Source organism: Fortiea sp. LEGE XX443, from assembly GCF_015206815.1.
GTDB lineage: Bacteria > Cyanobacteriota > Cyanobacteriia > Cyanobacteriales > Nostocaceae > Nostoc_B.
The window spans coordinates 57672-173014 of the sequence record NZ_JADEXZ010000002.1 but is presented as its reverse complement, the minus strand read 5'-3'; the positions used below and the strand labels follow the sequence as shown (position 1 = coordinate 173014).

Here is a 115343-nt window from a genome sequence, read left to right as displayed (position 1 = left end):
GAAACTTCTGTCAGTTTAAGCTTGTTTCAAACCCATGCTTTGATTAAGGCAACAGCCAAAGACTACATCCGTGAAACACAAAAGCAACTAATTGTAAAACCCTTACTTGAGCAATTGTTAATAGAGTTAGGCAATCAACAAAAACTGATAATTTTGTTGCAGAATGTATTGGAGCAGCAAAGACATCAAACTGCAATATTAACTGGGTATACCGGGGGCAATGTCCTCAACTTGTTAGCATATTTGGAAGTAAATTTACAACGGTATGACTTCTCCAATTTGACCATTCGGCAAGCGGACTTACAGCGTGTCAATTTAGCAGGAGTTAATTTCCAAAATACTACTTTTGATCAGTCTGTATTTGCTGCAACCTTGAAGAATATTTATTCACTTGCCTTGAGTCCAGATGGAAAACTGTTAGCTACAGGCGATATGGATGGGCAAATTCATTTGTGGCAAATGGCAGATAGAAAAAACTTGTTGATATTTAAAGGACATGAAGGTTGGGTTTGGACAGTCGCCTTTAGTCCAGATGGGCAAACCCTGGCAAGTGGTGGTCATGATGGATTGATCAAATTGTGGAATATACAAACAGGAGATTGCCTAAAAACTTTAGATAAACATACAGGTATTGTTTGGTCTGTCAGCTTTAGTCCCGATGGTCAAACTCTCGCAAGTGGTAGTCAAGACACTTTAATTTGTGGCATTGCATAATAGAGAGATGAATTGAGGTCATCTACTGTGCAATGTCCATACTGCGGCTCTACGGAAATCAGAAAGAATGGGAAACGTAAAAGTAAACAAAATCACATTTGTACTCATTGCAACCGCCAATTTATTGATATATATGATCCGCCAAAAGGATATTCAGACGAACTGAAACAAGAATGCTTAAAAATGTACCTCAACGGCATGGGTTTTCGTGGTATTGAACGAGTTAAAGGTGTGCATCATACGACGATAATTTATTGGGTTAAACAACTAGGAGAAAAGCTGCCAGACGTTCCAAAAGAAGATATCGTCCCAGAAGTTGGAGAATTGGATGAGTTAGAAACATTTATCGGTTCAAAAAAAACAAAATTTGGTTGTGGACAGCAGTAAATCACTTTACTCAAGGTATTTTAGCTTGGGTTTTAGGAGACCATAGTGCTGAAACTTTTAAGCCACTTTGGGAATTTGTTGAACAGTGGAAAAGCTATTTTTATGTGACCGATGGCTGGAAAGTTTACCCAAGTTTTATCCCCGATGGAGACCAAATTGTGAGTAAAACATATATGACAAGGGTGGAAAATGAAAATACTCGGTTACGCCATTATCTTGCACGCCTTCACCGCAAAACTTTATGCTATTCCAAATCAGAACAAATGCTGAGATACTCGATTAAATTATTACTTCATTATTTAAAGTATAAAATTGTACCCATATAAATCAATTCATCTCTTCATTCAGCAACGCCAAAAATAGAATAATCAGACTAAGAACTTTTTAGGGAAGTTTGAGAAGTATTATCAGCAATTACTTCAAATTGACCCATGCAGCCATTCTCTGCGATCGCATCTTGATGAGGATGGAACATATACTTACCTGGATAGCGAAAAGCAAATTCTAAAATGTGGCGTTCTGCTACACCCATTGTGATGACATCAGTTTTCTCGCTGGGAGTCATGGTCATCCCACTGCGATAAACATCAAAAAAGTTGGCGTGGAGGTGAAATGTGACTGCTGTCTCATACTCAATGATGTTGAGAACATACAACCGAATCAACTGATTTTGGTAAATTGGGATGGGATGCTGCATGTAATGATGGGGCAGTCCATTGAAGGCGTAATATTCATTATGACTATCGTCATTTACATCATACCCAGCCATCACTAATACAATCTCATCAGCTACTGGGCGCGGTGTGGGAGGATCGATGATAAACATCCCGTACAAACCTTTGGCAATATGACGGGTAACTGGCGCTATGTGACAGTGATACAAATGAACGCCATAGGGTTCTGCGTCAAATTCATAAATTGTGGCATTACCGTTGCTGACAGGACGAATCCCATCCATTTCTGCGGGATGAACGCCATGAAAATGTAGAGAGTGAGAATGTCCCGCCTGATTGAGAAATAATATCCGCACGCGATCGCCTTGCTTCGCCCGTAGCGTTGGCCCTGGGATGCGCCCGTTTAAATCCCAGATGTTGTAAGAAACAGCGCTATTGAGTTGAATTACAGAATTACCTGCTGTTAGCTGGAATTCTCGCACAGTACGTCCATTTTCTTGCTTTATCGTCCCATAATCAAAATTCCTTAGCATCTGCATGGGATTAGCAACCTGATTTGTTGCTTCCATCTCCAGCGGCGGTACTTTGACTATTGACTGGCTTTGTGAATTCAGGGTATGCCAAAGTGCCGCAGTACCTGCAAATCCAGCGCTGCATACTCCCAATTTCAATAGTTGGCGGCGACTTAACCGGTTTTCTTTACCCAGAGCAAAATTGTTGGGCATCAGTTTCTAATCGGAATTGGCACAAAAAATATCTTACAATAATTAAGAATTATTTGCAATAATAGGTAAAATTGCATCAATTTAGTAGGGCGTGTTGTCGCGCAGCGCAACGCACCATCAAAAATTCAAAGTGCCTTAGCCTACTGCATAACACTACGAATAATTTATATTTATTTATATACTTTATTTGGATGCGATTAAACTAAAATTTTCTGCATTACCTAAAACTTTATCCGCAGGTAAATTTAGGTTAGATAATGTACCGTTGTCTAACAATAAATAAGAATTATTTGCCCACATCTGTTGTAAAACAAGGGCAGTTGCGGGAATTACTTGACAATCGCAGTAAAAATTTAAACTAGGACGACCATAGGCAAATGATGTATAAATTTTTGTTCCTGGTGAAACATGGTTGCGAATTAAGGCTACTACTGGTTTAACTGGGAATGCTTCATTTAATTCCCAAATCCAGGATTGTGAACTCATTAATAATAATAAGACTAAATACATCCCAGAAAACAAAACAGGAATAAATCTGCGATCGCTTTTTTGAATTAACCATGCCACTATACTCATGCTAATAGTTAAAACAATACTCATAACGATTAACACAGACTCTTCCTGTACAACAGTGAAGTAAACGCCACCTCCTAAACCAGCAGCCGCAATAATAACTATAAATATTGTCCAAATTCGAGAATTAAATTGTTTTTTTTGCCAAACTTGACTGAGTTCTGCCCCAACTGCCAGCGCTAAAAATGGGTACAGAGGCATAATATACCAGGGAAGTTTTGTAGTTATCAAAGAAATAGTCAAAAAGTAAACAATTGTACCAACTAAAACTAAGCTACCCCAGCTAGAATAACGTTTTTTCCAAGCGAGATAAAATCCTCCTGGCCAAAATAACAACCAGGGAAAAGCATATTTTAATAACTCAATTAAATAATACCAAGGAGCGCCTGTATTACCTTCAACAGATTGAGCTATGCGGTCAAATGTTTGCGCTTGTAGATTTATTTGTAAGAAATTACCACCATAATACTGCCATTGGGCAACATACCAAGCGATCGCAGGCGCAATTCCCAACAAAATTCCTCCCCATAAATAGGCGTTGCTTAACAAAGCTAATTGTGAGGATGCCAGAATAAATAAAGCAGCAATACCCCCCAGTAACAAAACCAACATTCCTTTAGTCAGGGTAATTAGCCCTAGGCAAAATCCCACACCTAAAGCCCAACGTTGCTGATGACGTGACTTTAATACACAAAACAGCAATAATAAGAAAAAAGTAATGCTTGTACCATCTAGCATTGCCAAACGTCCATGACGTACCACAGGCAAAGTTGTTAAGTAAACTAAAGCCGCAAACAAAGCTGGTAAACTATCGTTAAATAGTAAACTCCCCACCAAATAAAGTAAAGGCACGCCTAATGCAGTTAACACAGCACCCGGTAAGCGTGTTGTCCATTCATTCACGCCTCCGAGGGAGTAAGACCAAGCAATTAACAAGTGCATGAGAGGCGGCTTATTATGATATGGTTCACCTGCTAAAGTTGGATATAGCCAATGCAGAGAACCAAAGGGGGCGCGCCAAATTTCACGGGCGACTTGTGCCACAGTTCCTTCATCCCAGTCTCGCAAGGGAGAGTTTCCCAAACATATCAGCCACAGAACTAAAGACACTAGCAGCAAGCTAAATAGCCATTCTTTTTTTTGGAATGGGCGCATATCGAAAATCAGTTTAATTATTTAATTAAGTGTTTATTTATTACCATAACTGGATATAATTTTGACGATTGAGTTACTCTAGAAGGATTTTTTAGGAGAAACTAAGTAGGTCGGTGTTAAAAATTGTCGTTATGACAAGGCAGGAGGCAGAGGGCAGAAGGCAGAGGGCAGAGGGCAGAAGGCAGAGGGCTGGAGGCAGAGGGCAGAAGGCTGGAGGCAGAGGGCAGAAGGCTGGAGGCAGGAGGGAAGAGGTTTTCAAGCTACTTTACTTTCCGTTAAATAGTTCGGTTTATTTGCACCTTTCTACTTATATCAATAATTTGATGACTGCCTTGATTTCATAATCTAATAACAACTGTGACTCAACCAATATACTCTTTAATAATTCCCATTTATAACGAAGAAGAAAATATTACGGAAATGTACCGTCGTCTGCATCATGTTGTAGAGCAGTTAGACGGTGAAGTTGAGTTAATTTTAGTTGATGATGGTAGTCACGATCGCTCTTTGAGTATGATTCGTGAACTTCACCATCACGACAATCGAGTGCGTTATCTGAGTTTTGCACGAAATTTCGGTCATCAAATCGCAGTCACAGCCGGACTAAACTTTGTGCAAGGCAGATGTGCGATTATCATGGATGCGGATCTGCAAGATCCCCCAGAACTAATCGTCAAGATGCTGGAAAAATGGCGACAGGGCTATCAAGTAGTTTATGCTCAACGTTTATCTCGCAAACGGGAAAGTTGGCTGAAACGCTTGACTGCTTATGCCTTTTATCGTATTCTCCGACGTTTGTCTCATGTCGATATACCGACAGATACGGGAGATTTCTGTTTACTAGACAGGCAAGTTGTGGATATTCTCAATGCCATGCCTGAACGTAACCGTTACATTCGCGGCTTACGCGCTTGGGTAGGATTCCGGCAAACATCTGTACTTTTTGAACGAGAACCGCGTTTTGCTGGACAAGTCAAGTATACCTTTGGTAAGTCTTGGGCTTTGGCTATCGATGGCATTATTTCTTTTTCCACAGTGCCTTTAAAGTTAGCTACCTATTTAGGCATGTTGGCAGCTGCGATCGCTCTATTGATGATCATACTAGTACTGTATTGGCGCTTATTTGAACCTGTTAGTCCTTTAATTGGTTACACCTTGATTACAATTGCGATGTTTTTTCTCGGTTCTGTACAGTTAATTTGTATTGGCATTTTAGGCGAATACATTGGGCGCATTTATGAAGAAGTTAAAGCCCGTCCTATCTATACTGTAAAAGAAACTGGCGGTTTAATTAAAATCTCAGAAATGCAGTCTAAATAGTGAGTTTTAGTTCAAAATACGAAATTATTAGAAAAGTACATCTAATTTTCCTGCCAGAAATTACAATGCTATGACACCGCAAGAATTTAGTTTACTACTCATATCAGTTCTAATTAGCACAGCAGGACAATTTTTTTTGAAAATAGGTGCAAACAAATTAGGCAGGGTTCATGTAGGGAATGCGATTAGTCACATTCTTAGTATCATCACAACACCAGAACTTTTAATCGGATTAACTTGCTATGCAATAGGTGCTATATTTTATATTTTGCTGCTCACTAGAGTTAATCTCAGTGTTGCTGGCCCATCTATATCCATAGGTTATATTTTTTCTGTCTTGCTAGGATACTGGATATTGAAAGAACCTATCTCTGTTATGCGCTTATTAGGTTTGAGCTTGATTGTAGTTGGAGTAATATTAGTAGTCTGGCGAAAATAAAACCTCTATTTGATGTGCTTACTTTTGAATAACATCCTGTGACTTAATATAATTACGAATTAATACTACCCAAAGCTATAACTGCATTTTGACCACCAAAGCCAAAGCTAAAACATAATATTTGTTGAATTGTGCTTTGTTGTGCAGACATCATGAAATTTAAATCAAATTCTGGTGTTTGTAAGCCGACACATGGCGGTAAAAGTTGTTGCTGCAAAGCTTGTAAGGAAAAAGCCACTCCTAAAGCGCCTGAAGCTCCCAAAGTATGGCCTGTAGCACCTTTGGTGGAACTGACAGCTACTTTTTGGGGAAATACCTGTTGTATTACTTTGCTTTCAATTCGGTCATTTAACTGTGTGGCTGTACCGTGAGCGTGAATATAGTCAATATCATTTGGAATTAGATTACTGCGTTTTAGACATTGTTGAATAGCCGCGATCGCACTTTTCCCATTTGGTTCTGGTTGGTTGGTGTGATATGCGTCTGCTGTCAAACCAAAGCCCAGAATTTCACCATAAACTTTGGCTTGGCGCTGCTTAGCTAATTCTGCTGACTCTAAAACCAACACAGCACCACCTTCACCCAAGACTAAACCTTCTCGATGTACATCAAAAGGATAAGCGCCAGTTTTAGCTAAAGCACCCATCTGTTGAAACCCGCAAATAGTTAAAGGTGTAATCGGTGCTTCCACTGCGCCAGCAATTACCCGTTGACATTGCCTAGTTTGAATTAAAAAAGCTGCTTGAGCAATAGCCCAAATCCCTGTAGCACAAGCCGCCATCGGTGCTGCAACTATTCCCGATGCACCAATTTTTCTAGCAGATGCGATCGCATTCATATGAGGTAAGATATCCAACCAATCTTCTAAACCTACTTCCTCTGTGGAATTGGGATCTTTCCCATACATTTTTTTTGCCAGCAATTCCCAATCACTTTGATGGCTGCGACTCGATCCAATTACTACAGCACAATCAAGTAAAGGTAGAACCAAGCCAGCATCTTTTAACGCAGAAGCAACAATCACCTGGTTGAGCGTTTTTAACCCAGATGGTTGTTTACCAATTAAACCTAAAGGAACTGGTTCAAGTTCTGGAAATGGTTGCTGTAATTGAATTCCTGATTTACCTGCTAACAAGTTTTGCCAGCTATCCTCTAAGCTTGCGCCTAAAGCCGAGACTAAACCAATACCAGTAACAACAACTTTAACCAATTTTGCAAGTGAGAATTTGGGATGAGGAAAGTATAAAGTGTGAAGTCATACATTTCCAGTTTTACTGTTCGCTGTTTCAATACGATACTTTGATAATTGTTTACCTGGAGTGCGTTAGCTGCAATGTCCACACTGTAAGTAGGTCGGTGTTAAAAATTGTCGTTATGACAAGGCAGGAGGCAGAGGGCAGAAGGCAGAAGGCAGGAGGCAGAGGGCAGAAGGCAGAAGGGAAGAGGTTTTCAAGCTACTTTACTTTCCGTTACATAGTTCGGTTTATTTGCATCTTTCTACTTAAGTCTACGGAAATTCGCAAAAACGGCAAGAGGGGAGGTAAACTGTGGACACATTTGTACTAAATGCGATCGCCAATTCATCCCTGCATTCAGCAATGCCTTATTCTCAATACTGCTTAATTCTTAACCCAGCAGTATTGATTTTCTCTTTACTCCAAAATAATAATATTTTGATTATAAGCAATTGCCTTTCCAAAATTTTCCCATCAAAGCGCCTACTCCCCTATTTTCTTACCGCGCAACAGATAAGTTGTGATATTCTCTTGTCCTGAAATTTCCATTTCACCCTGTGGTTCTAGCGAGAATTCATCACGTAGTTGTTCGTAAGTAGTTGGTGTAACTTGGATGGTGTCCGCTAAACTTTGCGATTCTATACATCTGGCAATGTTGATTATATCGTTTAAACCGATCGCACCTGCTGTAACTGAGCCAGTGTGAATACCAATGCAAATGTTAAAGTTCTGCTGATTCTCTAGATTAAATGTAGCGATCGCTGTTTGCATATCTAAGGCCATTTTAGCGATCGCTTGGGCATGATCTGGCCTTTTTGTGGGTAATCCAGCCATCACCACATAGACATCATTGATGGTCTTGATTTTTTCTAAACCATAGTAATTACTTAGGTAATCGAAAGTTACAAAAATTGGACAGAGTAAATTAACTAGTTGCATTGCACTTTCAGAAGCAGCAATTTCGCATAAGCCAACGATATCTGCACACAAAACAGTCACATAGGTTACATCTGCGTGAGTACTATCTGTTGGTAATTGTAAAGAATTAGATGTGAGTGCTGGTAATCTCGCCTGCCAAAGTTGTTCTGTTTGTTCCTGTTGATGCCGCAATGCTTCTTCTAGTGCTACTCTTTGGGTAATGTTGCGAAAAATACCACGAGTTGCAATTGGCTTTCCACCTGCAAATTTACAGTTAATATTGCCTTCCAAAAAAACTGTTTGACCATTCTTGGCAATAAAAGCAACCTTAACTTGCTCTATTTGTTGTCCTGACATCAAACGATAAAACATTTGCCGACAATGGTTTTGAAAATCAGGATGGATAATGTCAAAGACATTCATTTGAGCTACTTCTGCGGCACTGTATCCTAATGTTTTACACCATGTCCGATTGACATATAAAAAATGACCACAATGATTTACAGACTGAATTAAATCATTAGCATTTTCACAAATATCTCGATAGCGCGATTCACTTTCTAACAACTCATTTTCTGCTTGTCTACGTTTCATAAAATGAGCGATTTGACTGCCAACGGAAACCATCATTTGCAATAAATCTGCATCTTTTGGTTGCACATCGCGGCTAAAAAAAGTCATTACTCCTAAAATTTTATTGTCGTCTAGGATCGGAAAACCAAATGCTGAACACAATCCTGAAGCTACAGCAGTTGGCGATCGCTGTAAGTCATCATAGTCTAAAATATTTTTAATCCATAAGGGAGAACGTCTGTCCCAAATTTGGCCAGGAAATCCCACACTAGGGACATATGTAGTCTGCCATGTAACCGCCTTAAATTCACGCACAGATACAACTCGGCTCGACCAAATTTCTACACATCTTAGTACTGCATCTTCACTGTCTTCTGGCACATCTGTACTAATATATTCACTTGTTGTCCATAATTCCCCCACATCCCACTCTAAACTTTGACAAATTGCCTGTAAAATTTCTGGCATTGCCTGTTTAATGCTTTGAGATTCTGAGAGAATGCGAGTGATTGCATATTGGGCATTATTACGTTGTTCTCGACGCTGACGACTAGTAATATCCCGACCAATGTAAATAATATCTTCTAAAACTTCATTTTTTTTCTGCATAACTGCACAAGAAAAAGCTACTAGTACTTTTTCTCGTGTTTTTTTGCGACACACAACTTCAAAATGCTGCAAATCCCGGTTTATTTTACTGTAGTGATTAATAATTCTGAGCAATAAAAAATTATCATCAAATATCAAAGATATTGGTTGGTTGATTAACTCTGATTCTTGAAAATCAAATAACTTTTGCGCCGCTAAATTAATTTTTTTGATTTTTCCTGTATTCGTAGTTACCAATAAGGCATCTGCCATTGAACTGATAACTGTATCCATATAATTTTTATATGCCACCAGTGTCATTGATAGCAGATTCGCCGCATTAGTTATTTTTAATAAATCTTGTTTTATTTTTAGTTTTTCTGTAACATCTTCAATTAAAATCATTAAAGATGATTTTTCCTTTGGTTCACTAATAATATATATATTTATATATATATCAGATTGATGATCGAAAGTTCGTCTAATTGCTGCTAATTCAAAGTTTTCTTGTTGACCTTGAAGAATAGATTGTAAGATATCTTCTTTCCCAATAAATTCGGGAAAGCTGACTCGAATATCTTTGCCCAACATCACTTCTTGTGGTTGAGATGCAAACCGTTGCACTTGCTCAGATTTATCCAGAATACAAAAATGAACATCTATTTCCAAATGTTCAAATTTGCGTAAAGTCGAATATTTATTAAAAATCTGCTCTACTACATCGTATTTCATTATAGTACCGAGTAAGGGATGCAATTATTTTGACAACGATTTTTCAGCGTAAGCAGAGATGTCAGCAAAGAGAAGTCAAAAAACTGTCAGATGTTGTCGGATAAATATATATCATTCCCAATACAACTAAAGACGTATGTCTTTAGTCTTAGCATTCACATTTCAGCACCAGTTATAATTCTATAGGTTATTTTTTCAAAAATTCACTCAAGATACAAGCTGACTAAAAGTGAGTATAAGGGAGGATTTTGAATCTATTGTTCAGTATTTGGCTCAGTGAGCGATCGCTGATTTAATTTTATTCTAAAAGAGTAAATCAGGCGGTTAGTGGATTTAAATATTAAAGTCAAGATCCAGGGCATAGTACAGCCTTGTCTAGTCGCACCAACAGTAAAATTTGTGGAATAATATTGTCAGTGGTACAAAAGCCACTTTCGCAATATTAGGAGCTTAGAGGCTTCTAAGTATCTATATGTAAAAGTTATTTCTGAATAAAAACGTAAAACTTCCCTAGAAACAGGGAAAATCATAGCACTAGAGAACTATCAAAAATTACATCATTTCTTAATTTTTTATTTAAATAAGTATTTAGTTCACAAAACCGAGTTATCAAATGTGATAACCAATTAATCCTGTATTACTGCCATAATTTTCATAAATTCCTCAAAAAATATCCTCCGGGGTCAAACAACCACTGGAGGAGATGAGCAAAGACATTTTTGTGGACTAGTCTAGATATAAATTTAGCTCTATTACCCCATCAAAACACTCCATCTTAAGAACAATTAAAGGTTAAGTTGATAAGTAATCCTGGCTACAAATTTGTTAACCACAGATTTGATGGAATTTGTCAAAAAATAAACTTTAAATAGCAGATATCATCAAATATTACTGCAATTGAGATTACTACTAAGTTTAAAAAAATATAAATGCCATCAATCTAAATATATAGTTTTAAATTTTTACATTCAGAATGTTGTCCTTGTAACTTCTGCATTTTGAGTTTTTTATCTCTCTTGATCGCAATATCCAAATTTTGCCTTGATTGATTGATTTTGCCATCCAGTTGTACAATAAGATATAGAAGCCGATCGCTCTTCGCTATTCACCTTACAGCATCTTGTGGTAAGTTGAGATGCAGTAGGAATAAGTAAAGAGCCGTATATTCGTAGGCAAAGGGAATATCGCGTAAAACTAGCTCTGATAAGAGTTAAAAACTCTGGGGCGTTCATCATTGGAATCTGCACAATTAACACAGTTTCTGTGTACTAAGCTACTGCTTCTAAGTAGATATTTATTAGTCATTGTTTCAGTTTTTCTAATCAATACAAATGACCAATGACACAATACAAACCCTACAAATCAATGTGTAACTTAGACAGATAACAGCTTAGTCACAAATAGCTTAACATCATTTGCTGCTAGGTAGATAAACTAGCACAGATGCTTTCTTGGTAATTTCTCAACAACCTTCACAAATTTAAAATTTCCGAGGAGTCAATGACTTTCACTAATTTTACCAAAGCCAGAAATGTATATAAACCCCTTGAACAAGAATCGCCTTCATCAGGGAAAATCGTGTTGAAAAGTCCTCTCAAAAGTGAAAATTGTTCCAAGAGAGAACCTAGAATTGAAAATCTTACAGTCAACGGATTAAATCGTGGACGAGTTGCGATTTTTATTGATGGTGTAAATCTATTTCATGCAGCTTTACAACTAGGTATTGAAATCGACTATCTCAAATTGCTTTGTCGTTTAACCTCTGGTTCGAGATTGTTGCGAGCTTTCTTCTACACGATAGTTGATGTTGCACGACAAACTCCAGCACGTCCAAGGGCGAATGAAAAACAACAAGGCTTTTTGTTTTGGATGCGGCGAAATGGTTATCGAGTGTTTACCAAAGAAGTTCAGTTGACAGACAATTCCAAAAAACCCAATTTAAATGTAGAAATTGCTGTCGATATGATCACTTTAGCTCCCTATTACGATACTGCTATCTTGGTCAGCGGAGATGGCGCTTTAGCTTATGCTGTTGAAGCTGTCACTAGCAAAGGAGGTCGGGTAGAAGTTGTGAGTTTGCGACCTATGACCAGCGATAGTTTGATTGATGTTGCTGATTATTTCATTGATCTTGATAGCATTAAACAAGAAATTCAAAAGGATTCCCATTTGGGTTACAACTATCGATCGCTTTCTAATTCTCACCTGTAAATTTCATTACTCCTACCTATCACAGGTTTTTGGAGTACAATAACAAGCCAGGAAATAACTCTGCGTATTCCGCTAAATCCTAATTGCAATGGATATTTTAATTGTTGAGGATGAACCTGAAATTGCTCAGTTAATCCAAATTTCTTTAGAAAAGGAAGGATTTTCTTGTCATACGAGCCGTGATGGTGTGAACGCCTTGCGGATGTTTCAGGAACAACCACCTGATTTAATCATCCTGGACTTAATGATTCCTGGGTTGGATGGGTTGGAAGTTTGTGCCAGAATTCGGCAAAAAGCTGGTACAAAAGACCCTTATATTCTGATGTTAACAGCCAAGGGCGAAGAAATTGATCGCGTGATTGGTCTATCAACTGGTGCTGATGATTATATGGTTAAACCCTTCAGCCCCAGAGAATTAGTGGCTAGGGTGCGGGCGCTATTGCGGCGTAGTCTCCGTCAAGGAGGACAACATCAGGTAACTCGTACTCAAAACTTTATCGTAGATATTGAACAACGCACGGCTTCTCGTCAGTTAAATTCCCAACAGCCAGAAATTCTAGATTTAACAAACCTCGAATTTAATTTGTTAAGCACATTTGTCAGTAATCCTGGGCGAGTTTGGAACCGTACCCAGTTAATTGACAAACTTTGGGGTGATGATTTTTTTGGTGACGAGCGAGTTGTAGATACTCATGTAGCGCGGTTGCGGAAAAAAATTGAGCCTGACCCAGCTAACCCTTCGTTTATTAAAACTGTTGTTGGGGTTGGCTATAAATTTGAAGACTCTCCTGTAGTGTGAGTAAAACGATTAAACAATACGTGAATTCGATGAACCTCTCCCCAACCCCTCTCCGACGCGGAGAGGGGCAGAAATATTACTAGTTTTCAACGGAAAACTCTGAGTTTTAAAGCCTCTAACGCCACTTGCTACAACGCGGGAAACCCGCGCAACGCAGCGGCTCCTCCTTGCAGGGGAGAGGTACCCTGCGGGTTCGCGGTAGCGTCTCGTAAGAGAAGCAAGCTATGGAGAGGGGTTTTTGATCTCCGTCGAACTCACGTTAAACAATGATCTGTCAACTGCCCCACCCACAAGGGGATGCGGCTTGTAACTAACCGAAACAATCGGTTGAAACATACGGGTAATTAACCGTACCCTGTCTCCCCGGCACAGCCGAACTGTTTGTAGGGAGAAGAATTTGAATCCATTTCACGAGAGTGAATACAGATTCAATTATTTCTACCATCACCGACAAACCACTTTTTCTTATTCTTCAACAACTGGTGTTGCATTTAAGAAATGTCATGTCTCAGGTAGATAATCGTATTTTACCAGAGTCCCTGACTCGCTTACATCCCCACCCATAAAGGGATGGGGTTTTACGCTCGATCAATAAATTCTTATATTTCTCCGATCTTAGGTTGTAGATGCTGGTTTATCATTGTTCGCTGCTAGATACAAATTTATCTCCGTATTATCTCCTAGTTTTTTCAGAAATCAAATATGATTTCTATAGCTACACGGTTAAAAAAGTTTGGTTACGAACTGCAAAAGACGCAAATTTATCCAAAACTCATTCACGAGTTATAATATTTTCCAAACCTTGAACTAATCTTTCTATACCTGCTTTTGCTGTATCTGGTTGTAACGCCCCATAAGCAACTCGTAAATAACAGCCGTTTTCCATCCCAAAGGTTGTACCAGGAATTACAGCAACTTTGTATTCTTGAATTAATCTTTTCACCAACTCAAAAGCATCCATTTGGGTATGCACTTTGAGAAAGAAGTAGAAAGCGCCATCGGCTTGAGCAATAGTACATAAGCCTTGGAGATTGTTCAGCGAGTCTATGACTAACTGGCGTACTTGGGAAATTGCTCCGATATTTTCCTTTAAATAATCATCTTTTGCTTGCAATGCGCCTAAAGCTGCATACTGAGAAACCACAGGCGGACAAATCAAAATTGTATCTTGAACTTTTTTGACAGCAACAAGTAAATGTTTAGGAATTACCATGTAGCCAATGCGCCAACTAGCAAAACCATAGGCTTTAGAAAGACTGTAAAGAGAAATTGTATAATTGCAACTACCAGCAAATGCGCCTGGTGAAACATGCTTGACACCGTTATAAGTGAAATATTCGTAAGCTTCATCGCTGATGTGGTAGATATTGCGATCGCTACACATTTGATTTACTTGGCGTAATGCTGCTTCAGAATAAACAACTCCTGTGGGATTATTAGGAGAAATTGTTACAATAGCCTTTGTTTGAGGCGTAATTGCTTGGGCTAATGCTTCTGGACGCAATTGGTAATTTTCATCAGTATCTACCAAAACCGGACGACAACCAGCCATTGCGATCGCCATTTCATGGTTGAAATAGTAAGGCGTATTGAGAATAATTTCATCACCAGGAGAAGTAATCGCCAAAATAGCGTTCATAAACGCCATGTTGCTTCCGGCTGTCACAACAATGCAATTGTCATCATTAATTTCCATCCCGTTAAAAGTTGACAATTTTGCTGTCAGTGCTGTTAATAAAGGGGGAATTCCCTCAACTGCTTTGTAGAGATGATTTGTAGGTTCGGCTAGGAACTTTGGTAAAAGTTCAATAGCTTCTGGTGGTGGACTGTAAGAAACCACACCTTGTCCTAGAGAAATGGTTCCGGGAGAATTTTGAATCAGTTCCCCAACCACAGGAATTATCGGTGACTGTACCGCCTGCATCCGAGATATTAATTTGGTCATTTGTCAATAGTCAATGGTCAATAGTAGAGAGGTAGCATTGCTACCTCCCTACAGTTGTTTAAACATTTACCAGACTAACTGGAGATTCTTGACGCGCACGTTTTCCAGTCATTACCATCTTGACACCACGGGCTGGCGCTAAAGTAACACCTCGACGGCGAGCTATTTCTGGTTGATTATCAGCCAGCGCGAGTTGATATTTTGACAAGATGGTTGCTAACACTAGCCTCATTTCAAATACAGCCAAAGCTTCGCCCAGACAGCGCCGCGCCCCGCTACCAAAAGGTATAAATTCATAAGGAGAAAATTGGCGTTCGAGAAAACGTTCTGGTTTGAACTGCTTTGGTTCTGGATACAAATCTTCACGTTGATGAGTGAGATACATACAGCCAAAAAGAGCTGTACCCGGCTCTAAGGAGTATCCCAATAGTTCCACAGGTTCTTGTACTACCCTGGCAAACGTCAACATAGCAACGGGACGAACTCGCAAGGTTTCGTTACAGACAGCTGTGAGATATGGTAAGCGAAACATACTCATGGGATCTGGTGAGTCACCAAGGGTATCCAATTCTTGCAGCAGTTTTTCTCGGACTTCTGGTTTTTGGTGAATCAGATATAAACCCCAAGCCATTGCTGTAGCTGTAGTTTCATATCCTGCTAATAATAGGGTAAGCAGTTCATCACGCAATTCTCGATCGCTCATTGAGTTACCTGCTTCATCCTGAGATGACATTAACAGGGAGAGGATATCAATTCGCTCTGGATTATTTTCGGCTCGGCGTTCGGCAATTTCAGCGTAAATTAATTGATCAAGTTGCTGCTGATCTCGTAAAAACTTACCCCAAGGACTCCAACTTCCTAAATCTTTTTGCAAGAAGGGGAAAAACAGAAAGCTAGAAGTCAATGGCGAGCGAAATAAATCTGCCACTTTGAATAATTGTTGCTTGAGTTGTTGACTTCGTTCACCGTCATAAACACCAAATACAACCTGCAAGATCACCTGCATCGAAATTTCCTGTGTCAGCTTACGCGCAGAAAATACCTGATTTACGGGTAACTGGTTAAAGACTTTTTCAGTGAGATTGCAGATTAGCTCACCGTAGTTTCGCATTCTATCCCCATGAAAAGATGGCATAACTAACTGTCGCCGCTTTCTGTGGCGATCGCCATCTAACAAAAAGATAGAATAGTCCCCGACTATCGGGCGCAGAATGCGATTCTGCTCTCCCAAAGCCGCAAACTTTTTTCTGTCATTGGTTAAAATTTCTTGTATTGCCTGCGGCTCTGTCACAAATACTACTGGATTATTAGAACCAATGCTCAGAGAAGTAAAAATGTCTGGATATTGGCAGGCTGCTTTTTCCATATATCCTACAGGGTCAATCACCCACTGTAGCCTTTGGAGGAAGGAGGATTGTTTTAGGGGATTAGGTAATTGCATTGGATTTTTGATGCCGAAATTAGTCTCAAAACAGGTTCCGATCTACCTGTGCTTACTATGCAGTGTAGCTTTTACTTTTGCTAATTTTTGTCCAACCCAAGGGAATGAAACAGCCCTGCGCTCAGAAGGGGCTGGTAAACAGTAATCAATAAGTAATCAGACAGAATTAATTACACAAATTTTTGACTGTAACCTGTCACCTATCTCCACCCATGAATTTTATTGTGTCCGACTACTTAAGTAGGTCGGTGTTAAAAATTGTCGTTATGACAAGGCAGGAGGCAGAGGGCAGAAGGCAGAAGGGAAGAGGTTTTCAAGCTACTTTACTTTCCGTTACATAGTTCGGTTTATTTCCACCTTTCTACTTAACTGTTAAAACATCCTCTTAGAAATGCGTAGAAGCTCGGCTTCTTGTCGTCAGACATCGCTTGTCTGCTTCAAAAAATTAATTATTATTTACAATACTTAAGATTGTGGTAAAAAAAGTACTGTAATCCTGTAAAAAATGTGAATATATATGGTTAACTTTAGTGAAGCTCTAGAACCTCTTGCAGCTTGGTTCCGTACTCTAGGACTACCTGAACCGATTGTACATTGGGGACATCCCTTGATGATGGCGATCGTAGTTTTTGTGATGGGTAGCTATGTAGGATGGACTGGTTGGCGAAGTAGACTGGCTGAGGATAAAGATGAGTCGGTTAAAAACCGCGTGGGGCATCGTCTACTTGCACCTTGGATGTTTTTCTTTATGGCGGCTGGTTACACTGGCGGAGTTCTATCTTTGGTGATGCAGCGTCAGCCAATTTTTGAAAGTCCCCATTTTTGGACTGGTTCTGTTGTACTAATACTGCTATTGATTAATAGTGTAATTTCTTTAAGTGGCTTTGCCGGCGGTAAAACTGCTTTACGCGCTACTCATGCCTATTTAGGCACTGTGGCACTTGGTATTATGCTTCTGCACGCTGTATTAGGGTTTAACCTGGGTATATCTTTGTAATGCTGTCGTAATTTTTCAAGAGTCAGACTTAATTACACAAACGAAGCTCGCATTTGCGGGCTTTGTTTGTATAAATCTAATGAACTATACTTCACCAAAAGCATCAAGGTTTTTCTGGAGTGCTTGTTAGTTGAAAATTTTAATGCCTTATGATTCAGATGAGTGGTGTGATTATTTGCCTAGGTTATATTTTAGGGTTGTTGTTTACAGCCGTTCCTTGGGGTGGAGCGTGGATTTTAATTCTGGCGATACTGGGAGCAGTATTTTTGAGAAAACGCAAAACTCCATCTCAGCCACAAGAAAGCACGGGAAGCAAAAGTAAAACTACACCCAATATTTGGCAATCACTTCCTCATCCACGAATCTGGATTGTTGCTGGTGTGGTAGGATTGCTGGCAACTATGTATTTGCAATTGCGATCGCCACAACCAAGTGTAAAAGATATTAGTCAATTTGTTCCATCCGAAAATCGTGCTAATCAAGAACAACTGGTAATTGTTCGCGGCGAAGTAGAAAGTAATCCGCGTTTGACTCGCAGTCAACGGGGACAATTTTGGTTAGCAGCGACTCAGTTAGATGAAGTTAAAAATGGCAAAGGCCCAGCAAATGTACCAAAAGGTGTGACAGGTAAGTTGTATGTGACTTTACCGATACTTCAAGCTACTGGCCTACATCCTGGACAAGAGATTGCGGTAACAGGGACTTTATATAAACCAAAATCAGCTTCTAATCCCGGTGCTTTCGATTTTCAAAAGTATCTCAAGCAGGAAGGAGCATTTGCTGGTTTGATAGGAAGGCAAATAAATATTGTCAATGATGAGGGTAAATGGGGATGGTGGCAAATCCGGGAGCGAATTTTAAAATCACAAGTTCGGAGTTTAGGAATTCCCGAAGGAGCGCTTGTAAGTGCAATGGTTTTGGGTAGCAAAGCCGTTGATTTACCTTACGATATTCGTGATTTGTTTGTCAAAGCAGGTATGGCTCATGCTTTGGCGGCATCTGGGTTTCAAACTTCTTTAATTTTAGGTGTAATATTACAGCTAACAAAACGTACAAATAAAGCAACTCAATTTATTTGCGGTTTTTTAGGTTTAATTATTTTCCTCAGCTTATCAGGATTTCAACCTGCGGTACTTCGAGCCGTAATTATGGGTAGTGCAGCTTTAGTTGGTTTAATATTAGATCGAAAAGTCAAACAGTTTGGATCACTATTATTAGCCGCAACATTAATATTGTTATTTAACCCTTTGTGGATTTGGGATTTAGGATTTCAACTGAGTTTTTTAGCAACATTAGGATTAATTGTAACTGTACCAGCAATCACTGAAAGACTGAATTGGGTTCCACCTGCGATCGCTTCTTTAATTGCTGTACCTTTAGCGGCGACAATTTGGACTTTACCCTTGCAAATTTCTGTGTTTGGGGTAGTACCTGCTTACAGTTTGCTGCTGAATATGATTACTACGCCATTCATTTCCATCATTAGTATTGGAGGAATTGTTAGTGCGATCGCGGCATTAATTTTTCCAGCTATTGGCAGTACAATAGCTGGGGTACTACACTATCCCAGTGATTGGCTAATTAAATTAGTAGAATTTTTTAGTAATTTGCCAGGAAACTCACTAGTTGTCGGTAGTATTTCAACTTGGCAGATGTTAGCGATTTATACTTTGATTCTCTTGATTTGCCTATTTAAATGGTGGCAACAACGCTGGTGGTTTGCTAGTTTAATGGCATTTGGTTTAATACTTGTCCCAGCTTGGCATTCTGTAAATACATTATTTCGAGTCACAGTCTTAGAAGCAGGTGCAGAACCAGTTGTAATTATTCAAGACAAAGGGAATGTTACCTTAATTAATAGTGGAAATGAAGGGACAGGACGCTACACAATCGTACCATTTTTGCAACAGCAAGGTGTGAGTAAAATTGCCTGGGCGATCGCTAGTGATTTTGACAACAGCAATAGTAATGCTTGGTTGGAAGTGCTGCAAAGTCTACCTATCAAAAATTTCTACAAATATTCTCTCAAGCCAGAAACTAGCCTTGCTAATCAGGAGATTCAACAGGAAATTCAAAAGCATCAGGGTATCTACCAACCTCTAGCACCAGGACAACAAATTGCTACAGGTGATACAGTTGTACAATTAATTAAAGAACAATTGCCTATTTTATATTTACAAATTCAAAATCAAACTTGGTTATTAGTAGGTAATGTTGAACCTCAACAAATAGAACGATTAGCTAAGGCGGGAAGTTTACCTCGCCCACAAGTGTTGTGGTGTAGTCCTGAATCTTTGAAAGATTTAATCAAATTGTTTCAACCAAAAGTAGCTATCGCTACCTCTACTAATTTTAATCCTAAAATTACTAGTGAACTTAGTAACAACCAAACCCAAGTTTTTTTAACAGGCCGTGATGGTGCTATTCAATGGACACCTAATGGTCAGTTTGAATCATTTATCCAAGAAACAGAAAATAAATCATCTGTCTTGTAGGATTATTTAAAAGGCAATAGGTAACTCTCATATCCCCGACTTCTTAAAGAAGTCGGGGATATTATTGTTTACAGATAATTTAGGTACTTTATGACGAAGTTAAGAAAATGCAACAAAGTTATAAGGAAAACAGTAACTATTAAAAATACATCTTAAACTGGTTAAAAAAAATCTAAAAAATATGCCAAAACATAAATTAGGGAAAGTGGTGGTTTTATTTGGTAACTTTCCCCTGACGATTCGAGTACCCGCAGCACCACGAGATGAGCAATTAAATTTTTTACGCGATCGCATCATCTTTCATGCTAATAATCTTGTAGAACATGGACTTTGGGAAGAACCACTGAGTGATGTCGAACTGGAAAGAATTATGGCAGATGCGGAAATTGAGCCAGTATTTTTTCCTGGTTTTTGTCATGTTTTTTCCTTGTTGGGTTCTCCTTGGCGGATTATGAGAACATTATCTAGAAGTTAAAACTGATTCCGCTAAAGCCACAGCACCCCAAAGTGGTGCATCATCACCCAAAGCCGCAGGGATAATTTCAAAATCGATTTCTGGTAATGCTGTCTCACGCGCCGTATTTTGTACCGTATTCCACCAATTTTTCCCAGCTTTAGTCACACTACCACCCAAAATAAATCGCTGTGGGTTAATCAAATTCGCTACATTACCAATACCCACACCCAAAGCCCAAGCGCCAGTGTGCAGAATATTTACTGCTAAATCATCTCCTTGAGCCGCAGCATCACTGATAATTTTTCCGGTAATCAAATCCAAATTATTATTTACCAAGGCGCGTAATTTTTTACCTTGGAAGTGATTTGATTGTTTTAATAAATACTCTTTAGCATCTAGCGCCATGTAAGGGCCTGATGTCAAACGTTCTACACATCCCCGCTTACCACATAAACATACTGGCCCCGCAGGATTGACAACCATGTGTCCAATTTCACCAGCCATTCCGGCTGTACCACGCCAAGGTTGACTATTCAGAATCCAACCACCACCAACACCAGTGCTAACAGTGATGTAAAACAAGCTATCGTATCCTTGACCAGCACCAAAACGATGTTCACCTAAAGCGGCTACATTGGCATCGTTATCAACACTTGCAGATACACCGAATTCCTTTTCTAGTAAGTCTTTGAGGGGAAGATTTTCCCAGCCGGGGACATGATGAGACAGTCGCACTATTCCTGTGGTAGCATCCACAGGCCCACCGAAACTAACACCAATAACAGCCGGAGTTTCACCTTGTAGTAAACTATGAATGAGCGATCGCATAATTTCTAAATCAGTGGTAGCATTACCATCTACTGGTGATAGATGACGTTCATAACGCAACCATTCACGAAAACCAAGTTGAGTCACTGCGGCTGCTAACTTAGTACCACCAAAATCTAAGGCTAGGATTAATGTCATTTCTTTGAAGAATACTTAATCTAAAGGCGATCGCTCTAGATAAAGTTAACATCTACTTCTGTCATAAATAAATGTAAAATGGTTGGTAATTAATTAACATCATCCTTATCTTCTCTAGCTTGCTCCAACATCTCAGATGGTAGTAAACCCGCTCGATGCTCATCAGCCGGAATTCCATGAGGATTTAACACATCTTTAGGCAAGTAAACTAATTCTCGTAGCGCTGTCACCATTAGATTTAGAGTAACTTTTTCAGGCAATCTTCCCAGCGCCACACTATCAAAATTTAACTCATGACGGTCATAAACAGAAAGCTCATATTCTTCAGTAAATGACAGACAGTTTGTTGGGCAAAATTCTACACAATTGCCGCAGAAAATACAAACTCCAAAGTCAATACTGTAATGTTTGAGTTCTTTTTTCTTGAATTCTTGATTAAATTCCCAATCTACCACTGGCAGGTTAATCGGACAAACACGAACACAAACTTCGCAAGAAATACATTTATCAAATTCAAAGTGAATTCGACCACGAAATCGTTCAGAAGGAATGAGTTTTTCGTAAGGATATTGTACTGTAACTGGACGGCGGTGCATATGGTCAAAAGTTACTGAGAGACCTTGCCCAATATATTGACCAGCTAGAATGGTGTGTTTAGCATAATTACTAACTTGTTGGAGAAACTTAAACATCAGTCAATTACTCTTAGCTAATAGTGCTACTAATCAGTACAGTAATAGCTTTGGTTAGTAATAACTTCCGTCAAAGGAATGACTGTCTAGGCATTAACATTGCAAGGCGATGTATTAATATTGCTGACTAAGAGACTTGTGTGTACACCATAGCTTTTCACGTCAGAGAGGGGTTGGGGAGAGCTTCATCTAGCTCACTTTAATTTAAATATACGAGTAGGGGTGCAATACTTTTCGGATAAAGGTTTGGTCATTCTAGATTCAGATCCCCCCGCCTGCGGCGACCCCCTAAAAAAGTGGGTAAAAGAGGGTTATTAGCCCCCCCTTTTTTAGGGGGGTTGGGGGGATCTGAACAAGATGGAGATATTAACCCAAATGTATTGAGTAGGGGTGCATAGATAGCTGTGCGCCCCTACCTTGCCTAAGTTTTACCAGGGGCCCCAAATAGCAAAAGTAATTCCTGGTGATTGAATATTGACAAACATGGTTTGCCCATCAGGTGAGAAACAAACCCCAGCAAATTCACTGGTATTCAACCGATTGCGAGCAAATTTATAAAGTGAGCCTGTGGGAGTGATACCTAAGATAAAATCAGTACCATCGCCATCTTCACATAGGAAGATGTCACGATTGGGGAAAACCACAATATTGTCTGGATTGTCTAGCACACCAGAATTGTTGGGTTCAATATACAGTTCCACAGTATTATTCGCGGGGGAATAACGCCAGATTTGACCATCTCCAGAACTACCACCACTCTTGCAAGTGAAGTAGACATAACCACTGCCATAAAAAATGCCTTCCCCACCGGAAAATCTGGCAGCACCTTTGTTATATCCTTCTGTTCTGACGCTATCAGTGCTGGGGTCAGGATTAGTAATCTGTACCCAGTCTACATTTCTAGGTGTATTTCTGGGGAAACCCGTAGCTGTGTTGATTCCAGACGACCCGATAATTCTTAAAGCTTGTAGCGAGCCGCCAGCACTCAGGTTATTGGGTTGGTTGGGAATAAAGCGATAAAATAGCCCATCTCCCCGGTCTTCTGTCATGTAGATATACCCTGTGTTGGGGTCTACAGCCGCTGCTTCGTGATTAAAACGCCCCATTGCTGTTAGTGGAACGGGGTTAACAAAAGTATTGGCACTACTGGGAACTTCAAACACATAACCATGCCTTTTGTTGTTGTTGGTTTCAAAGGTTTCCTCGCAGGTTAACCAAGACCCTGAAGGTGTAGGTCCACCGGCACAATTGCGAATGGTTCCCGCTAGAACTCCCCGATGTTCTACCAAATTGCGGGAAGAATTAACAACCAATTTAGTACAACCGCCCCGCGCACTGGTATTGTACTTGCTGCTATTAGGAGCGTTCAAAGGATTGCTAGAACTTGGAGAGAGTTCGTGGTTGCGAATGAGAATTGTATTACCGTTGGCTCCAGCAAAGGCGGCCATACCGTCGTGACCACCCGGAACTCTGTAGCCGTCGTTCATTGTTTGCCCCGTTTCTGATAATCTCCGGTAAGAAAATCCAGATGGTAAATCTAGAACACCCAGAGGGTCAGTTAGCAAAGTACCGTAAGGCCCAGCAGCTAAAACACGCTTGGCGTAAAAAGCTTGTAATGGAGATAAGAGGACAGCACCAGCTGTTCCGGTTCCGGCCATGGTAAAAAATTTACGTCTTGATAAAGTCATTGTCTTCTCCTGAATTTTTAAGGATGTTTGGTGATGATTGATTTATTAGACAGTTACGAAATAACTGGCGCTAAGGCTGAGGCCAGTGGAGCCTTGAACGATCGCAATTAGTTCAAAAGTGCTTTCATTCAGGAATAAACCTGTACCTGTAGGTAAACCAGTCGGTACTGCTCCCAAGCTATAGCTAGACCTGGAGCCAGATAATTGGATTGTGTCTTGCAAGGCATTGAAATCGGTAATTAGGGCATAGTCACCTAGACCAGAAGTGCTGGTATTGCCATCGCTGTAGAAGACACCCGCAGTAGTACCTAGGACAAAGCGATCGCTCCCTACACCACCGGTCAAGCGGTCAATTTCGCCAAAACCCCTGCCTACTCCTGCATCTGCCCCTGTTAGTAAGTCGTTACCTTCATCTCCAAACAGGCGATCGCTACCAGTCCCACCGAATACGGAATCATTACCTCTTCCACCATTCAGGCGATCGCTACCGCTATCCCCAAACAGGAAATCATTGCCGTCGCCACCGGTAATGTAATCGTTACCGCTATTGCCACGGATGGTATCACTAGCTGCACCACCCGCCAGGGTATCGTTGCCAGTAGTACCAACAAGATTGAGCGCAACAATAGTTTGATTATTTCTGGTGCTGGTAAATTTCTCACCCAGAAATCCACCGTTGAGTAGTGTGTTCAAGTTCAGAAGAGTGCCGTTGGACTGGGTGAAGCTATTGCCTTGAAGTAACTGTGTATACAGGGTATGGGCATAGCTATGATTGCCAACAAAACTGATTTGTCCTGGTTGAAAAAGGTCATTCCAGTTGATGTAGAGGTCTAGGTTAGCTAACCGCGCATCATAGCCTAGAGTTTCGCTGGTATGTAAAGCTGTAACACGAGTAGCATCACTGGGATCTAAGCGATCGCTGGTTGCTGTGCCTTCAAACTCAGGCCCGGCTGGATCTAATCCCACTATTTGAGCTATAGAACGTCCTGTAGCTCCACGATAAGCAGCGCCAGCAAAGCCAGCTACATGCGCTCCCAAACTATGTCCAATTAGGTTAGTGTAAATTGGATCTACGCCGTTATTTCTTAAGTAGGTAGCCAACTGATTACCGACATCTCGTGTATTGCCAGCAGCAGTCGGATAAAACAAGGAACTAGCTCCTGCTTCCCAATCTACCAAAACGATATTTGCATTAGACTCACGCTGTCGAACAGTTTGGGCGATGTTTGCCACCCAATCTGCGGGTGTAAAGTTATTTCCGGCGTTACCAGCAGTGCTTTGGTAGCCGTGAATAATCGCATAGGTCGGCTCACTGGAATTAATCCGCCCTGAAAGATTAATCGCCGTGTTCCCCCAAATATTAAATTTGACTGTTACCATCTGAAAAATCCTGGGTTAAAAATGTCTGTTTCTTGGGCTTAAATTTGTTTGACAGCAAAAATTTCATCTACTTCATTGCTGAGATATCTGCAATAAAATAAATGTCAAATCACAAATTATTTGGTGCTGCTGATTCTATGCAGAAAAATGATTTTCCGTAACCTCTAAATCCTTATAAAGCCGTTTTGGAGCAACGGCTCTATAAGGATTCACACCTTATTCAGCAACATCCAGAAGTTTAATTAATTTAAAAAACTGATTTTGCTATAGACAAAATAAGCTATTTACTTAATCTTTTAGTAAAAATCAGCATAAATTTTATTTAATATTAAATAAAATTTTCTTTATGGTTAGGTTAGCGTTCACCGAATAAGTAAAAAATAAAAAGGTAAAAGGCAAAAGTAAAGATACAACAATCAATGTAGAGACGTGTTAGCGCAGCGATGCGAAGTCCCATTTCGCGTAACGCTTTTTATTTTTCTAACAAGAAATTAATACCTGCAATGTTTCTACAAGCAGGGTCATAATTGCAGCAGATATAGCAGGTGACAGGTGACAGGGAACAGGTGACAGGGAACAGGTGACAGGTGACAGGTGACAGGGTTAAAAGTCTTTTAGTGCATGAGTTTTATCATTGGCCGATGTCCTAACTGCCTTGGCTACTGCCATATTTCACAAACTTTAAATCCGCTGTAAATTTTTCTGATTGCGAGATTTACCAACTTTGTAGACTATGATTGGATATCAAGTTGTCTGTGAGTTGGAACACGTTGGGGCTTTTCGTTAAAGATAGCTTTGAGTTTTGATGTAAATGATTCTGAGCGATCGCTTGTTTCTGGAGTAAATTGCCCAATTGGCGGATGATTAACTGAAGATGTCAGCAACTTTGGCTGTTTGTCAGGGTTTGATGATGAATTGCCGTTGGGCAGCATCGGTTGTGAATTCAACCTGGATTTAACACCCGTAGTCGTAGCACTCAATGTCGAAGATGCCAAAAGGTTCTTGACTCGCTGGCTCTCTACTCTGCTAGATACTGTCTGCGTTTGTCTGGGGATCACTTGTACAGAAGCATTTTGACTCTGCTCATACTCATCATTAGCAGCAGATGTTCCTGGCAAATTGGCAACATTCGCTACATTTTCTGAGATAACATCTTCATTAGCAGGTGTAGTCAGTGCAGTTAAGATTTCGGGGAATTTACTACAAATCAGGCGCTCAAATTCCATATTGAAATGATGTATTGGCTGCTCTCGTCGTTGCCAAAATGCGAGGATTTGCTGCACGGAAATAGCTTTATAGCGACCTTGATACAGCGCTTCAATGACTGCTAGGTGCAGCCAATCTAGAGGATATTGATTTTGCCAACGGTTAACTAGCTCAATGGCACTATAGCCAGTGAGGTCGAAACTGTAATGAATGAGTAGAGCAGCTGCCAATTCGGCAGAAGTTTCTGGGGCTTTGGTGAACATGGGACTATTGGCTTCAGGCAACAGGTATAAATTTTCGACCCATCGCCTATAGCCTAGCGTGTTTTTAGCTATAGGGTTAGTAACCAAGAGTTTCCAAGTGTATAAGCAGTGTTTTTTATTCTACTTGCTCAATTGTTGGCTGTCGAAACAATATAGGGTGAATTAATATTCGGTGTGCGGTTAATGGCAACTAAAGCCTGATAAACCATTACAGCTACTTCCGCCCGTGTGGCTTCGCGTGTTGGTGCGAGAAGTTTAGGCTGGGGATAGTTGACAATGATGTTTTGTTGTGTAGCAGTTGCAACGGCTTTCTGAGCATACTCAGGAATTGTATTACTGTCAGTGTAAGGGAGTAAACCATTGCTTTGGGCTGCGGGTAAAGCTAGTCCGTTGACAAGGGAAACAATCACCTGGAGCCTTTGGACATTTTGATCGGGGCGGAAGGTGCGATCGCTAAATCCACTCACAAAACCACCACTGGCGGCAATTTGTAAAGCTTTGTAAGCCCAAAAATTCGGGTTTACGTCAATAAATTCGATTGCTGGGCGTTTGGGAGGCGGGTTAAAAGCCACCGCCACCAAAGCTGCATACTGGGCGCGAGTCATGGGTTTATCTGGCTGGTAGGTTCCATCGGCAAAACCTTGGGTTAAATTCAGGCTGGCTAGGGCGCGAATAAATGGTTCAGCCCAGTGTCCGGTTAAGTCGGCGAAGGTGGGAACTTCCCCATCGGGACTAACAATATAAGGCGAGGCGATCGCTTTTTCTTTGCTGTTGGCAACCAATGCTTGATACAGTAAAGCGGCAATCTCACCGCGGGTGATATCTCGCAGTGGTTCTAAAAGTTCAGATTGGGGATAATTGACTACCAGTAGTTTTTGAGTGGCGACAGCGACAGCATTAGTGGCATAGCTGGGAATTTGGGCGCGATCGCGGTATACACTTAACACATTCGGGTTTCCGCCTGTAAATTTTAACCCGTTGACAATTGATACGATCGCTTGCACCTTGGTAAGATTTTGTCCTGGGCGAAATGTACCATCGGGGAAACCTCTGATAAAGCCTTGTTCAGCCACACTCAAAATAGCTACGGCTGCCCAAAAATCAGGCTTCACATCAGGAAATTTATGCGGTTTTGTGCTGGTTGGTAACTGAAAAGTTTTAGCTAAAACGGCGGCGTATTGAGCGCGAGTGATGGGCGCATTGGGGCCAAAAGTGCCATCAGGAAAGCCACTAATTGCACCTCTACTCACTAATGCTTCCACAAAAGCTGCTGCCCAGTGTCCAGCTAAATCAGGAAAACTGCTGCTACCTAAAACTGTTCTTGGAGAATCTTCTGTGGCAGCGATGAAATTTACCTGCCCTTTGACTAAGGTAGGATTTAACTGATTACCTGCGGAAATTAGCGGTTGTGAAGCGGCATTTTGGATATCAAACTCGCCATTATTTTGAAAAATATTACCACCAGTATCTTGGCTGTTACCTAAATCTGGAATAGCGTTAGCGTTGACTAACAGCCCACCTTGAGCATTTTTCATGATTAAATTTTGTCGCAGTACCGGACGCGCATCACGAGAAAGAGCGATCGCCGTCCGGTTATCTGATAATTTGTTATTGGCGATTAATGGCGCGGCTGAGTCGGTAACTGCTATACCCAAAGGATTCTTTTGAAAGGTGTTCCTTAGGACTTCCCCCTTACTATTACGCGCTATAAACAAACCACTAGCAGCATTTTGGACAAACACATTATCTAAAATGGCTGGTTTGGCATTTCCCGTCGTAAATATTCCTTCTCGTCCACAGTTAACAAAGGTATTGTTAGCTACATAGGGAATTGAAGACTCTATCCACACACCAGTGCCTTTAGCAATGGGATTAGTCACACTCACACCCAAGAGATTGGCATCACCTAACAACAACAAAGTGATATTTTGTACGCCAAAACTCGGACTTTGATATTCACCACTCCCAGAAATAACAATTCCTACACCTTTATTCGCTTCGTTACCAATGATTGTCACCCCCGCAGTCAGCACCAAAGGAAACTTTTCACCATTAGCAGTGCTGTAAGTCCCCGATGTTAGTTGAATAATGATGGGTGTTTTAGTTCTTAAAGCACGGGTGAGACTTTTAAACGGACTCAACCGTGAACCATCATTAGTATCTTTTCCTGTAGCAGGGTTGACATAGAGTGTGGTCACGAGAGTAGAGTTTACCATTGGTTGTTGAGATGCAAATGTTGAAATGATCACGGCATGAATAATAACTTAGTTGTAGCCGCAATCTTTAAAGCATCATAGCTATGTGTGGTAAATATACCGATGTAGCGCCACTAGTAGCAAGTGGCTGGGGTAACAAGCTGTTAAGCATTTAATTTGCACATTGAGGCCGCAAGGGGGCGGGGAGCAGGGAGCAAGGGATAGGGTTTGCAGCTTTGATTTACCATGAAAATAGTGCAATTTAAATAACGATTAGCTTATCTTGATGACCAAAACTAGGGTGTGGGGTGTAGTGAAAAATTAGCCCCAGACATTATTGTAGAGTCGCGCGAAGGGTCACGAATTATCCCCAATGCTCTTGAAGTGAAGCAGGGGTTATGTAAAAATTGATGGTCTTTCGCATCTGAGGAATTGAGACATGGCGCGTCTAGCACTGCTGAGTGTATCTAACAAAACTGGTTTAATTGACTTAGCCCGTAGTTTAGTTGAAGAATTTGAATTTGATTTAATCAGCAGTGGGGGAACGGCCAAAGCCCTTAAGGATGCAGGAATATCAGTGACAAAGGTTTCTGATTATACAGGTTCGCCGGAGATTTTAGGTGGACGGGTGAAAACACTACATCCGCGCATTCATGGCGGAATTTTGGCTAGGCGGGATGTACCTCAAGATATTACAGATTTAGAAAATAACCAAATTCGCCCGATTGATTTGGTGGTGGTGAATCTTTATCCGTTTGAGGAGACTATTGCTAAACCAGGGGTGACACTAGCTGAAGCTGTTGAACAGATTGATATTGGTGGCCCGGCGATGTTACGCGCATCATCGAAAAATTTTGCCCATTTGACGGTATTATGTGACCCGGCACAGTATGATGAATATCTGCAAGAGCTACGACAAAATAATGGGGAAGCTTCGTTAGAATTTCGTCAACAGGCAGCGTTGAAAGGATTTTTACATACCGCGAGTTATGACCAAGCCATCGCCTCTTACCTCGCAGGTACACAACAACATACCCTCAGCGGTACTGAATTACAATCTCTGCGTTACGGTGAAAACCCCCATCAGCCAGCATCTTGGTATCAAACTGGCGCTACACCCACAGGATGGGCAGCAGCAACGAAACTCCAAGGTAAAGAACTCAGTTACAATAACTTAGTTGACTTAGAAGCCGCCCGCCGCATCATTACAGAGTTCACAGATACACCAGCTGCAACGATTATTAAACATACTAATCCTTGCGGTACGGCGTTGGGAAATACCATTGTCGAAGCTTACCAAAAGGCTTTTACTGCTGATTCTACCTCTGCGTTTGGTGGAATTGTCGCCCTCAACCGTCCGATTGATGCGGCTACAGCCAGCGAGTTAACTAAAACGTTTTTAGAATGTGTGGTTGCACCTGACTGTGACGAAGAAGCACAAAAAATTTTAGCGAAGAAATCTAATGTGCGAGTTTTGACGCTTGCAGATTTGAGTAGTGGCCCCAAGACTTTAGTTAAACAAATTGCTGGTGGTTTCTTAGTGCAAGCGGCGGATGATCTTATTGCTGACACTAGTAAATGGCAAGTGGTTACAGAACGTCAACCCACACCCGATGAGTTAGCAGAATTACTGTTTGCTTGGAAAGTCTGCAAACATGTAAAATCTAATGCCATTGTAGTAACAAGCGATCGCACTACTCTAGGTGTAGGTGCAGGACAAATGAACCGTGTTGGTTCAACAAAAATAGCTTTAGAACAAGCTGGTGACAAAGCTCAAGGTGCAACTCTCGCCAGTGATGGCTTTTTTCCCTTTGATGATTCTGTCAGAACAGCCGCAGCTGCTGGAATTACTGCTATTGTTCAACCAGGAGGCAGTTTACGCGATCAAGATTCGATCAAAGCTGCTAATGAACTGGGTTTAGTTATGGTGTTGACTGGTATTCGCCACTTTTTACACTAAATTTTTAGATTTCCAAGTACCGTGGAAACTGTGGGCTATGACGCTAGGTAAGCCTAATGTGCAGACAGGTTCTGCGTCTAGGCGATCGCTATCAAATACCCAAACTTCGCTACGATCAAAATTGCCATCATACACCACAGTTAGCACCCAACTCTGCTGATTGTTGGCATCTGGAACGGGTAGAGGTTCGGAAGGATAGCGATTTTCGCCTAGGTTAGCTTCGATGAGAGTTGCGGTATTGTGGTCAAAGCGGGCGATCGCATTTAATAGTTCCTGACTAATATCTGTACCTTGGCGGAATAAAGACATATATGTGTAGCGCGAGAATTTTCCGACATTTTGCTGTGGTACATTGGGAAATTCACCAGTTCGGTCTAATAATGTCTCAATTGCCGTGACTTTGGCTGTTTGGGGTTGAAGCACTACTCGTGTGAATCTATTTTTAGCAGCAGTACGGGTTTTTCCTGCGGCGACTTCGCTAAGATACTGATTTGTTTGAAAGTCATCATAACGAGTGAAATCCACAATCACCGCACCACTTGGATCAACGTAACCGTTGGCAAAATGCCATTGATACCAAGGTTCAGTTTCTCCTTGACTTACCAAAGACAAAGTTTCGCGGTCAATCACCAAAATTTGAGTGCCTATTTCCGGTTGCCATTTTAGCGCATCACTATAACTACTAGTTCCTAGTAAAACTGGTAATATCTTGAGGCGCACCGCAGGAACAAAAAAGATGAGATATTTTCCTGCTAAAACAAAATCATGAATCAGAGGAATACCTGCTAATGCAAACTTTGATTTTTGGATAATCTTGCCAGTAAAGTTACTTTTATAAACATTTAACGTAGCATTCAGTCCAGGAGTAATGCCAAAGTTAAAAATTTCTCCAGTTTGGGAATCAACTTTAGGGTGAGCAGAATAGAATAATCCTTCGTTTAAATCGCCTAAATTATCTAAACCTTTAGTTGCTAAAGTTTCCAGGTCAAGTGCATGGGGGTGACCTCCTTCCCAAAGTGCCAATAATTTATCTGATAATGCCAACACAGAGGTATTAGCAGCATTTTTTACGGGTTTGCGCCATTGATTCCAAATTAGACCAGGTGCAGTCATCCCATAATTGCCATAGAGAAACTTACCGGCTGCGCTTTCTGCTTGATAACCAGCAGTCTGCACATAGCGATAAACACCAGTAGCCCCCGTATCGGTAAAATTCACAGCAAGAATTGCACCATCACCGTCAAACCAGTGACCCACACGCATACCAGCACGTTCTAACCGTGCTGGAGTATTGCGATACAGTGTACCGCGCAAACCTTCCGGGATTTTACCAGAAAGTATTGGCAGTGGAGTGAGAGGGAATTCTTTTGCAGGTTGAGCGATCGCACTAGCCCAAGCTTTTTTTGTTGATTTTTGATCAATGATCTGCATATAAGGGACTTTTAAACATCCTTTTAACAGTTATTTTAAATTTGTAATCTTAGTTCACGCGGTGTGCAACTTTCTCTCAAACCTAACCCCCAACCCCTTCCCTAGCAGGGAAGGGGAGCAAAATTCAAAGCCTCTCTCCCTGTAGGGGAGCCAGTGCGTTGCGGGGGTTCCCCCCGTTGTAGCAACTGGCGTGAGAGGTTTGGATAGGGGTTTCAAAATAAGTCGCACATCGCGTTAGTTCTGAACCTTTTATAAAAAAACCCCGCATTCAGGAAGCGGGGAGTTTCTTGTTTTCTAGCGCAAATTAGCTGGTATTTCTTCAGGAACTACCCAATAATAAATAGTTTTTCCCTCTACCTGTAGTGTTTGCTGTGGTTTCCAGTCACCCATATCAAAAGCGTGGGAGACAATTCTAGTCCCAGGTTTGAGTTGCAATAGCTGAGGGCGAAGTTTAAGGTTGACTTCAGGTAATAGGTAAAGTGTAATTACTGTAGCTTCACTAAAATCAGTTTTGAATAAGTCTTGTTGACGAAATTGCACGCGATCTGTAACTCCGGCTTTCTGAGCATTGGCGTTAGCTTCTTGAATACGTTCTGGGCTAATATCTATACCTACGCCTCGCGTTCCATATTTTTGCGCCGCTGTAATCACAATTCGCCCATCACCACTACCAAGGTCATAAAGCACATCATTTTTACTCACCTTGGCTACATTCAACATCGCATCTACCACTGGCTGCGGCGTTGGTACATAGGGAACATCAGCTGGGCGTTCTTGGGGTTGGGTTGTGGCTGTTGGTGTTTCAGTCTGACCAGTCAGAGTAGGCGGTTGCACCTGTGCTTCTAAATCTTGTTTTTGGGCGGTGTTGGTGCATCCCGCCATTCCTAAGCTGGTGATACTAACGCCTGTAATTAATAAAAGCAGGATTTTTTTGAACATGAATCTACTCCTTGAGCAAAAAAAATAGTTGAATTTTGGATTAATTACGCCCTACCTTGGCGGTAACGATTCCAGAGCAACAGCGGTAGCCCTGCGGCCACAACTAAAACACCGACAACTGCGCCCACCCCGGTATAAACTAAGCTGGAATACAGCAAGTAACCACAGACTGCACAAAATAGCAGCGGTGTGAAAGGATAAAATGGCACGCGGAACGGTCGCTGAATCTGCGGTTCTCGGTATCGCAGTACTAACAGCGATATGCCTGAAAGTAAAAAGAAAAACCAAAACACGGGAGCGGTATAGTCCACCATTGTTTCAAAGCCTTTGCGGGTGAACGTACCCAGTAAAACTAACGCCAGAGCGATCGCAGCTTGCCATAATAAGGCATAGCTGGGAGTGCTAGGACGTTGCCGCCAATGTCCCATAAAACTGAATATGGAAAAGTCTTGGCCAAGGGCATAATTAGTCCGCGCTCCGGTAAAAACAGTGGCGTTAAGTGCGCCCAAAGTCGAAATTGCTATCAATAAACTGATAAACCAAGCTCCTGGTGCGCCCCAAATAGCACGCATTAAATCGGCGGCTACGGCTTTTGAATTGGCCATGTTTGCTAATCCTAGTCCCCGCAGGTAAGCCAGATTGATCAGCAAGTAAATTACCGTAATTGTGCCAATACTCCAAAGGAGCGATCGCACGATGTTACGTTGGCGGTTTTGAATTTCTGCGGAAATGTAAGCTGCTTCATTCCAACCGCCATAAGACAGCAGCACAAATACCATCGCTAGTCCCCAGGTTCCTGATGCGGCAGATTCAACAGGAGGAGTAACATTAGGCGCAGCAGTTAACCCAATTAATACAACTAGCAATAACCCCAAGACTTTCGCCAAAGTTAGTAAGTTTTGTGTCCATTTGCCCTGTTGCAAGCCGATGATATTTAAAGCAGTTAACAAAGCGATCGCAAATGCTGCATAAATCGAAGGTGAAAAGTTTCCTAGCTGCCAAATTTGGGAAGCGTAATCACCAAAGACAAATGCCAACAGAGTAATTGAACCAGTCTGGATGACTGTCATCCGCGCCCAGGCAAATAAAAAGGCGACTCCCCGCCCAAAAGCACGCTTGAGATAGTAATAAACCCCGCCAATATCGGGGTATGTCGTCGCTAACTCTGCATAGCACAATGCGCCAACCAGAGAAACCACACCACCGATCAACCAAAACATTAGTACAGCAAGGCCACTACCTGCTTGTGCTGCTACCAAGGCGGGAGTTTGAAAAATCCCTGCACCAATCACGATACCGACAATCAACGCGACAGCATCTGATAGTGTCAGTGATGGCTTAGGTGCTGCGGTATCTGCTAAACCTTCAAGTAAACTGTACTTTTCATGTCTATTCACATTGACACCAATTTAAAAATGATTGAACTCTGTCACCTGTTCCCTGTCACCTGTCACCTATTACTGTGTAATGAGTAATGGAAAACATGAATTACTTTTTTATGGTTAACAATAAATGTGACTAGAAAATGACAACGGATGTGTAACTGTCACAAAGGCAACTTAATTTGCCTTACTTAGTTCGCTCTTGACACTGAGATGACCGCCGTCTGCTTCAATTATTTGTTGAGCGATCGCTAATCCTAAAAAAAGCTATTAAACGCAAGTTTTCTGGGTTTACACTCAGCACGGGCTGAACGCCCCGCTACCGCTAACAGCACTCAGCACTTTGCTACATTTTTCCCTACCAGGATTTAGGCGATAGCCCATACCGTAAATAGTTTCCAGCCAGTCTGCTACATCTAACAACTGTAAACGCTGGCGCAGACGGCGTACCAAGGTTGTCATCGCGTTACTCTCTGGTTCGCTACCCCACTGCCATAAGGCTTGTTCAATTTGACTACGGCTTAAAATTTGATATGGGTGGCGCATCAAGTATTCTAGTAACTGAAATTCACGGGTAGATAACTCTACAGTTGCTTGACCCCGCTCTACTATCAGAGTCGAAATGTGCAATTGTAGATCAGCAAGTTGGAGTTTTTCTCCTTGCCAAACAGGCGATCGCCTACCTAAAGCTCGCACTCTGGCTAATAACTCAAACAAATCTGTCGGTTTTACCAGATAGTCATCTGCGCCAGCATCCAAGCCTGTAACTTTTGCGCCAGTGGTGTCTTTTGCTGTCAATATCAAAACAGGTGCTGTTTTACCAGCTTGTCGATACTGACGACATAGTTCTAATCCACTTATTTCCGGTAGCATCCAGTCTAATATTAATAAGTCATAGTCTCGCTGGGAAATTGCCCACTGCGCGATCGCCCCGTTTTCTATACCATCTACAATATGTCCAGCTTGAGACAATGCTGTTTGTAGGGGTTCTAATTGCGCCGTATCATCTTCTACCAGAAGTATTCGCATCGTTAGCTAGTTTCAGTTTTTCAATCCCTGATAGTAGAAAATATGACTCAGTAAAGCTTCTGTCATCGGTGGTATTTTTAACAAACTAAAAAATCAGCCACTGGTAGTAGGCAAGATAGCTGTTTAGCGATCGCTAAACACATTGAAATTAAAAGTAGAATCTATTACTGGGAAAAAGTAGCAAGTCTACAATTTCACCAACGATTAAACCCGATCCCGCCAGCAATGTTAACACCCGGAATGAATCTTTTTTATCGAAGCCGGCAAAACGCATTTCTAAATCTGCTAAAAATGTAGTTGCGATCGGGATGAGAAACAAACTTAACAATAGTGACCAACTTGCGATTAAAGCAATTGAGGCACTTAAAGATAAAACAACAATTAAGGTTTTAGAACCAAATGCCACTAAGTTTTCTAGCCAAGAATTGCTCTTTCGGACAACAGCTAGAGCCACAGTAGCAATAAAAGCCCCTGCTAACCAAATAATGTCATGTACAGCCAGATACCATCCCAGTAAGGCATAAGCCAGCCACAGTAACACAAGAGGTATCACAGGAATTTTTTTCACAAATTCCGTGTTCATCTTTCTTCAACTGATAATAATTTTGAAATTGATTGATATTCTAAATTCTAATCAGAAATTGGTTATGGCAGTCAGTTTACCCTAAATTGTAATTAATATTTTGTAAAAATTACACATAAAAATAAGGACTCGAAAATATTTAAATACTCAATAGACCTATCTTTAAAATAAATTTTATGGGAAAATAAACAGAAAAATGTAAACTAAGTATAATAATGACAATTCCCCTAGAAAGAATAGAATTATACCCCCAGGAGTCAAAAACGACACATAATTTGCGAATGTACATTAAAGCCAGCAGCTGGATTTGAACCTGCGACCTTCCGATTACAAGTCGGATGCACTACCACTGTGCTATGCTGGCAATTGGATTTTTGGCTATCACAACCTCACCGATTAACTATTATAGCATAAGCAAAATATTTGTCTAGAGGACAACAAAAAATCCTTGATTTGAATTATCGATAAAGTTGATAAATTAATATTCATAGCAAAAGCTAACTTAAAATCCTAGGCTGGATGCAAAAAGACTGAATACAGTTTTAAACTGTATTTTTTTTGGCACGGCTAGGTAAAGAAACAGAAATAGATGATTGTTCTTTACAACACAAAAACATGGCAGTGTTAATCGGACGAGATTTATTAAGCCTGGCGGACTTTAGTCCAACAGAACTTCAAGAACTTCTGCAATTGGCAATCCAACTTAAATCTCAACAGCTAAAATTGCGGTGTAATAAGGTGTTGGGTTTGTTGTTTTCTAAAGCTTCAACTCGCACGCGCGTTAGTTTTACAGTAGCGATGTACCAACTGGGTGGACAGGTAATTGATCTTAACCCGAATGTTACTCAAGTGAGCCGCGGCGAACCCATACAAGATACAGCACGGGTGTTAGATAGATATTTAGATATTTTGGCAATTCGGACTTTTGCACAGCAGGATTTAGAAGTTTTCGCTAACCATGCCACAATTCCGGTAATTAATGCCCTGACTGATGCCGAACATCCCTGTCAAATATTGGCTGATTTATTGACTATTCAAGAATGTTTTGGTAGATTGGCTGACTTAACTTTGACTTATGTGGGTGATGGGAATAATGTGGCTAATTCTTTGATGTTGGGTTGTGCTTTGGCGGGGATGAATGTCAGAGTTGCTACTCCCCCAGGATATGAACCAGATGCCAAAATTGTAGAACAAGCGCGAGCGATCGCGGGTGGTAAAACAGAAGTTCTTCTGACTCATGACCCAGAATTAGCCGCAAAGGAAGCATCTGTACTTTACACTGATGTTTGGGCAAGCATGGGACAAGAACAAGAAGCCGACAACCGAATGCCAATCTTCCAACCTTATCAAATTTCTGAACAAATGTTGAGCTTGGCTAATCAAGATGCAATTGTTTTACATTGCTTACCAGCCCATCGAGGTGAAGAAATTACTGAAGAAGTAATTGAAGGTTCACAATCACGAGTTTGGGATCAGGCCGAAAATCGTCTGCACGCACAAAAAGCCTTGCTGGCTGGTATTTTGGGGGCTGAGTGAACAGTAACATCTGAAAAGATAAAAGGCAAAAGAAGCAAAAATTTTTGCTTCTTTTGCCTTTTATTTTTTTAATTTCATCTTGTTATATGTGGTTTTTTGTAGTACTAATGTTCTAGGGACATTTGTATTTACTTCCAATAATTATTATGGAACGTCTAACAGAAGCTCAACAAGAATTATATGAATGGCTGGCAGAATATATCCGAATGCACCAGCATTCTCCTTCGATTCGCCAAATGATGCAAGGAATGAATCTGAAGTCGCCAGCACCGATTCAAAGTCGCTTAGAACATTTACGAAATAAAGGCTACATTGAATGGACTGAGGGTAAAGCCCGCACAATTCGGATTTTACATCCAGCAAAGCAAGGTGTACCAATTTTAGGTAATATCGCTGCGGGTGGTTTAATTGAACCTTACACTGAAGCTGTAGATTATCTAGACTTTTCTAACTTCTCCCTACCGCCACAAACCTATGCTTTGCGGGTGACAGGGGACAGTATGATTGAAGATTTAATTGCCGATGGGGATGTAGTATTTTTATTGCCAGTACCAGAACCAGATCAACTGAAAAATGGCACGATTGTTGCTGCTAGAGTTGATGGGTATGGTAGTACATTAAAGCGTTTTTATCGCAGTGGCGATCGCGTCACTCTCCAACCCGCTAACCAAAAGTATAACCCCATTGAAGTTTCAGCCATGCAAGTACAAGTGCAAGGTTCTCTCGTTGGCGTTTGGCGTGGCTACAACTGAAGTATGAAGTATGAAGTATGAAGTATGAAACTTTTTTCTTTCCTCTCTTGGCGCACTTGGCGGTTTGATAATGTTCCTAACTCAAATAGGATTGCCATAGAAGAAGAAATTTAAATTTCAGACTTTAAACTTCAGACTTCACACTTTCTTTAAGGTTTGTTTTTGATATTTTATGTATCTGACGAAAAATCTAGTGCAGCAACAGCCCTCTTTCCGGCTAAGATTACCCTTTGTCAGGGAGAGTAGAGGAAGTTACCAGACTCAGCAACCATTACCAGGATGCCCCAAAATACCGCCATCTCTGCAATTGCGCCAGTATCAGCGACAAGCTGTAACTAACTGGTTTGCTAATAACGGCAGAGGAACGTTGAAAATGGCGACTGGTAGTGGTAAAACTATTACTGCATTGGCGATCGCTTGTGAATTGTACCAGCAAATTAACCTACAAGTGCTGTTGGTGGTGTGTCCCTATCGTCATCTTGTTACCCAATGGGCGCGAGAATGCGAAAAATTTAATTTACAACCAATATTAGCCTTTGAGAATGTCCACAATTGGCAAAGTCAACTTTCTACCCAACTTTATAATCTGCGTTCTGGTTCTCAAGGCTTTGTCACAGTCATTACTACCAACTCCACATTAATTGGTGAGGGTTTGCAATCGCAACTCAAGTATTTGCCTCCAAAAACTTTAATTATTGGTGATGAAGCCCATAATTTAGGCGCACCAAAATTAGAAGAAAGCTTACCTCGGCGTGTTGGTTTGAGGCTGGCGTTATCAGCGACACCTGAACGATATTTTGATGATTTTGGTACGCAATCTTTATTTGATTATTTTGGCCCAGTGCTGCAACCGGAGTTTACCTTAAGGGATGCGATCGCTCAAGGGGCTTTGGTTCATTATTTGTATTATCCTATTCTTGTAGAATTAACAGAAACAGAAAGCATTGCCTATTTAAAATTAACCAAAAAAATCGGGCGCTCTCTACTTTATCGAGAACGTTGTAGAGACATTAAATCTAACGTTTCTACATTAGAAGACAGCGAAGATTTAAAGTCGTTATTAATGCAACGAACTAGATTAATTGGTGCAGCAAAAAATAAACTTTATGCTTTGCGCGACTTAATGACAACTCGCCGCGAAACCACTCACACACTTTTCTATTGCAGCGATGGTTCCCTAGAAACAGGAGAACGTTCATCTCTGCGTCAACTCAAAGCCGTTGTCAAAATTCTGGGAGGGGAATTAGGCTATAAAGTCAGTACCTACACAGCCCAAACTCCTTTACAAGAAAGAGAAGTTTTACGTCAGCAATTTGAAAATGGTGAATTACAAGGTTTGGTAGCAATTCGCTGTTTAGACGAAGGAGTTGATATTCCCGCAATTCAAACAGCAGTGATTTTATCGAGTTCTGGTAATCCTCGCCAATTTATTCAGCGACGGGGACGAGTTCTGCGTCCTCATCCTAGCAAGGAAAGGGCGATTATCTACGATATGATCGTCCTACCGCCAGATTTAGATAGAGAAACAATAGAAGTTGAACGCAACCTATTAAGAAAAGAACTGCGGCGTTTCGTTGAATTTGCCGATTTAGCTGACAATGCTGGTGAAGCGAGGATGAAATTACTAGATTTACAAAAGCGATATGGATTATTAGATGTTTAATTTTGTAAAATTTTGTTTGCTATCTAAAAATAGTTGCACTCAATATGAAAAAATAGTATTAGTTAAAATTCGATATTAGTAAAATTTTTATGGCGGCAAATGCTCAATTATATTTAAGTTAGAAAATATTTCTATAGTATATCGGTAAAACCTGAATAATTAAAGTGCTTTTTGTCAAAAAAATAAAATTTATACCACATAATTCACCAAAATTAAAGATAAGAATAATAGTGACATTGCGGATGTAAAATTGGCGATCGAGACAGCTAGAATAAAGCATAACTCATTCTAAACCGAGATGTTGCCAGAGCAAAATATCGATGATGTGCAAGAGCCAATTACTAGCGCCCCAGCGGAAGTGCGGCAAATTATTGAGCGCGTATGGCATTTAGAAAAAAGCAGGCTAGATAAGAAAAGTAATAGCCCCATCAACGATGATATTTTGCTAATTGTCAAGGAAGCCATACAATGAAGCTCGCCTCAATTAAACTGTGTAACTTTCGCTCTTTTTATGGCAGAACACCAGAGATAGTTGTAGCGGGTGGTGATATTCTCAACACCACGATTATTCATGGTAATAATGGATCTGGAAAAACTAGTTTACTTAATGCTTTTACATGGGTATTATATGAGAAGTTTAGTGCTGCCTTTGCCTCAACAGAGCAGTTGGTGAATAAAAGGGCGATCGCTGAAGCCAAAACTGGGCAATCGATAGAATGTTGGGTAGAAGTTAACTGGGAGCATGAAGGTAAACGCTACAATGCCAAACGCCAGTGTCGGATTTATAAAGATAAAACCGACTTCGACTTACTCAAAACAGAATTATTAATGCAAGTTGCTGGGGATGATGGTAGATGGTATTTTCCCCTTCAGAAACCAGAAGAAATTATTGGGCAAATTTTACCAGCAAGTTTACACCAATACTTTTTCTTTGATGGTGAAAGAATTGAAGAAATAGTCCGCTCAGACAAAAAAGCTGAAATTGCCGAAGCTATCAAGATTTTCTTGGGTGTAGAAGTAATTAATCGTTCTATTAAACACCTGGGTGAAGCCAAAAAAAGTTTAGAAAATGAATTAAAAGCCATTGGGGACTCGGAAATTAAACAACTTTTAAGAGAACAAGCCAAGCTAGAACAAGAAATTGAACATATCAATTCAAGACAAACAGAAATTAAACAAGAATTAGAATATCAACAAAGCTTTAAAAAAGAAACAAGTAATCGTTTACTTGAACTTAGCGCTGCCAAAGAAATGCAAGACAGAAGACAAGAATTAGAAAACCAAAAAACATCTAATCAAGAAAATTTACGACAAGCTAGAGAAGCGCTAAAAAAAATCATTTCTGCACGCGGATATACAATTTTATTATTGGATACTACAACTCAATTTCGGAAAATTATTCATGATTTGAAAGAACGAGGTGAATTAACATCGGGAATTTCACGAGAATTTATTAACGAATTACTCAAAAGTAAACGCTGTATTTGTGGTGCAGACTTACACGATGGTAGTCATACCCATGCAAATGTAAGTATCTGGTTAGATAAAGCTGGTTCTTCACTGGTAGAAGAAACCGCAATTCGGATGAGTGTCCAAGTCAATGAAATTGAAAAGCAAGCCATAACATTTTGGGAAGAAGTAGACGGAGAACAATTAAGAATTAGTCAGTTACGCCAGAATATATCCCAAATTGAAACTGAATTAGATAGTATTCAAGAACGTTTGCGTAAAGATGCTAACGAAGAAATTAGCAGTTTACAGAAACGCCTAGATGAGATTGAAAGTAAAATTGATGAATTAAACAGAGAGCAAGGCGCAAATCAACAACGCATTTCGCACCTGAAAATCGAGATTGATGCTTTAGCAAAACAAATAGCCAAGCAGAAACTTAATGAAGAAAAGCAATTACTAGCACAAAGACGCATTAACGCTACCCAAGATGCTATTGAACGTTTAACCGAAGTCAAAAACCGTCAAGAAAAACAGTTTCGTTGGCAATTGGAAAAGCGATTGCAAGAAATATTTACAGCAATATCTTTTGCGCCATATCTCCCAAAAATTAGCGATAAATATGAACTCACATTAGTAGAAAATACAGCGTGTGTAGAATCACTGGTTGCAGCATCTACTGGTGAAAATCAAATCCTTAGTTTGTCTTTTATTGCCAGTATTATTGATAAAGTACGCGAATGGAGTGAAAAGCGCAAAGTTTTAACTGTACCAAATAGTAACACTTTTCCAATTGTTATGGATTCTCCATTTGGTAGCTTGGATGAAACTTATCGTCGCCGCATTGCCCAAACACTTCCTGAGTTAGCAAATCAGTTAATAATTTTAGTAACTAAAACTCAATGGCGTGGTGAAGTAGCACAAGAAATGGCGAATAGAATTGGTAGAGAATATGTGCTTACCTATTACTCCTCTAAGCCAGATTGTGAACAAGATTATATTGATTTAGGCGAAGAAAAATACCATTTAGTTAAGCAAAGTCCTAATGAATTTGAATATACTGAAGTAATTGTAGTTGAACGCGATTGGTAATTCTTCCATAATTAATTCATAATTCATCGTTTTTATTTTTTTTAAGTATTACCACAGTTCACAATTTATAAATGTTATCTTTCGATTGCGAAAAAACGTGATAAGAATCAATATTTGAATTTGATTTTGCGTCATAATTCTGTCTATTTTTTTGAACGTTAATCAAGTTATATTCAATGTTTTCAGCGTAGATGGCAAAAGTAATATTAAAAATTTCTAGAAAATGAATAACCCATTTGCATTCATCTTCCGATAATTTTTCGTAATACTGAATTAAATTCGCAATTCTGATTTCTAAATGACAGCGAGAATTTTGACAAATTAAAATAATTTTCAGTAGTATAATCACCAAAGTTAATGGATGACCTTGCGAAAGTAATAACAGAAATAATTGTGAAGGCTCTCGACCATTTTCTGTAGTTAGACAATCAATTAAACGATTACAACTTCTTAAAAATAGGTTTTTGTCTAAAATTTCTTCATCATACTCTGGTTTCCAATTAGATAAGTTTTCTGTTAATTGTTGATTTAAAATTTTGACTAAATCTATGTTTTTAACAGAAAAAAATAAGTATTTACGTACACTTTCTTTAAATTGTTTAAACGTTTGATTATGAGTTTGTTTGATAAATATATTGGCTAGATTTTCGTAACTAAATAAACCTTTCTTAACAATAATCATTTTAATTAAACGCAAAACATCATCGCCCAAAATACTAGGATTGACGTAGCGTGTAGTACTCGAAGCGGATGACTGAGAACGAGCAATATACATTGCTAAATCAAATTTAAAGTTGTCCTTTATTTGTTTAGAAAGTTGACTTGCAGCTTCTTGTTGCTCTTTGGGGTTATTAGCATCAAAAGATTGAGCAACTAATAAATAAGCTGCATAGCGATTAGCCCAGTGAACTTTGCTTTTGTTATCGTGTCTATGAGCAAATAATTTTAATTCTTTATAGTCTTCACTTTTAACAAAATTACCCAACCAGCGTTGATAAATATGCAGGCTGGTGTTTTTACTTGTTTGAGACTGAGAATCATAATTAGCAAATAAATTAATTAATTGTTGAATATATTCATATTTTCTTTTAGATGCCCAATTATTAACTATAATGTAGCAACAACGCTTGATGGTATTGCTAAATTCCCGTTCATTATTAGCCAGCAATAATCTCCGAATTACTGGTACAGTATTTAAACTGCCTGATTCTAGAAAATCAAGAAATAATCGTTTAAATTCTCGCAAGACATCTTCTGGAGATTTTTGATTAGCAACTTCCATGAAGAAGCTATATATTTTTTCTTGCCCAATTTGTAGATGGGTTTTGACAATATCTTGTTCTTCTAAATTCGTATATAAACTATGAGCGGTCATGGAAGTTATCAAGACCAATGAAGTGGATGGATCTATTATCAGATTAACTTTGATTACCTACAGGATCAATCATTTTTTCAAAGATAAAGTAATTTTTTGAATGAGGTTTGATAAATTTACTTAAGTCTTCTTCAAAATTAAATTAAAGAACTAAATTATTAAGGGAAATTACATAGATTTTGAACTGGGAGCGATCGCAATGCTGTATTGAGTTTTTGAACCATCAAGAGCACAATACGTATATATACATTTAAACTAATCATTGTGTAAACACAAAAAATAATTAATCGCTCGAATAATTCCCATCTCGGTCAGACCTGTAATGTCGCTAATGACTCGCTCTTACGACGAGCAAAATTGCTCCGTGAACCAGCTAGTGCAACGCAGAAAAAAGCGGGCTAACCGCTATAGTAGGGTTAGCCCGTGCAGCTTTGGGAACGCGCAGAGAAATTATTATTGCAATACCAACTTGACGTTAGCGTTTTGCAGACCGCGCTGTTTTACTTCAGCCAAAGTCTTGTTAACTGCATATTTTTGGTTGATGGAGTTGATCAACTCGGTTTGGTTGTGCTTTTTAGCAACGCCCCACAAGTCAGCGATCAGGTCGAAAGAACCATCGCTATTGCGAGACCAGCCGAGATCATATTCGCCTTCCAAAACAGCAACGATGTCAGAACGAACACGCTGACCGTTATAACCACGGACATCAGCTTCTGTCTTTACGGTAATACCTAAGTCGCGCAAGGAAGCTTTCAGGATTTCTGCGTCGGTGATTTTGGTGCGAAGAGTGCTAAAGTGAGACATTTGGGTTTCCTCCAATGAGAAGATTGAGAAAAAAACAACGGTTTATCTTCAGCAAGCCGCGCTTATAGAGAGGCGGCTTTTTCTTTTAACTGCTAGTTTTTTTAACTAGCCTTTCCCCCTGGGTTAGCAAGGGAAAGCTTTTAAAACTCCATTCGCTGGTATTCAGCAACGGAGGCTGCGGCTGGTCTTGCCCGCTGTCTAGCCCAGTCTCTTAGGGCTGTTACCTGTTCTTGCATCGTGCGAGACAGGGGCAATGTTGCCTTCAGTGCAGCAATAATATCTAGTTGGGTGAACTCACGGTCTTGGGCAAATGCTTCATACATTGCCGCTATGATCGCCTGTTCAATTTCTGCCCCAGAAAACCCATCGGACATCTTGGCTAATTGTTCCAAATCAAACCGCGAGATGTCATCACGACGGCGCTTGCTTAGGTGGATATTGAAAATATCGCGCCGTTCTTCAGGAGTAGGCAGATCCACAAAGAATATTTCATCAAACCTACCTTTCCTCAAGAATTCCCCAGGTAAGCGTTCGACTCGGTTGGCTGTCGCCATCACAAACACTGGAGATTTCTTTTCTTGCATCCATGTGAGGAAAGAACCAAAGATTCTGCTTGATGTACCGCCATCGGAATCACCGGAACCAGAACTACCAGCAAAAGATTTATCTAACTCGTCAATAAACAGAATCGCTGGAGAGATGGATTCTGCTGTTTTAAGGGCGTTACGCAGATTTGCTTCACTTCGTCCCACCATTGAGCCATCGTATACGCGTCCCATATCCAAGCGCAACAGCGGTAAACCCCAAAGTCGGGATGTAGTTTTAGCTATCAGTGATTTACCACAACCGGGGACTCCTAAAATCAGCATTCCTTTTGGTTGGGGTAAACCATACTCTCTTGCTCTTTCTGTAAAGGCATTAGAGCGTTGCTTGAGCCATTTTTTTAGCTCTTCTAAACCACCTATAGCGTCAATGGTTTCATCTTCTTCGATGTATTCTAATATACCATTACGCCGAATTAGTTGCTTTTTCTCTGACAGAACTATATCAACTTCTTCTTCTGTTAGCCGTCCCGTGGTAACTTGCGCTTTACGGTAGACTTTCTCAGATTCGTCTTTAGTTAAACCTAAAGCTGCTCTGAGAAGCTTTTCACGCGCCTCTGTTGTCAGCCGTCGCCCACGATGATGCTCTAAGTGGTGAGTTAAGACTTTATTCAACTCCGCCATATCTGGCAACTGGAAGTCTAAAACTACTACTTCCTTCTCCAGTTCTATGGGAACCTGCTGCATGGGCGACATTAAAATAATATTTTTTTGTTGCCCTTTAAAACTAGGGATGGCATCACGCAACGATCTTGTGGTTGCAGGTGCATCAATAAATGGATGTAAATCTTTAAGAATAAATATACCTGGTTCCCTCTGGCGGATTATCCAATCTATAGCCGCTTCAGGAGAAACAGTGTTGTGTTGGCTCACATTCCGGGGTTGACCATACTCCACAATGCCATGAGTTACTGTCCACACATAGACTCGGCGCTGAGGCTTTAACACTTGAGCGATTGTGGAAATTGCTTGCTCTGCCCGCTCTTCCTCGGAGGTCACAAGGTAGATTAGAGGGTATTGAGCTTGAATGAGGATGTTGAGCTCTTCTTTCATACAATCGACCTACTTGAGACCTTATACAGTAAAGAACAGACTTTGTTTGTACTTGAATTATGAATCACTTATCCATAATTCTTATCTAGCAAGGGACTAGCTCTTCCTCACCCTTGGGATGGGTTTCTACTCGCTCCATTTCATCAATGGAAAGATGATCTTGACCAATCAATCCAGGTTGATTACCTAAAGCAACTAATTCTCCGTCACGCAATGCTAGTGAACTTTCACAACTTGGGCAGGAATATAGTCTATGAGTTCTACCATAAGCAGAAGCTTCTATTTCTTCTACTAATTCTGAGTTCGCCAAGTAAAAGCACAGGGCACGTTCGGCTAGGTCTGACATTGGTTCAGAATCAATTGCTGAACGAATTTTCAGCCTTTTGTGTAGTTCTGGCGATATATAAAAAGTAACCTTTTGCTTAGCTTGCATATAACTCTTTGGCGGTCTTACCCGGGTATGTATATCACGTTATCGGCTCCTTCATCCCTTGTCAAGCTGTCAAAACGTTTTGACGGCTGTTTTGTTACATTTATTTATATACTTGGTAACACTAGTTGGTACATCAAGTTCTTTATAAAACATTTAACTTAATTGAACCAATGTTTATATGAGCAGCAGAAAAATATTTGTAAATCCTTGATAGAGTGCATATTTTAAAGACTTTGATACAATCAATCATCTTGAATAAAAAGTGTAATCAGGTCTGCTGTTACCGTGAAAACTCGTAATTTAACACACAAAAAATGTACTAAATATCAAATTACTACTGGAGCGATCGCTTTATCTCTGATGTTGTGGGGGTGTGTAGCGCCTAGCGTCAACGTTTCTGGTACGCAATGGAAAAATTATAAAAATTCCCGTTATGGCTTTGAATTTCCTTATCCCAGTAATTGGACTGTTTTAGCAGCGCCAGAAAATAACGACGGTATTGCCTTAGTCTCACCACGCAGCCAAACCGTGGAAATTAGAGCATGGGCAAGTAATCAGTTACCAGATACAGTAAATGACAAGCATAATTCTAAAAAGAATATAAATTCTAACTTTCAGACGAATCAAGGCGTATCTGGGGTTTTATTAGTAGAAGTTGGTCAGCAAATCGGTTCCATGAAACTGACCTTAACTCAAGGTAAAATCACATATTATTGGCAAGGACACAGCCCAAGCCAAGATTTTTCTAATTATTACCCGCTGTTTTATTACATTGCCCAGCAGTATCGCATTCCTCAATAAAATCAAAAGGTAAAAGGCAAAAGATTTTTACTTTTGCCTTTTTACTTTTTACTGACTTTCATGGTTAAGGGGGTACATAAACCTGATAGATTTAGCTATCAGCGAGTAAAAACAGGTGAAAATGAAAGTCCTGGTTATTGGTGGCGATGGGTATTGCGGTTGGGCAACCGCACTTTACCTCTCCAATCGAGGTTACGATGTTGGAATTTTAGATAATTTGGTGCGTCGGCACTGGGATAACGAACTTGGTATCGCAACTCTGACTCCGATCGCTCCCATTCAACAACGTATCCAGCGCTGGCAAGATTTGACCGGCAAATCTATCGACCTATTTGTTGGCGATATTACTAATTACGAATTTCTTCAGAAAGCTTTACATCAATTTGAACCAAATGCGATCGTGCATTTTGGTGAACAGCGTTCTGCACCATTCTCCATGATTGACCGTGAACATGCAGTTCTCACACAGGTCAACAACGTAGTTGGTACACTCAACTTGCTGTACGCCATGCGCGAAGATTTCCCTAATTGTCATTTAGTCAAGTTGGGGACAATGGGTGAATATGGTACACCCAACATCGATATTGAGGAAGGGTATATCACCATTGAACACAATGGGCGTAAAGATACTCTTCCTTATCCCAAGCAGCCCGGTTCAATGTATCACCTCAGTAAAGTGCATGATAGCCACAACATCCACTTTGCTTGCCGCATTTGGGGATTACGTGCTACAGACTTAAACCAAGGGATAGTTTACGGCGTTCTTACCGAAGAAACGGGAATGGACGAACTCTTAATTAACCGCCTTGATTACGATGGGATATTTGGTACAGCATTAAATCGCTTCTGTATTCAAGCAGCGATCGCTCACCCCTTAACTGTCTATGGCAAAGGTGGACAAACGCGTGGATTCCTGGATATTCGGGATACCGTGCGCTGTGTTGAAATAGCGATCGCCAATCCTGCTGAACCAGGAGAATTCCGTGTCTTCAACCAATTTACTGAATTATTCAGCGTTGGTGACTTGGCATTAATGGTGAAAAAAGCAGCTAATTCCTTGGGATTAAACGTTGAAATCAACAACCTAGATAACCCCAGAGTTGAGAAAGAAGAACATTACTTCAACGCCAAAAATACTAAACTGCTTGACCTCGGATTACAACCTCACTACCTCTCAGATTCGTTACTTGATTCACTGCTGAACTTTGCCGTCAAATATCAGCAACGAGTTGATAAAAAACAAATTCTGCCCAAAGTTTCTTGGCATCGGAAGTAAGACAAAATTAACACAAGAAAATTTTCGCTCTCAAAGAATGTGAGGATTTAGAGGAGGTAAAGAGATTGAATTAGGGGTGTAGGTTTCCGCTGTGAGACATTCGGCAAAATTTTGTCGAGTTGTACAGCCATCGAAGCCTGATGCCGAAATCTAAACACGTTCAACAATTAATTTTTTGTGTATTGGAGGCGTTGTATTGCAACGTCTCCACGAACCATTAGTTAAGAAATTATTTGATCAAAACTTCATAAAACCTAAATTGTAACCATCCAGAATTGATCGTGCTACAGAAGAAGGTTTACCCTGTTTTTGAGACCAAAATCTAAAACATCTGGGATTAACTGCTTCCAATAGTTTTTTATGAGAATAGCCTTATTCACCGAAACCTTTTTGCCTAAGGTAGATGGCATAGTTACACGCCTACGCCACACCGTTGATCATCTACAACGCAATGGAAATCAAGTCTTAGTAATTGCCCCTGAGGGTGGTATCACAGAACATAAAGGAGCGAAAGTTTACGGCGTTGATGGCTTTCCTTTACCTCTGTATCCAGAGTTGAAAATGGCACTGCCTCGCCCAGCAATTGGTTATGCTTTAGAAGAGTTCCAGCCCGATGTGATTCATATTGTGAATCCAGCAGTTTTAGGATTAGCTGGAATTTTTTATAGCAAAGTCTTGAAACTTCCCTTAGTAGCCTCTTACCATACTCATTTACCCCAATATCTCCAGCATTACGGTTTAGGAATGTTAGAAGGGCTACTGTGGGAACTGCTCAAAGGCGCTCATAATCAAGCATTATTGAATCTTTGTACCTCTACAGCCATGATAGAAGAACTATCATCGCATGGCATTGAAAGAGTCGATTTGTGGCAACGGGGAGTAGATACAGAATTATTTCACCCTGATTTAGCCAGTTTAGAAATGCGATCACGTCTTTCTCAAAATCATCCCGAAAGTCCTTTGCTGCTTTATGTTGGCCGTCTATCTGCCGAAAAAGAAATTGAGCGAATTAAACCAATTTTAGCAGCAATTCCCCAAGCACGATTAGCTTTGGTAGGAGATGGCCCCCATCGCCAAGCACTAGAAAAACATTTTGCTGGGACAAACACTAATTTTGTCGGCTATCTCATTGGAAGGGAGCTAGGTTCTGCCTTTGCTAGTGCTGATGCCTTTATTTTTCCTTCTCGTACAGAAACACTAGGCTTAGTTCTATTAGAAGCAATGGCCGCTGGTTGTCCCGTAGTTGCAGCCCGTTCTGGAGGAATTCCTGATATTGTTACAGATGGCGTGAATGGATATCTTTTTAACCCCAAAGCTGATATTCAAGATGCCATTTCTGCAACAATTCGTCTCTTGGAAAATCAACAAGAACGAGATACTATCCGTCAAAACGCCCGCAAGGAAGCAGAAAAGTGGGGATGGGCAGCTGCCACACGTCAACTACAAGATTACTATCAAAAAATAGTCTCGGCGAAACAACCGACAGCAGTCGTTTAAATTAGGGCTTTGAATTGTGGGGCGGGTTTGCTCCACAATTTTCGGGAACAGCGATTAATGATAGATACAAGCGAAATCTAAAATCTAAAATCTAAAATCTAAAATTTCCATGACTCTTCCCAATCCTGGTAGCGTCTTGGCTACATTAACCGAACTTACGCAAGTTAATCGCACCCACGCCTTACTGCGTCGTGTCAAAGACCTTTCTGTTAACGAATTTGTTTGTTTACTTGACTTTATTACCGCTGAGTTTCAACAATTTCTCAGAGCAATTGAACTGATCAATAATGAAGCTCTAGAGACAATGTTGGAGAAGGTACTAGAAGCAATCACACTCAAAATTGGCCAAATTCTTCAAGCCGAACACACAGCTATTTTTTTAGTTGACTATGATAAAGGTCAGCTTTGGTCAAAAGTTCCCCAAGACAATAGTCAAAAATTTTTAGAAATTAGGACTCCGATTACTGTTGGCATTCCGGGTCATGTTGCTAGTACAGGCCAATACTTGAATATTGCCGAAACTGCTACTCATCCCCTATTTAGTCCTGATTTAGAAAAACAAATGGGCTACAGAATTCGCAACATTTTATGTATGCCCGTTTTGAGTAGCAAAAATCAAATTGTAGCCGTAGTACAGCTAGTAAATAAAGATGGCAACATTCCGTTTAATCATGAAGATGAAGACTGTTTTCGGGATTTTGCCGCTTCTATTGGAATTATTTTAGAAACTTGTCAGTCTTTTTATGTAGCAGCTCGCAATCAACGGGGAGCAACAGCACTGTTACGAGCGACTCAAACCCTAGGGCAAAGTTTAGATTTAGAAGCAACTTTGCAAATAGTTATGGAGCAAGCTCGAATTTTAATGCAAGCAGACCGCAGTACGCTGTTTTTATATCGCAAAGAAATGGGCGAACTCTGGACAAAAGTAGCAGCCGCAGCAGATCAGACAGACTTCATGGAAATTCGGATGCCGACGAATCGTGGCATTGCTGGCTATGTGGCATCTACAGGGGAAGCATTGAATATTCCTGATGCTTATAAAGACCCCCGTTTTGACCCCAATACAGATAGAAAAACTGGGTATGCAACTCGAAATATTTTATGTTTGCCAGTGTTTAATTCTGCTAATGAATTAATAGGTGTAACCCAGTTAATTAATAAGCAAAAAGGGAGTTTTACTGCTTCTGATGAAGAGTTTATGCGGGCTTTTAATATTCAGGCAGGAATTGCTTTAGAAAATGCCCGATTGTTTGAGAATGTATTGCTAGAAAAACAGTATCAAAAAGACATTTTGCAAAGTCTTTCTGATGCTGTAATTTCTACAGATATGAACGGTCGAATTGTCACAATTAATGATGCAGCACTAGAGTTATTAGGTTGTCCCTTAGTGGAATCTAATAACAAAAATAATAAATTACTATGGGAACAAAATTTAATCGGTCGCTTTGTTTGGGAAGTAGTACCAATTGAAAATTTACAAATACGGTTAGAAGACAGTTTGACAACTGGAGCTAGACATTATGTACCAGAGCAAAGTTTGATGCTGGGGCGGTGTCCAGCACTGAGTTTAGAGGGACAATTTATAAGTGAGAATTTGGATTCAGTTAGTAATACGCAAAACTTAATTTTAGCAGTGCGCGATCGCACCAACCCCGATATTTTTATTCCTTGGAATTTACCTCTAACTCCCCAATCCCAATTCATTCCTGCTAGTCAGGTAGAACAATTAGAACGCAGTATTAATCTCACTGTCAATCCCCTAACTAACCCAGAAGGTGGAGTCAGAGGTGGTTTGGTTGTTTTGGAAGATATCAGTCAAGAAAAACGCCTGAAAACTACGATGTATCGTTACCTTACTCCCCATGTGGCAGAACAAGTTTTGGCTGTGGGTGAGGATGCTTTAATGGTGGGTGAGCGTAAGGATGTGACTATCTTATTTTCAGATATTCGTGGCTACACCACTTTGACAGAAAATCTAGGAGCAGCGGCGGTAGTATCGCTACTAAACCAGTATTTTGAAACGATGGTGGAGGCAGTTTTTAATCACGAAGGCACTTTAGATAAGTTCATTGGTGATGCCTTGATGGCCGTGTTTGGTGCGCCTTTACCACTGACAGAAAACCATGCTTGGCAAGCGATACAGTCAGCCTTGGAGATGCGCCAACGCCTTGAAGAATTTAACCAACGGCGCATTATTGAGGAACAACCGCAAATTCGCATTGGGATTGGGATTAGTTCTGGGGAAGTTGTTTCGGGTAATATTGGTTCCCAAAAACGCATGGATTACACCGTGATTGGTGATAGTGTGAATTTGAGCGCTCGCTTGGAAACTGTCACCAAAGAATATGGTTGTGATATTATTTTGAGCGAATTTACCTACCAGCTGTGCTGCGATCGCATTTGGGTGCGTCAGTTAGATAAAATTCGGGTCAAGGGTAAACACCAAGCTGTAAATATCTATGAGTTAATTGGCGATTGCCATACTCCCCTTGATGCTGATACCCAAGAGTTTTTATTTTACTACCATGCTGGTAGAGTTGCTTATTTATCTCGTAATTTTACTCAAGCGATCGCTTGTTTTACTGCTGCTAAATATATTCGACCCAAAGACAAAGCTGTTGAGGTTCATCTAGAACGCTCTCATAATTACCAGCAAACACCACCTCCAGATTCCTGGGATGGTGTTTGGGCAATTGTTAGCAAATAAAAACGTAATTTTTTGTGTTTTGTGTATAAAAAACATTGTTTATTTACTTGAATCCTGGAGATCGTTCGTGGAAGGGAGTAGCGAAAATATCAAGTAATCAGTAAAAATTAATTTTTAGCTTTATACTATTTATTTCTCCCAGTGTTTTCCCTTATTCCTCAGCTTCTCCACCTTCATTTTTAAAAGGATCTTCGCCAATTTGCAGTTGTTTTTTACTGTGTTTTAATTGTTTCCACAAAGCTTTAATTTGTTCATAAGCATCTTCTGGGGGAATTTTTCCACCTGTTTCTAAGCTACAAACATAACTAACTTTCTGAGCAAATTCTTGGAGATTTGCATTAAATACTAAGTTTTCTGGCTTGACTTGACCGTAATAGCGGCCATGAGGGTAAAGAAAATCATCTTTATTCACTATGTGATGCTCCACTTATTGAACTCCGTTATTGTCTTAATATCTGAAGTTTAGTCATCAGCTATGCACATATCCTACTTATAAATACAAAAGAGCTTCATCGGCATCTATCCTAAAATAGGAGTTGTGTAGCAAGTGCTAATAGTCTACCCTTCTGCCAACTGCTAATTTACATTGTCCTTGATTATTAATGGGGCGTGATCGCGTCTTTATTATAAAAGCTGAGAGTAAATATTAGGACATCACATCAAGAAAAAAACCAGTAATTTCTACAAGCTAAAAACCCAGGGAAAATATCATTTAAAACAAAACATAAGAACAAAAAAGTCTCCTAGTCAATAATATTGATTAATGAAGTTGGTAAGATAATTTACAGGTAAATACCCAACAAGAGCCAAATAAAGTGACTGTAAAAACCCCTAAATATTTTTAATGAGTAGTTTTTAGGCTTTTCATCGCTCACTCACTAGTAATTGACTAATCTTTGTTAACTAAAGATAAAATGGTGAAGCCCGAAAGGACACAAGCTGACCATTGCTGAAAACTCTACCTCCTACCATGTCTGTTCATTCCAAGCTATACGAAGGCAAAGCAAAGATACTCTATACAACAGACAATCCAGAAGTCTTGTTGGCTGACTTTAAAGATGATGCCACCGCTTTTAACGCCCAAAAGCGTGGCAGTATCCTCGGCAAGGGAAAAATTAACTGTAGTATTTCTAGCCAGTTATTTAAAAAATTGGAAGCAAACGGTATAAGAACCCACTTTATTGACAGCCCAGCCCCAAATCAAATGCGGGTGAAGGCAGTCAAGATTGTGCCACTAGAAGTAGTTGTCAGGAATATTGCGGCTGGTAGTCTAAGCCAGCAGACAGGTTTACCAGTAGGTACAGTTTTAAAACAGCCTTTGGTTGAGTTTTATTACAAAAATGATCAATTAGGAGACCCACTGTTGACGCGCGATCGCCTACTCTTGATGGAACTCGCCACAGCGGAACAAGTAGACACAATTACGAATCTTGCATTGCAAGTCAACGATTTTCTGATTAGCTTTTGGCGGCAATGTGGCATAACACTAGTAGACTTCAAACTAGAATTTGGTTTGGACTCACAACAGCAGATACTATTGGCAGATGAGATTAGCCCAGACACCTGTCGTTTGTGGGATACAGCAGAAGCCGATCCTAATCGCCGGGTAATGGATAAAGACCGCTTCCGCCGAGACTTAGGAAATGTAGAAGATGCTTACCAGGAGGTTTTACAACGAGTGCTACAAGCAGTAGAAACTAAAAATTAAACTTGCTGGTGGAATTTTCTTTTGTCATTGGTAATTTGTATTGACAAAAAACACTTACTAATGATTCATAACTATTGACTATTGACCAATGATTATTGACTAGTGTGTGATGGTGTGCGGAAGTCAAGAGGAATATAAATAAAATGCGTTTATCTCCTATATTATTAGCAGTTGTAGCAATTGCAGCGCCATTAAGCGGCTCTCTCAATGCGAATGCCCAGACTACTAAAGGTTTACAACAGACATCTGAAGTTTTAGAGTCCGCGACAAGTCAGCCACAAAAAAAGGATGTAGACCAAGGTTTGGTCAGTGAAGGTTTAAAATCTGAGATCAACGCCACAGAGGTGAAGGTACTCGAAGATATTCAACCCCAATCTGTGGCAATTTCTCCAAAGCAGTCAGCCGCAGCACTGAGATCAGAGGTGATAATACCCACCTTAACAACACCAACAATTGTCCAAACTCCAGAGACAATCCCAAATCCTGATAGTCCACCGCCAGCCCCATTTCCTACCACTCCTGAACCAGAAAATACCAACCCACCGACAACAGAACCCGCATTTCCCGCATCTCCTGGTAACACTCAACCAGAGAATACCAACCCACCGACAACAGAACCCGCATTTCCCGCATCTCCTGGTAACACTCAACCAGAGAATACCAACCCACCAACAACAGAACCCGCATTTCCTGCATCTCCTGGTAACACTCAACCAGAGAATACCAACCCACCGACAACAGAACCCGCATTTCCCTCATCTCCTGGTAACACTCAACCTAACGACACCTCCGAAACAACAGAACCTAGAGTGTTGGTATCAGAAGTAGTTGTGATACCCCAGACAGGACAATTAACACCAGAACTAGAAGAGAAAGTTTACCAAGTCATTCGTACTCAACCAGGACGGACAACTACTCGCACTCAGTTGCAAGAAGATATTAATTCTATCTTTGGTACTGGTTTCTTTTCTAACGTCCAAGCAACACCCGAAGATACCCCTTTGGGTGTGCGGGTAAGCTTTATTGTGCAGCCCAACCCCGTCCTAACAAAAGTGGAAGTCCAGGCTAATCCTGGAACCGGTGTCGCTTCTGTCCTCCCGACTAGCACTGCGGATGAAGTTTTTAAGGATCAGTATGGCAAAATTCTGAACTTGCGTGACTTGCAAGAAGGTATCAAGACCTTAACCAAACGCTATCAAGACCAAGGTTATGTGTTAGCCAACGTGATTGGTGCGCCACAAGTTTCCGAAAATGGAGTTGTGACTTTACAAATAGCAGAAGGTGTGGTAGAAAATATCAAAGTCCGATTCCGTAACAAAGAAGGTCTGGAAACTGACGACCAAGGCAGACCAATTCGGGGACGAACACAAGAGTATATTATTACGCGTGAATTGGAATTAAAACCAGGACAAATATTCAACCGTAATATAGTCCAAAAAGACTTACAACGGGTATTCGGATTGGGATTATTTGAAGATGTGAACGTCTCCCTAGATCCTGGTACTGACCCTAGCAAAGTGGATGTTGTAGTCAACGTAGCAGAACGTAGTAGCGGTTCGATCGCAGCTGGGGCTGGGATTAGTTCTGCCAGTGGATTATTTGGTACGGTGAGTTATCAACAACAAAACCTCAACGGTAGAAATCAAAAATTAGGTGCAGAAGTCCAGTTAGGAACACGGGAATTACTGTTTGACTTGCGGTATACCGATCCTTGGATTGCCGGAGATCCCTATCGTACTTCCTACACAGCTAATATTTTCCGCCGTAGTTCCATTTCATTGATTTATGAAGGAACAGATAACAACGTAGAAACTTTTACAGAAGGAGACACAGAAGGCGATCGCCCCCGTGTTCTCCGTTTAGGTGGTGGTGTAACCTTTACCCGTCCTTTATCTGCTAATCCCTACGAAAGAGCAGAATGGACAGCTTCGGCTGGTTTGCAATATCAACGAGTTTCTAGCCGCGATTTTGATGGCGATCTCAGAAGATTTGGTACAGTTTTCACAGATGGAGTACCGGGAGAATTGATTCCCTTAAGCTTCTCCGATACAGGTGAAGACGACTTATTGTTATTACAACTGGGGACACAGCGCGATCTTCGTAACAATCCCCTACAACCCACCAACGGTTCTTTCCTCCGCTTTGGGGTTGATCAGTCAGTGCCAGTAGGGCTAGGTAATATTTTACTAACCAGATTACGGGGGAGCTATAGCCAATACATCCCCGTCAAATTCCTTAACTTTTCTAAAGGGCCGCAAACTCTAGCCTTTAACCTCCAAGGAGGAACCATCCTGGGCGACTTACCCCCTTATGAAGCGTTTACGCTGGGTGGTAGTAACTCCGTTCGGGGCTACGAAGAAGGCACCTTGGCCAGTGGGCGTACTTACGTGCAAGCATCGGTTGAGTATCGCTTCCCTGTCTTCTCCATCGTCAGTGGTGCAGTCTTCCTTGATTTTGGTAGCGATTTAGGAAGCAGCACTAGGGCTGCTGAAGTCCTCAACAAAAATGGGACTGGCTATGGTTATGGTCTTGGTGTGCGTGTTCAATCGCCATTAGGGCCAATTCGTATCGACTACGGCATTAATGACGACGGTGACAGCCGCATCAATTTCGGCATTGGCGAAAGGTTTTAAAAAGTCTGAAGCTTGAAGCCTGAAGTCTGAAAAAGCTAATTTCATACTTCACACTTTACACTTCATGCTTTCTCTTGACTCTTGACCCTTGACCCTTGACTATTTATTAAGGTGTATTAAATTTTCGCCCATGCAACAGCACACCATAGCAGGGGAAATCTACCAAACCGGAGTAGGGCTGCATAGCGGTATAACTACCAACGTGCGGATATTACCAGCCCAAGTAGACAGCGGGCGTTATTTTGTGCGGGTAGATTTACCAGATTTGCCAATCATTCCCGCACAAATTGCGGCGGTAAATCAGACTGTTCTCTCAACGCAGTTGGGTAAAGACGAAGCATCTGTCCGCACAGTAGAGCATTTATTGGCGACATTGGCAGGTATGGGTGTGAATAACGCCCGCATCGAAATTGATGGCACTGAAGTACCTCTGTTGGATGGTTCAGCACAGATTTGGGCTACCAGCATTGCTCAAGTCGGCTTAAAAGCACAACCAGTACATAACAACCAAGGAAACTTGGTAGTAAAAGAACCAATCTGGGTTTATCAAGACGATGCTTTTGTCTGTGCCTTACCAGCAGCAGAAACCCGCTTTAGTTATGGAATTGACTTTGATTTGCCTGCAATTGGTAATCAATGGTACAGCTGGTTATTGACTACTGATGTCGAGGATGCTGCTGCCAGCTTTGCTGCGGAAATTGCACCTGCCCGTACTTTTGGTTTGTTACATCAAATAGAATACCTACAACAGGCAGGATTAATTAAAGGTGGCAGCTTGGATAATGCCCTCGTTTGTGGGTCTGAAGGATGGATAAATCCACCATTAAGATTTTCAAATGAGCCAGTTCGTCATAAGATGTTGGATTTAGTAGGGGATTTGAGTTTATTGGGTATTTTCCCGCAAGCTCATTTCTTAGCATATAAAGCCAGTCATAATTTACATATTCAACTTGCTGAAAAGATTTTAGCTGCACAGCCAAATCCCAATGACAAAATCTGAGGGGATTTCAGTGCCATCCCACTTAAATTTCTCAAGTCAAAGTCAAACACATCGCCAATGTCAATTCTTGCAGAAGTAAATAGTAGTAATGCGATCGCATCCTCATCTACTCCCACACAAACTCCAACTGCATCTGAGATGAAAAAAACTTTCACCTCCGAAGAGATTCAGCAGTTATTACCCCACCGCTATCCATTTTTACTGGTAGACAAAATTATTGACTACGTACCAGGAAAACTGGCCGTAGGCGTTAAAAATGTTACTATTAATGAACCTCAATTTCAAGGACATTTCCCCGGTAGACCACTGATGCCAGGCGTGCTAATTGTTGAAGCAATGGCACAAGTTGGCGGAATTGTTTTAACACAACTGCCAGAATACGACGCAGGTGGACTGTTCGTGTTTGCTGGTATTGATAAAGCCCGCTTCCGTCGTCCAGTCGTCCCTGGGGATCAGCTAATTATGACAGTGGAACTGTTATGTATAAAACAACGTCGGTTTGGGAAGATGCAAGCTAAGGCCGAAATTGACGGACAGCTCGCTGCTGAAGGCGAATTGATGTTCTCTTTAGTTAGTTAACAACTTGCTTTAGGTCTCAGTACAGCCGTGATGTACCCCGACTCAATCCTGAAAAAGGATAGCAGGTAAACAACTACCGACAATAACAATAGTATTTTAAAATTTCTTGATTTTCGCTGCCCTCTCTGACGAGACGCTATGCGAACACACTCAACTTGCTTTGCACCACACTTTCGGCTGCTGAAGTTCTAACAATTCAGCAACGCCAGTTGCCTCAAAGCGCTGGCTTCTTAAGACAGTTCTGGAGATTCAACCTTGAAGACTCTTATTCATCCAACGGCTGTAGTTCATTCTAAAGCGGAACTCCACCCTACAGTGCAAGTCGGTGCTTATGCTGTGATTGGAGCGCATGTCAAAGTCGGCCCGGAAACAATTATTGGTGCTCATGTAGTGCTAGAAGGGCCTTGTGAAATTGGGGAGCGAAATCAGATTTTTCCCGGTGCAGCTATCGGCATGGAACCCCAGGATCTCAAATTCGTGGGAGAACCTACCTGGGTAAGAATCGGTGACAACAATCTGATTCGGGAGTATGTCACCATTAACCGCGCCACTGGCGAGGGAGAAGCCACAATCATCGGCAGTAACAACTTGCTGATGGCTTATGTCCATGTGGCACATAACTGCATAATTGAAGACCATGTAGTAATTCCCAATTCAGTAGCACTAGCAGGCCATGTCCACATCGAGTCTCGTGCTAGACTAGGTGGAGTTTTGGGCGTTCATCAATTTGTCCATATTGGTAGACACTCAATGGTCGGTGGAATGTCACGCATTGACCGGGATGTGCCGCCATATATGCTAGTTGAAGGTAATCCTGTACGCGTCAGAACCCTCAACTTGGTTGGACTGAAACGCTCTGGTATGACAGCCAGTGATTTGCAAATACTCAAAAAAGCCTTCCGCATTCTTTATCGTTCTAATTTGACCTTTAAGGAGGCGTTAGAACAATTGGAACAACTAGGAGACACAGAACAACTACAGTACTTGCGCCGCTTTATTCTTTTGTCTCAAATGCCAGGAAGACGCGGCTTGATTCCTGGTAAAGGTAGAGTTTCTGGCACAAGTGATGAGTCTTAGGTTATGTGGGAGAAATTAGGAGAAGGCAGGAGGCAGGAGGCAGGAGGCAGAAGTATGACTTTTCCGGAAACTTACCTCTAAAAATGCCTTAATCTGAATGCTTTTGGCTTTATCTCTTAATTTCTCAGCTTTTATGTCTAAAATTTTTACGAAATTTTTAATTATCAAATGCGGATATTTATCAGCACTGGCGAGGTGTCTGGCGATTTGCAAGGGTCACTGTTGATTGCAGCGATAAAACGCCAAGCTGCTGCTGGGTTGGAATTAGAAATTGTCGCCCTCGGTGGCGAAAAAATGGCAGAGGCTGGGGCAACAATTTTGGGCAATACCAGTGGGATTGGCTCAATGGGACTTTTAGAATCCCTGCCTTATATTTTGCCAACTATCAATGTACAACGGCAAGCGATCGCCTATCTCAAGCAAAATCCGCCAGACTTAGTAGTGCTGATTGATTACATGGGGCCGAATCTCGGTATTGGCACTTACATGCAGAAAAATCTCCCCGAAGTGCCTGTAGTATATTACATTGCACCGCAAGAGTGGGTATGGTCTGTGAGTTTGCGGAACACTTCCCGGATTGTTGGTTTTACAGATAAACTCTTAGCCATCTTCCCCGAAGAAGCACGTTATTATCAGGAGAACGGCGCAAATGTTAGCTGGGTAGGACATCCGTTAATTGATCGGATGCAGGATGTACCCAATCGTCAGGCGGCGCGTGCCAAATTAGGTATCATACCAGAACAAATTGCGATCGCACTTCTCCCCGCTTCGCGTCAGCAAGAACTAAAATATCTTTTACCAGTAATTTTTCAGGCTGCTCAAACAATCCAAGCTAAGTTACCAGAAGTCCATTTTTGGATTCCCCTATCTTTAGAAAGCTTCAGACAACCAATTGCTGCTGCAATTCAAAAATATGGTTTACAAGCGACAATTGTATCTGGTCAACAAAAAGAAGTGTTTGCTGCGGCTGATTTCGCCATTACCAAATCTGGCACAGTTAACTTAGAATTAGCACTGTTTAACGTGCCGCAAGTTGTAGTTTATCGCCTGAATGCCATTACTGTGTGGATTGCGCGGAAAATTCTCAAAGGTTCTATTCCCTTTGCTTCACCAGTTAATTTAGTGGTGATGAGGGAGATTGTTCCAGAGTTGTTACAAGAAAAAGCTACATCAGAGAATATTATCCAAGCCGCGATGGAGTTACTACTCAATCTTGAACGCAGACAGCAAACCTTGACAGATTATGCCCAAATGCGACAATGTTTGGGAGAAGTTGCTGTATGCGATCGCGCAGCTCAAGAAATTTTGCAAATACTAAATAAAGTATGAAGTATGTAGACACCCTTTGGGTGGCTTCCCGTACCTTTCGGGAAGCAAGCGTTCGACTGTCTCACGCCGAAGTCTACGCGTAGCGTCTCCGATAGGAGAAGGGTAGTATAAAGTATGAAGGGACTACTCAGAACTCAGCACTTAGCAATCAATGAGAAAACGACGACCAATCGCAGTTGATTTGTTCGCAGGTGCAGGTGGTATGAGCCTCGGCTTTGAACAAGCCGGTTTTGATGTATTAGCAGCCGTAGAAATTGACCCGATTCACTGCGCCACACACGAGTTTAACTTTCCTCGCTGTACAGTTTTGTGTAAAAGTGTAGAAGAGACAACAGGTAAAGAAATTCGGCGACGTTCACAAATAGGCGATCGCAAAATTGATGTAGTTATTTGTGGTTCACCCTGTCAAGGCTTTTCACTCATGGGTAAACGGGTTTTTGATGATCCGCGTAACTCTTTAGTATTTCATTTTTATCGGTTGGTGTTGGAATTACAACCAAAATATTTTGTAATGGAAAACGTTCGCGGTATTACAGTTGGCGAACACAAACAAATTCTCAAAACTTTAATTAGTGAGTTTCAATCTCAAGGCTATCAAGTAGAAGAAAATTACCAAGTTCTCAACGCTGCTCATTATGGCGTACCGCAATCCCGTGAGCGCTTGTTTCTCCTGGGAGCTAGGCGAGATGTTAAATTACCAAAGTATCCCCAGCCAATTACCCAAATAGCCAAGCCAAACCAGTCAACACAACAAAATACTCTACCACTTAGCCCGACGGTCTGGGATGCGATCGGCGATATTCCAGAAGTCGAAGAATATTCAGAGTTATTAGAGAAAGATTGGGTATTTGCCGAGTATGGCAAACCTAGCGATTACGCCTTGATACTTCGCGGTATTAGTACTTTAGCAGATGATTATGGCTGCGATCGCCAATTCGATTCCCGCATTCTCTCTTCTAGTTTCAGAACTAAACACTCGCCAACAATTATTCAACGTTTTCAAGATACTCCCCAAGGAGAAAGAGAACCCATTAGCCGCTTTCATAAACTACATCCCGATGGTGTCTGCAATACTTTAAGAGCCGGAACAGATAGATACAGAGGTTCTTTTACTTCTCCGCGTCCAATTCATCCATTGACACCTCGATGTATTACAGTTAGGGAAGCCGCACGACTGCATTCTTACCCAGACTGGTTTAGATTTCATATCACCAAATGGCATGGTTTTCGACAAGTAGGCAATTCTGTACCACCATTATTAGCAAAAGCTGTAGCAAAGGAGATTATTCGTAGTTTGAATGTCACCCCTGTAAAGCCTAGTTTTAGCCAACAATTGGGAGATGAAACGCTATTGCAATTGAAGATATTACAAGCAGCACAGCGTTATTTAATGGCTTAAATTCAGTAGCGCAATCGCATCAGGTAATTCGATTTCGATTTTTTTTGCCCAAGGGAGGTAATATTGCTAATTTTTTTAGCTTAGATATGAAATGGTTTCTTGCTAGGTATTCTAATTGATAAAGATACGCAGCACAAGTAATCCAAATTATTACTGTCATCTGCTGTAAATAATCCTTGTCCATGCCAAGCCAAAGATTTGTTCTGTAGCAATCACGGGAAAAATACGAGTAATTACAACCATAAATGTGGAAAAATGGTATAATGATGATTATTGATAATAACGATGATATTAATAACACTATTTCTGCATAAAATCCCTCCCATAAGTTATTAGGATTAAGCAAAAATTTAGCTAAACCATCTAATCTAACTGAATCTTTTCTAAGAGTCGTGAAAAATTTATGAACATAACCTATCAGTAATATGGGCAGTAAAATTCCTAATAATATAGCTAATACCAATATTTCTAAGCGCTTTGTAATGTCAGTGATGACAACTCCCCAATATACAGCGATAGTAAAGCTACAAGTAATAACAAGTGCTAAAAATGGAATTAATATTAATGCTCTCAACCATGAAATAGGATAAGGAAACCAAGCTGGCCACATTTGAGAGAAAACTTTGTGATTATTCTGCTTATTTATTTCTGAATTAATAATTTGAGGTTTAGTTTCTTTTATTTCAAAAGGAGGATATATGTAGTCTGTCCAAGAAAATGAACTTGTTCCTATTTTCCTGCCATAAATTTTTATAGAATTAATAAATTTGAGTTCTAATTTAATCATTAGTTTACGAACTAATGTAACTGAAGATGATTGCTCAGGTATTTGAATCGATTCTAATGTTAACTCCAAACAACCTTTTTGCAAAAATACTTTAACAGTAATTCCTTTCGGTTGAAAAAGATAATTTATTACTGAATTAATTGCCTGGATATCTCCTTGTCTCGCCCGCTCTAAGAGATTTGCTTGTTTCATAACTAATAAATTATAGTAGATGCAAAATAATGTATATTTTTAGAATTCCCTATTTACAAGCAAAATCAACATTATTATTTGTTTACTATGTATGCGAAGTCAGGTAAGTGGTAAAATTACGCCATACCTCCTTTCCCGTCATATACCCAATAGACTTGGACAGTTCGACTTTGTTGTGTTTTGTTGTCACTTAACCCAAGCGACTATTCTCATTTCTCTGCGTTACTCTGCAATACTTTGCGTTTAAAGAATCCCCACGCGATCATACACTTGTCTTATGAAGGGTTCCGGAAATATCAGTTACCCTAAATAGCATTACGGGAACTGTAATCAAGGCAGGTATGGGGTAATGGTGCGCTTAAAACCGTGGCAGTGGGTCATTTTAGCAACACCGATCGCAACTATCATCATTTTCTTACTGTTTTCCGCAGGTATACAAATTAATGCCTGGGGAATTAACTGGATTTGGGCTGTGTTTACCCTTGTGTTTGTTGCTTGGCGTTGGTTGCTGGTGAAATGGACACAACCCGCAATTGAGCAAGTAGAAACTGCGTTAGCAGAATTTCAGGAAGAACTAGAATCGGCGATAGATACAACCGCGCCAACTGTCAGTAATGAAGCTACACAGCAAGCGGAAGCAGCATTGCAAAAAATCCTGCAAGCTTCTATTAGCGATCGCCCGATTTGGGAAGATTGGGCTACTTTTTGGCAGCGCTGTCAAGATTTGGTAGGTGCTATTGCAAATATCTACCATCCCCAGGTGCAGTATCCTCTCCTCAATATCTATGTCCCTCAAGCTTACGGACTAATTCGCGGCACAGTAGATGACATGGATCAGTGGATGCAAAAGTTATCACCTGCTTTAAATCAAGTCACAGTCGGGCAAGCTTACCAAGCTTATGAAGTCTACCGCAAGCTAGAACCCTCTGCCCATAAACTTTTGAGAGCCTGGAACTGGGCGCAATGGTTATTAAATCCTGTGGTGGCGGTAGCAAACCGCGCTACTAAAGGTTACAGTAACCGAGCTAATCAACAATTATTGGTGAATTTAAGTCAATTATTGCGAGAAGCAGCCTTAAGAAATTTATGTCGGCAAGCGATCGCTCTCTACGGAGGTATTACACTACCAACTACAACACCAACTATCTCTACACCCACAATCCCGAAAGCAAAAACCCAAACCCTGCGAGAAATCTTAACTCAAGTTGAACCAGTCGAGGCAGTTGAGCAAAAACCTGTCAGTATTCTACTGATAGGACGAACAGGCGCAGGAAAAAGCAGTCTAATTAACACTTTATTCCAAGCCGACCTCGCGGCGGTTGATGTGTTACCCAGTACTGAGCAAATTCAAAATTACCACTGGCAAACTCAAAGCGGCGAAAGCCTCACCCTTTGGGATACACCTGGTTATGAACAAGTCAAGGGTGGGGAACTACGTCAACTAGTGCTGGAGTATGCTAGTAACGCAGATTTGCTATTGCTTGTCACACCTGCCCTTGATCCAGCTTTACAAATGGATGTGGACTTTTTAGAAGATATTAAAGCCGAATTTGCAGATTTACCTGCGATCGCAGTTGTGACGCAAGTAGATCGGCTGCGTCCTATCCGAGAATGGCAACCGCCTTATGATTGGGAATGGGGCGATCGGCCAAAGGAAATTGCAATTCGAGAAGCTACCCAGTACCGCGCCGAACGGTTGGGGGATTTTTCTAATTTAGTTGTGCCTGTAGTTACTAGTGATAGCAAAACTGGTCGAATAGCTTGGGGCGTGGAGACGCTATCATTGGGATTAATTGAAGCGATCGCACCAGCCAAACAACTGCGACTAGCTCGGTTTTTGCGTAACTTGGACTCCCGCACCGTCGCTGCTGCTAAAATTATTGACCACTATACCTTCCAGATGGCAACAACACAGGGACTCACTGCACTACTCAAAAGTCCTGTTCTTCAGTTTATTTCCACCGTGTCAACTGGTTCTCCCACCTTGGCATACTTACTAGCAGAGCAAATTCCTGTAGAACAGTTACCAATTGTCATTGGTAAACTCCAAATAGCTTATGAATTGTTCTGTTTATTGAAAACAGATGACTCTCATCAAATTAACTTCGACCTAATATCACTCTGGCCATTATTGCTAGAAAATTCCGCCACAAGCGATCGCAACGCTTGGGCATTTGGTCACGCCCTTGTGGAATACTGGACTCAGAATCTCACAGTAGAACAACTACGAGAGCGGTTTGACTATTATTTACAGCAAGTTTGATTATCTTACTTAACAATGTGATGGCTTGATTGATTCAATCGAGCCATCACATTGTTACGTCAACTAAAACCTATAGCTTGTTTGCTGTCGGGTATGTTGCCCATTCAATCCAGCTTGAATCCAATTCAAGCATTCATATTCGGAATTGAATAATTTTGGTGCTGCAATATTATTCAATAATTCTGGTGGATAATGGTCGTAGAAATATTTGCTCTCTTCTTGAAAGACGATAATCAAATTGTTACGGAAAATGTAGCGAGATTTAAAACAATCTTTTTGACTAACAAACTCTAAATGTTGGTCAAGATGTTCTTTGGCAATCTCAATTATATTAGTAATGCTATTACCGTAGATGCCTGCTGGATTCTCGGCTTTGTGAAATCTACTTTTATTGCCGATTTCTGACAACAGCTTATAGGAATAGATTTCGTAAGCATCAGCTTTGCCGTAAACAAACGGAATGATGAGATATCCTTGATATGAAATTGAGTTTTCATAAAGAAGACGACTCATCTGAACCTCCTTTGATTGAACTGCTTACACAACGATCGCACCAACTAAGTAGAAAGGTGCAAATAAACCGAACTATGTAACGGAAAGTAAAGTAGCTTGAAAACTTCTTCCCTTCTGCCTTCTGCCTCCTGCCTTGTCATAACGACAATTTTTAACACCTACCTACTTACAATCCACATTAAAAATCAATACATTTCTGTTAGTTATTTTTAAGGATTGTTAAGATGCTTTTGACAAATTTACCAAGAGTTATATAATCCTCCTCTTGAGAAAAGAAGATTTATCGAGTTTTATCAGAAATGTATGGCAATAACCATTATCACTCTTTTTGAAGAGAGTATTAATTGAATATGTTGTAAAAGTAAAAAATTGTAGAAATAACGCTGAAGAGCTTACCACAAACTTAGCTGATTGGGTGGATGATCTAGGTGAATCCAAGGTAAAGGTGGAACTTCGACACCACTTTGTTCTAATAGCTTTTGGAAATGACGGGCGGTGTCAGGCGATCGCTCTTCTAGAGGACAATGTACAAAGAAGTAAATTCGTGTCCCAGCTTGCAACCAATGTTGAATCTGCGTTACCCATTCCGCCATAAACTGCTGATTCTCTGACAAAGTGGGATGGGAAATAAACCGAATCAGGCTAAAGGGTGCTGTGACGCTGAATTGTACAGGTAATTTAGGTTTGCGTCGTTCTGATTGTAACTGGAGGTCGTCTTCTCCATTGTAGATAGGACGCGAATCTAAGAGTACCCTGCCTACACCCAACTTTTTTAATAACGCTGTTAATTGACTAGTATAAGGTTCTTTGAACCAGTTTGAATGTCTCACTTCTAAGGCTAGAGGTGCAGTGTCACGCGGCCAAGCTTCTAGAAAAGTGGTTAAATCATCAATTAATGCAGGTGGATAACTGGGGGGTAACTGGACAAACATCGGCCCCAAACGGTTCCCTAAAAGTTGCATCCCCTCCAAAAATTTCAAAGCAGCGGGAATATTGGGTTGGAGTACACCTTTATGGGTAATGTCTCGCGGTAATTTGAGGCAAAATTCAAAACCTGGAGGCGTTTCAGCTACCCAACGACTAATAGTCTCTGGGTTAGGCACAGCATAAAAGGTAGTATTGCCTTCAACTGTAGTCAAGCGATGACTGTAAAGGCGCAGAAATTCCGTAGCACGAGTACCGGGAGGGTAAAATTCACCCACCCAACCTTTATATGCCCAAACTGCACAACCAATAAAAAAGTTCACAAGCTTTAATCGACAGCATTTATTTGCTTTGGTGTTCTTACTTAATTATAAAGTCATAATGATCATGCCAGGGCTTGGTGCTGTTTTCTGGAAATATAGAAATGAGATAACTGAATTTTGGTTTTATGAAACAAAAATCTTTACAGGAATCATTGGTTGAAAGTTTGCTACCTCTGGCATTAATTTTCGGTTTGATTCTAATGTTAAGTCTCAATGTTGGAGAAACTAACCACTCAGAGATGTCCAAGATTCCGTTAGAATCATTGTTAGAATTCATTATCGGTTATCTAGCAGCAACAGCGGAAATTGCCGCCGCAATGGTGATTGGGATAGCAGTGATTAGAGGGATATTGGTTTATGTGAGCCGAAATTTTTCTCGTTCTAAACAATATTTTGACTCTACAGAATTAGTCCGCTTGCAGTTGGGAAGGTCGTTGGTGTTGGGATTAGAATTTAGTGTTGCTAGTGACATTTTACGGACTGCTGTTGCGCCTACACGCGATCATATTCTAACCTTAGGAGCGATCGTGCTGTTGCGAACGCTATTGAATTACTTTTTAGAGCGAGAAATTCAGCATGTAGAACAAAGTTACCAAAATGCTGAAAAGCATGAAAATATCTAGTTTTAGATAGATATTGGTAACAAAATTCTATACTAAATATCTCTCTTAGGACTAGTGATTTTAGTACTTATGGCTCTGAGATGAATATTCTTCTCTATTTTTACCTGCGATCGCTGTATCAAAATCGTCGTAATGTAGCCTCAGATGTATAAGCATCTTAACTTTTAACATCCGAAGCAGATGTACTACTTTGAGCAAACCCGATTAAAATGAATACGCGATCGCACTTTTTACAGGAGTATACAGCCGTGCAGCCGGACTTAATAGGCTTGGAAATTAGTAAGGGAGAATTGAGACGCTTGACTGGGTTCGATCCAGAAGATGTTGTCCGGCCTTCGGTGATGAAAGATAGTGAGAAGCGATTCGGATTTTTGATGAATGAAATGCTGGTGGCGTTAGCACTCACGCCAATTCTGGTTGGGTTTATTTATGCGTTTATTATTTTGCCAATTATTGGTTCTTCAGTTAAATTAGGCATTATTTTACTAATTTTAGTACCACTGGCTGTTGTATTTGGGCGATCGCTATGGCGGCGTTTTACCTGTCCTCAAACCCTAACTATACTTTTAGATGAAGTTGATCAATATCACAGTGTAATCAAAGCTATAGATATTCACGACCAATTAGCAACATCAGGTAATTCTATTAACGATAGAGAACCAGTAATTTCTGCCTTGCAACTGATTCGAGAAGATTTAGTACGGGCTTTAAAAACCGAGCGAATTTTGCGGGATAATAAAAAACTGCTCGCAAATAATCAAGAATTATTTGTGAATAATTTAGCAAATCTGCAAGCCTTACAAGTCAGTACTCAAGCTGGCGAATATGCTCAACTGCTGAATCAATCATTGCAGATTGCTCTTGATGTGCAAGCCGAAATCAGAAAACTGCAAAAGCCTTAATTTAGTGTTTCGAGGTACAAGTAAAAAGTTTTTTATTTCCCAGGGCGGATCACACTAATCAATTTACCTGACAATGGTTCATTCGCTAAAATCGCTGCATGAATTCGTGCGGCTAAACTGCTTCTATCTGAATCGTCTGTGCAAATGATAATACCACCATGACTAGAGGATGAACGATGCAAACGTTTGAAGTCCCGACGATTTAGGGTTAAAACAACTCGCTTATTGCTACTGGCAAATATCAGAACTTCATCATCGGGAATTTTTAAATTAGCTTTGCCAGCTGCTTGAACAGTCAAAACATCATGTTTTAAATCACGTAAGTATTCTACAACTTCAAACGGAAATTGTTCATCTGCATACAAACAAGCCATTAATCTTCTTCATTCTCCTGAATGGCTGTTTCAATTTCCTCTGGGTACACTGTTGCATAAACCCAAGCATTAGTTAAGTCAGTAGCAGATAAAGTTGGATAGTCTTTCAACAGTTGAGCTTCACTAATACCTAATCTCCGAGCATTTATTAATACCCAGACAGGAATACGGGTTCCAGTAATACAAGCATCTCCACCACACACCCCTGGAATTTTTTCAATACCTCGCCAAGAATTATCTAAGCTTTGAGCCAGTATTTGAATTGCTTGTGCTTTCTCGTTTGGTGTCAAGGCAAGTAATTGTGGTTCTAATTTTTGCAGCGTCATAGTCTTGCCAAGTTTGCAGCCGAAGATACTATATACAATATAGCAATCTGAAATATGAACATACAGTTTTTGCGTGGATAATAAGAAACTAGAATTTGGCTCACTGGCTTAAAGGTTCAATTAATCCACGTTTGACAGCTTCATTCAGTGCAATTGCTTTCATCAAGAGTCCTGCTTGGTAAATCTGCATCAGGTTTTTTAACTCTGGACACTCATCTATAGTGATAGTACCCTGTTGGCACTCAAGCAGTTCACTCAATCAAGCATCCTGTTCAGGTTCCATTTGCAGTTCCGTTAGTGCTAGAACTTGTTCGTTGGGTAAATTAATGGTGATTTTGGTATTCATGACTTTGAGAACAATATTCTTCTTTATTTTTACCTACGATCGCTGCTTTTCTAAAGGGTAATGCGATCGCATCCCTCCAGAAGTTCTAATTCCCCTGTATTATCCGTATATCTGTGGTTCATTTATTTGAAAAATCGCTCTGAGAAGTCCCTTATCTAAAACTTGAACATACCGTTTTTGCGGGATAATAAAGCCTTAAATATCCCACACAAAAATCGCGCTGCCGACTCACATGAGTAACAAACCAAAAATAATTGTCTTAGATGATGACCCAACAGGTTCACAAACCGTCCACAGCTGCTTGCTGCTGATGCGCTGGGATGTGGATACTTTACGCATCGGGTTGCGTGATGATTCACCAATTTTTTTTGTACTGACTAACACCCGTGCTTTACCTCCAGAGTCAGCCGCATCTGTAACTAAGGAAGTCTGTCAAAATTTAAAACAAGCAATAACAGCAGAAGGAATTAGTGATTTTTTGGTGGTTAGCCGTTCTGATTCTACCTTGCGTGGGCATTATCCAATTGAAACTGATGCGATCGCTGATGAACTCGGTTCCTTTGATGCTCATTTTCTCGTCCCGGCGTTTTTTGTTGGCGAAGCCTCTCGAAGAGAAGGTGGACGCATCACCCGTGACAGCATACATTACTTAATTATTGACGGTGTACCAACTCCAGTGCATGAAACTGAGTTTGCCCGTGATTCTGTATTTGGTTATCATCACAGTTACTTACCCAAATACGTAGAAGAAAAAACTCAAGGTCGCATCAGTGCGGAGTCTGTCACCAGATTTTTACTTCCTGATATTCGTGCTGGTAGCTTAGAACGCTTGCTTAAACTCACTGATAATCAGTGCGCTGTGGTTGATGGTGAAACTCAATCTGATCTTGACACTTTTGCCAAAGATTTATTAGCCGCCGCAAGTCTTGGTAAACGCTTTTTATTTCGCAGCGCCGCCAGCATTTTAACTGCGTTAGCCGCATTACCACCCCAACCCATTGCCGCCGAAAACATGGCACAATGTGTGCGACAAAGCAAACCTGGTGCAGTAATTGTCGGTTCCCATGTCAAAAAAACAACTCAGCAGTTAGAAGTGCTGTTGCAAACAGAAGGAACAGTGGGAATTGAAGTCGAGGTACAGCGATTACTGCATAATCAAGAAAATTCAGCTAACATACTGCTTACAGAAATATTAGAAAATATCCAGACTGTACATAACGCTGGTAAAACACCAGTTATTTATACTAGCCGTCAAGAACTCACTTTTAATGATGTTAAAACGCGTCTTGATTTTGGCATTCAGGTTTCAGGTTTATTGATGGATATTGTCCAGGGTTTACCTTCTGATATCGGCTTCTTAATTAGCAAAGGCGGTATTACCTCAAATGATGTCTTGAGTACAGGCTTGGCTTTAACAACAGCACAATTACTAGGGCAAATTCTGCCTGGTTGTTCGATGGTGATTACACCTTCTAACCATCCACAATTACCAAATCTACCAGTAGTATTGTTTCCAGGTAATGTTGGCGATGCTCATGCCTTAGCAACAGTTTACAAACGATTGACCAAAAAAGTATGAAGTGTGTTCGCCCCTAGCGTTCCCGGAGGGCAGTCTGAAGCCTGAAAGCTTTAGCAGTACGGATTTTAGCCTTCAAATATCATTTGTCACTAGATGTTGATAAAAACTATTGACCATTGACCCTTAACTAATGACAATCTGCAAAAAAAAGTGCAATATGTATGCCTAATAGCTGTCTACATCTGTAGTTAAGAATAATAAATCAGGGTTGATACAAAATGTTTGTTCTGAAATACTTCAGAAACATCAGTTTCGATAAAAATTTCAAAAGTCTTGAGCATCGGCTGTTGGTACATTCCACGGGAGGTAGCAGACGCGTTGACAGCATTCAGTACTCATAACTTTCTTGGGTGAGAATGTTTTTACGTTGTGCAACTAATTTAAGATAAGTAATTACCCGGAATTTCCGTCGTGTTTATAGCTGGTGCTGCATGACTTCTGATTTTGCTATCCCCAATCCAGAGTCAAATTCTGCACTTCCTGATGCAGAGTCAATCTCTCACCTATCGGATGTAGAGGTAAATTCTATCGTTTCTCATATCGAGCCGGATTCCACCGTTTCTGAGATAGATACCCATTCTGTCATTCCAGATGCGGAGTTATCATCTGTTCTCCTTTATTTAAAATCAAATTCTCCGCCTTTAGTGTTAAATCCAGAATCTGTCCCTAGAGAACTAGAGTCAACTTCTCAACCTCAGGATATAGAGTTAAATTCTACTTCCAGAGAATTGGAGTTAAATTTGACTAAGGACTTAGAAAGTAATGCTGAAACCCAAAATGTAGATTTGAGTTCTACCCTTTGGGATGTGACTCCAACAGAAATAGACAATCGACTCAAAAACAATATTCAAGTTCAGTTCAAAAATGAAGCCGGAAAACTGTTAGTGATTTTGCCGACAGAATCTCAACTACCAGCTTCAGAACTAGCTTGGTCTGATATTTGGCAACAATTAAAGGTGCGATTAAATGCAGGCGATCGCTTAAGGATACCAAACACACCAGTACATTTGGTAGCCCATGACCGCTTGTTAGATGGCAGACAACTGCAAGATTTAGCTGAAAGCTTTAGCGAAGTGCAACTCCAGCTAAAATCTGTAGCCACTAGTCGGAGACAAACAGCGATCGCGGCTGTCACATCAGGTTATTCTGTAGAACAGCTACAACCACAAACCTCCCTCAGTTCTGAAGTCCAAGCTGCTCCCACACCCCAAGCAGATGCTCTCTATCTCGAAATGACCGTACGTTCAGGAGTGGAAATTCGCCATCCCGGAACAGTAATTTTGCTAGGAGATGTCAATCCAGGTGGTATCGTAGTTGCAGAAGGAGATATTTTAGTGTGGGGGCGTTTACGTGGAATTGCTCATGCTGGTGCTGGGGGTAACAGCGAGTGTCTGATTATGGCTTTGCAAATGGAACCAACCCAATTGCGGATTGCTGATGCCGTAGCTAGAGCGCCAGAGAAATCGCCATCGCAATTTTTTCCTGAGGTGGCACATATCACACCCCAAGGAATTCGCATCGCTAGGGCTACTGATTTTTCCCGAAATCAATTAATTAGGATAAATCCAGTACCATAAATATTTATTATATTTTCCTGAACCCTCATCGCTCGCAACTCTGAACATGACTCGCATTATTGTGATTACCTCCGGCAAAGGAGGGGTGGGTAAAACTACAGTTTCAGCAAACCTAGGCATGGCTCTAGCTAAAATGGGTCGTCAAATCGCCTTGGTTGATGCAGATTTTGGTTTGAGAAATTTGGACTTGCTGTTAGGACTAGAAAACCGCATTGTCTATACGGCTGTAGAAGTCCTCTCAAGAGAGTGTCGATTAGAACAAGCTCTAGTTAAAGACAAGCGCCAAACTAACCTCGTACTCCTACCAGCAGCCCAAAACCGTTCCAAAGATGCAGTCACCCCCGAACAAATGAAGTTATTGGTGAATGCACTGGCACAAAAATATCAGTACGTAATTATTGATAGTCCGGCGGGGATTGAAAACGGATTTAAAAATGCGATCGCCCCAGCCAAAGAAGCCCTCATCGTCACCACACCGGAAATTTCCGCAGTCCGAGACGCTGACCGGGTAGTTGGGTTACTAGAAGCACAAGGCATCAAACGTGTACACTTAATAATCAACCGGATCAGACCGGCAATGGTACAGGCAAACGATATGATGTCTGTTCAAGATGTTCAGGAACTTCTGGCCATCCCTCTAATTGGCGTGATCCCTGACGATGAGCGTGTAATAGTCTCGACCAATCGCGGCGAACCTTTGGTATTAGGGGATACACCCTCTTTAGCTGCCATAGCTGTTGAAAATATTGCTCGTAGATTGGAAGGTGAAACGGTCGAATTTTTGGATCTCGACGCGCCTCCAGACAACATCTTCGCTCGTTTGCGGAAATTGTTGTGGACAAAGATTGTTTAATATTCCAGTCTCCTGAGAACTATTGGCAATGATCATTGAAATTATCGAACGACTTTTTTCTCGACCTCCTGAAAACAGTCGCAATCAAGTTAAGCGTCGCCTGCAAGTAGTCATAGCCCACGACCGCGCTGACCTAGATGCTCAGACGCTGGAAAAAATGCGGCAGGAAATTCTCGAAATAGTCTGTCGCTATGTGGAAATCGAAACTGATGGCCTAGAGTTTACCCTCGAAAGCAACCAAAGGACAACAGCATTGATTGCTAATCTACCTATCCGGCGGGTGAAAGACCCCATATCTCTCTTGGAAAGTGGTGATCAATCACAGTAATTTATCAAGTTGAATTTTTGAACTAGGTAGTACTGCGATTCATCTCAATTGCTGTGTATTGTTTGTGGGCAAAGTCTATTCTAAAAAAATAGATTAATTTGCTATGAGATAAAAATCTTTAGACCATACCCCTAAAGTTGTAACGTCATATATAGAAAAGGGGTGTTGCATAAATGCGGGATGATTTTCTTATATTTATCTCTCAAAACCTCTTCTTCTCTACGAGACGCTGCGCGTTGGCGGAAGCCTCTCGTAGAGAATGCGTACTTTGCGTACTTTGCGGTTCATTATTTCATCCCTAAATTCAGCAACGCCAGAAAAGGTTTTGGGTAGAACTTGCCGATTAGTAGAAACATTGCATTGCAAGGTCTCTACTAAATTTATCTAAGCTATATTGCATTATCCAAATATTTGTTTGTCTGTTAAAAAAAATTTCCCGTTATCAGCTATGGTAACAACGGGAATCAATAAAATTTTCTATAAACTGAAATTATCGAGTCGCAACTTGTGGCCCTGACCACACTTCTGAAAGTTTGTCACCGAAAGTAACAGGTTGATCGGTATCTGTTGTGTTGACTCTCTTGCCATCAGTAGCAACTTGTACCAAAGGCCAGTCTTCTTCACCCATTTCTCCCTCGCGGAACAGTACATGATCGGGTTGATTTTTACTCCAACCTAGCAACACCGCAATTTTTTCATGCTCATGCTCATTATCCTGGCGAGGAGTAGGTGCAACGGTATTGGCGTGGTTTTTTTGCCGATCCCAAATGACTGCATGATCTGTAGCGTCACCTGTGTTAAATACCCCTTCAAACTTGCGTGCCAAAAAGCGATCGCTTTTTTCTGACCAACTAACAGGCACTAATACCCCAATTTTGCCATTGTCATGGATTTGTTCTGGAGGTGCAACACTGGTCTTTAATAGTGGATCATTTTTTTGAGAAGTTGAAGCCATTACCCACATTTTCTTAGTCTGTCTATCTTCGACAAACATCGTACTGGTAACTCGGCTGTTATACATTTCGGGCTTGATTTCCATTTGCACCCGACTATAAACCGCAAATTTACCATCAGGAGAAATCACAGGTACACTACGGTAATAGCGCACTCCAGTATTACCTTTTGACCCAATAGCTTCTTGAGTTGCAACAATCCATTTCCAGGGAATTGGATGTGGACTACCGATGGGATCTATTTGTTCTGCTTGCTCCTCACTAGGTGCTTCAGATACAGGTGCTTCTGTTGTGGAATCTGGTTCTGGCTGTTGGGGAAGCGGTGCAATAGCTGGAATTCGAGGTGCTGCTGATGATCCCACAAGAGACTTTCTCTTGTTTGAAAAATTTTCTGCTTGAAGCAATGATTCAATCTCGGCAGCTTGTAATTTTGCTGCTATTTTTAAGTCGCTAATAAGTGAGTTGGGAATTGGAGCCAGTTCCACTGCTGCCAAGGGATCAGCAGTAGTTAAATCCCCGCTTGCTTGAGAGTCATTTTTGATTGCATAATCTGCTACTACTAAAGACTCAGTTTCTTGTGCGTGTAAAACTGGCTGTTCCCCAATTACAGCTATATTCTGTGGTACTGAATTAGATTCTCCAACTGTGGTATTGCTGGGATCATCTTGAAATATTCCTGCTAAATCAGGTTCGCCAACATTAGCTTTTTCCTGAGGTACAGCTTCGTCCGCTGTTTCAGGAGCAATTTTAGCTACTGCTTTGGATTGTTTAGCAGAGGTAGAGTGACCTGATGCCGCAATTAAAGGAGCAATCAGCATCACTAGGACAACAGAATTAAGAAATGGTTGCACACGGAACCATCCTGACAGCAAGAGGGGTTTGAGCATGTGTGGACTCTCTAGAAGTGCGGGTGCTGTGTGAGGAGCAATCGATGTCTATGTAGCCAGGGGAAAGGTGATGATTACAGGTATAACAACAAACTCAATGTTTTAACGAGTTGTTGGAGATAATTTTTTAAACTTGCAGTCGGTCACTAAAATTTAGTATCATTACTTACGCCTTTTACTTAAAAAATACTACTTATTTTGGACAGTTATGCCAGCATAAAACTGATGCAGATTAACGGCAAAATTACTGCATAAAAAAATATCTACGCTCATAACACGTAATCAACCACACCAAAAAATTGGTACTTAGTTAAGAAGTACTAAGCGTGTAATTTGGGCTACAGATACTTGTAGCCTAGAGGTAGAGCCAAATAACTGAACTGTTGGGATAGGCTTTAGCAATTGCTAAACCGCAGGAGGCTCCCCTATTTATTCCTGCTACAACAGCGCAGACCCCGGTAACGGTAAAGTGAGTGAGGCGTTACTTTAAAAGCTGGGAAAGCTGACGCACAATACATAATACTCGAAAAACAGAGTTAGTATCCACCCCTAAGAATAAATTAATATCTAACTGTAACAATTGCGAGAGCGCAACTACACTTAATAACCGCATCTGGGGAAAATGCCCAAACAGGTTTGTTTGGTAAACCTAACAAGGCTTGTTTTTGTACCTAGCTAAAACCGGGCTTACCAACAAAGTATCAAGTTGATATGAATTTATCAACATCTTGAATGAAATTGTTTTCAGTTTATCAATAAAACCCAAGTTTTGCCAACTGAATGTGAGAAATAGGCAGTAAGAAGGATAATAATAAATAACTAAGTAACTATTACCTATTGACTATTAACCATTGACTCTTAACTAATGAAAGTTGTATTTTTTGGTACTCCTGAATTTGCTGTTCCTACCCTAGAAAAATTACTGAATCACTCAGAATTTGAAGTTTTGGCAGTAGTTACCCAACCCGATAAGCGTCGGGAACGAGGAAACAAATTAACTCCTTCACCAGTAAAAACATTTGCTGTCAATCATAATTTGCCAGTGTGGCAACCAGAACGAGTCAAAAAAGACAGTGCAACTTTATGCAATCTGCAACAAACAGCAGCTGATGTGTTTGTTGTAGTGGCTTATGGACAGATTTTGTCACGAAAAATCTTGAACATGCCTAAGTTGGGTTGCATTAATGTGCATGGCTCGATTTTACCTAAGTATCGGGGTGCAGCTCCAATTCAGTGGTGTCTGTGTAATGGCGAACTAGAAACAGGGATTACCACAATGTTAATGGATGTCGGTATGGATACAGGAGATATGCTACTAAAAGCAACCACACCAATTAGATTGTTAGATAATGCTGATAATTTAGCCGAGAGATTAGCAACGATTGGTGGAGATTTATTAATAGAAACTCTGTTAAAATTGAAGCGCCAAGAAATTCAACCAGTTCCGCAAAACAACGCAGAAGCTACCTATGCCTCTTTGATTCAAAAGCAAGATTACGAGTTAGATTGGTCAAAGAGTGCTATGCAATTACACAATCAAATTCGGGGTTTTTACCCTAACTGCTTTACGACTTTTCGCAACCAAACTCTCAAAATTACAGCCACCCTTCCCCTTGGTTCTACTTACGGTGAAAAACTACCACCAGAATTAGAAAAAATACATCAAAAATTACCTGATTTATCAAATATATCCGGTAGCCCAGGTGAAATAGTAAGCATTGCCAAGGGAATAGGAGCGATCGCTCAAACTGGTACAGGTTTATTATTATTACGGGAAGTTCAGTTAGCTGGCAAACGTCCCCAGTCAGGATGGGATTTTGTTAATGGTACTCGTTTAATCGTAGGTGAAGTATTAAAGAAGTCTGAAGTGTGAAGTATGAAATTTTTCATACTTTAGCCTTCATACTTCATACTTTCGTAGTAGCGACAATCTTCACAAGGCCCGTGGGGGTTGACTGCACAGCGAACAATCTCTGAATGTGCATTATACGTACAAGTTGCATCACCAACTACCCAACGTCCATTGAATAAGGTTTTTTCTGTTGGTCTTTGAGCCGATTGCACGTAGACAGCTATATTGTACAGACGATAACGCCCTGATTTAAATTGATATCGATGACGACGCTCTAGAACAGCGTAGGTGTTACCTTCAAAATCAAGGTAATTTCCGGGTTGGGGTGTCCAATCAAGTTGGACTTTACCGAGGGACTGACGCGGATGCGTCAGTATAACCTCGGTTGGTAGAGAGTCTGGCTCCATAAGTTTATGTGATGTGATTTATATTATAAAAATAGTATCGCAGGAGCCTACTCTTGCTTATCCGACTTCGATTATAATTAACAGACAACTTTATTTCTGCCGTCATTCCCAAGTGCAATCGCTTGAATGCTTCGTAACTTCTTACTTCTGGGAAGAGTTTTTTGTAAGCAGCACAATAATTATCGACAAAGCTGACTGTCTTATTAGGAATTCTGGGCTGTGTCATAGCTCCATCCATCCCTTCAGCGTTTTACTTTTATTTTACTCTGCCTATAGTGATGAAAGAGGGTTAACCTGATATACTCCTAGTTAACAGTTTTTCCTATTCCCCAATTGTCTAGTGGTTTTTATAAACTTCAATCTATTGTTTATAACCTCACCAGTTCAATTTTTATTTTCCTAACTCACTCTGATTTTTACTTTTCCTCTGCCTAAAGTGACAAAACAGGGTTATACAATTTAGTACGGACTTACCCTACGCCCTTACATCATTTCTGGAGATGGCTATTGCTTTACTCACTTCACCGCTAAATCCAGCCAAGGTTTGATATTTGTTGGTAAATCGGAATTCAGGCGTAGGGGTAGTTCAGGTGTAGATAGAGACTGAGCGTAGTCTGCTGTTAAAAATGGCTGGTAAGTCTGAGCTTCTGGTGTGAGTTGTTTAATAAAAGCTAGACTGACACTACGAACTAGCTGGCGCAAAGGCTGAGTTTCTTGGCCTCGCTTTTCTTTAATAATTCTAGAAGCTTCACCCACTGGATATGCTGGGTCAATAATACTCAAATGAGTAGCACCAATGGCAGTTAACAGATATTTGCTACTCCGCAACTGAGTAAAAGGTCTGATTTGGTGAGTTAAGGCTGGAGTTAAGGCATCTTCAGTTGCAGTCAAAATTAAAACAGGCTTGGTAATGCGCGAGAGTCCCTGTTTACCAAAAAGTTTACCTGTAAGAGGGTTAAGCGCGATCGCACTTTTGACCCGTTCATCTCGCAATTGGATTTTTTTCTCTTTTAAAGATGCCGCGGAGCATTGTAACCAATCACCAGGGGCTTTAGCAAAGCTGAGAGAAGTTTTGCAGAATTGTCGCACTTCCTCTAAATTAACCTCTCCACCCACCAAAGTTAAAGCGGTATAGCCTCCCAATGAGTGACCAATGACGGTAACTTTATCTGTGTTGAGTTTTCCTTGCAGTTGTCCTGGTTGAGTGTTGAGAATCGCCAGTTCGTTGAGTAAAAAGCTAATATCTTTGGGTAGATCAATAAATTCTTTAGCTGGTAATAGTTGTGCTAAATTCCCTTGATTGGAAGTGTTTGTAATCGCCACGGAATTACTACCAGGATGTTCAATGGCTGCAACGCTGATGCCATGAGAAGCTAAATGATGCGCTAGATAGCTGGCAAATCTACGATTGGCTCCAAATCCGTGGGAAATTACCACCAGTGGCGCTGTCGTGTCAGTTTTTTGACTCCAGTAAATATCTACAGGAATATTGCGTTGACGTTGTTTGTCTTGAAAAGTGAGTGTCTGTTGCTCTACTGCTTCTTGGCCAGTGGCGGCTGGGTCAAAAGTAGGTTGAAAGGGTGTATTATTTTTAACTATTAAATCTCTTGCTAGTAAACTACCAAGGGCTTGACTTTGTAAGTTGTTGGGATTTAATTCTGTAGTAATTTGCAGTAATTGAGTTACATCTAGGTTAATATTTGCGGTTGGGTAGGCTTTTAGGAAACTAATGGCGCTCAAACCATTAACTTGACGCAAACCGATGCTGATGGCTGCTTGCAAACTTTCTTTTGTACTACCAGGAACTGCCGCTTCTAAGGATGTAATAACTTGTTTGCCTTGCGGCAATAGAACCAGTTCATCAACAAATTTATCTGCAAATTTCGGATCTACTTGGACTCGTCGATTGAGTAATTCTCGTAGTTCCGGGGTCAAGAAAGATTCGTAAGCTTGGAGAGTTTTGGACAGTGTACCAGTTTTAGCAAATTTTTCGATGTCAGCGATCGCCACAGATGGCTGAAACGGGCCGAAACGAATAGTTACTGTTTCTGCGGCTAAAGTAGCGGGTATTCCTACACCCCAACCCAAAACAAGACTCAGACTAAACAACAATCCTTGCAAGCGAGAACGCTTACAAGGATTGTTGCTTGGTTTAAATTGCAAAGCATCTGCCATTTTTTGTAAACCAAAAGATTACCAGCTATAGGGACGAATAAACATTGAGTATTGTCCCCAATATTTAGCTGTATCTTAATTAAAGTCCAAGTCCAAATAATCTGAGGAAATTAAAGATAATTCCAAAGGGACTGGCGATCGCATTTAAAGTTTCACTTGTTTTAGTGAGACCATTGCGGCTCACTAATACCACATCATTATTCCGCAGGATAGGATTAGTTTCCTCATTAATCCCATGAGCTAAATTGATTTTAACGATGCGTTTTGTCACAGATCCATCAGGATTCAGTCGAATCAAATCTACAGCGGCTCTGCTGGCTCTACCATCATTAAACCCACCAGCAGCCAGTAAGGCTTGATTTAAAGAACTATTTGGTCTAAGTTCTGTAGCACCTGGTCTTTTCACTTCACCTACTACACCTACTTGAATTGTGTTGGGAGATAAAGTTGTGGTAGCTAGTTGTGTAGCTTCTGCTGCGGTTAAATCTGTGGCGGTAGGAATCACAATCGTATCTCCGTCTTGCACAATAATGTCTTGATTGACATCACCACTCTGTAGCAATTGCCAAAGATTAACATCAATAGATTGTTCACCACCAGTTCTAGTAGGTCTGCGGAGTTTGAGACTGCGAATATCAGCTTGTCCTGTGATTCCACCTGCTAATTGAATTGCTCTTGTAACTGTGGGTAAACCACCCGCCGCCTGTCCTTCTCCACCACCGCCTGTTGTAACAAGGTATGAACCAGGACGGTTAACTTCCCCAATAATGGCTACAGTTCTTGGTGTAGCGGGATTTGCAGCAAAGTTAGATGCTGCTAAATTGCGTGCGTCTGTTTTGTCAAAGTTAGTTGCTGTCGGTACTAAGATACTGTCGCCATCGCGCAATGTAATATCTTGTCCTATCTGACCTGTTTGTACAGCTTCTTTTAAATTGAGGGTAACTCGTTGCTCACCACCCCGTCCAACTTTTCGCCGTACTTGTACTTGGGTGACATCTGCTGCTAAAGTAACGCCCTGGGCTGTAGTTAATGCTGCCAAGACAGTTGGGTATTGTACACCGGGATTATCACCAGCGCCACCACTTAAGTTGAGAGTGTAAGACCCCGGTCGTGTAACTTCTCCAGCGACAAAAATATTAATGGGGCGAGGCGATAGTAGGTTGACGGAGATTAGAGGACGTTTTAAATAGCGAGAGTATCTTCTAGCAATTTCATCAGCTGCTTGTTCAGTTGATAAACCAAGAACTGAGACACTGCCAATAAGAGGTAAATTAATTGCTCCACCGGGAGGAACTTGATATTCTCCTGTGTATTCCGGCACTTCAAACACGTTAACTCGGATGCGATCGCCACCGCCCAAAGTGTAATTAGTATCTAGTTGTTGCTCTGTTGGTAATACCTGTTGTAGCGTTGGTATTATGGGTGTTTTATTCGGTGGTACTGTTTGTAGCGTTGGTATTACTGGTTGTCCCTGAGCTAGGCTGACGGGCGACACAGCAAAATTGATAGCTGTACAAAAAGCCACACCCATAGATGGATGGGTGAGGAATTTCCATAAACCTGTGTTAAACATATTTACCTTAGACTCTGAGACTACGATCGGCAAAGTACTGTCTAAACATTTTAATCTTGACTATACTTAAGTATTTTTTCCCGACAATCTTATTTTCCTAAAAGGATACTCTTTTCCGGAAGCATAATTATTTATGAGATTTGAATTTTTAGTAAAGTTAAGTTAAAGATTAACTTACTTAGGCACAGGTTAAGCATTTATTAATACAGGTATTTATTACCTTCAACACTACAATTTTTGAACCTATAAAAAGTAGCAAAACATACTATGTCTAAGATTGTGGTTATCTTACTACCGTTACACATGTAATTGAATCAGACGCTAACTACGCATGAGCTTTATGGTATTCAACATGACAGTATATGGATATATTTAGCTATCCAAAAAAATCACACACTGTGCTAGAGTTTCTAGTTTTGATGCTTCTCCCTGTACTTTTAGAGCCTTAGCTAAAACCGAAAGTTTACTAGCTCCTCAAGTTTGATAAATTTACACATACATCATGTAATATCAAAATTTGGCATTGCTGAATGGAGGGATGAATTGATTTATATAGGTACAATTTGATACTTCAAATAATGAAGTAATAATTTAATTGAGTATCTCAGCATTTGTTCTGACTTTGAATAGCATAAAGTTTTGCGGTGAAGACGTGCAAGATAATGGCGTAACCTGGTATTTTCATTTTCCACTCGCGTCATATATGTTTTACTCACAATTTGGTCGCCATCGGGGATGAAACTTGGGTAAACCTTCCAACCATCGGTCACATAAAAATAGCTTTTCCACTGTTTGACAATTTCCCATAATGGCTCAAACGTTTCAGCACTGTGATCTCCTAAAACCCAAGCCAAAATACCTTGAGTAAAATGGTTTACTGCCGTCCACAGCCAAATTTTGTGTTTTTTGAACCTACAAATGTCTCTAATTCATCTAGTTCTCCTACCTCTGGTACAATATCTTCTTGTGGTACATCTGGCAGCTTTTCTCCTAGTTGTTTGACCCAGGAGATGATAGTAGTATGATGTACACCTTTAACTCGTTCAATACCACGAAAACCCATACCGTTAAGGTACATTTTTAAGCATTCTTGCTTCAATTCCTCAGAATATCCTTTCGGCGGATCATACAAATCAATAAATTGGCGAGCACACGATACACAAATGTGATTTTGTTTACCTCTCCGCTTTCCGTTTTTGCGAATTTCCGTAGCTCCGCAATATGGACATTGCACAGTAGATGACCTCAATTCATCCCTCTATTATGCAACGCCCAAAATTTAATTAATAGATACATTTGGTTGTTCTACTTTTTCAATAAAAAAGTTTTCTAGGGAATTACGAGACAAATCCAGCGAAATAATGTGACCTTCCATCAAGCGAAGACTATCAAGAAAATCGTAATAATCTTTTTGTAGAGTTCCTTGCCAAGAACCATCATGACTAAACACAAGGTTAGGTATCCATTTGTACAGAACTTCTTGATCGCCACCTTTACCTTTGACGTGGTAAGCATTACCACTACCTAATAATTCATTGAGAGAACCAGCGCAAATTAATTCACCTTTTGAGAGAATTGCAATGCGATCGCAAATTTGCTCTACTTCACTGAGGATATGGCTATTAAAAAAAATTGTCTTACCTGCGGCTTTTAATCCTAGGATGATTTCTCGCATTTGGTAGCGTCCCAGAGGATCGAGGCCAGACATCGGTTCATCAAGAAATATTAGTTTTGGGTCATTAATTAACGCTTGCGCCATACCAACACGCTGTAGCATCCCCTTAGAGTAGCGACGCATTTGTTTTTTGCGTGCATCAGCTACAGGTAAACCCACTAATTCCAGCAGTTGGGGGATACGTTGGCGTTGCACACTTTGAGGAATTTGGAAAAGTCCAGCCGCCAACTGCAAAAATTCCCAACCAGTCAAATAGTCATATAGATAAGGGTTTTCTGGTAGATAGCCGATGTTTTGTTTGATATTGCGATCGCCCAATGGTTTACCTAATAATAATCCCCGTCCTGCTGTCGGCCGGATAATTCCCAGCAACAGTTTGAGTAACGTAGTTTTACCAGCACCATTCGGCCCCAGCAACCCAAAAGTTTCACCCTGATAAACCGTCAAAGAACAGCCTTTGAGAGATACAACCTTTTGATTCAGCCAAAAGCCACTGCGGTAGACTTTTCGCAAATCAAAAGTTGAAACAACTGGCTGAATATTGGTAGGTTGCGGTTGAAATTCGGCGGTATCTACAACAGATTTCATATTAGTTTAATAACTACTGACCAAAGTTACAGCCGCCAGTGTAACTTACCAATTGATGTTTCTGGGGCAGCGAAACCCCAATATTATTCCATTTATTGGCAGTGTAAAATATTGGCATTAGCCGCCCAAACACACAAGCGACAATTGGATAACCATCATGGTTTTAGCCGCACCCCAGCGCCAAACCCCTGTCGTAACTTGGGAAAAACTCCCAGATGATTTTATTCTGCCTGACGATCCAGTGGAAAATATTCAACAGCCAATTCTTGCAGCAGCCCTCACAGATGCTTTAGATACAGCAAATCGCGTTCAACCACAAATGTTGATTGCATCTAATTTTGGAATCGTCGCTAATATTAATCAAAAAACCGTTGTCAAAGCACTAGATTGGTTATATGTACCACGTGTGTCACCAGTGGGAGCAGGTGTAATTCGACGCAGCTATACACCCAATACCGAAGGTGAAAAGGTGGCTGTGGTGATGGAGTTTCTTTCCGACACCGATAACGGAGAATATTCGATTCGTCCAACCTTTCCTTATGGAAAACTATACTTTTACGAGCAAATATTGCAAGTTCCCATCTATGTAATTTTCAATCCTTATGAAGTCACCTTAGAAGTACATCGTCTAGAAAATGGACGATATATTTTGCAAGCACCATCAGAATCAGGAAAATTTTGGATTCCTGAATTGGAATTATTTTTAGGAATTTGGCAAGGAAATCGCTTAGGTTTCAATATTTATTGGTTGCGGTGGTGGGATGAAGCAGGTAATTTGTTGTTGTGGGCTTCTGAAAAAGCTGAACAAGAACGACAAAGAGCCGATGATGCGATCGCACAACTGGAAATTGAACGTCAGCGCCAAGCATCACTGGTAGCAAAGTTACGAGAATTAGGTATCGATGCGGAGTCATAATTAGCCCTGAATAACCCCATACATTCATATTTCACTGCGTATACTTACTTGACTCGCAAGGAACAGGATTGAGTGATGAGTTATATAAGGCGATCGCACTACTAAGTAGGTCGGTGTTAAAAATTGTCGTTATGACAAGGCAGGAGGCAGAGGGCAGAAGGGAAGAGGTTTTCAAGCTACTTTACTTTCCGTTACATAGTTCGGTTTATTTGCACCTTTCTACTTAAAATGAAATATGGCATTAGTTATTTAGAAAAACAAATGCTAAATAACTAATGACTAATGACTAATTTATAAAACACCTTTAGAACTAGGAATTGTCCCAGCACGACGCGGATCAACTTCAATAGCCATCCGCATAGCTCTAGCAAACGCCTTAAATGTTGCTTCAATAATGTGATGAGAATTAATGCCATCCAACTGCCGAATGTGCAGTGTCATTTGGCTATGATTCACCAATGCCACAAAAAATTCCCGCACTAGTTGAGTGTCATAGGTTCCTACTCTTTGTGTCGGAATTTGCAAACCATAACTCAGGTGAGGTCTTCCAGAGAAATCTAAAGCTACCTGAATTAAGGCTTCATCTAAAGGAGCGAGAAAATTACCAAAACGGACAATACCTTTTCTGTCACCTAATGCTTGATGCAAAGCTTGTCCTAAAGTAATACCCACATCTTCGTTGGTGTGATGGTCATCAATTTCCCAGTCCCCCTTGGCTTTGATATCTAAATCAATCAAACCGTGGGAAGAAATTTGATGCAACATATGATCTAAAAAAGGAATGCCAGTTGCAGCGGTGCATTTTCCTGTGCCATCTAGATTGATTGTCACTTGCACATCAGTTTCACCAGTAACGCGGTGAACAGAAGCAATTCGAGAGACTGAGGATAAATTAATTTCAGGATAGTCGCTGATTTGCATAGTTAACTAGAGAGTAGGCAGGATGAAGACTTAAAGTATGAAGGCTAAAGTTTAAAATTTCATACTACCCTTCGGGAACGCCAAGGGCGAACACACTTCATACTTCATACTTCATACTTTAACTACATTCCCATAATTTCATATCCTGCATCCACGTACAGAACTTGTCCAGTAATACCACTTGCTAAATCACTGCATAAAAAAGCCGCAGTATTACCCACTTCTTGTTGAGTTACTGTACGTCGCAGGGGAGCTACTTGTTCAACATGATGAATCATATCTAAAATTCCGCCAACTGCGGAAGATGCCAAAGTCCGAATTGGCCCGGCAGAAATGGCGTTAACGCGAATATTTTGGGGGCCGAGTTCGGCTGCTAAATAACGTACACTCGCTTCTAAACCTGCCTTGGCAACTCCCATCACATTGTAGTTAGGAACAGCTCTAACACCACCAAGATATGTCAGGGTGACAATGCTACCGCCTTCTGTCATCAAAGGTTTAGCCGCCCCACTTAACTGTACTAACGAATAGGTGCTAATTTCTAAAGCTGTATTGAAACCCGAACGAGAAGTTTGGCTAAATCCGCCAGTCAAATCATCTTTATTAGCAAAGGCTAGGCAGTGGATGAGAATATCTAGTTTACCCCATTGCTCACGAACTGCTTCAAAGGTAGATTGAATCTGTTTGTCGTTTTGGACATTACAGGGAACAAATAAGCTGGGGTTGAGAGGTTCCACCAATTCCGCGACTTTTCTCTCCATCTTGCCGCGTTCATCAGGCAGGTAGGTAATACCTAAATTAGCTCCAGCTGCGTGCAATTGTTGAGCAATACCCCAAGCGATGGAGCGATTATTGGCAATACCTGTAACGAGGGCGTTTTTTCCAGTCAGATTCAGCATACAAATTATTAACGGGATCAATCATGATGAGGATGTCCGAGCAGTATGAAATATTTTTCCTTATTCCCCTAGCTTTCCTTTTCCCGAAGGAAATCACAGCCTGAAAGTCTAAATGTTTTAGGGGAATTTAGGATACTTCAACTGCTTAGTGTATCAGTTGGAACTTTTCAGACATCCTCTTAGGAGGATACTAGAATCTGAGGCCAGTTTTTCTTTGTTTAACACCGGATTTGTAAAAATAATATTTGGGAGGCGTGTTTGCTGCATAAAAAATTGTCTGCTATTCCTGAAGATATTCTCAAGATATGGTAAATTTTTCTGCAAAAAACCTGATGAATAAGACTTTGCAAGAACTTATAACAACTACTAGCTAAAAAAGTGAAAAATTATGTATCATTATGAACAAATAACTCTGAAGTTTGGGATTTGAGTATAGGAAAGTACAGAAAGGTTGACGGTGATTTATTGATTTTTCAGGTGTATTCTTAGGTAATCAGTTTATTTGTTTTTCCGGCATTGGGTAGGGGAAGGGAGATGATCGTGACACAAGATAAAGCCCTAGCAAATGTTTTTCGTCAGATGGCAACTGGCGCGTTTCCACCTGTTGTGGAAACCTTTGAACGCAACAAAACGATCTTTTTCCCGGGCGATCCTGCTGAACGAGTTTATTTTCTTCTTAAGGGTGCTGTAAAACTTTCCAGGGTATACGAAGCAGGAGAAGAAATAACGGTAGCACTGTTGCGGGAAAATAGTGTTTTTGGTGTGTTGTCTTTGCTGACGGGAAATAAGTCGGATCGGTTTTACCACGCCGTTGCATTTACACCTGTAGAATTGCTGTCAGCGCCAATCGAACAAGTAGAGCAAGCACTCAAGGAAAATCCAGAATTATCAATGCTGATGCTGCGGGGTCTATCTTCGCGAATTTTACAGACAGAGATGATGATTGAAACTCTAGCTCACCGAGATATGGGTTCAAGATTGGTGAGTTTTTTATTGATTCTTTGTCGTGATTTTGGTGTTCCTTGTGCAGATGGGATCACAATTGACCTCAAGCTATCTCATCAGGCGATCGCAGAGGCAATTGGTTCAACTCGCGTTACAGTCACTAGGTTACTTGGTGATTTACGTGAAAAGAAGATGATTTCTATTCACAAAAAGAAGATTACTGTGCATAAACCTGTTAGCTTAAGTAGACAGTTCACTTAAAAACAATTGGAGGTAGTGGAGTTGGCAAGTATTGTGTTTTTGCAGATAATACCCATAGCTGGAGGTCAATTTTAAATTGAATAATCTTAGCTGTTGCCAATTTCCTATCCTCCACAGACAATGGCCGAAAGTAGTAGGCTGTATCTGGAACCATTTCGGTAGCTGAAGATGACCACTGGGTACATCCTCATCGCAGCAATTTTGATTCTGGGAGGCGTAATTGCCACTGTGGGCGATCGCATTGGCACACGGGTTGGCAAAGCCCGCCTCTCACTATTTAAGCTTCGTCCCAAAAATACGGCGGTACTGATCACTATTTTTACTGGTGGTTTGATTTCAGCATCAACCCTAGGGATTTTGTTTGCAGCTGATGAAGGATTGCGTAAAGGAGTTTTTGAGTTAGAAGACATCCAAAAAGACCTACGGAATAAGCGAGAACAACTCAAAACCGCCGAAGCCCAAAAAAGCCAGGTAGAGATAGAACTAAACCAAGCAAGAATTGAGCAAACCAAAGCTCAACAAGATTTACAGGCAATTAATAAATCATTGCAAGCGGCAAATGCCAAACAACGGGAAACCCAAACGCAACTCAATTTGACTATTAGCCGCCAAGCTCAAACTCAAGCTCAACTGCAACGCACACAAGGGCGATTGAATCAAGTAGCAACGCAGTATCAACAAGCCAAATCAGAACTGCAAAACGTTTATAACCAAAGACAGGCATTACAGGCAGCTGTAGAACAGTTGGAGGCAGAAAGACGTAGACTGTATGCAGAAGCGAAAAAAGCCATAGATGAAGCTAAGGCAGCCATTATAAAACGCGATCGCGAACTTGCCAACCGTCAAGAAATTATTGAACAGCGCGATCTCAAAATTGCCCAACTAGATAAACTAATTCAAAATCGCAACTTAGAAGTTGCTGCACGAGAACAAGTAATTGCTAAAAGGGAATTGCGCCTCAAAGAATTAGAAAAACAACAGGATTTTTTAGAACAAGAAGTATCAAGATTAGAAAAATACTATCAGTCTTACCAAGACCTGCGTTTGGGCAAGCTGGCTGTGATTCGAGGTCAAGTTTTGGCAGGTGCTGTGATTCAGGTTAACCAAGCTGCTTCTGCTCGTCAGGCAATGTTACAACTTTTAGGAGAAGCTAACCAAAATGCTATCTTTCAATTAACTGAACCTGGTGCAATACCAGAAAATAGAGACATACTGCGTGTAACACCAGAAAGAGTTGACCAGTTGATTAAACAGATAAGTGATGGTAAAGAATACGTGGTGCGAATTTTCTCCGCTGGTAATTACGTTAGAGGAGAAAACCAAATAGAATTCTTTGCAGATGCCGCACGCAATATATTAGTATTTTCGGGAGGCGAGGTGCTGGCTAGTACTACAGCTGATCCTAAAACTATGACATCTTATCAGCTACGACAAAGGCTAGATTTGCTGATTTCTGCTTCCCAATTTCGGGCTAGAAATGCTGGCATTGTGGAAAGTGTACAAGTAGATGGGACTTTTTTGCGCTTTGTCAACCAGCTAAGACAATACGATCAACCTTTAGATATTAAAGCGATCGCAGCAGCAGACACCTATACAGCCGGGCCTCTGCGCGTGAAATTATTAGCTATCCAAAACGGAAAAGTTATTTTCAGTACCTGAAACATTCAAGATTCGCCACAATATTCAAAAGCTCTGAATACAGATATCTATTAAGTTAAAGCTTATTGAATATGAATTTAAATGAATTCTCGCCAACTCAACCAGTAATTCTCGGCTTCGATCCTGGTAAAGATAAGTGTGGTTTAGCAGTCATGGGATTAGATCGGCAACTGCATTATCATCAGGTTGTGGCTGCACAAGAAGCGATCGCCACCATAGAAATACTACGACAAAGATACCCTGTTTCCTTTCTCGTTATGGGCAATCAAACTACGGCGAAGCAGTGGAAACAGCAATTAGAAGCAGAATTAGTACAACCATTAAATATCATGTTAGTAGATGAGCGCTATTCTACTTTAGAAGCACGCGATCGCTATTGGCAGATGTACCCCCCTACAGGACTAACAAAACTGTTACCAAAAGGGATGCGTCAACCACCAAGACCAATAGATGACATTGTGGCAATCCTTTTAATTGAAAGATATTTAAATCGACTGACAGATGATAGGTGATACCAATTCGTAATTCGTAATTCGTAATTCGTAATTCGTAATTAAAAAACTGAGATGCAGCAAAGCTTTCAGGGTTTACATCTGTATCAGATTTTTCGTGAAATGAAATGACAGGCTTCCGCCGTGAGTTTCGACAAGTTCAACTTCCGCCTCAGCCGAACGGTGACAGGGGACAGAAGGTGTTTCACACTTCACACTTCACACTTCACACTTTCCTCTCATAGTTCCGCCCGGATAGTAAAAGCATAGTCTCCTCCAGGTTCCAACTGATAATCTTGTTTTTCTAAAAAGCGGCCAAGAGGTTCTTTGATTAATGCTCTGCCTTGAGAAGGTTTAACAGACAGTTCTCCACGGCGGAAATGCCACTGGAAATGCCACTCAAAGTCACCCGCGCTCACTTCGCCCTCAAGGAAGCCATGTTGCCAGGATTGGCGGGTAATTTTGACATGAGCAGTAGTTTCTGGCAAAGGTTTTGCACTCACAATGCTTTAGGTAAAGTGTGGGATAAAAGCAAACAACGCAGTCTATTTCTTTTATTTACCAAACTTAGCGTAAATCGACAAACTGACAAAGTGAGTATTAATAACTGGATAATTAGCCAAACAGCTGAAGTCGTTCGGCTCGCTTGGCTTTGTTCATATAACCGCGAATGTCTTTGTGCGGCTCAGATCATAGTAATAAAACTTTTCAAGAAAGAAGCTACGGCGATGCCTACAAAAAAGGCATCGCGGATTTTAGAGAATATCTAAAATCCCAAATCGATATTATCGATTCACTGCCGCAGCTTCTCGCGCCGCAGCTGCTTGATCTGGATGGATACCCAAACGTGTGAGATTAATCCGTCCTTTACCATCAATCTCGCGCACTTTGATAATCACTTCATCACCGACGGCTACTTCATCTTCAACTTTGCCAACGCGGTAGTCAGCAAGTTGAGAAATGTGGATCATACCTTCCTTACCGGGTAAGAATTCCACAAATGCACCGATTGGTATAATTCGAGTTACGCGTCCTGCGTAGACATCCCCTTCATGCAGCTTGCGGGTCATCCCTTGGATGATGTTCCGCGCTTTCTTGGCTTTGCTTTCATCGACAGCAGATATAGTAACTGTACCATCATCTTCGATGTCGATTTTGGCACCAGTTTCTTCGGTGATGCCCTTAATCGTCTTGCCTCCAGGCCCGATGACTAGACCAATCATATCTGAGTCAATCTTGATGGTCAGCAGACGTGGCGCGTAGGGTGATGTTTCTGTGCGTGGTTGGTCGATGGTTTGGAGCATTTTCTCCAGGATATGCAACCGCGCTTCTTTAGCTTGGTGAATAGCTTGGGCAATAGTTTCTAAAGACAGACCAGAGATTTTCATATCCATTTGCAAGGCAGTAATCCCGGTATCTGTCCCAGCAACTTTGAAGTCCATATCACCTAAGAAATCTTCAATGCCTTGAATATCAGTCAAAACGCGGATTTCATCACCTTCTTTAATTAGACCCATTGCCGCACCACTAACGGGTTTGATGATAGGTACACCCGCATCCATCAGGGCGAGGGTGGAACCGCAGACTGAACCCATCGAGGTGGAACCGTTGGAAGAAAGCACTTCCGATACAACTCGAATCACATAAGGAAATTGTTCTTTGGGTGGCAGTATGGGCAAGATTGCTCGCTCTGCTAAAGCGCCGTGACCGATTTCGCGTCTGCCAGGCGCACGCATTGGCTTGGTTTCGCCAACAGAGAAGGGCGGGAAGTTGTAATGGTGTAGGTAGCGTTTGGATTGGTCTGTTTGTAAGTCATCGTTGAGGTTTTGGGCATCTCCAGGAGTACCAAGGGTACAGTTAGATAATACCTGAGTTAGTCCGCGGTTAAATAAACCGCTACCGTGGACTCGTTTTGGTAAAACACCAACTTGACAAGAAACAGGACGTACTTCGTCTAGCTTACGACCATCAACGCGGATATTATCTTCTACGATTTGACGGCGCATGAAATACTTGGTGATGTCTTTAAATGTATTGCCAAGTGCCTTTTTATCTGCGGTGGCTGCTAGGCGAATCGGGTCTTCTTCTGGAAGTTCCACGATCGCAGTTGCTATTGTATCTTTGACTACATCTAAAGCTGCATCACGCTCAGGTTTTGTTAATTCAAATTGAGCCAGAATTTTTTTGATATCATCACTAGCGCGATCGCGAATATAATTTTCCAGGGTCTGGTCTACCTCTGGAGGTGCTTGCTGAATTATTTCCAAACCCAGTTCTGCGATTATCTCTAGCTGTGCTTTGATTAAATCGCGCACCGCTTCGTAACCAAAATCAATTGCTTCGATAATATCTCGCTCTGGCAGCTGATTGGCTCCTGCCTCCACCATGATTACACCTTCTGGTGAACCAGCCACAATCAAATCTAGGTCTCCAGCTTCAATTTCTGCATAGGTGGGATTGATAATAAAATCATCTCCTACTAAGCCTACCCGCACGGCTGCCATTGGCCCGTTAAAAGGAATTTGGGCAATCAGGGTAGCGATGGAAGCACCGGTGACTGCTAGAACATCGGGTGGCACTAACTCATCCATAGATAATGTTAAGGCCACAATTTGCAGATCATCCCGCAACCATGAAGGGAACAGGGGACGCAGAGGACGGTCTATGAGACGGCTGGTGAGAATTGCTTTTTCTGGTGGACGACCTTCCCGGCGCATAATCCCACCAGGAATTCTACCTGCTGCATAAAGTCTTTCTTCGTAATCTACTGTTAGGGGAAGAAAATCAATGCCTTCTCTGGCTTCTGCTCGCGTAGCTGTTACCAAAACAGCTGTGTCCCCTGATTCTATCAAAACTGACCCACCAGCTTGGGGAGCTAGTAGGCCTAATTTCAGTCGAATATCCCGTCCATCAAAGGATATTGACTTTTCAACTTCTGCCATTCAGTTTTTTTTCCTTCTATGCACACTATTCTCTCTCTGTGGCAATCCTAACATTTATGCACTCTGGCTGGCTTCCGTTACATACAAAGATAAACAAGTCGTTAAATGCTAAATGTAATACATGTTTGCCCGTCAAGGAGCGGTAGATTCGACGGCTTGGTTATTTGTTAGGTTTGCCACACTCGGAATTATGCCTCATCATACTCAAAAACCTCAGGAACTGCACACATACACTAAATCATCATTAAATTAGCTGAACTTAATTATGACCTCAGCATGTAACCCTGGTTGTACAATAGTACCAGCGTTGCAAATCAAATATAGCTGCACTGGCTTAGACAACTTAAACTTTGAAATTAAATATTCCCAATCTTTACTTTTGGCTAGTGCATAGCATACTTAATCAATGTTCTCATAAATTAAAACATATTAATTCAATTACCAAGCTATCAAGTATTCCTAATAAACGATTTAATTTTCCACTTTTATTAAAATTGCTATATTTTCTAAATTAAGTAATAATTTAACAGCATATCTGATTTTACAAATGTATATAATTAAATTTTGAATATAGCCTTAGTTTTAATAAATTTAAAATGTAAAAACCAATGGTCGGGTTATTATTACGAAAAAATATGAGTTAGATAATATTCATTTTAGTAAATAAGAATAAAAAGTTTTAAATAATTAAGTTTGATAAAAATTTGAGTAGTTAAAAATGGCAATTTTACACGGTAGTTGGTTAAGAGAGAATCAAAATAGTTGTTTATTTATTTGGGGAGAAACTTGGCGATCGCAGCAAGTACACTGGGATTTAACTATATCCACAGATATACCACCACATCCATTAGCCATGACAGCAGTGGAGTTAAGTGAATGGTTAGCTTCGCGGAACATTAGCATTGCTACCATTCCACAGCAGGTACAAACTCAATCATTGCGATCGCGCAAAGGTGCAAAACCACCTGAAGCCAGTTTACCTACACATTCTCAAATTATCGCTTTACCAACTCAGATTGTAGAGCACAGCGAAAATAAAACATTCAACTTATTACCTGTACATTCCGCCAGCCAAGATTTAGACTCCGCTGCTTCACCATCCCTTCAACCTTGGCGAGTTGAAGGTTTTTGTCTCAACCCCAGCGAAGCAATTAAATTTCTCAAGTCTCTTCCTCTCAACGTTGCTAGTGGCGAAGATGCCTTTTTAGCTGGAGATTTACGATTTTGGTCACAGGTAGCGCGTTGGAGTTTAGATTTAATTTCACGCTCTAAATTTTTACCAAATATTCAACAGCAAGTAAATAGCACTGTAGCTGCTTGGCAAGTGCTTTTAGATAGTGCTGTAGATGGAACTCGGTTAGAAAAATTTGCGGCGAAAATGCCCCTGGCTTGTCGCACTTATCAAGCAGCACTAGGAAATGAAAACCTAAGTTTTGTAAACTTACCGGAACCTGCACAAGAATTAATTTTAGATTTTCTCAACAGTACAATAGATGCCCAAGTACGGCAGATGCTGGGAAATCAAACCATCATGGAAGCTAGGGCGATGGCAGCTTTACCATTGGCAGTGCGGCAGTGGTTGCAAGCTTTAACTAGTGCATCCAATACTGTGGTTGCAGATGCTATTGGTGTAGAACGTTTGGAAGCGGCATTGAAAGCTTGGACTATGCCGCTACAGTATCAACTGGTGGGCAAAACCCTATTTCGCACTTGTTTTCAACTCAATTCTCCAGAATTGGCAGAAACAGAGTGGACATTGGCGTACTTTCTCCAAGCGGCTGATAATCCTGAGTTTTTGATAGATGCAGCGACAATTTGGCAAAATCCAGTTGAGCAATTAATTTATCAAAACCGCACCATTGACAAACCACAAGAAACATTTTTGCGCGGTTTGGGTTTAGCCTCTCGATTGTATCAGGCGATCGCTCCCAGTTTAGAAACAGAATATCCCCAATCTTGTCAGTTGACCCCTATCCAAGCCTACGAATTTATCAAATCTGTCGCTTGGAGATTGGAAGATAACGGTTTAGGCGTGATTTTGCCGCCCAGTTTGACAAATCGTGAAGGTTGGGCAAACCGTTTAGGGTTGAAGATTACCGCCGAAACGTCCAAAAAACAAAAGGAACGCTTAGGTTTACAAAGTCTGCTAAATTTTCAATGGCAGTTGGCAATTGGGGGACAGACAATTTCCAAAGCTGAATTTGATCGGCTGGTAGCCTTGAATAGTCCTCTAGTAGAAATTAACGGCGAGTGGGTAGAGTTGCGTCCCCAAGACATCAAAACAGCCCAGACATTTTTTGCCTCGCGCAAAGAACAAATGGCACTTTCCCTAGAAGATGCTTTACGCCTCAGTACAGGAGACACCCAGGTAGTTGAAAAATTACCAGTGGTGAGTTTTGAGGCATCTGGGGCATTACAGGAATTAATTGGGGCGCTAACGAATAATCAGGAGATTACACCCTTACCCACACCAGCAGGTTTCCAGGGAAAGTTGCGTCCTTATCAAGAACGTGGTGCTGCTTGGCTGGCTTTTTTAGAACGTTGGGGTTTGGGTGCATGTCTCGCCGACGATATGGGTTTGGGAAAAACAATCCAGTTTATCGCTTTTCTTTTGCACCTGAAAGAACAGGATGTACTAGAAAAACCAACTTTATTAGTTTGTCCAACTTCTGTTTTAGGTAACTGGGAACGGGAAGTTAAAAAGTTTGCACCTAGCCTGAAAGTAATGCAGTATCACGGTGACAAACGCCCCAAAGGTAAGGCATTTGTTGAAGCCGTGAAAAATCATGATTTAGTTGTAACTAGTTATTCGTTAATTCATAGAGATGTTAAATCATTTCAGGGTATTTCTTGGCAGATAACTGTTTTAGATGAAGCCCAGAATGTGAAAAATCCCGATGCGAAACAGTCACAGGCAGTTCGCCAGATAGATGCAAACTTTCGCATCGCCTTGACAGGCACACCAGTAGAAAATAAATTGCAAGAATTATGGTCGATTTTAGATTTTCTCAATCCTGGTTATTTGGGTAATAAACAATTCTTTCAACGTCGGTTTGCCATGCCGATTGAAAAGTATGGTGATGCAGCTTCTTTAAATCAATTGCGTTCATTAGTTCAACCATTTATTTTAAGAAGGTTGAAAACAGACCGCACAATTATTCAAGACTTGCCAGATAAACAAGAAATGAACGTATTTTGTGGTCTGACTACAGAACAAGCCGCACTTTATCAACAAGTAGTAGAAGCATCTTTAGCTGAAATAGAATCTGCTGAAGGATTGCAACGGCGAGGCATGATTTTAGCCTTGCTAACCAAACTTAAACAAATCTGCAATCATCCAGCGCAGTATTTGAAAGAAACTACATTAGTACAACATAATTCTGGGAAATTGCAACGCCTAGAAGAAATGTTAGATGTGGCTATTGCAGAAGGCGATCGCGCTTTAATTTTTACCCAATTTGCTGAATGGGGTAAATTACTCAAACCTTATTTAGAAAAGCAATTAGGCAAAGAAATCTTTTTCTTATATGGTAGCACTAGTAAAAAACAACGAGAGGAAATGGTAGACCGTTTCCAACACGACCCCCAAGGGCCACCAATTATGATTCTTTCTTTAAAAGCTGGTGGTGTAGGATTGAACTTAACCCGCGCCAATCATGTATTTCACTTTGATAGATGGTGGAATCCGGCGATTGAAAATCAAGCCACAGATAGAGTATTTAGGATTGGTCAAACCAGGAATGTCCAAGTACATAAATTTGTTTGTACTGGCACTTTAGAAGAAAAGATTCATGACATGATTGAAAGTAAAAAGCAACTAGCCGAACAAGTTGTTAGTGCTGGTGAAGAGTGGTTAACTGAATTAGATACAGATCAACTTCGTAACTTACTCATACTTGACCGCAATGCTTTGATTGATGAAGATGCAGAGTAGAAAAGTCTCCTAATTTAAATGCGGAGGAGCGCTGAGGTAAACGCAGAGTAACGCAGAGGATTTTCAAAGTGAGTTTGTGGTTAATTTTCTGTGTGTCTCTGTATTTACTTCTTTTAAGATACAAAGTTGGATTTCTTTGTTCAGAACATCAACTTCCGAGTTCAGAACATCAACTTCCGAGTTCTAAGGATGCCGTGAAAAAATTATACAATCTTCTTGTAGGGTAAACATCTTGTCTGCCTTGGCACTCAGATGAACTAGTGGTACACCAAGGAAACTTTGCATGGTGGAAGGCAGGGAAGGTAGGATGGTAACGATTTTCTCGTTCCCGTACGGATTGTGGGAATTTTCTTTTTAATCTTTCACACACCTGATTTATGTAACGAAACAATAAGTTGCACATCGCGTGAGATATTCACAAACTAAAGCTCATAATCATGAAATGATCAATATCAAGAAAATACAAAAAAAGAAGCCCATAATAGGCTTCTTAATTAAAAACTAGTATTGGAACCGTAACTATTTCACAGTAACTTGACCGCCAGCTTCTTCAATCCGCTTCTTAGCATCCTCAGCTGCATCTTTAGCAATAGCTTCTTTAATTGGCTTGGGTGCAGCTTCTACCAAGTCTTTCGCCTCTTTCAGACCCAGACCAGTTAATTCACGGACAATCTTCAGTACGGCAATCTTCTTGTCAGCGGGAACAGATTCCAGAATTACGTCAAACTCGGTTTTCTCTACTACTGGTTCAGCCGCCGCAGCCGCGCCAGGAGCAGCCATCATCATCATACCGCCAGCAGGAGCAGCCGCACTTACGCCAAAAGCTTCTTCAATTTGCTTAACTAATTCAGCCGCTTCCAGCAAAGTCAAAGATTTCAATTGTTCCAAAATTTGATCGGTTGCAGTAGACATTGATATAACTCCTGTAATGTGTGATTAGTGATTAGGCAATGGTTATTAGTAATGACTTTTGACTCGGAAAAGTCTATTCAGCCGCAGTTTCAGCACTATCGCCTTTCTCTTTATCGGCCACAGCCTGCAAAGCGCGAGCCAAGCCACTAGGAACTTCGTTAACACCCACAGCAATTTTGGTAGCTAAGGCATTGATAGCACCAGCTATTTGAGCCATGAGTTGTTCCTTGGAAGGCAAGTCTCCCAAAGCCTTGACATCTGCTTCTTTTAGTAGGCGACCTTCCATCACGCCGCCACGAAGTTCTGTCTTCTTGGAGACTTTTTGGAAGTCTTGGTAAGCCTTAATCGCTGAGGAAAAATCCTCTTTGACTAACAAAAAGGCAGAAGAACCTTTGAGCAACTCGGACATTGGTTGCCATTTTTCATCGTCTCGAATAGCAATACCCATCAAGGTGTTCTTTGTCACCTTGCAACTAGTGCCAGTGGGACGCAACCGCCGCCTTAAGTCTGTGATTTCGGCAACTGTTAGTCCTTGATATTCAATGACCAGCGCCAAAGTTGACTCACTCAAAGATTGCTTGAGGTCAGCTACTATTTCTTGTTTGTTTTCTAGCGTTCTACCCATCTCATTTCACCTCCAAGGGCAAAATAATTGATTTACCTGCTTATGTGTCTTATACCGATTCTCTAAAATTCGACAACAGATTCAAACCTTGAAACTGAGATACAATCTGAATTTCTTAATTACGAACTGCGAACTGCGAATTGGTATTAGTTTTGACCAAGCAAAAACAACAAACCCCGGCTATTTCAACCGGGGTTCCGCAGCAACACTCTTGAAGCTGTAGCTGTACACCTTGTAGGCGGTACTTCAGGCAGTTAGAGTTTTACCTCGGCAGGATATTAAGCTATTTGCACCTGCTGTCTCCGGCTTGGATTATTTAGTTTTAAGGAAGGAGTGGTGAGTGAGGAAATTTTTACTTTCTACCCCCTATTCTCTACTTCCTATTTCTTCTTAAGCAGCTTCGTTCAGTTTTAAATCCCGTAAAGCGGTGATATCAACTTTAATCGAAGGCCCCATAGTAGCAGATACATAGAAGGTTCGCCAATAGCGACCTTTTGCGCCTGAAGGACGGTTACGGTCGATTGTTTCTTGCAACGCCTTTAAGTTTACTAACAAATCTTCAGGCGAGAAAGCTGCCTTGCCAAACATAACATGGACAATGCCAGTACGGTCAGCCCGGAATTCTAGTTTACCAGCTTTGAATTCTGCGATCGCACCTGCAATATCAAATGTTACCGTACCGCCTTTGGGCGATGGCATCAAACCACGAGGCCCTAGTAATTTACCTAGTTTAGCTACCTGTGGCATCACATCCGGTGTGGCAATCAGTTTGTCAAAGTCCATCATGCCTTTTTGAATTTGGTCAATCAGTTCTTCGGAACCAACGATATCAGCACCAGCATTACTTGCTTCTGTTACTTTTTCGCCTCTAGCGATTACTGCCACCCGCACAATTTGTCCTGTACCTTTGGGTAGCGCTACCGTTGTCCGCAATTGTTGGTCTGTATATTTCGGGTCAATTCCCAACCGGATATGTGCTTCAGCGGCTTCGGAGAATTTAGCTGTTGCCGTTTCTTTGAGTAGGCTGAGAGCGTCTAGGGGTGTATATTCCCTATCTTCTACTTTTGCTTGCAGTTCTCGCAAGCGACGTGATAATTTCTTTCCCATTTTCTCTCCTGGGGTTAGTAACGAAGCTTGGCTTCTCCCCCAAATAAGTTTTTAAGTGCGGAGTCTAATAATCGTTGACTTTTGACTATTCAGTAATGGTTACACCCATGTTTCTGGCGGTTCCTGCCACAATGTTCATTGCTGCGTCTATGTCGTTAGCATTCAGGTCAGGTAGTTTGGTTTGGGCAATTTCTCGCAATTGCGCCTGAGTAATTGAACCAACTTTCTTCTTGTTAGGTTCGTTGGAACCTCTTTCAATTTTCGCAGCTTTGCGAATTAATACTGATGCTGGTGGGGTTTTAAGTACAAATGTAAAACTCCGGTCTTCATAAACCGAAATTTCTACAGGGATAACCATACCAGCTTGGTCTGCTGTTTTGGCGTTGTACTCTTTGCAGAACATCATGATGTTAACGCCATGTTGACCCAATGCTGGGCCTACTGGCGGTGCTGGGTTGGCTTTTCCAGCGTTCAGGGCCAGTTTAATGACCGCTACGACTTTTTTCGCCATCTGTATTTAGCTCTGTTTCTCTACCTGATTAAATTCCAATTCAACTGGCGTATCTCGGCCAAAGATTGAGAGCAAGGCTTTAAGTTTACTCCGTTCTGGACTGACTTCAATCACCTCACCTTCAAAGTCCTTAAATGGGCCAGAAAGCACAATTATCTTATCACCAGTGGCCATGTCAATTTTGACAACTGGCTCTTGTTCAGTGGCTTGTTTAAATATGCGCTCTACTTCTGAATAACTCAGAGGTACTGGTTTGACGTGGCCACGACCTTTGGCAGAGCCACGTTTTTGTTCTGCTCCCACAAAGTTAATCACATGAGAGGTATTACGCACTACCTGCCATGTATCATCACTCAGAACCATTCGCACCAATACATAACCAGGAAAAACCTTTTCCTCTGTGTGCTGACGGCTGCCATCTTTGCGGATTTTTACCGCTGGCGTGTGTGGAATTTCCACTTGAATTATTTTGTCTGCAACGTCAAATGTTTGGATGCGTTGTTCCAGATTTGTCTTGACGCGCTTTTCGCAGCCTGAGGCTACTTGTACTGCATACCACCGCGCTTCTTTGAGCGCTGCTTCTGCCGTTTCCTCTGACTGCAAATTTGAGTTAAGTGGGTCGTCTGTTGCAAAAGTCATCAGAACACCTGTTTTGCTGCCCAAGCAAACAATCCATCCACCAAATAAATCAGAGATGCGGAGAGTGTCACCATTAACAGCACGGCTGCTGATTCGCTCACTAGCTGTCTTCGACTTGGCCAAACTACTTTCTCAAGTTCTTCTTTTGTCCCTTGAATGAAGTTTTGCAAGTTTAACCCGCTAGCGTTTTCTGGCATTTCAGCTTCATTTTTTTTAGCCACTGTCGTTTATCCCCCCGTTTCTTGTACCGCTGTATCCTGCTAATTTTTATCTCACTTTACAGCTTTGATCCATCCTGTCGACTTGCAGCAAAAAATCTCTAAAAATGAAAAAACTATACCCGAAATCATAAGCACTAGCTACTTTGTTGAGTAGAAGTGCTATTGTTTCGGGTTTTATTTTTTGCCTGCGAGCGCGCCCTGGAGGACTTGAACCCCCGACATCAGGTTTTGGAGACCTGCGTTCTACCAACTGAACTAAGAGCGCACAGGTTGGTTTGGATTCGGTGGTTGCGCTGAACTTTGATTTAGTTTAACGCAATTGCGATTTTTATTGTACATGATTTTGGTTGAGGGAACAACTCAGCGGCAAAAGCCGCTTGTTATTTGAGATTTCTCCCATACCCTAATCCAAAAACTACAAAGGACGGTCGAAGCGTTGCTTGATCCGGGTAGCTTTACCGACGCGATCGCGGAGATAGTACAGTTTAGCACGACGTACTTTACCGCGACGGATGATTTTGATGTTGTCGATGCGAGGCGAATGCAATAAAAACACTCGTTCTACACCTACACCTTGAAACACGCGACGAACTGTAATAGTTTCGTTAATACCGCCGTTGCGTTTGGCAATCACAACGCCTTCGTAGGGTTGTACGCGGTATTTTTCGCCTTCTTTGATTTTAACGCCGACTTTCACTGTATCGCCCACATAAATGTCGGGCAGATTCGATTTTAGTTGTTCCGCTTCAATGGAACGGATGATCTCTTGAGCATTCATAGCCTGTCTGCTTTAAAATCCACAATCATTTATAATAAATCGATAATCTGCTTTCAGTCTAGTGATCTATTGAGATTTAGAATTTTTCACCGATCCGAATATCTGAAAATGAAAGCTATATTGCATGAAGCTTTGCCATAGTTGTGAGTTTTATGAAATTTAGCGTCGTTATTACTACTTATAACCGCTTAAGCTTACTACGCCGAGCCATTGATTCGGCTGTCAACCAGACAATTCCTTGCGAAGTGATTGTAGCTGATGATTGTTCTGCTGATGACACGCAAGCCTACGTAGAAAGCTTAGGTAATAAAGTAGTTTACCATCGTAATGAGGTAAATCAAGGTCATGCAGCTACTGTAAATGCGGGAATCCAAAAAGCCAGTGGTGACTGGATTAAGTTTTTGGATGATGATGACTATCTTGCAGCCAATTGTATCGAAGAGATGGCAAAGGCGATCGCACTTTGTCCTCATGCAGTGATTTGCTCTTGTATTGCGGCTCAGGTAGATAAACATGAAGTAGAACTCAGTCGCACCCCCCAAATTGGGACTGGTTTAGCTTTTTACGTTCCCCAAGCAGATATTCACTACGGGATGCTTTTGGAATTACTGCCTTTTGGTACACCTGTGCAAGTCGCTTGTAGTCGTGATGCTTTTTGTAAAACAGGTGGTTGGGATTCTCAATTAGATGCAAATTGTGATGACATAGATTCTTGGTTGCGAATTGCCCAATTTGGGGATGCTGTTTTCCTAAATCAATGCCTAGCTTATCGGACTATTTGGGCAGGGGCTTATAATCAAAAGTTTTCTCTGTCTCGGCGGCTAGACACAAATATCTTAATCAAAGAAAAAATCTACAATTTGATTGATGGCAAACATCACTCTTATGTCCCAGATATTGAGGTTATCAAAAATTATCTGAAACTACATTGGACTTTAGTAGCGCTGAAGCAAAGAGACTTCCGCAGTTTGATGTCAATGTCGGATAAATCTTTATTTTCACTTTACGCTTGGTGGCTTTTTCTGAATGTTATCTTTTCACGCCATATTCAGATTTACAACGCTCATATTTGCAAAGTTGTTTTAATTGAAATCTAGATTTAATCTGGTATGTAGTTTGATTGTATAAATATGATCTGATTTATTATTTATGCCAGTGGCGTAAGTCCTGTTCATGTTTGCCAAGACGGCAGCCCATAAACTATCGCTCAAAACAAATAATTGGTAGTCTATGTGATGAACTGAGTATAAGTAAGCTATCTATGACCGCTGCTGTTTTGTTAGAGAATGTATCCAAGTTTTACAGTAATATCCCCGTGGTTAACGATTTATCATTTGCGATCGCACCAGGAGAAATTTTTGCTCTGCTTGGCCCCAATGGTGCAGGTAAATCCACCACAATTCGGATGCTAACTACACTAACAAAACCATCTCAAGGACATATACAGGTCGCTGGGTATGATGTGGTGAACCAAGCAATACAAGCAAAGCAGAGCATTGGTGTTGTATTGCAGCAAACTAGTGTAGACGGTGATTTAAGCGTCTGGGAAAATATGGAACTGCATGGGCGGCTACATCACATAGCCAACCCACAGCGACAACGACTGATTAATCAGTGGTTAGAGTATGTGGAACTAGCAAATAGAAAAGATGATTTGGTAAAAACTTTGTCTGGTGGGATGAAACGACGGTTACAGATAGCCAGGGCTTTGCTACACCGACCGCAAATTTTATTTTTGGATGAACCAACTGTCGGACTAGACCCCCAAACTCGCAGGCGGCTTTGGGAGATGATTCGGGAACTCAATAAGCAAGGGATGACAATATTACTGACAACTCACTACATGGATGAGGTCGAGTATTTGTGTGGAGCCTTTGAAGCTACTCAGCCAGGACGCATCGGTATTATGGATAGTGGTAAACTTATATCTTTAGGAACGCTCCAACAGTTGCGTTCTGCTCACGGCGAAGGTTTGGTGATGAAACAATTGGGTGTCACCGAGGCAGGGAATGACAGCGCCCGACGCTGGGAATATTTATTTTTCCCTTCTCTAGAAGAAGCAAAAATCTATCTGAATCAACAACCTGATAAAACCGGAATGATGGTGCGTTCCTCCAATTTGGAAGATATCTTTGTAGAACTAACTGGACGACAGCTAGATTAATATTAGCTTCCTAAATCTCGCAGCATTGCTTCTACTCTGTCAACCCCATCTGCATTATTCTGTCTTTGGTACAAGCTAAGAGCTTTTTGCAGCAAGGTATTTGCTTGCTTTGTCTGGCGACGCTGTTTAAACATCGAAGCCATAAACTCATATATTTGTCCATTGTTTCGATCTATACCAATAGCTTGTTCGTATGCCCAATTAGCCGCTTCATAATCTCCTAAACGGGCTTGAGTGACTCCCAATCCCAAATAGGCATTAATATTACTGCGGTTTAGCTGAATAGCACGACGATAAGCATCTCTCGAACCTTTAGTGTCTCCCAGGTTACCTTTGATATAACCCACAGCATAAAAAAAATCACTGTTGTTGGGATCAAGACCCAGCGCCCGACGATACGCGACTAGTGCGGCTTGGTAATTTCCCTGTTGGGCGTACAAATAACCCATTCCAGAATGGACTTTAGCATTCTTGGGGTCAAGGGACGCAGCTCTTTGATAGGTAGCGATCGCTCCATCGTAATCGCCAGCATCAACTTGTCTGCGACCTTCTTCAAACAATTCCTTTAATTCGGGGTTTTTTGCTTGCGCGACAAATACCTGAGCCTGAGCGATTGAAGGAATAGCAGCAACACTACATCCTAATAACAGAACACCAACTATAAGTGATATGCGTTTGTACACAGTAAATTTCCTGAATTTTTAGTGGACTTTTTTCTTGTACATTAAAACAAAAATCTGCATTTTTGAAAACTGTATTTATTCTGGTTTACAAAATATTAATATTTTGTAAACTGAAAGGCTATAGATGACACAAAGTTACTAGAGTTTCCACTGAATAATCAACTCACAAATATTAAATCTTCAGTATACGCCACATTTCAACCTGAGGGTTATCAGTAGCATACTTAGAGGTTGTTTTAAAAGTGATTTGCTGTAATTTTCATCACATTTTTACCCCCTTTAATCACGCCACTTGCGTGGGTGGGTTTCCCGACTTGAGCAAAGTGGAGTGAGGGTTAGGGTGGGGTAAACAAATATTTGATACACTACTACAGACTTTTCAAACATCCTCTTAAGTCTTTTTGATCAGTATTTCTGATTTATGCTGATTACTATTTAATATCACATCACTTTAACTATTCTGGAATAAACATAACATTTTGCATAATATTAACATCGAGAAATCTTCAGCTTCTGTATCAAATTTCTCTCTTTTATTGCAAGCACAAAGTATTATTTTAAGTATGACTCCATTCACAATAATCTCAAGCGTAATTTTCTAACCTGTTCACCTGTGAGGTTAATTTATGATTTTAACTACAACCGATGTGATTCAAGGTGCAGTGATTGATTCATATTTAGGTATTGTAACTGCGGAAGTTGTCTATGGTAGCAATTTTTTACGAGATTTTTTTGCTGGCATTCGAGATGTTATTGGCGGACGCACCGGTAGCTATGAACGTTTATTTGAAGAAGGCCAAAGAAAAGCATTAACAGAATTAGAACAACGCGCACAGCGTTTAGGCGCAAACGCCGTCATCGGTATTGAAATCGATACGGGTACAATCAATGTTGACCAGTCTGGAGTTTTGATGCTGATTACTGCTACGGGAACAGCGGTAAAAATGCGTTAATATTTTCTTTTCATAACTGTGTTCTCAGTATTTTGGTAATGACTAACAGGTGACAAATACTGCATAATTACCTATTAGCCATTACTCATATTTCATCTATATTTCTGTCTCTTAAATAGAGGATAAATTAGACATAATTTTTAGTAAATTAACACCTAAAAAGCAAAAGTTTAAAAAAATAAATCATACATAAACAAAATTAACAATCATAATAATTAAATTTATTCTTACTTGCGATAGATAAAATAACTCTCACTGTTGATAGATATTAGAGTACATAACTAGCCATTTAAATTTAAACGTAAGGTAAAATTTCACGAGTTAGAACATCAGAAACAGAATAGTGAAGGAATACAGTAATGACGCAAAAACCCTGATAAATTCTGAGTTCTAACCACTGAATACTGACAGCGTAAGCATGAATATAACTGAGAAAAAGTTTACAGAATTAACAAGGGAGAAAATAAACTATGTCATACGTAAATCGTGTCGGTGATGATATTGCTCCGGAGCCAACGGTAACAACTAGATTGGCTGAGTATCATGATCGTGTTCGTTGGGGCCCAATCATTTCCGGTGTGCTAGTTGCCTTAGCAACTCAATTAATATTGAGTTCCTTTTTTGCTGCAATTGGTGCAGGTAGAGTTGCCGATTCATTGGCTCCCAGAAGCATTGCTCCTGGTGTTGCTAGTAATGTCAGCGTTTGGTCAACAATTGCTTTGCTGCTTTCCTTGTTTGTTGGCGGCTGGATTACTAGCCGCGCTTGTGGGCCGATGAACCGCAACACAGCACTTCTCAACGGTGCAATTCTGTGGGCTACGACTTTAGCACTTAGCTCTTGGTTTTTGGCTAGTGGGGTATGGGGTGCTTTTGGCATTGCTGCATCTAACGCAGGAGAAGTTATCAACCAAGCACAACAGCCTGGCGGCGCAGCCATACCCCAAAATATACCTAATGTAACTGCCGAACAAGCCCGCGAAATTGCAGCAGCAACTTCTAGAACTTTGTGGTGGTTTGTCTTTGGTTCTTTGTTGAGTTTAGCGGCTGCTCTTATAGGTGCTGTGGTAGGAGTTCGTAGCCCTCGGACAAATGGCTATCATTCCTGAAATATGTCTTGAACAACTCAATCATAAATTTGAAAAGCACCCTAAAAAAGGTGCTTTTTTTGACGAAAGTTAGTGTTTATGCTGTTTTATTAATCTTTTTGAGAAGGTTTATGGACTACATATAACGATCGCGCCCAATATGCACTTCCCACTCTACAACCCTAGCAGAGTCAGCTAACATCCCATCTCGCGCACGTGGGCTACTGTTGACAATAGCTTGAGCCTCTTCAATATTTTCTGCCTGAATCACCCAAAGTCCCGTTCCATCATGGGGAAAAAACGGGCCGCAGCACAGTAGTGTTCCTTTCTCTTGTTGCTCACGAAACCAAGCCAATTGATTTTGGTCATGTTCTGGGTGAACCTTTTTGTAGTCGTAGTACTTTGGAACTGTGGCAACGACAACAGCAAAAAGTTTAGACATAATGTTTGTGCAAACTGACTTTGAGAGGATGTTCAGATTATGAATTTTCAGCTACCACTTCAAAAAAGAAGCTTCAATTCCCTGTTCATGCCTAATCTTACTATCTTCTTCAAACCAATTAATGATTTGTTGTGTTGTCAATTGTTCAAGGGTGACATTGTACTCTTGAGCTATATGCTTCAAGAGTTTATGTGACGAAATAGTCAATCTTGTTAAGAATTTTTCTGAAGAAGTCAGTAAAGCAGCATCAACTTTTGCTGATTCTTCTAAGGTTAAAAACTGTGTTGATGGCTGCTGTGATGGTAAATCCATAGAAAGTGTGAAGTGTGAAGTATGAAGTATGAAATTATCCTAGCCATCAATACTAGGGCTTACGCAACGACTCTCTGAAACTCTCATTCCTCCGTGTACTCTGCGCCTCTGTGGTAGCCTGCGGCAAGCCGCTTGCGCGTCTACGATAAATTAAGCCTTTTGAAATTAATTTCGCTCTTGCTTGCGAGCTTGAACTAAATAGCCACAGCGATGTTCACCGTTGATAATCCAGTGAGTGCGTTCTACGGTACAGTCTGGTAGTACAGCTGCAAACATTTCCAATTCATGGCCGCAAATACTAGGGAAAGATTCGGCAACGTTGGAAATCGCGCAGTGATGTTCTACTAAGATAAAGCGATCGCCTAATATCTTCGCAGAATTCTCCTCATCTGCTTCTACAGAATGATATTCTGCCATGAATCCTTCCGCTTTTCGCAACTCGACTAAATTTTCCACCCGTTGTTTTAAGGAACCGTTACCCACGCGATCGCGGTATTCTTGGGCTTTGCGTTCCCATTGTTTTTGTAATATCGATTTCACTTTGTCGTGACCGACAGTTTCTGCCAAGGTATCCAGCAGAGAAACTGCAAATTCGCCATAACTATCACCAAAGCGATCGCTCCGATGCAGGCGATCGCGCCCCTGACGACTCAGTTGATAAATGTGCTGCGGTCGCCCCATTCCCGCCTGTGCAGTTGAGGAATAGAAAATTAATTCTTCCGCCTCCAAATCCTTGAGATGACGACGAATCGCTTGGGGGCTGACATTTAAAATTTCAGAAAGCTCAAAAGCCGTTGCTTGTGAGTGTTTCAGCAGATATTCAAGGATCTCTTGCTTCGTTGAGGACTGGTGGGTAGTCGCCATCTTAGTCCTAAAATTTTTTTTGAAAATTTGACTTTAACAACATTGTTGTTGTTAATTTAGCGTAAAATGAAGATACATTAAACAACATAATTGTTGTTTTATTCTCCATCCCCATTCTAACAGCCGTGTGAACTACTCGGTAGCAAGAGGCCGGCATCGGCAAGAAACCAGCCCGTCTCCATCCTTAGAAGAGATCCTATTTCGGAACACGAGAGACTAATAACGATGAGTGCCACTGTCAAATCCCTAGTCAACCAACCTTATAAGTACGGCTTCGTCACCGATATCGAAGCTGACACAATCCCGCGTGGACTAAGTGAAGACGTGATCCGCCTGATTTCCGCAAAAAAGAATGAGCCGGAATTCATGCTGGAGTTTCGTTTGAGAGCCTATCGCCAGTGGCAAAAAATGACGGAACCAACTTGGCCTAGTGTCAAATATCCGCCAATAGACTATCAGAATATCATCTATTACTCTGCGCCGAAGCAAAAGAAAGAAAAACTCAACAGCTTAGACGAAGTAGATCCGACACTCCTTGAAACCTTTGAGAAGCTTGGTATTTCACTTTCTGAACAAAAGCGACTGGCAAATGTCGCGGTGGATGCGATTTTTGATAGCGTTTCTGTCGCTACTACCTTCAAAGAAAAACTCGCTGAAGACGGCGTGATATTCTGTTCCATTTCCGAAGCGTTGCGGGAACACCCAGAATTAATCAAAAAATATCTGGGTAGCGTTGTTCCTATTGCTGACAACTACTTTGCTGCTTTGAACGCTGCTGTTTTTAGCGATGGTTCCTTTGTCTACATTCCCAAAGGCGTGAAATGCCCAATGGAACTGTCTACCTACTTCCGCATCAACTCTGGCGATACGGGACAATTTGAACGAACTTTGATTGTCGCTGAAGAAGGTAGTTATGTTTCCTACCTAGAAGGTTGTACTGCGCCGATGTACGACAGCAACCAACTCCACGCCGCGGTTGTGGAACTTGTGGCGTTAGATAATGCCGAAATTAAATACTCCACCGTTCAGAACTGGTACGCAGGCGATGCTAACGGTAAAGGCGGTATTTATAATTTCGTTACCAAGCGCGGTTTGTGCCAAGGTGTAAATTCCAAAATTTCCTGGACTCAAGTAGAAACTGGTTCAGCAATTACTTGGAAGTATCCTAGCTGCGTGTTGGTGGGTGATAACTCTGTGGGTGAATTCTACTCGGTGGCGTTGACAAATCACATGCAGCAAGCCGACACCGGGACAAAGATGATTCATATCGGCAAAAATACTCGCAGCACAATTATTTCTAAAGGAATCTCCGCAGGTAATTCTAGTAACAGCTACCGGGGTTTAGTGAAAGTCAACCCGAAGGCTGAAGGCGCTAGAAATTATTCTCAGTGCGACTCTATGTTAATTGGGGATAATGCTCACGCCAATACTTTCCCTTATATTCAAGTCCAAAATAATGCTGCAAAAGTTGAACATGAAGCTTCAACTTCCAAAATTGGGGAAGATCAGCTATTCTTCTTTGCTCAACGCGGCATTTCTTCAGAAGATGCCATTTCAATGATGATTAGCGGCTTCTGCAAGGATGTGTTTAATCAGCTACCAATGGAATTTGCGGTGGAGGCTGATAAGTTGTTGAGTCTGAAATTGGAAGGTAGCGTGGGTTAGGATAACGAACCGCAAAGGGCGCAAAGTACGCAAAGAAGAGAGAGAAGAGAGAGAACATGATTATTGAAAATAGTGCAGTTGTGCTGTCGGTGAGAGATTTGACGGCTGAAGTTGGTGGTACGCCGATTTTGAAGGGTGTGAATTTGGAGGTTCGCGCTGGCGAGATTCATGCGATTATGGGGCCGAATGGTTCTGGTAAGAGTACTTTTTCTAAGGTGCTGTCAGGACATCCGGCGTATACGGTGACTGGTGGTGAGGTGATTTTCCAAGGACAAAATTTGCTGGAAATGGAGCCAGAAGAACGGGCTAGAAGTGGTGTGTTTTTGGCGTTTCAGTATCCGTTAGAAATTCCGGGTGTGAGTAATTTGGATTTCTTGCGGGTGGCTTACAATTCTCGTCGCAAGGCGCAGGGTTTGGAAGAAGTCGATGCGTTTGATTTTGATGATTTGATTGAGGAAAAGCTGGAAGTTGTAAAGATGGATGCAGCTTTCCTCAGTCGAAGCGTGAATGAAGGGTTTTCTGGTGGTGAGAAAAAGCGGAATGAAATTCTGCAAATGGCTCTTTTAGAGCCGAAGTTGGCAATCCTGGATGAGACGGATTCTGGTTTGGATATTGATGCGCTGAAAATTGTCGCAAATGGGGTTAATCAACTTACCAATCCTGAAAATGCGACGATTATGATTACTCACTACCAACGGTTACTGAATTATATTGTGCCTGATTTTGTGCATGTGATGGCACGAGGACAAATTCTCACAAGTGGCGGTAAGGAACTGGCGCTGGAATTGGAGTCTCGTGGTTATGACTGGATTTTAGAAGAAACTGCGGCTGTTGAGGTGGGTGTGTAATGTCTATTCAAGTTTCTCCTAGTGCTGTTCCTAACTCGAATGCAGCCAGTTTGGTGTCTTCTTTTTTGGATAGGGATGCTTATCTAACTGAGTTGTTAAATCAAGTAACGTTATCTCAAGACGATGGGTTAGAGGAATTACGCCAACAAGCTGCAAATTGGGTACGTCACTCGGCTATTCCCACCACTCGTGAGGAAGAATGGCGATTTACTGATTTGTCAGAGCTACGGCGGGTGGAATTCCAGAAAGCACAGCCATTTAATAATGTAGAGGCGTTCAATGTAATGTCTCTAGATAATCGGTTGGTATTTGTGAATGGTGTTTATGCGCCAGAGTTATCTGCTGCAAACTTACTAGATGGTATTGTAGTTGGTAATTTAACTGCTTTACCTTTAGCTGAACGCGATCGCCTCAACAAATATCTGGCTCAATCTGAGGGAGCTTTGGAAGTATTTACGGCGCTAAATACGGCTGGGTTGACTGATGCAGCAGTTGTATGGGTGGAGAAAAATGTTGTAGTTGAGACTCCTATTCATCTGCTGTTTATTTCGGTTACTGGTGAGGTGGCGACGATTTCGCAGCCGCGTTGTTTGGTGGTGGCGGAAACTGGTTCGCAGGTGACTTTGGTGGAGGAATATACGAACCACGGAGACGCAGAGAGCGCAGAGGGTAAGAGTTATTTTACTAATGCGGTGACGGAGGTTTGGGTTGGTGAGAATGCTGCGGTAAATCATACTAGGGTTGAGCGAGAGGGCGCAGGGGCGTTTTATATTGGGAAGACTGCGGTTAACCAAGCTCGTTATAGTCGCTATACCTGTAATGCTTTTAGTTTAGGTGCAAAGCTATCGCGGCACAATTTAGAGATTTTGCAAACTGGTGAGCAAACTGAAACTACACTCAACGGTTTGACGATGATAGCAGGAAAGCAGGTAGCGGATACCCATAGCGCGATCGCTTTGAATCATCCTTATGGTAAATGTGAACAATTGCACAAATGTATTGTTGGCGATCGCGCTCATGCAGTATTCAATGGTAAAGTTTTTGTACCTAAACCAGCACAGTTAACTGATGCAGCGCAGTTAAATCGCAATTTATTGCTATCGTCAAAGGCGCGAGTTGATACCAAACCCCAATTAGAAATTACCGCCGATAACGTGAAATGCGCTCACGGTGCAACTGTGAGTCAGTTAGAAGATGATGAAATCTTCTATTTGCAAAGCCGAGGAATTGATGAAAACGCAGCACGTAATTTATTAATTAACGCCTTCGCATCTGAAATCATCAACAAAGTTCCAGTTTCTTCCCTTAGAGACATATTGCTAAACACAATCACTAGCTTTAAGTCCCTAACAAATGACTAAATAAATAGTAATTCTTAATTTTTTAATTACGAATTACGAACTTGTACTGAGCGTAGCCGTTGGCGCAGCCTCTCGTAGAGAAGTATTACGAATTACGAATTACCAATGACTTTCACAGCTACCAAAACCCTTGCCGATCAAGTCCGCGCTGACTTCCCAATCTTACATCAGGAAGTCAACGGTAAACCCTTAGTTTATCTCGATAATGCGGCGACATCGCAAAAACCGTTGCTCGTCTTAAATGCTCTGCGGAATTATTATGAGCAGTACAATTCTAACGTCCATCGTGGCGCTCATACCCTCAGTGCAAAAGCTACTGATGCTTATGAAGCAGCACGAGACAAAGTTGCTAAATTTATCAATGCTGCATCTCGCCAAGAAATCGTATACACTCGCAACGCCAGCGAAGCAATTAACTTAGTTGCCTACAGTTGGGGTATGAATAATTTACAGCCAGGCGACGAAATTATTTTGTCGGTGATGGAACACCACAGTAATATTGTTCCTTGGCAATTTGTGGCGCAAAAAACGGGAGCAGTTCTCAAATTTGTTGAACTAACTCCAGAACAAACGTTTGATTTGTCACAGTTTAAACAACTGATTTCTGGCAAAACTAAACTGGTGTCAATCGTCCATGTTTCTAACACTTTGGGTTGTATTAATCCAGTGAAAGAAATAGCTGATATTGCTCACAGATACGGTGCGAAATTCTTGGTTGATGCTTGTCAAAGTGTCCCTCACATGCCTGTTGATGTTCAAGAAATTGACTGTGATTGGTTGGTGGCTTCTGGACACAAAATGTGTGCGCCAACCGGGATAGGCTTTTTATATGGCAAGTTGGAATTATTAGAAGCAATGCCACCATTTTTTGGTGGTGGTGAAATGATTGCCGAGGTGTATTTAGATCATTCTACTTATGCCGAATTACCCCATAAATTTGAAGCCGGGACACCTGCCATTGGGGAAGCGATCGCTCTCGGTGCTGCGATCGACTATCTATCAAGTCTTGGTATGGATAAAATTCATGCCTACGAAGCCGAATTAACCGCTTATTTGTTCCAAGAGTTGGCGAAAATTCCTCAAATTCGGATTTATGGCCCCAAACCTGATGCGAATGGAGAAGGGAGAGCCGCGTTAGCTGCATTCACATCTGGGGATGTCCACGCCAACGATTTATCTACATTATTAGATCAAGAAGGCGTTGCCGTTCGTTCTGGACACCACTGTACTCAACCATTACACCGCTATTTAAATTTGCCAGCAACCGCACGGGTAAGTCTATCTTTCTACAATACCCGTGCGGAAATTGATGTTTTTATCAAAGCGCTGAAGGAAACCCTTGATTTCTTTGCTGGTATCTTTGGTTAAACTTAGCAAATATTTCCAGAATAATTGTGTCAACTGTCAGACTCACACACACCTGATAATTGGCACAATTTGTTTATATGAATCATTTACCGGAGTCGCCCAAATGGCAGAACTTGAATCCCTTAAATATCAGCCATCTTAATATATATTTGTCTGTTGGAGAGAATTTTGCGTATTTAATAGTATGAAAAATTACTTGTTATTTAGTTTTCTCTCTAGGGGAGAAAACTTTTTGGTTTACTGATATTTTTGGGTGACGGATAAGATAAAGGAGTAAGAGATATTTTCACTCACTACAGCCCATGACCTCAACCCTGCTGAAATCTTCTCGTCTCAATTTTCCAACGCTACATCAGTTACCCAATGGCTTAACAATCATCGCCGAGCAAATGCCAGTGGAAGTTGTGAACCTCAGCTTGTGGATTAAAGTTGGCTCGGCTGTAGAGTCGGATGCTATCAATGGCATGGCTCACTTTTTAGAGCATATGATTTTTAAAGGAACTGAGCGACTGGCCAGTGGCGAATTTGAACGCCGAATTGAAGAACGGGGTGCAGTTACGAATGCAGCTACTGGCCAAGATTATACTCATTACTATATAACTACTGCCCCTCAAGACTTTGCTGAACTAGCACCACTACAAATTGATGTAGTATTTAATCCTAGTATTCCTGACGATGCCTTTGAACGTGAGCGCTGTGTCGTTCTAGAAGAAATCAGACGTTCCGAAGATAATCCCCACCGCCGGACTTTTCGCCGTGCTATGGAGACAGCATTTGATGTTTTACCCTATCGCCGTCCGGTATTGGGGCCAGAATCGGTAATATCTCAACTAAAATCCCAACAGATGCGAGATTTTCACGCTAGTTGGTATCAACCCCAGTCAATTACTGCTGTGGCTGTGGGCAATTTACCTGTGGAAAAATTAATCGAAATTGTGGCTGAGGGATTTACACACGTTC

General features: G+C 41.1%; 98 protein-coding genes, 2 tRNA genes, 1 pseudogene and 1 other annotated feature (2 of these 102 cut by a window edge). Of the genes and pseudogenes, 50 read left to right on the top strand and 51 right to left on the bottom strand.

What is annotated here, in order from left to right:
• Together IQ259_RS01795 and IQ259_RS01790 are read left to right on the top strand one after the other, a co-directional pair.
• On the top strand, window positions 1-714 hold the 3' end of the coding sequence (locus tag IQ259_RS01795; protein ID WP_228014290.1) for an NB-ARC domain-containing protein. The gene continues 1452 nt to the left of window position 1, outside the view; the window shows 714 of its 2166 coding nt (coding positions 1453-2166); its start codon lies off the left edge, out of view; the stop codon is at window positions 712-714.
• A 27-nt stretch (window positions 715-741) separates the two neighbouring features.
• Window positions 742-1427 (top strand): IS1 family transposase gene (locus IQ259_RS01790; protein ID WP_370567991.1). Its coding sequence is split into 2 segments (ribosomal slippage): window positions 742-1081 and window positions 1081-1427, totalling 687 coding nucleotides; the frame shifts between segments, so codons are not numbered across the junction.
• Window positions 1428-1474: 47 nt separating this feature from the next.
• Here the strand turns inward: IQ259_RS01790 and IQ259_RS01785 are convergent.
• The gene (locus tag IQ259_RS01785; protein ID WP_193879997.1) at window positions 1475-2500 is read right to left on the bottom strand and encodes a multicopper oxidase domain-containing protein; all 1026 of its coding nucleotides are present in this window, start codon (window positions 2498-2500) and stop codon (window positions 1475-1477) included.
• A gap of 183 nt (window positions 2501-2683) precedes the next feature.
• Window positions 2684-4228, bottom strand: coding sequence for a glycosyltransferase family 39 protein (locus IQ259_RS01780; protein WP_193879992.1), 1545 nt, complete (start codon window positions 4226-4228; stop codon window positions 2684-2686).
• 357 nt (window positions 4229-4585) lie between these two features.
• Between IQ259_RS01780 and IQ259_RS01775 the strand changes: the two genes are divergently transcribed.
• Window positions 4586-5548, top strand: coding sequence for a glycosyltransferase family 2 protein (locus tag IQ259_RS01775; protein WP_193879989.1), 963 nt, complete (start codon window positions 4586-4588; stop codon window positions 5546-5548).
• Between the two features lie 70 nt (window positions 5549-5618).
• Entirely contained in the window at window positions 5619-5987 is a 369-nt protein-coding gene (locus IQ259_RS01770) for an EamA family transporter (RefSeq protein WP_193879986.1), read from the top strand.
• A 52-nt stretch (window positions 5988-6039) separates the two neighbouring features.
• Here the strand turns inward: IQ259_RS01770 and IQ259_RS01765 are convergent, their stop codons facing one another.
• Window positions 6040-7197, bottom strand: a complete 1158-nt coding sequence (locus IQ259_RS01765; RefSeq protein WP_193879981.1) for a beta-ketoacyl-ACP synthase — start codon at window positions 7195-7197, stop codon at window positions 6040-6042.
• Between the two features lie 508 nt (window positions 7198-7705).
• Window positions 7706-10033: an adenylate/guanylate cyclase domain-containing protein gene (locus IQ259_RS01760; protein WP_193879975.1), complete on the bottom strand. Its 2328-nt coding sequence runs from the start codon at window positions 10031-10033 to the stop codon at window positions 7706-7708.
• Between the two features lie 360 nt (window positions 10034-10393).
• Between IQ259_RS01760 and IQ259_RS27000 the strand changes: the two are divergent.
• The 4 genes and pseudogenes from IQ259_RS27000 to IQ259_RS01745 all read left to right on the top strand — a co-directional run.
• Window positions 10394-10600: pseudogene (locus IQ259_RS27000) on the top strand (IS701 family transposase); the annotation flags it as partial.
• A 933-nt stretch (window positions 10601-11533) separates the two neighbouring features.
• Complete coding sequence (locus IQ259_RS01755; protein WP_193879968.1) at window positions 11534-12244, top strand: NYN domain-containing protein; 711 nt, start codon at window positions 11534-11536, stop codon at window positions 12242-12244.
• A gap of 88 nt (window positions 12245-12332) precedes the next feature.
• A complete protein-coding gene (locus IQ259_RS01750; RefSeq protein WP_193879963.1) occupies window positions 12333-13043 on the top strand; it encodes a response regulator transcription factor in 711 nt (236 codons plus the stop codon).
• A 416-nt stretch (window positions 13044-13459) separates the two neighbouring features.
• Window positions 13460-13609, top strand: a complete 150-nt coding sequence (locus tag IQ259_RS01745; protein ID WP_193879959.1) for a hypothetical protein — start codon at window positions 13460-13462, stop codon at window positions 13607-13609.
• A 206-nt stretch (window positions 13610-13815) separates the two neighbouring features.
• Here the strand turns inward: IQ259_RS01745 and IQ259_RS01740 are convergent, their stop codons facing one another.
• Together IQ259_RS01740 and IQ259_RS01735 are read right to left on the bottom strand one after the other, a co-directional pair.
• The gene (locus tag IQ259_RS01740) at window positions 13816-14988 is read right to left on the bottom strand and encodes a pyridoxal phosphate-dependent aminotransferase (protein ID WP_193879956.1); all 1173 of its coding nucleotides are present in this window, start codon (window positions 14986-14988) and stop codon (window positions 13816-13818) included.
• Between the two features lie 58 nt (window positions 14989-15046).
• The gene (locus tag IQ259_RS01735; RefSeq protein ID WP_193879953.1) at window positions 15047-16429 is read right to left on the bottom strand and encodes a cytochrome P450; all 1383 of its coding nucleotides are present in this window, start codon (window positions 16427-16429) and stop codon (window positions 15047-15049) included.
• A 517-nt stretch (window positions 16430-16946) separates the two neighbouring features.
• Here IQ259_RS01735 and IQ259_RS01730 point away from each other — a divergent pair.
• From IQ259_RS01730 to IQ259_RS01720, 3 genes are all read left to right on the top strand, one after another.
• Window positions 16947-17426, top strand: coding sequence for a DUF4079 domain-containing protein (locus tag IQ259_RS01730; protein WP_193879951.1), 480 nt, complete (start codon window positions 16947-16949; stop codon window positions 17424-17426).
• A 149-nt stretch (window positions 17427-17575) separates the two neighbouring features.
• Window positions 17576-19921, top strand: coding sequence for a ComEC/Rec2 family competence protein (locus IQ259_RS01725; RefSeq protein ID WP_193879949.1), 2346 nt, complete (start codon window positions 17576-17578; stop codon window positions 19919-19921).
• A 181-nt stretch (window positions 19922-20102) separates the two neighbouring features.
• Window positions 20103-20396 carry a hypothetical protein gene (locus tag IQ259_RS01720; RefSeq protein ID WP_193879944.1) on the top strand — a complete coding sequence of 98 codons (294 nt, stop codon included), beginning with the start codon at window positions 20103-20105 and terminating at the stop codon, window positions 20394-20396.
• On the opposite strand, the gene IQ259_RS01715 is transcribed toward IQ259_RS01720, so the two are convergent.
• From IQ259_RS01715 to IQ259_RS01690, 6 genes are all read right to left on the bottom strand, one after another.
• Window positions 20382-21344, bottom strand: a complete 963-nt coding sequence (locus tag IQ259_RS01715) for an ROK family protein (RefSeq protein WP_193879940.1) — start codon at window positions 21342-21344, stop codon at window positions 20382-20384. The genes IQ259_RS01720 and IQ259_RS01715 overlap by 15 nt on opposite strands.
• A gap of 89 nt (window positions 21345-21433) precedes the next feature.
• Window positions 21434-22036 (bottom strand): NAD(P)H-quinone oxidoreductase subunit I, encoded by a 603-nt coding sequence (ndhI, locus tag IQ259_RS01710; protein ID WP_193879937.1) that lies wholly within the window; start codon window positions 22034-22036, stop codon window positions 21434-21436.
• Between the two features lie 428 nt (window positions 22037-22464).
• On the bottom strand, window positions 22465-23724 hold the full coding sequence (locus tag IQ259_RS01705; protein WP_193879934.1) for an alkaline phosphatase PhoX: 1260 nt from the start codon (window positions 23722-23724) through the stop codon (window positions 22465-22467).
• Window positions 23725-23769: 45 nt separating this feature from the next.
• On the bottom strand, window positions 23770-25104 hold the full coding sequence (locus IQ259_RS01700) for a hypothetical protein (protein ID WP_193879931.1): 1335 nt from the start codon (window positions 25102-25104) through the stop codon (window positions 23770-23772).
• 731 nt (window positions 25105-25835) lie between these two features.
• Window positions 25836-26573: a hypothetical protein gene (locus tag IQ259_RS01695; RefSeq protein ID WP_193879927.1), complete on the bottom strand. Its 738-nt coding sequence runs from the start codon at window positions 26571-26573 to the stop codon at window positions 25836-25838.
• Window positions 26574-26701: 128 nt separating this feature from the next.
• On the bottom strand, window positions 26702-28789 hold the full coding sequence (locus IQ259_RS01690; RefSeq protein WP_193880112.1) for an S-layer homology domain-containing protein: 2088 nt from the start codon (window positions 28787-28789) through the stop codon (window positions 26702-26704).
• Window positions 28790-29207: 418 nt separating this feature from the next.
• Between IQ259_RS01690 and purH the strand changes: the two genes are divergently transcribed.
• Window positions 29208-30728 (top strand): bifunctional phosphoribosylaminoimidazolecarboxamide formyltransferase/IMP cyclohydrolase, encoded by a 1521-nt coding sequence (gene purH / locus IQ259_RS01685; RefSeq protein WP_193879923.1) that lies wholly within the window; start codon window positions 29208-29210, stop codon window positions 30726-30728.
• Here purH and IQ259_RS01680 read toward each other — a convergent pair.
• The 6 genes from IQ259_RS01680 to IQ259_RS01655 all read right to left on the bottom strand — a co-directional run bounded on the left by IQ259_RS01680 (window position 30720) and on the right by IQ259_RS01655 (window position 36456).
• The gene (locus IQ259_RS01680; protein WP_193879905.1) at window positions 30720-32159 is read right to left on the bottom strand and encodes a carotenoid oxygenase family protein; all 1440 of its coding nucleotides are present in this window, start codon (window positions 32157-32159) and stop codon (window positions 30720-30722) included. The genes purH and IQ259_RS01680 overlap by 9 nt on opposite strands.
• Before the next feature lie 294 nt (window positions 32160-32453).
• Window positions 32454-33098 carry a class I SAM-dependent methyltransferase gene (locus IQ259_RS01675; protein ID WP_193879900.1) on the bottom strand — a complete coding sequence of 215 codons (645 nt, stop codon included), beginning with the start codon at window positions 33096-33098 and terminating at the stop codon, window positions 32454-32456.
• Window positions 33099-33142: 44 nt separating this feature from the next.
• Window positions 33143-34495, bottom strand: a complete 1353-nt coding sequence (locus IQ259_RS01670; protein ID WP_193879895.1) for an amino acid permease — start codon at window positions 34493-34495, stop codon at window positions 33143-33145.
• A gap of 282 nt (window positions 34496-34777) precedes the next feature.
• Window positions 34778-35509, bottom strand: coding sequence for a two-component system response regulator RppA (gene rppA / locus IQ259_RS01665; RefSeq protein WP_193879891.1), 732 nt, complete (start codon window positions 35507-35509; stop codon window positions 34778-34780).
• A 148-nt stretch (window positions 35510-35657) separates the two neighbouring features.
• Window positions 35658-36092, bottom strand: a complete 435-nt coding sequence (locus tag IQ259_RS01660) for a hypothetical protein (protein WP_193879887.1) — start codon at window positions 36090-36092, stop codon at window positions 35658-35660.
• A 292-nt stretch (window positions 36093-36384) separates the two neighbouring features.
• Window positions 36385-36456, bottom strand: a tRNA-Thr gene (locus IQ259_RS01655).
• Window positions 36457-36707: 251 nt separating this feature from the next.
• Here IQ259_RS01655 and argF point away from each other — a divergent pair.
• The 5 genes from argF to IQ259_RS01630 all read left to right on the top strand — a co-directional run bounded on the left by argF (window position 36708) and on the right by IQ259_RS01630 (window position 42584).
• Window positions 36708-37628 (top strand): ornithine carbamoyltransferase, encoded by a 921-nt coding sequence (gene argF / locus IQ259_RS01650; protein WP_193880109.1) that lies wholly within the window; start codon window positions 36708-36710, stop codon window positions 37626-37628.
• A gap of 146 nt (window positions 37629-37774) precedes the next feature.
• A complete protein-coding gene (lexA, locus tag IQ259_RS01645; RefSeq protein ID WP_193879882.1) occupies window positions 37775-38380 on the top strand; it encodes a transcriptional repressor LexA in 606 nt (201 codons plus the stop codon).
• 172 nt (window positions 38381-38552) lie between these two features.
• Window positions 38553-40043, top strand: a complete 1491-nt coding sequence (locus tag IQ259_RS01640) for a DNA phosphorothioation system restriction enzyme (RefSeq protein WP_193879862.1) — start codon at window positions 38553-38555, stop codon at window positions 40041-40043.
• 298 nt (window positions 40044-40341) lie between these two features.
• Window positions 40342-40515 carry a hypothetical protein gene (locus IQ259_RS01635; RefSeq protein WP_193879858.1) on the top strand — a complete coding sequence of 58 codons (174 nt, stop codon included), beginning with the start codon at window positions 40342-40344 and terminating at the stop codon, window positions 40513-40515.
• Entirely contained in the window at window positions 40512-42584 is a 2073-nt protein-coding gene (locus IQ259_RS01630) for an AAA family ATPase (protein WP_193879854.1), read from the top strand. The genes IQ259_RS01635 and IQ259_RS01630 overlap by 4 nt, the downstream gene beginning before the upstream one ends.
• A 58-nt stretch (window positions 42585-42642) precedes the next feature.
• On the opposite strand, the gene IQ259_RS01625 is transcribed toward IQ259_RS01630, so the two are convergent.
• The 4 genes from IQ259_RS01625 to IQ259_RS01610 form a co-directional block, all read right to left on the bottom strand.
• The gene (locus IQ259_RS01625) at window positions 42643-43959 is read right to left on the bottom strand and encodes a hypothetical protein (RefSeq protein WP_193879849.1); all 1317 of its coding nucleotides are present in this window, start codon (window positions 43957-43959) and stop codon (window positions 42643-42645) included.
• A 453-nt stretch (window positions 43960-44412) separates the two neighbouring features.
• Entirely contained in the window at window positions 44413-44763 is a 351-nt protein-coding gene (locus tag IQ259_RS01620) for a DUF1257 domain-containing protein (protein ID WP_015113818.1), read from the bottom strand.
• Window positions 44764-44903: 140 nt separating this feature from the next.
• Window positions 44904-46418 carry an AAA family ATPase gene (locus IQ259_RS01615; protein ID WP_193879846.1) on the bottom strand — a complete coding sequence of 505 codons (1515 nt, stop codon included), beginning with the start codon at window positions 46416-46418 and terminating at the stop codon, window positions 44904-44906.
• Window positions 46419-46503: 85 nt separating this feature from the next.
• Window positions 46504-46851, bottom strand: a complete 348-nt coding sequence (locus tag IQ259_RS01610) for a hypothetical protein (RefSeq protein ID WP_193879843.1) — start codon at window positions 46849-46851, stop codon at window positions 46504-46506.
• Between the two features lie 285 nt (window positions 46852-47136).
• Here IQ259_RS01610 and IQ259_RS01605 point away from each other — a divergent pair, with 285 nt between their 5' ends.
• The 4 genes from IQ259_RS01605 (at window position 47137) to IQ259_RS01590 (ending at window position 53132) form a co-directional block, all read left to right on the top strand.
• Entirely contained in the window at window positions 47137-47652 is a 516-nt protein-coding gene (locus IQ259_RS01605; RefSeq protein WP_339383884.1) for a hypothetical protein, read from the top strand.
• Between the two features lie 121 nt (window positions 47653-47773).
• A complete protein-coding gene (locus IQ259_RS01600; protein WP_193879838.1) occupies window positions 47774-48928 on the top strand; it encodes an NAD-dependent epimerase/dehydratase family protein in 1155 nt (384 codons plus the stop codon).
• 360 nt (window positions 48929-49288) lie between these two features.
• The gene (locus IQ259_RS01595) at window positions 49289-50425 is read left to right on the top strand and encodes a glycosyltransferase family 1 protein (RefSeq protein ID WP_193879833.1); all 1137 of its coding nucleotides are present in this window, start codon (window positions 49289-49291) and stop codon (window positions 50423-50425) included.
• Between the two features lie 109 nt (window positions 50426-50534).
• Window positions 50535-53132 (top strand): GAF domain-containing protein, encoded by a 2598-nt coding sequence (locus tag IQ259_RS01590; RefSeq protein WP_193879828.1) that lies wholly within the window; start codon window positions 50535-50537, stop codon window positions 53130-53132.
• Window positions 53133-53283: 151 nt separating this feature from the next.
• On the opposite strand, the gene IQ259_RS01585 is transcribed toward IQ259_RS01590, so the two are convergent.
• The gene (locus IQ259_RS01585; RefSeq protein ID WP_193880103.1) at window positions 53284-53547 is read right to left on the bottom strand and encodes a hypothetical protein; all 264 of its coding nucleotides are present in this window, start codon (window positions 53545-53547) and stop codon (window positions 53284-53286) included.
• A 555-nt stretch (window positions 53548-54102) separates the two neighbouring features.
• Here IQ259_RS01585 and purC point away from each other — a divergent pair.
• The 7 genes from purC to IQ259_RS01550 all read left to right on the top strand — a co-directional run bounded on the left by purC (window position 54103) and on the right by IQ259_RS01550 (window position 62857).
• Window positions 54103-54840, top strand: a complete 738-nt coding sequence (gene purC, locus IQ259_RS01580) for a phosphoribosylaminoimidazolesuccinocarboxamide synthase (RefSeq protein ID WP_193879825.1) — start codon at window positions 54103-54105, stop codon at window positions 54838-54840.
• A gap of 143 nt (window positions 54841-54983) precedes the next feature.
• The gene (locus IQ259_RS01575; RefSeq protein ID WP_193879822.1) at window positions 54984-57473 is read left to right on the top strand and encodes a BamA/TamA family outer membrane protein; all 2490 of its coding nucleotides are present in this window, start codon (window positions 54984-54986) and stop codon (window positions 57471-57473) included.
• A gap of 130 nt (window positions 57474-57603) precedes the next feature.
• Entirely contained in the window at window positions 57604-58473 is an 870-nt protein-coding gene (gene lpxC / locus IQ259_RS01570; RefSeq protein WP_193879817.1) for a UDP-3-O-acyl-N-acetylglucosamine deacetylase, read from the top strand.
• Between the two features lie 57 nt (window positions 58474-58530).
• Complete coding sequence (gene fabZ / locus IQ259_RS01565) at window positions 58531-59052, top strand: 3-hydroxyacyl-ACP dehydratase FabZ (protein ID WP_193879814.1); 522 nt, start codon at window positions 58531-58533, stop codon at window positions 59050-59052.
• A gap of 255 nt (window positions 59053-59307) precedes the next feature.
• Entirely contained in the window at window positions 59308-60129 is an 822-nt protein-coding gene (gene lpxA / locus IQ259_RS01560) for an acyl-ACP--UDP-N-acetylglucosamine O-acyltransferase (protein WP_193879809.1), read from the top strand.
• 168 nt (window positions 60130-60297) lie between these two features.
• Window positions 60298-61458: a lipid-A-disaccharide synthase gene (gene lpxB / locus IQ259_RS01555; RefSeq protein WP_193879804.1), complete on the top strand. Its 1161-nt coding sequence runs from the start codon at window positions 60298-60300 to the stop codon at window positions 61456-61458.
• A 151-nt stretch (window positions 61459-61609) separates the two neighbouring features.
• A complete protein-coding gene (locus tag IQ259_RS01550) occupies window positions 61610-62857 on the top strand; it encodes a DNA cytosine methyltransferase (RefSeq protein ID WP_193879800.1) in 1248 nt (415 codons plus the stop codon).
• A gap of 19 nt (window positions 62858-62876) precedes the next feature.
• Here IQ259_RS01550 and IQ259_RS01545 read toward each other — a convergent pair whose 3' ends face one another.
• Window positions 62877-63836, bottom strand: coding sequence for a hypothetical protein (locus tag IQ259_RS01545; RefSeq protein WP_193879797.1), 960 nt, complete (start codon window positions 63834-63836; stop codon window positions 62877-62879).
• Between the two features lie 349 nt (window positions 63837-64185).
• Here IQ259_RS01545 and IQ259_RS01540 point away from each other — a divergent pair, with 349 nt between their 5' ends.
• Window positions 64186-66099 carry a GTPase family protein gene (locus IQ259_RS01540; RefSeq protein ID WP_193879794.1) on the top strand — a complete coding sequence of 638 codons (1914 nt, stop codon included), beginning with the start codon at window positions 64186-64188 and terminating at the stop codon, window positions 66097-66099.
• Window positions 66100-66162: 63 nt separating this feature from the next.
• Here IQ259_RS01540 and IQ259_RS01535 read toward each other — a convergent pair whose 3' ends face one another.
• Both IQ259_RS01535 and IQ259_RS01530 read right to left on the bottom strand, forming a co-directional pair.
• Window positions 66163-66612 carry a hypothetical protein gene (locus IQ259_RS01535; protein ID WP_193879792.1) on the bottom strand — a complete coding sequence of 150 codons (450 nt, stop codon included), beginning with the start codon at window positions 66610-66612 and terminating at the stop codon, window positions 66163-66165.
• 392 nt (window positions 66613-67004) lie between these two features.
• A complete protein-coding gene (locus IQ259_RS01530) occupies window positions 67005-67859 on the bottom strand; it encodes a DUF72 domain-containing protein (RefSeq protein ID WP_193879789.1) in 855 nt (284 codons plus the stop codon).
• 125 nt (window positions 67860-67984) lie between these two features.
• On the opposite strand from IQ259_RS01530, the gene IQ259_RS01525 reads away from it, so the two are divergent.
• A complete protein-coding gene (locus tag IQ259_RS01525; protein ID WP_193879786.1) occupies window positions 67985-68482 on the top strand; it encodes a DUF1622 domain-containing protein in 498 nt (165 codons plus the stop codon).
• Window positions 68483-68730: 248 nt separating this feature from the next.
• A complete protein-coding gene (locus IQ259_RS01520) occupies window positions 68731-69384 on the top strand; it encodes a hypothetical protein (protein ID WP_193880100.1) in 654 nt (217 codons plus the stop codon).
• A 32-nt stretch (window positions 69385-69416) separates the two neighbouring features.
• Here IQ259_RS01520 and IQ259_RS01515 read toward each other — a convergent pair whose 3' ends face one another.
• From IQ259_RS01515 to IQ259_RS01505, 3 genes are all read right to left on the bottom strand, one after another.
• A complete protein-coding gene (locus IQ259_RS01515; RefSeq protein ID WP_193879783.1) occupies window positions 69417-69758 on the bottom strand; it encodes a DUF5615 family PIN-like protein in 342 nt (113 codons plus the stop codon).
• The gene (locus IQ259_RS01510) at window positions 69758-70084 is read right to left on the bottom strand and encodes a DUF433 domain-containing protein (protein ID WP_193879780.1); all 327 of its coding nucleotides are present in this window, start codon (window positions 70082-70084) and stop codon (window positions 69758-69760) included. Before IQ259_RS01510 ends, IQ259_RS01515 begins: the two co-directional genes overlap by 1 nt.
• 100 nt (window positions 70085-70184) lie before the next feature.
• The gene (locus tag IQ259_RS01505; RefSeq protein ID WP_228014287.1) at window positions 70185-70343 is read right to left on the bottom strand and encodes a hypothetical protein; all 159 of its coding nucleotides are present in this window, start codon (window positions 70341-70343) and stop codon (window positions 70185-70187) included.
• Window positions 70344-70662: 319 nt separating this feature from the next.
• Here IQ259_RS01505 and IQ259_RS01500 point away from each other — a divergent pair, with 319 nt between their 5' ends.
• The 4 genes from IQ259_RS01500 to minE all read left to right on the top strand — a co-directional run bounded on the left by IQ259_RS01500 (window position 70663) and on the right by minE (window position 74767).
• The gene (locus IQ259_RS01500) at window positions 70663-72009 is read left to right on the top strand and encodes a four-carbon acid sugar kinase family protein (RefSeq protein WP_193879777.1); all 1347 of its coding nucleotides are present in this window, start codon (window positions 70663-70665) and stop codon (window positions 72007-72009) included.
• A 431-nt stretch (window positions 72010-72440) separates the two neighbouring features.
• Entirely contained in the window at window positions 72441-73586 is a 1146-nt protein-coding gene (gene minC / locus IQ259_RS01495) for a septum site-determining protein MinC (protein WP_193879774.1), read from the top strand.
• Between the two features lie 46 nt (window positions 73587-73632).
• Window positions 73633-74439 carry a septum site-determining protein MinD gene (minD, locus tag IQ259_RS01490; RefSeq protein WP_193879771.1) on the top strand — a complete coding sequence of 269 codons (807 nt, stop codon included), beginning with the start codon at window positions 73633-73635 and terminating at the stop codon, window positions 74437-74439.
• Between the two features lie 28 nt (window positions 74440-74467).
• Window positions 74468-74767, top strand: coding sequence for a cell division topological specificity factor MinE (gene minE / locus IQ259_RS01485; RefSeq protein WP_193879768.1), 300 nt, complete (start codon window positions 74468-74470; stop codon window positions 74765-74767).
• A gap of 490 nt (window positions 74768-75257) precedes the next feature.
• Here minE and IQ259_RS01480 read toward each other — a convergent pair whose 3' ends face one another.
• On the bottom strand, window positions 75258-76607 hold the full coding sequence (locus IQ259_RS01480) for a hypothetical protein (protein ID WP_193879765.1): 1350 nt from the start codon (window positions 76605-76607) through the stop codon (window positions 75258-75260).
• Window positions 76608-77472: 865 nt separating this feature from the next.
• Between IQ259_RS01480 and fmt the strand changes: the two genes are divergently transcribed.
• Window positions 77473-78480: a methionyl-tRNA formyltransferase gene (gene fmt / locus IQ259_RS01475; protein ID WP_193879762.1), complete on the top strand. Its 1008-nt coding sequence runs from the start codon at window positions 77473-77475 to the stop codon at window positions 78478-78480.
• 20 nt (window positions 78481-78500) lie between these two features.
• Here fmt and IQ259_RS01470 read toward each other — a convergent pair whose 3' ends face one another.
• The 5 genes from IQ259_RS01470 to IQ259_RS01450 form a co-directional block, all read right to left on the bottom strand.
• A complete protein-coding gene (locus IQ259_RS01470; RefSeq protein WP_193879760.1) occupies window positions 78501-78866 on the bottom strand; it encodes a DUF6464 family protein in 366 nt (121 codons plus the stop codon).
• A 516-nt stretch (window positions 78867-79382) separates the two neighbouring features.
• Entirely contained in the window at window positions 79383-81041 is a 1659-nt protein-coding gene (locus tag IQ259_RS01465; protein WP_193879758.1) for an alpha/beta hydrolase, read from the bottom strand.
• A 79-nt stretch (window positions 81042-81120) separates the two neighbouring features.
• A complete protein-coding gene (locus IQ259_RS01460; RefSeq protein WP_193879756.1) occupies window positions 81121-82614 on the bottom strand; it encodes an SLBB domain-containing protein in 1494 nt (497 codons plus the stop codon).
• A 548-nt stretch (window positions 82615-83162) separates the two neighbouring features.
• Window positions 83163-83848, bottom strand: a protein-coding gene (locus tag IQ259_RS01455) for an IS1 family transposase (RefSeq protein ID WP_370567990.1) whose coding sequence is annotated in 2 segments (ribosomal slippage) — window positions 83163-83509 and window positions 83509-83848 — 687 coding nt in all. Because the reading frame shifts where the segments join, the coding sequence is not laid out codon by codon here.
• Window positions 83849-83893: 45 nt separating this feature from the next.
• The gene (locus IQ259_RS01450; RefSeq protein WP_193879752.1) at window positions 83894-84877 is read right to left on the bottom strand and encodes an ABC transporter ATP-binding protein; all 984 of its coding nucleotides are present in this window, start codon (window positions 84875-84877) and stop codon (window positions 83894-83896) included.
• 157 nt (window positions 84878-85034) lie between these two features.
• On the opposite strand from IQ259_RS01450, the gene IQ259_RS01445 reads away from it, so the two are divergent.
• A complete protein-coding gene (locus IQ259_RS01445) occupies window positions 85035-85793 on the top strand; it encodes a Uma2 family endonuclease (protein WP_193879750.1) in 759 nt (252 codons plus the stop codon).
• A 291-nt stretch (window positions 85794-86084) separates the two neighbouring features.
• Here the strand turns inward: IQ259_RS01445 and hisB are convergent, their stop codons facing one another.
• Together hisB and fabI are read right to left on the bottom strand one after the other, a co-directional pair.
• Window positions 86085-86714 (bottom strand): imidazoleglycerol-phosphate dehydratase HisB, encoded by a 630-nt coding sequence (hisB, locus tag IQ259_RS01440; RefSeq protein ID WP_193879748.1) that lies wholly within the window; start codon window positions 86712-86714, stop codon window positions 86085-86087.
• A gap of 122 nt (window positions 86715-86836) precedes the next feature.
• Window positions 86837-87613 (bottom strand): enoyl-ACP reductase FabI, encoded by a 777-nt coding sequence (fabI, locus tag IQ259_RS01435; RefSeq protein WP_193879745.1) that lies wholly within the window; start codon window positions 87611-87613, stop codon window positions 86837-86839.
• Window positions 87614-88147: 534 nt separating this feature from the next.
• On the opposite strand from fabI, the gene ntcA reads away from it, so the two are divergent.
• From ntcA to IQ259_RS01420, 3 genes are all read left to right on the top strand, one after another.
• Complete coding sequence (ntcA, locus tag IQ259_RS01430; RefSeq protein WP_015113299.1) at window positions 88148-88819, top strand: global nitrogen regulator NtcA; 672 nt, start codon at window positions 88148-88150, stop codon at window positions 88817-88819.
• A 168-nt stretch (window positions 88820-88987) separates the two neighbouring features.
• Window positions 88988-90478 carry a DUF3084 domain-containing protein gene (locus tag IQ259_RS01425; protein ID WP_193879742.1) on the top strand — a complete coding sequence of 497 codons (1491 nt, stop codon included), beginning with the start codon at window positions 88988-88990 and terminating at the stop codon, window positions 90476-90478.
• Window positions 90479-90549: 71 nt separating this feature from the next.
• Window positions 90550-90990 (top strand): pre-16S rRNA-processing nuclease YqgF, encoded by a 441-nt coding sequence (locus IQ259_RS01420; protein ID WP_193879738.1) that lies wholly within the window; start codon window positions 90550-90552, stop codon window positions 90988-90990.
• A gap of 218 nt (window positions 90991-91208) precedes the next feature.
• On the opposite strand, the gene IQ259_RS01415 is transcribed toward IQ259_RS01420, so the two are convergent.
• Together IQ259_RS01415 and IQ259_RS01410 are read right to left on the bottom strand one after the other, a co-directional pair.
• Window positions 91209-91472: a DUF3146 family protein gene (locus tag IQ259_RS01415; protein ID WP_193879736.1), complete on the bottom strand. Its 264-nt coding sequence runs from the start codon at window positions 91470-91472 to the stop codon at window positions 91209-91211.
• A 282-nt stretch (window positions 91473-91754) separates the two neighbouring features.
• Window positions 91755-93911 carry a polyribonucleotide nucleotidyltransferase gene (locus IQ259_RS01410; protein ID WP_193879733.1) on the bottom strand — a complete coding sequence of 719 codons (2157 nt, stop codon included), beginning with the start codon at window positions 93909-93911 and terminating at the stop codon, window positions 91755-91757.
• Between the two features lie 718 nt (window positions 93912-94629).
• Between IQ259_RS01410 and IQ259_RS01405 the strand changes: the two genes are divergently transcribed.
• On the top strand, window positions 94630-97845 hold the full coding sequence (locus IQ259_RS01405; RefSeq protein ID WP_193879730.1) for a DEAD/DEAH box helicase: 3216 nt from the start codon (window positions 94630-94632) through the stop codon (window positions 97843-97845).
• 519 nt (window positions 97846-98364) lie between these two features.
• Here the strand turns inward: IQ259_RS01405 and rplL are convergent.
• From rplL to rplS, 8 genes are all read right to left on the bottom strand, one after another.
• Window positions 98365-98757, bottom strand: a complete 393-nt coding sequence (gene rplL, locus IQ259_RS01400) for a 50S ribosomal protein L7/L12 (RefSeq protein WP_193879727.1) — start codon at window positions 98755-98757, stop codon at window positions 98365-98367.
• A gap of 73 nt (window positions 98758-98830) precedes the next feature.
• Entirely contained in the window at window positions 98831-99382 is a 552-nt protein-coding gene (gene rplJ, locus IQ259_RS01395; RefSeq protein WP_193879724.1) for a 50S ribosomal protein L10, read from the bottom strand.
• A gap of 159 nt (window positions 99383-99541) precedes the next feature.
• Window positions 99542-99706: a sequence feature (ribosomal protein L10 leader region), on the bottom strand.
• 66 nt (window positions 99707-99772) lie between these two features.
• Window positions 99773-100489 (bottom strand): 50S ribosomal protein L1, encoded by a 717-nt coding sequence (gene rplA, locus IQ259_RS01390; RefSeq protein WP_193879721.1) that lies wholly within the window; start codon window positions 100487-100489, stop codon window positions 99773-99775.
• Between the two features lie 85 nt (window positions 100490-100574).
• Entirely contained in the window at window positions 100575-101000 is a 426-nt protein-coding gene (gene rplK / locus IQ259_RS01385; protein ID WP_015114848.1) for a 50S ribosomal protein L11, read from the bottom strand.
• Between the two features lie 6 nt (window positions 101001-101006).
• Entirely contained in the window at window positions 101007-101639 is a 633-nt protein-coding gene (nusG, locus tag IQ259_RS01380) for a transcription termination/antitermination protein NusG (RefSeq protein WP_193879718.1), read from the bottom strand.
• Window positions 101639-101860 (bottom strand): preprotein translocase subunit SecE, encoded by a 222-nt coding sequence (gene secE / locus IQ259_RS01375; protein WP_193879715.1) that lies wholly within the window; start codon window positions 101858-101860, stop codon window positions 101639-101641. Before secE ends, nusG begins: the two co-directional genes overlap by 1 nt.
• Window positions 101861-102052: 192 nt before the next feature.
• Window positions 102053-102125, bottom strand: a tRNA-Trp gene (locus IQ259_RS01370).
• Between the two features lie 150 nt (window positions 102126-102275).
• A complete protein-coding gene (gene rplS, locus IQ259_RS01365; RefSeq protein WP_193879711.1) occupies window positions 102276-102638 on the bottom strand; it encodes a 50S ribosomal protein L19 in 363 nt (120 codons plus the stop codon).
• A 152-nt stretch (window positions 102639-102790) separates the two neighbouring features.
• On the opposite strand from rplS, the gene IQ259_RS01360 reads away from it, so the two are divergent.
• Complete coding sequence (locus IQ259_RS01360; protein WP_193879708.1) at window positions 102791-103735, top strand: glycosyltransferase family 2 protein; 945 nt, start codon at window positions 102791-102793, stop codon at window positions 103733-103735.
• A gap of 164 nt (window positions 103736-103899) precedes the next feature.
• Window positions 103900-104802 (top strand): ABC transporter ATP-binding protein, encoded by a 903-nt coding sequence (locus IQ259_RS01355; protein WP_193879706.1) that lies wholly within the window; start codon window positions 103900-103902, stop codon window positions 104800-104802.
• A 2-nt stretch (window positions 104803-104804) separates the two neighbouring features.
• Here the strand turns inward: IQ259_RS01355 and IQ259_RS01350 are convergent, their stop codons facing one another.
• On the bottom strand, window positions 104805-105485 hold the full coding sequence (locus IQ259_RS01350; RefSeq protein ID WP_193879704.1) for a tetratricopeptide repeat protein: 681 nt from the start codon (window positions 105483-105485) through the stop codon (window positions 104805-104807).
• A 626-nt stretch (window positions 105486-106111) separates the two neighbouring features.
• Between IQ259_RS01350 and IQ259_RS01345 the strand changes: the two genes are divergently transcribed.
• Both IQ259_RS01345 and IQ259_RS01340 read left to right on the top strand, forming a co-directional pair.
• Window positions 106112-106438 carry a YbjQ family protein gene (locus tag IQ259_RS01345; protein ID WP_193879702.1) on the top strand — a complete coding sequence of 109 codons (327 nt, stop codon included), beginning with the start codon at window positions 106112-106114 and terminating at the stop codon, window positions 106436-106438.
• Between the two features lie 470 nt (window positions 106439-106908).
• Window positions 106909-107544 carry a hypothetical protein gene (locus IQ259_RS01340; protein WP_193879700.1) on the top strand — a complete coding sequence of 212 codons (636 nt, stop codon included), beginning with the start codon at window positions 106909-106911 and terminating at the stop codon, window positions 107542-107544.
• A gap of 115 nt (window positions 107545-107659) precedes the next feature.
• On the opposite strand, the gene IQ259_RS01335 is transcribed toward IQ259_RS01340, so the two are convergent.
• The 3 genes from IQ259_RS01335 to sufR form a co-directional block, all read right to left on the bottom strand.
• Complete coding sequence (locus IQ259_RS01335; protein ID WP_193879698.1) at window positions 107660-107965, bottom strand: YciI family protein; 306 nt, start codon at window positions 107963-107965, stop codon at window positions 107660-107662.
• A 51-nt stretch (window positions 107966-108016) separates the two neighbouring features.
• Complete coding sequence (locus IQ259_RS01330; RefSeq protein ID WP_193879696.1) at window positions 108017-108277, bottom strand: hypothetical protein; 261 nt, start codon at window positions 108275-108277, stop codon at window positions 108017-108019.
• A 165-nt stretch (window positions 108278-108442) separates the two neighbouring features.
• Complete coding sequence (sufR, locus tag IQ259_RS01325) at window positions 108443-109141, bottom strand: iron-sulfur cluster biosynthesis transcriptional regulator SufR (protein WP_193879694.1); 699 nt, start codon at window positions 109139-109141, stop codon at window positions 108443-108445.
• A gap of 225 nt (window positions 109142-109366) precedes the next feature.
• Between sufR and sufB the strand changes: the two genes are divergently transcribed.
• The 5 genes from sufB to IQ259_RS01300 form a co-directional block, all read left to right on the top strand.
• Window positions 109367-110806, top strand: a complete 1440-nt coding sequence (gene sufB / locus IQ259_RS01320; protein WP_193879693.1) for a Fe-S cluster assembly protein SufB — start codon at window positions 109367-109369, stop codon at window positions 110804-110806.
• 56 nt (window positions 110807-110862) lie between these two features.
• Window positions 110863-111654 carry a Fe-S cluster assembly ATPase SufC gene (gene sufC / locus IQ259_RS01315; RefSeq protein ID WP_193879690.1) on the top strand — a complete coding sequence of 264 codons (792 nt, stop codon included), beginning with the start codon at window positions 110863-110865 and terminating at the stop codon, window positions 111652-111654.
• Complete coding sequence (sufD, locus tag IQ259_RS01310; protein ID WP_193879687.1) at window positions 111654-113015, top strand: Fe-S cluster assembly protein SufD; 1362 nt, start codon at window positions 111654-111656, stop codon at window positions 113013-113015. The genes sufC and sufD overlap by 1 nt, the downstream gene beginning before the upstream one ends.
• Window positions 113016-113120: 105 nt before the next feature.
• Window positions 113121-114383, top strand: coding sequence for a cysteine desulfurase (locus tag IQ259_RS01305; RefSeq protein ID WP_193879684.1), 1263 nt, complete (start codon window positions 113121-113123; stop codon window positions 114381-114383).
• 302 nt (window positions 114384-114685) lie between these two features.
• Window positions 114686-115343, top strand: partial view of a pitrilysin family protein gene (locus IQ259_RS01300; RefSeq protein WP_193879681.1) — the 5' portion only. The gene runs 626 nt beyond the window's last position; only the first 658 of its 1284 coding nucleotides appear in the window; its start codon is at window positions 114686-114688; its stop codon lies off the right edge, out of view.

Bases quoted from the DNA above. Each gene is read 5' to 3' on its own strand.
- rplL (WP_193879727.1), bottom strand. From the start codon at position 98,757: ATGTCTACTGCAACCGATCAAATTTTGGAACAATTGAAATCTTTGACT.
- lexA (WP_193879882.1), top strand. From the start codon at position 37,775: ATGGAACGTCTAACAGAAGCTCAACAAGAATTATATGAATGGCTGGCA.
- IQ259_RS01660 (WP_193879887.1), bottom strand. From the start codon at position 36,092: ATGAACACGGAATTTGTGAAAAAAATTCCTGTGATACCTCTTGTGTTA.
- IQ259_RS01635 (WP_193879858.1), top strand. From the start codon at position 40,342: ATGTTGCCAGAGCAAAATATCGATGATGTGCAAGAGCCAATTACTAGC.
- minE (WP_193879768.1), top strand. From the start codon at position 74,468: ATGATCATTGAAATTATCGAACGACTTTTTTCTCGACCTCCTGAAAAC.
- IQ259_RS01680 (WP_193879905.1), bottom strand. From the start codon at position 32,159: ATGCAGATCATTGATCAAAAATCAACAAAAAAAGCTTGGGCTAGTGCG.
- IQ259_RS01780 (WP_193879992.1), bottom strand. From the start codon at position 4,228: ATGCGCCCATTCCAAAAAAAAGAATGGCTATTTAGCTTGCTGCTAGTG.
- IQ259_RS01700 (WP_193879931.1), bottom strand. From the start codon at position 25,104: ATGGTAACAGTCAAATTTAATATTTGGGGGAACACGGCGATTAATCTT.
- rppA (WP_193879891.1), bottom strand. From the start codon at position 35,509: ATGCGAATACTTCTGGTAGAAGATGATACGGCGCAATTAGAACCCCTA.
- IQ259_RS01445 (WP_193879750.1), top strand. From the start codon at position 85,035: ATGGTTTTAGCCGCACCCCAGCGCCAAACCCCTGTCGTAACTTGGGAA.
- IQ259_RS01720 (WP_193879944.1), top strand. From the start codon at position 20,103: ATGCCAAAACATAAATTAGGGAAAGTGGTGGTTTTATTTGGTAACTTT.
- IQ259_RS01755 (WP_193879968.1), top strand. From the start codon at position 11,534: ATGACTTTCACTAATTTTACCAAAGCCAGAAATGTATATAAACCCCTT.
- IQ259_RS01515 (WP_193879783.1), bottom strand. From the start codon at position 69,758: ATGGCTTGTTTGTATGCAGATGAACAATTTCCGTTTGAAGTTGTAGAA.
- IQ259_RS01750 (WP_193879963.1), top strand. From the start codon at position 12,333: ATGGATATTTTAATTGTTGAGGATGAACCTGAAATTGCTCAGTTAATC.
- IQ259_RS01330 (WP_193879696.1), bottom strand. From the start codon at position 108,277: ATGGATTTACCATCACAGCAGCCATCAACACAGTTTTTAACCTTAGAA.
- IQ259_RS01675 (WP_193879900.1), bottom strand. From the start codon at position 33,098: ATGTTCAAAAAAATCCTGCTTTTATTAATTACAGGCGTTAGTATCACC.
- IQ259_RS01535 (WP_193879792.1), bottom strand. From the start codon at position 66,612: ATGAGTCGTCTTCTTTATGAAAACTCAATTTCATATCAAGGATATCTC.
- sufD (WP_193879687.1), top strand. From the start codon at position 111,654: ATGTCTATTCAAGTTTCTCCTAGTGCTGTTCCTAACTCGAATGCAGCC.
- IQ259_RS01510 (WP_193879780.1), bottom strand. From the start codon at position 70,084: ATGACGCTGCAAAAATTAGAACCACAATTACTTGCCTTGACACCAAAC.
- rplJ (WP_193879724.1), bottom strand. From the start codon at position 99,382: ATGGGTAGAACGCTAGAAAACAAACAAGAAATAGTAGCTGACCTCAAG.
- rplS (WP_193879711.1), bottom strand. From the start codon at position 102,638: ATGAATGCTCAAGAGATCATCCGTTCCATTGAAGCGGAACAACTAAAA.
- IQ259_RS01725 (WP_193879949.1), top strand. From the start codon at position 17,576: ATGATTCAGATGAGTGGTGTGATTATTTGCCTAGGTTATATTTTAGGG.
- IQ259_RS01630 (WP_193879854.1), top strand. From the start codon at position 40,512: ATGAAGCTCGCCTCAATTAAACTGTGTAACTTTCGCTCTTTTTATGGC.
- IQ259_RS01405 (WP_193879730.1), top strand. From the start codon at position 94,630: ATGGCAATTTTACACGGTAGTTGGTTAAGAGAGAATCAAAATAGTTGT.
- IQ259_RS01460 (WP_193879756.1), bottom strand. From the start codon at position 82,614: ATGTTTAACACAGGTTTATGGAAATTCCTCACCCATCCATCTATGGGT.
- sufR (WP_193879694.1), bottom strand. From the start codon at position 109,141: ATGGCGACTACCCACCAGTCCTCAACGAAGCAAGAGATCCTTGAATAT.
- IQ259_RS01575 (WP_193879822.1), top strand. From the start codon at position 54,984: ATGCGTTTATCTCCTATATTATTAGCAGTTGTAGCAATTGCAGCGCCA.
- argF (WP_193880109.1), top strand. From the start codon at position 36,708: ATGGCAGTGTTAATCGGACGAGATTTATTAAGCCTGGCGGACTTTAGT.
- IQ259_RS01425 (WP_193879742.1), top strand. From the start codon at position 88,988: ATGACCACTGGGTACATCCTCATCGCAGCAATTTTGATTCTGGGAGGC.
- IQ259_RS01540 (WP_193879794.1), top strand. From the start codon at position 64,186: ATGGTGCGCTTAAAACCGTGGCAGTGGGTCATTTTAGCAACACCGATC.
- rplA (WP_193879721.1), bottom strand. From the start codon at position 100,489: ATGGGAAAGAAATTATCACGTCGCTTGCGAGAACTGCAAGCAAAAGTA.
- IQ259_RS01640 (WP_193879862.1), top strand. From the start codon at position 38,553: ATGTATCTGACGAAAAATCTAGTGCAGCAACAGCCCTCTTTCCGGCTA.
- IQ259_RS01735 (WP_193879953.1), bottom strand. From the start codon at position 16,429: ATGCAATTACCTAATCCCCTAAAACAATCCTCCTTCCTCCAAAGGCTA.
- IQ259_RS01340 (WP_193879700.1), top strand. From the start codon at position 106,909: ATGTCATACGTAAATCGTGTCGGTGATGATATTGCTCCGGAGCCAACG.
- IQ259_RS01615 (WP_193879846.1), bottom strand. From the start codon at position 46,418: ATGAAAGAAGAGCTCAACATCCTCATTCAAGCTCAATACCCTCTAATC.
- ntcA (WP_015113299.1), top strand. From the start codon at position 88,148: ATGATCGTGACACAAGATAAAGCCCTAGCAAATGTTTTTCGTCAGATG.
- IQ259_RS01480 (WP_193879765.1), bottom strand. From the start codon at position 76,607: ATGCTCAAACCCCTCTTGCTGTCAGGATGGTTCCGTGTGCAACCATTT.
- fabI (WP_193879745.1), bottom strand. From the start codon at position 87,613: ATGCTGAATCTGACTGGAAAAAACGCCCTCGTTACAGGTATTGCCAAT.
- sufB (WP_193879693.1), top strand. From the start codon at position 109,367: ATGAGTGCCACTGTCAAATCCCTAGTCAACCAACCTTATAAGTACGGC.
- IQ259_RS01740 (WP_193879956.1), bottom strand. From the start codon at position 14,988: ATGACCAAATTAATATCTCGGATGCAGGCGGTACAGTCACCGATAATT.
- purC (WP_193879825.1), top strand. From the start codon at position 54,103: ATGTCTGTTCATTCCAAGCTATACGAAGGCAAAGCAAAGATACTCTAT.
- IQ259_RS01305 (WP_193879684.1), top strand. From the start codon at position 113,121: ATGACTTTCACAGCTACCAAAACCCTTGCCGATCAAGTCCGCGCTGAC.
- lpxB (WP_193879804.1), top strand. From the start codon at position 60,298: ATGCGGATATTTATCAGCACTGGCGAGGTGTCTGGCGATTTGCAAGGG.
- IQ259_RS01760 (WP_193879975.1), bottom strand. From the start codon at position 10,033: ATGAAATACGATGTAGTAGAGCAGATTTTTAATAAATATTCGACTTTA.
- IQ259_RS01410 (WP_193879733.1), bottom strand. From the start codon at position 93,911: ATGGCAGAAGTTGAAAAGTCAATATCCTTTGATGGACGGGATATTCGA.
- IQ259_RS01450 (WP_193879752.1), bottom strand. From the start codon at position 84,877: ATGAAATCTGTTGTAGATACCGCCGAATTTCAACCGCAACCTACCAAT.
- IQ259_RS01525 (WP_193879786.1), top strand. From the start codon at position 67,985: ATGAAACAAAAATCTTTACAGGAATCATTGGTTGAAAGTTTGCTACCT.
- IQ259_RS01355 (WP_193879706.1), top strand. From the start codon at position 103,900: ATGACCGCTGCTGTTTTGTTAGAGAATGTATCCAAGTTTTACAGTAAT.
- IQ259_RS01595 (WP_193879833.1), top strand. From the start codon at position 49,289: ATGAGAATAGCCTTATTCACCGAAACCTTTTTGCCTAAGGTAGATGGC.
- IQ259_RS01620 (WP_015113818.1), bottom strand. From the start codon at position 44,763: ATGTCTCACTTTAGCACTCTTCGCACCAAAATCACCGACGCAGAAATC.
- minD (WP_193879771.1), top strand. From the start codon at position 73,633: ATGACTCGCATTATTGTGATTACCTCCGGCAAAGGAGGGGTGGGTAAA.
- IQ259_RS01625 (WP_193879849.1), bottom strand. From the start codon at position 43,959: ATGACCGCTCATAGTTTATATACGAATTTAGAAGAACAAGATATTGTC.
- lpxC (WP_193879817.1), top strand. From the start codon at position 57,604: ATGCAACAGCACACCATAGCAGGGGAAATCTACCAAACCGGAGTAGGG.
- IQ259_RS01360 (WP_193879708.1), top strand. From the start codon at position 102,791: ATGAAATTTAGCGTCGTTATTACTACTTATAACCGCTTAAGCTTACTA.
- IQ259_RS01715 (WP_193879940.1), bottom strand. From the start codon at position 21,344: ATGACATTAATCCTAGCCTTAGATTTTGGTGGTACTAAGTTAGCAGCC.
- sufC (WP_193879690.1), top strand. From the start codon at position 110,863: ATGATTATTGAAAATAGTGCAGTTGTGCTGTCGGTGAGAGATTTGACG.
- IQ259_RS01600 (WP_193879838.1), top strand. From the start codon at position 47,774: ATGAAAGTCCTGGTTATTGGTGGCGATGGGTATTGCGGTTGGGCAACC.
- IQ259_RS01545 (WP_193879797.1), bottom strand. From the start codon at position 63,836: ATGAAACAAGCAAATCTCTTAGAGCGGGCGAGACAAGGAGATATCCAG.
- IQ259_RS01465 (WP_193879758.1), bottom strand. From the start codon at position 81,041: ATGGCAGATGCTTTGCAATTTAAACCAAGCAACAATCCTTGTAAGCGT.
- IQ259_RS01610 (WP_193879843.1), bottom strand. From the start codon at position 46,851: ATGCAAGCTAAGCAAAAGGTTACTTTTTATATATCGCCAGAACTACAC.
- IQ259_RS01420 (WP_193879738.1), top strand. From the start codon at position 90,550: ATGAATTTAAATGAATTCTCGCCAACTCAACCAGTAATTCTCGGCTTC.
- IQ259_RS01690 (WP_193880112.1), bottom strand. From the start codon at position 28,789: ATGGTAAACTCTACTCTCGTGACCACACTCTATGTCAACCCTGCTACA.
- IQ259_RS01470 (WP_193879760.1), bottom strand. From the start codon at position 78,866: ATGGAGCCAGACTCTCTACCAACCGAGGTTATACTGACGCATCCGCGT.
- IQ259_RS01590 (WP_193879828.1), top strand. From the start codon at position 50,535: ATGACTCTTCCCAATCCTGGTAGCGTCTTGGCTACATTAACCGAACTT.
- IQ259_RS01705 (WP_193879934.1), bottom strand. From the start codon at position 23,724: ATGACTTTATCAAGACGTAAATTTTTTACCATGGCCGGAACCGGAACA.
- IQ259_RS01500 (WP_193879777.1), top strand. From the start codon at position 70,663: ATGAGTAACAAACCAAAAATAATTGTCTTAGATGATGACCCAACAGGT.
- IQ259_RS01345 (WP_193879702.1), top strand. From the start codon at position 106,112: ATGATTTTAACTACAACCGATGTGATTCAAGGTGCAGTGATTGATTCA.
- purH (WP_193879923.1), top strand. From the start codon at position 29,208: ATGGCGCGTCTAGCACTGCTGAGTGTATCTAACAAAACTGGTTTAATT.
- fmt (WP_193879762.1), top strand. From the start codon at position 77,473: ATGAAAGTTGTATTTTTTGGTACTCCTGAATTTGCTGTTCCTACCCTA.
- nusG (WP_193879718.1), bottom strand. From the start codon at position 101,639: ATGACTTTTGCAACAGACGACCCACTTAACTCAAATTTGCAGTCAGAG.
- IQ259_RS01730 (WP_193879951.1), top strand. From the start codon at position 16,947: ATGGTTAACTTTAGTGAAGCTCTAGAACCTCTTGCAGCTTGGTTCCGT.
- IQ259_RS01550 (WP_193879800.1), top strand. From the start codon at position 61,610: ATGAGAAAACGACGACCAATCGCAGTTGATTTGTTCGCAGGTGCAGGT.
- ndhI (WP_193879937.1), bottom strand. From the start codon at position 22,036: ATGTTTAAGTTTCTCCAACAAGTTAGTAATTATGCTAAACACACCATT.
- IQ259_RS01785 (WP_193879997.1), bottom strand. From the start codon at position 2,500: ATGCCCAACAATTTTGCTCTGGGTAAAGAAAACCGGTTAAGTCGCCGC.
- IQ259_RS01335 (WP_193879698.1), bottom strand. From the start codon at position 107,965: ATGTCTAAACTTTTTGCTGTTGTCGTTGCCACAGTTCCAAAGTACTAC.
- hisB (WP_193879748.1), bottom strand. From the start codon at position 86,714: ATGCAAATCAGCGACTATCCTGAAATTAATTTATCCTCAGTCTCTCGA.
- minC (WP_193879774.1), top strand. From the start codon at position 72,441: ATGACTTCTGATTTTGCTATCCCCAATCCAGAGTCAAATTCTGCACTT.
- IQ259_RS01770 (WP_193879986.1), top strand. From the start codon at position 5,619: ATGACACCGCAAGAATTTAGTTTACTACTCATATCAGTTCTAATTAGC.
- fabZ (WP_193879814.1), top strand. From the start codon at position 58,531: ATGTCAATTCTTGCAGAAGTAAATAGTAGTAATGCGATCGCATCCTCA.
- rplK (WP_015114848.1), bottom strand. From the start codon at position 101,000: ATGGCGAAAAAAGTCGTAGCGGTCATTAAACTGGCCCTGAACGCTGGA.
- IQ259_RS01695 (WP_193879927.1), bottom strand. From the start codon at position 26,573: ATGTTCACCAAAGCCCCAGAAACTTCTGCCGAATTGGCAGCTGCTCTA.